Genomic DNA, 115,343 nt, shown 5'->3' on the forward strand with positions numbered 1-115,343 from the left:
ATGCTGTCGGTTAAAATCGATCAGCTTCTTAATTTGCTTGAGCGTAAAGACATATCGCCTCAGCAGCGTGAGACACTGATTCGAACATTAACCGCGCTACAGCAGGAACGAACACTGCTCAGCCAGCTGGCTTCTGGCGCAAAAAATACGCCGCCAGCAACTCAGGTGCAAAATGCGCGTCCGGATGTGGCAACGGCTGCGCGGGCAACGACGGCCATGCAAAGCAATCAACCGGTTGTGATTGGTGATACGGCCAAAGCATTAATGAGTAAAAGTGAAATCCAGCATGCGATACAGGTCAATCAAGTCTTGGATAAAGCTTTAGGGAATTTGGCTCCAGCGTCTCAAACATCCGATGTGGTACGTTCTCCGCTGGAGAACTATTTGGCCGTGGCCGCGCAAAATCCGGTTGTGAATGTGAAGCCTGACGAGTCTGATAACAAAATAACCTCGGTCATCGATCCTAAGCCACTGTTTGGCATTATCCCGCAAGATTGGTTGCCTACGGGAATGCGCACGCCTGCACGCTCCTCAGGCTGGATTATGTTTGTGGGGATTTTAGTTTTGTTGGGCGTGATGGTATGGATCTGGTGATATGAAGTTATGAAATGGAGAATTTAGGAAGGAGAGGGGATAAGTATCTTCGTTCGACTCGAACCTGCGGCAGGTTCTCACCCCACACGAATTTTATGCGGAGTACAAAAACAAAAAAACGCCTCTCGGCGCTTAATGTTTTATCTGAAATGGTGGGTCGTGCGGGATTACTCGGCTTTGCCTCGCCCTTCGGGCCGTTGCTTGCGCAACGTTGTCTCACTTCGTTCGACTCGAACCTGCGGCAGGTTCTCATCCCACACGAATTTTATGCGGAGTACAAAAACAAAAAAACGCCTCTCGGCGCTTATTGTTTTATCTGAAATGGTGGGTCGTGCGGGATTCGAACCTGCGACCAATTGATTAAAAGTCAACTGCTCTACCAACTGAGCTAACGACCCGCAGAAGTGGTGGGTGATGACGGGATCGAACCGCCGACCCCCTCCTTGTAAGGGAGGTGCTCTCCCAGCTGAGCTAATCACCCACTTCTGAACTACTATTTTCTGCGCTACTTCAGATACTCATTGTTAATTCGGTACCAGCTGGTTAGAAGTGGTGGGTGATGACGGGATCGAACCGCCGACCCCCTCCTTGTAAGGGAGGTGCTCTCCCAGCTGAGCTAATCACCCACTTCTAAATACCGAATTTCACGACAGCCCAATTGACTCTTAAAGAGTGGTGGGTGATGACGGGATCGAACCGCCGACCCCCTCCTTGTAAGGGAGGTGCTCTCCCAGCTGAGCTAATCACCCAATCGGAAATCTGTCGTTTTACTGCAGTACATCAATCACTTCAGGTTCACTGGTCACTCTAAATGAGTGGTGGGTGATGACGGGATCGAACCGCCGACCCCCTCCTTGTAAGGGAGGTGCTCTCCCAGCTGAGCTAATCACCCAGTCTGAAACCTGTCGTTACTCATGTACTTCACACTGCGGGAACACTCTAAGAGTGGTGGGTGATGACGGGATCGAACCGCCGACCCCCTCCTTGTAAGGGAGGTGCTCTCCCAGCTGAGCTAATCACCCCCGCTGTGTGGAGTCGCATTATAGGGAGCGCCCGAAAATGGTCAACGCTTTTTTCAAGAAAAAATGCTGTTCGTTGGAAAAATAGTCAAGATGTCTTATACATAGACAGCAATGAGAACTTTTTAAGCACATTTTGCAATAAGCTCTCTAACTATAGACGTAACGGCGTTGAGGAATCGGGGCGTAATGGTAGAATGCTGCCTACTTATTAGTAATAGAAAGCAGGCCACATTCCTCTAATGTGGGTCATTGCGTAATAAAGGCCACGTTTCACATGAAAATCAAAACTCGTTTTGCACCTAGCCCAACGGGCTACCTGCACGTAGGTGGTGCGCGTACCGCACTTTATTCTTGGTTGTTCGCCCGCCACGCCGGCGGTGAATTTGTTCTTCGTATTGAAGATACCGATCTTGAGCGTTCAACTCAGGAAGCCATCGACGCCATCATGGATGGTATGAACTGGCTGAATCTCGATTGGGATGAGGGTCCGTACTACCAGACCAAACGTTTTGATCGTTATAACCATGTGATCGATCAGATGTTAGAGCAGGGCACCGCCTATAAATGCTACTGCTCTAAAGAACGTCTGGAAGAGCTGCGTGAAACGCAAATGGCTAACGGTGAGAAGCCTCGTTACGATGGCCGTTGCCGTCATAGCCATGAACATCACGCTGAGGACGAGCCGCACGTCGTGCGTTTCCTTAACCCTCAGGAAGGCTCCGTTATCTTTGATGATAAAATTCGTGGCCCAATTGAATTCAGTAACCAAGAACTGGACGATCTGATTATCCGTCGTACCGATGGTTCTCCGACCTATAACTTCTGCGTTGTGATCGATGACTGGGATATGGAAATCACTCACGTTATCCGTGGTGAAGATCACATCAATAACACGCCGCGTCAGATCAACATTCTGAAAGCGTTAGGTGCTCCGGTTCCTGAATACGCACACGTGTCGATGATTCTAGGCGATGACGGTAAAAAATTGTCTAAGCGTCATGGTGCGGTTGGTGTAATGCAGTATCGCGATGACGGCTATCTGCCAGAAGCGTTGCTGAACTATTTAGTGCGCTTGGGCTGGTCTCACGGCGACCAAGAAATCTTCAGCATCGATGAAATGAAAGAGTTCTTCACGCTTGATGACATCAGCAAGTCAGCAAGTGCGTTCAACACTGAAAAACTACAGTGGCTGAATCATCACTACATCAACACGATGGCGCCAGAATATGTGGCTATTCATCTGGCATGGCATATCCATGAAGCGGGTTATGAAACGCGCAATGGTCCACAGCTGGTTGAAATTGTTAAGTTGCTGGCTGAGCGCTGCAAAACTCTGAAAGAAATGGCCGCTCAGGCGCGTTATTTCTACGAAGATTTTGCTGAGTTTGATGCTGATGCGGCGAAAAAACACCTGCGTCCTGTCGCGCGTCAGCCGTTAGAACTGGTACGTTCTAAGCTGGCGGCAATTACTGACTGGACCGCTGAAAATATCCACCATGCTATCCAAGGCACTGCGGATGAGTTGGAAGTAGGCATGGGCAAAGTTGGTATGCCACTGCGTGTGGCTGTTACCGGTGCAGGCCAGTCACCTGGCGTGGATGTGACCGTACATGCGATTGGTCAGCAGCGTTCACTGAAGCGTATTGACATGGCTCTGGCATTTATTGCCGAGCGTGAAGCGCAGCAATAAGTCTATTAGATTATGCTTATACAAGAAAAACCGGCTTTTGCCGGTTTTTCTTTATCTAGAACAAGCTCTTTGTCATTCACATCTTTTTCTATACCTCGAACTATAAGAGCAATTTCGATTTCTAAATCGCTTTTCTATATTTTAGCTGTCGTTGGCATGTAAGCATTGCAGCAGGGTATTTATCCCCTCGCGCATAGTAAAATCGGTGAGGAATATCTGTTCGTCTTGGCTCATCTGATGAAAGATATTTATCCAAGCTTTATCTGGTGAGGAGGTAATTGCGGTACTCTTAAGCACTTCTTTGGCGGTAAACCAGTCCTTTTTTTTCATTATGATATCCTATCTTTCGAGAGCGTTATGAGACTGAATTTATGGTGTTATTTTGATCGTAAAGACTGGTCTGTGACTGCTGAGGCTCTAAGCAGCCCAAGAGTGCGTTAATGCCTCGGCGCATGATAAAACGCGTTAGCTGCTCGCGCTCGTCTTCCGTCAACTGATAATAGATTGCACTCCATGCTTTTTCTGCTTTAGGAAGATCAGTCAAATAAAACGATGACTCTTCGTTTGCTAGCAGCGCAGACACAACTTCATCAGGAAAACTGCTGATATGGTATTCGAGTGCTTTACCTTGCACGCCACTACGCTTCTGTTTGCGCCATCCTTCCGATTTTGCTCTTTGGTTTATGGCTTGTGGCGTAGTGGGAAAACCAGCGATTCCAACCAACTCTTTTGCTGCATACCATTCCTTGTTCATATTTCTTCCTTTGCTTACTAAAAAACACTGTCGTATGTATTACCCAAAATAGTTACATATCTAGCTAATAGAATACAGTGAGTGAAGCTATAAAATAGCTTTAGCATTCCTAAAGATTGGATTGTTTTCAGCTTCAATTTGTCGATAAATTTCGCTGAGTTGGCGGCTTTTTCAGCGTTTAGATTAAGAAAAACATTTAGCCGTTGACAGTATTTGTGAGGTTTCATATCATGCGCCCCGTTAACGCGATTTAGCGTCAGCGTTGGGGCTATAGCTCAGCTGGGAGAGCGCTTGCATGGCATGCAAGAGGTCAGCGGTTCGATCCCGCTTAGCTCCACCAACCTTTTCTCAGACTGGTTGGTCGTTTTATAAGCTTTAGAAATAAGCTTGAAAGAAGTACAACCACTTCTCGTAGTTTACGTTGTGGGGCTATAGCTCAGCTGGGAGAGCGCTTGCATGGCATGCAAGAGGTCAGCGGTTCGATCCCGCTTAGCTCCACCAAAATTTGAAAAGCCGACAGAAATGTCGGCTTTTTGCTTTTCAGCATTTCGTACTGAAATTCTTTTCTCTTTCCGTTCGCTAGTTTCAACTCTTTCACTATCGATTCAATAAACGCCCTACATAATAGCCCTGTAAGCACCGCTACGGACTTTTCTGTAAAAAGAGATGTCATTGGGTAACGGGGAATAAAAAAGGCGCCTAAGCGCCTTTTAGCCAATCAGAATTAACCTAACGTATTACAGGAACAGACCTGCAATTGACGCAGACAAAATACTGACCAGTGTAGAACCGTAAACTAGTTTCAGACCGAAGCGAGCAACCACGTTTCCTTGGTGTTCGTTCAGGCCTTTGATGGCGCCTGCGACGATACCGATAGAAGAGAAGTTAGCGAAGGAAACCAAGAACACAGACAGAATGCCCAGTGAACGAGGAGACAGTTCGGTTGCAATCTTCTGCAGGTCAATCATGGCAACGAATTCGTTAGAAACCAGCTTGGTTGCCATGATGCTACCAACGTTCAGCGCTTCGTGGCTTGGTACGCCCATTACCCATGCAAATGGATAGAAGACATAGCCCAGCAGTCTCTGGAAAGTCATGCCGTCAACGTGGAACAGCGCGAAGACCCATTCGGTCAGGCCGTTCAACGCAGCAATCAGCGCGATGAAACCAATCAGCATAGCGGAAACGATAATCGCAACTTTGAAACCAGCCAGAATATATTCACCTAGCATTTCAAAGAAGCTCTGACCTTCGTGGGTGTTTTTCAGCTGGATGTCAGCCTCACCTTCCACAGAATAAGGGTTAATCAGGGACAGTACGATAAAGGTACTGAACATGTTTAACACCAATGCGGCTACCACAAACTTGGCATCCAGCATGGTCATGTATGCACCAACGATGGACATAGAAACGGTAGACATCGCCGTTGCTGCCATGGTGTACATACGTTTTTCAGACATTTTGCCCAGAACATCTTTGTACGCAATGAAGTTCTCAGACTGACCCAGAATCAGCGAGCTCACGGCATTGAAAGATTCCAGCTTACCCATGCCGTTGATTTTAGACAGCACGGTACCAATTGCGCGGATGATAACCGGCAATACGCGAATGTGCTGAAGAATACCAATCAGAGCAGAGATAAAGACGATTGGGCACAGTACGTTCAGGAAGAAGAAGGCCAGACCTTTGTCACTCATGTTACCGAAGACGAAGTTGGTACCTTCTGCCGCATATTTGAGCAGCGTTTCGAAGAACCCAGAGAAACCCTTCACGAAGCCCAAACCAATGTTGGAGTTCAGGAAGAAGTAAGCCAGCAGGATTTCAACGACTAACAACTGAACAATGAAGCGCACGCGAATGCTTTTGCGATCGCGGCTAACGAGCAGGGCAAGTACCGCTACCACCGCAAGGGCTAAAACAAAATGCAAAATAGGGGACATACAGTGCTCCAAATTATGAGGCAGGCTAAATTTCGCAGCACATTCTATGTAACGGCACAGGTAAAAACGAGACTTAGGTTGCAAATATTGAAATTGTTATAACGTAAATCAAGAAAAAAGTTAGAAAAGTAACAAAAAGCCCCCAAGGACCATGTTGATGAAAGTTTGAGAAGTTGTGATATTATTATTAAACACCATAGTTCGCTTATTGGGAAGAAATGCCAGAAGCGGTGATGGTCGCGTGTTTAAGTGCTGAAAGCGCCTTGTCAGACTCCACAAGCAAACGGCCTATCGAACGGATAGGCAGTATCGTTCAAGTTGATATTGATAATCATTATCACTTATACAATAATGGAGTTAATCACGAAGTTTAGGTCACAAATTGTTAGTGTGACTATAGGTGTTAAGGTGGCTGGTATGCTTGATTCACGTGTTGCAGAAACAACTCCTCCTGCGTCGCGGAAGATAAAACTTTCGCTGATGGGACCCGCCTTTATCGCCGCCATCGGCTATATCGATCCCGGTAACTTTGCGACTAATATTCAGGCCGGTGCGTCATACGGCTACAAGCTGCTGTGGGTCGTTGTATGGGCCAACTTCATGGCCATGCTTATCCAACTCCTTTCCGCAAAACTTGGCATCGCTACCGGTAAAAATCTAGCGGAACATATTCGCGATCGCTTTCCACGTCCGGCGGTTTGGGCTTATTGGGTTCAGGCTGAAATCATTGCCATGGCGACCGACTTGGCTGAGTTTATCGGAGCCGCGATTGGCTTCAAGTTATTGCTGGGTTGTACGTTGTTGGAAGGGGCGGTTTTAACCGGTATTGCCACTTTCTTGATCCTGACGCTACAACGCCGTGGACAGAAACCGCTTGAGCTGGTTATCGGTGGCTTGCTGCTTTTTGTTGCTGCGGCCTATATCGTGGAGCTGGTATTTTCTCAGCCAAGCGTTGCTCAGCTCGCGCACGGAATGTTGGTTCCGGATTTACCCACTCACGAAGCGGTATTTTTGGCAGCCGGTGTGTTAGGCGCAACGATCATGCCGCATGTGATTTACCTGCATTCGTCTCTGACACAAACGTCTGCATCGTTGGGGACCAAGGCCGAACGTTACTCTTCCACTAAACTCGACGTTGCCATTGCAATGACCATTGCCGGCTTTGTTAACCTTGCGATGATGGCAACCGCAGCGGCAGCGTTTCATTTTAGCGGTCACAGTGGAATTGCAGAGCTGGACCAAGCTTATTTAACGCTAAAACCGCTGCTAGGTAATGCTGCCGCCACTATTTTTGGTTTGAGCCTAGTCGCTGCCGGTTTGTCTTCTACCGTGGTGGGAACCTTGGCGGGTCAGGTGGTTATGCAGGGCTTTGTGCGCTTTTACATTCCGCTCTGGGTGCGCCGAGTGGTGACCATGCTGCCTTCTTTCATCGTGATTATAGCCGGGCTGGATGCGACCCGTATTCTATTGCTAAGTCAGGTGCTGTTGAGCTTTGGTATTGCTTTGGCACTGGTGCCGCTGCTGCGCTTCACCGGCAATAAAGAACTGATGGGCGAGATGGTGAACGGACGTACCGTTCAGGCGCTGGGTAAAGTGATTGTGGTCGTGGTCGTCGGGCTCAACTTCTACCTGCTGGTGAGTATGTTGTTTTAGGGCTTAGAAGATTTGTTTTTAGAAGATTTATAGAAAAGCAGGTTCATTTTCGTGAACCTGCTTTTTTTATTCAGTCATTAGTGATGGCCATGCCCGTGGCCACGATCGTCGTGGTCATGGCGGTCGTGTTTTTTATAGTGACCATAATGGTTGCCACGGTCATGATGCTTATATTTGTTTTTATGGTCATAGCGGTAATACTTCCCGCCGCGTGAATAGTAGTTTTTCTGCCACCAGTTGTGGTCACGCCAGCGGCCACCATCCCAGTAATAGCCGCGAGGACTGCGGTCACCCACCCAACGGCCTTGATGATTGCGCCACCAGTTTTGATCGCGCCAGTCATAACCATCCCAGTAATTCCCTCGCTGATCGCGATCGCCAAGGTGCAAGCTCACGCCGGGAAGTAAATCAATATCAGCTGACGTAGCCTGTGCAACGCCCAGAGGCATCAGGCTACAAAAAGCAAAAATAACTGCAGCGATACGCAGGTTCATGTTTTTCTCCTTTACGGGGAAGGACGTTGGTTGGCATCATCTTCAATGAACAACACATAACGCCGTCATTCCTTTATGTGAGCTGATATTAGCATTGTGAATGTGATGACAATGTGGAGAAATGGGGTAATCCGCTGTTAATCGCGACGTTTGAGATTATTCTGGCGACCTCGCCAAGTTAAGGAGCAGTAGACGTGAGCAAAAGTGAAAAACAGAAGATGATTGAGGGTGAAAACTACTACTCGTCAGATCCTGAGTTAGTGGCCGATCGACTACGCGCGATTGATTTATGTTTCCACTTTAACCATACCTTGCCGTCGCAGCAGCAGATGCGCAAAGAACTGCTGGAAGCGCTGTTGCCGAATGTGGATAAGCTGGCTGAGATCACCGGGCCGTTCTTTTGCGACTACGGCTACAACATTAAAATTGGGCAGCGATTTTACGCCAATACGGATCTGACCATTTTGGACATCGCACCTGTGACTATCGGCGATGACGTGATGTTCGCCCCCCATGTGCAACTCTATACCGCGGCACATCCTACCCATCCTGAACAGCGAATTTCAGGCATTGAGTTTGGTAAGCCGATTACGATTGGCAACAAAGTGTGGATTGGCGGCGGGGTGATTGTATGTCCGGGCGTTACCATCGGTGACGGTTCTGTGATTGGTGCCGGAAGCGTGGTCACGAAAGATATCCCGCCGCGCGTTGTTGCAGCGGGAAATCCATGTCGTGTACTGCGTTCGGTTGATGAAGATTAACTGGCCAGAATCATTTCGATAGCGCTGAGCTCTTCGGCGCTAAAATGTCGGTTTTCTAGCATGCCGACGGCATCTTCAATTTGGCTGATACGGCTTGCACCGATCAGTACCGATGTCACGCGATCGCCACGTAGCACCCAGGCCAGCGCCATTTGCGACAGTTTTTGCCCTCGCGCCAACGCCATCTCATTAAGCTGCTTAATTTTCTCCAGCTTCTGCTCAGTAATGGCTTCAGGTTTTAAAAATTGGCTGTGTGCTGCGCGTGAATCTTCTGGTATTCCATGCAGATATCGATCTGTCAGTAGGCCTCCCGCCAGAGGAGAAAATGCAATCGAACCCACCCCTTCCTCTTGCAAGACATCTAACAAACCGCCTTCAACCCAACGTTCAAACATTGAATATTTAGGTTGATGGATCAAGCAAGGCGTCCCGAGATCGCGCAGGATCGCAATTGCTTGACGAGCCGTTTCAGCAGGATAGTTAGATAGCCCAACGTACAAGGCCTTACCCTGACGCACGATGAGGTCGAGAGCGCCCATGGTTTCTTCGAGCGGGGTATTAGGATCGGGACGGTGATGATAGAAAATATCGACATAGTCTAGCCCCATGCGTTTCAGGCTTTGGTTAAGGCTAGCCACTAAGTATTTTTTGCTGCCCCAGTCACCGTAAGGCCCTTCCCACATGGTGTATCCCGCTTTGCTGGAAATCACCATTTCATCGCGATAAGGCAGGAGATCGTGTTGTAGAACACGGCCAAAATTGGTTTCTGCCGAGCCGGGAGGGGGGCCATAGTTGTTCGCGAGATCAAAATGAGTGATGCCTAAATCGAAAGCGCGCAGCAGCATATCGCGGCTGTTATCGAAAAGGGTGGTATCACCAAAGTTATGCCACAACCCCAGCGAGATAGCCGGTAGCTGTAAACCGCTGTTACCGCAACGTCGGTATTCCATCGATTGATAGCGTTCGGGATTTGCCAGATAACTCATTGATCTTCCTTACACGATGACATGAAAAAAGACGATAAACACACAGTACGCCGCCTGATGCTAATCGGTGGCATGGGTGTTCACAGCGTAAATCTAGCTTTCCATCATGCTCCAGAGCCGGTTTCAACGCCATCAAAAAGAGCCCCCTATACTTTTAAACGTGATCTAAATTCTCGTTTTTTCAGCGCTTACTGCCCTGAAATGTCCATTGGGAGCATCGCAATGAGCAAGACTTCAAATAGCACGGTGTATAGCGTATCCGACTATCTACTCGACCGACTTTCACAGGCGGGTATCCAGCACGTGTTTGGCGTTCCCAGAGACTACAATCTACGTTTTCTCGATTTTGTTACGGCTCACGCCGATCTTGAATGGGTGGGATGCGCCAATGAGCTCAACGCCGCCTATGCCGCCGATGGATATGCGCGCTGTGCACCCGCAGCGGCGCTGGTGACCACGTTCGGGGTGGGGGAATTGAGTGCAATTAATGGCACCGCAGGCAGCTATGCTGAATATTTACCGGTCATTCATATTGTGGGGGCTCCGAATAGGCGTTCTCAGCAGAAAGGAGAGCTACTACACCATACGTTAGGCGATGGCGATTATGGCCACTTCTATCGCATGGCGGCGGAAGTCACCTGTTCGCAGGCCATATTGACCCCAGAAAATGCGGCGGTTGAAATCGATCGTGTTCTCAGCGATGTGCTCTATCACCGTCGACCAGGTTATTTCTTATTGCCAAGCGATGTGTGTGATGAGCCGATTCGAACCGAACTCTATCCTTTCGCCGCACGGCAAGATGAGATCATCGGGCTAAATGAATTTGTTCAGGCGGCGCGTGAGCTGCTTAAACCGGTTCGTAAGGTCGCATTATTGGCCGATTTTCTGGCCGACCGTTTTGGTCAAAAACAGGCCGTTCAACAGTTGGCTGATTTACCCGGCGTTGCCAGCGCAACGCTGCTCATGGGGAAAGGTGTTCTCGATGAAAGTCAGCCAAACTTTGTTGGTACCTATGCCGGAGGCGCTAGCCAGCCCTGCGTGAAGGCCGCGATTGAAAATGCAGATGCGTTGATAAGCGTGGGGGTGAGGTTAACCGACAGCGTAACGGCGGGCTTCACCCATCAGCTTGCGTTAAATAAAACCATCGATATTCAGCCATTTTCAGCCAGCGTGGCAGGGCGCGTGTTTAGTCAATTACCGATGAATAACGCATTGGCCGCATTAATTGATCTGGCGCGTGAGCTTTGCGTAGAGTGGCAATCCCCTGATGCCCAGCGAGATAGTTTACCTGAGGGGCAGGGTAATCATCTTGATCAGCATACGTTTTGGCAGCAGGTACAGCGGTTTTTACGCGCAGGCGATATCGTGATTGCCGATCAGGGCACTTCGAGCTTTGGCTCTGCGACGCTGCGTTTGCCTAAAGATGCCAGCCTTATCGTTCAGCCGCTGTGGGGATCGATTGGCTATACGCTGCCCGCGGTGTTGGGAGCCCAACTGGCGCAGCCACAGCGCCGCGTAGTGCTGTTGATCGGCGACGGCTCGGCGCAGCTTACCATTCAAGAATTAGGTACGCTGCTGCGTCACGGTTTAAAGCCGGTGATTATTTTAGTGAACAACGATGGCTATACCGTAGAGCGAGCGATCCACGGCCCGGAAGAAGTCTACAACGATATTGCCGCATGGAATTGGACTCAAATTCCGGCCGCACTTTCGGTGAACGGCAACGCAGTCACCTATCATGCCGACAGCGTGCAATCTCTGCAAAAGGCCTTTGACGCCAGCAAAACGCCAAAAGCGCTGACGCTGATTGAAGTTATGCTGCCGAAAATGGATGTGCCGGAATATCTGGCGACGCTGAGCAAAGCGATTGCCGAACGTAATGCATCGCATCAATAGTCGGCTGAATCAGTCTTAAGCGGGCATATCCAGTAAATAGTCTTTAATCCAGCTCCCTGCCGGCCCCGGCGGGGAGTTTTTTGACCACACTACGTCGACAGAAATGGATTTTGGCCAGCCGGGCACTGACAGCGGCACCAATTCTTGTTGATGGCAAAACTCCTCCACCAATGCGCACGGTAGTACACTCCAACCAAATCCTTGAACCGCCATGCTGAGCAACAGCAAATAGTTTGGTGCAGACCAAATCAACCCATGCATTTGGGTTTGATCGCGCTCGAGATAGGTACTTAAACGTAGTTCGCGCACGGCGTTGAGTTCTTCTGGACGAATGCGTTCGCGTAGCGCAAGCGGATGTGACGGGGCAGTATAAATTGCCATCTGGGTTTGCTTGCTTAACCGTGCCACGCCGATGTCTGGTGGATAGTGCTTGCGCGATTCAATCAGTCCAATGTGGGCGCGATTTTTTTGCAGCAGATCGATAACGTCTTCATCTTCACCAATCAGGCATTCAAATTCGGTATCGGGGTAGCGCTGGTCGAATTGCTTTAACAAGGCTTCTAACGCGCTGGGGTGGAAGGTGTCGGAAAGCACAAACGTCAGGCGCGGCTCAACGTTATCCATCAAACGCACGGCTAGCTGATCTAGGCGCTCGCTGGCAGCCAAAATTTCCTTCACGTGAATCAAAACCCGCTGCCCTTGTTCGGTTAGAACCGGATGACGAGCCGAACGGTCGAACAACGTCACGCCCAAATCATCTTCTAAATTGGCAATCGCGGTGCTGACGGTGGACTGACTTTTATGCAAACGGCGTGCGGCGGCGGAGAATGAACCGGCGGAAACGGTTTCGACAAAGGCATTGAGTGCTTCGGGAGAGTAACGCATAAAGTATCTATTTTATCGATGGAACCTAATTTTAATATAGCGATAAACCTGAGGATAATCACCTTCTCTGACATAACTCAGAGCATTAATTTGAGGTTTTATTCCGTATGCAACGTAAATCTTTGATGGAACGCGTGTTCCACGCCGTTACTTTTGAGGCCATTGCGACGCTTATCTGTGCGCCCGTTGGCGCGTATTTGATGCAGCGCTCAGTATGGGAGATGGGCGGCCTGACGATTATTCTGGCTACTGCTGCGATGATCTGGAATATCATCTACAACGCGATATTCGATCGTTTATGGCCGGTTAGCCGCGTGGTGCGTAATGTAAAAGTCCGTATTCTTCACGCGCTTGGCTTTGAGTGCGGGTTTATCGTGATCGGCGTTAATATTGCCGCGTATGTGTTAGGCATCTCGATGCTACAGGCGTTTATGCTGGAATTGGGCATTATCCTGTTCTTCTTGCCATACACCATGGCCTATAACTGGGTGTATGACACGCTGCGTGAGCGCATTGTTGCACGCCGAGCGGCGCGCAATATGGCGTCAACGCTACGCTAATGCTGTACTCATTCTGCCTGCCTGCGTTATGTTAACCCCTAGAGATAATAGCGGGTTAACAGGAGCAACAGCATGAAAACGCTAGGCTTACTTGGCGGAATGAGTTGGGAATCCACGGTTCCTTACTATCGAATTATCAACGAAACCGTAAAAAACCAGCTGGGTGGACTACATTCCGCTCGGCTGGTTTTGTATAGCGTCGATTTTGCCGAAGTCGAACACCTACAGATGCAGGGCGAATGGCAACAGGCCGGTGAACTTTTGGCGGATGCCGCACAACGTCTACAGGCTGCTGGCGCAGATGGTATTGTAGTGTGCACTAACACCATGCACAAAGTGGCCGAGCAGATCCAAGCACGTAGCGGTTTGCCGCTGCTGCATATTGCCGACGCCACTGCGGCACGCATTCAGGCTAAAGGCTTAACCCGCATTGGCCTGCTGGGTACGCGTTTCACGATGGAGCAAGATTTCTACCGTGGCCGACTCACTGACACCTTTGGCATCGAGGTCATCGTTCCCAACGAATCCGACCGTGAAATTATCCACCGCATTATTTATCAGGAACTGTGCTTAGGCCAAATCCGTCCTGAATCACGCCAACAATACCGCGAGATTATGCAGCGTTTGGCTGAGCAAGGTGCGCAGGGCATTATTCTGGGATGTACCGAGATTGCATTGCTGGTCGACCAAACCGATGCTGACGTTCCGCTGTTTGATACCGCGCAAATTCATGCGGAATACGCTGCGCATTGGGCGTTAGGCAACGAAAGCGTTTAGTATAAAAAAGCGTTTAGCCCCTCTTTGCTGAAACGATTTTTGTGATCGGTTTCACTATTGCGCGCCGTAGTGCGGAGTGCCCGTTGTGGGGGCTGATACGGCTGTGTTTAGATACGGCCAGTATTTTTTTCGGTGGTTCAGGCAGCATTTTTTGGGAGAAGTCAGTATGACAACGCACGCACTGGTCGGGGATGTGGGGGGTACTAACGCGCGATTGGCTCTTTGCTCGCTGGAAAACGGTGAAATCTCGCAGGCAAAAACCTATTCAGGGCTGGAGTTTGACAGTTTAGAAGCCACGATTCGCACCTATCTGCGAGAGCATAACGTTTCCGTTAAAGAAGCCTGTATTGCCATCGCTTGCCCCGTGACAGATGACTGGGTGGCGATGACCAACCATACGTGGGCGTTCTCTATTGCTGAGATGAAAAAAAATCTGGCGCTGGAAAAGCTGGAAGTGATTAATGATTTCACCGCGGTTTCCATGGCGGTTCCTATGCTCAAGCCCGAGCATCTGATGCAGTTTGGCGGCAAAGCCCCGCTAAAAGATAAGCCGATTGCTATCTACGGCGCAGGGACGGGATTAGGCGTAGCGCATCTTATCCATGCGGCCGATCGCTGGATCAGCCTGCCGGGCGAAGGCGGGCACGTTGATTTTGCCGCCAACAGTGAAGAAGAAGATCTGATCCTTGAAGTGTTGCGTCCAGAACTTGGGCACGTTTCTGCCGAGCGTATTTTATCCGGTCCAGGGCTGGTTAACCTGTACCACGCCATTGTGAAATCGGATAATCGTCTGCCGGAAAACTTGGCGCCTAAAGACGTTACCGAGCGAGCATTAGCCGATTCTTGCACCGATTGCCGTCGTGCGCTCTCGCTGTTTTGCGTGATTATGGGCCGCTTTGGCGGCAACTTGGCGCTAAATATGGCAACCTTCGGCGGCGTGTATATTGCCGGGGGCATTGTGCCGCGTTTTCTTGAATTCTTTAAAGCATCGGGTTTTCGTGCGGCGTTTGAAGATAAAGGGCGCTTTAAGGAGTATGTGCATGATATTCCGGTTTATCTTATCGTGCATGACTTCCCCGGATTACTGGGCGCGGGCGCGCATTTGCGCCAAGAGCTAGGGATGAAAATCTAGCTCGATTCTCAACAGTGCTGAAAATAAAAGTAAAAAGCCTGCGCAGGACACTGAGCAGGCTTTTTTGTGAGCATCAGCAAAATACATTAGAAATGCTTTTTGACGTATTGCTCCATTTTACTCTTCAAATCAATCAGTTTGGTCGCCGGTGCTTTATTGCATTCTTCAACCACCATCGGTGTGACAAACTCGTCAATCTGCTGCTCATCAACGTAATCACCGCCTTTATAGTGGGTATCCAAATTGCTTACCCAAAATACAACCGGTGTTTGTGCCTGTGTATCAAGCGCCAAAAAATCTTCACAGGACATGTGAATGGGTGTGGTTTTAGATTCTTTGGATTTTGAACCCGCGGCGCTCGTTGTCGTGGTCGGGGCGTCTAACGTTAAGACCGCGTTGTTCTGCGCATTATTGCTTTGTGAATCACTGTTTTGAACCGATGCTGCGTAGGTGCAGGTGGTCGCCAGAAGTGTGGTTAAAAGCGCTATTGAAAAGGTTTTGTAATTCATCATCGCTATTCTCTCTTCGATCCAACAGAGCAAACCGCTCATAAATACATCATAAAAGTGCCATTTCCGTTGATATCTGTCATAACGAGCGGAAGTTTTTTTTTAACACAAATAGTATATAGCACTTTTTAAAATGTTGGATTTAGATATTAGCTCTATAAATATAGTTATTTGGTCTGTTTGCTATGTGTTGAACAGCGTTTTTAACATGAGGTCGATCGAAATGGATCTCGCAATGAGATCCATCAGAAGGCGGTTGGCTAAATATAGATTTGAATTGATTCGATCCTATAACCGCATAAGTTGGCGGAATGCTTTTACTTTTCCACGGCTTACTGGGACTTCAAACTCAAGATCGGTGAGGCGCAGTACATAGGTGTTATTAAACCACGGTACGATCTCTCGTATTTTAGACAGATTGACGCAGTACGAGCGATGGCAGCGGAAAAACTTCTCTTCAGGCAATCGGTTACAGAATTCAGTAATGTTCATAGGCATCACAAACTCTTCGCGACGGGTATAGACTCGGGTGACCTTTTCATCCGCCGCTGCATAATAAATATCGTTGCACTCGGTGACGATGATGCGTTCGTCTTTTATCAGGTTAATCGTTTTGGGGGCTGGACGCGCTACGGTGTTGTTATGGGTCAACTCTTGTTCGCGCTGGTGGCTGGCTTCCAGCTTTTGCAGCATGGTGATGATGCGTGACTCATGATAGGGCTTGAGAATGTAATCAAAGGCCTCTAACTCAAAGGCTTCTACCGCATGCTCTTTGTAGGCGGTAATAAAAATAATCTGTGGCTTACGCGCAAATTTGCTGAGATTTTGCGCCAGCAGAACGCCGTCCAACGAAGGGATATTGATGTCGAGAAAAATAGCGTCCACTTCGTTGTGCTGCAGGTATTTAAGTACATCCAGACCATCCTCGAAGGTACCCACAATCTGAATTTTGCTGTGGGTTCGGATCAGGTAGCTTAACTCTTCCTGCGCTAAAAATTCGTCTTCTACAATGATCGCTTTCATAGCGTATTAACCTCCTTGGGTTCTCGCACCGTCAGTTCGTTGTGCGTAGGAACGCTTGGGGTAATGTAAAAATAGATCTCGGTGCCGGGCTCAAGGCGGCGGATATGCAGCCCCTCGCCATACAGCAGTTTGACGCGCTGGTGTACGTTGAGCAGGCCAATTTTATTATTTGGCATATCGCCGTGCGTCACTCGGTCAATGGTTTCCTGGCTGATCCCGTTGCCGGTGTCTTTGATAGAGATTCTTATCCGGTTATCTTTCTTTTTAACCGCAATCGCCACCACGCCTTTGCCGCGACATGGCTGTATTCCGTGCACAATTGCGTTTTCAACTAACGGCTGGATGAGCAAGCTAGGAATGGTTAAATCAACGTCGTCGATGTCAAAAATAACCGTCAACTTACTGCCGAAACGCGCTTTTTCAATCGCCACATAGTCTTGGATTTGGTGTAGCTCGCGCTTGATGTCGATGTGTTCATCGTTGAGCTCCAGATTAAAGCGCAGGTAGCTGGCCAAATTAATGATCAGCTGTCGAGCGGTATCAGGATTGGTGCGAATAGAAGAAGAAATCGCGTTGAGCGCATTGAAGAGGAAATGGGGGTTAATCTTGCTTTGCAATGCGCGTAGCTCGGCCTTATCTGCCATTTCGCGTAGCTGTTCAATGCGAGAAACTTCGATTTGCGTTGAGATAATCTGCGATAGACCAACGGCCATGACCTTTAATGAATAGGTAATTTTGTGCGCATGGCAGTAATAGATTTTTAGCGTACCGGTGACTTCGCCTTTTTCACGCAGCGGGATAATAATCTGTGAATGGATCTGCGGCGTGCGATGGGCTTCATCGTTGTTATTGATCGTGATGTCACCGCGCTGAATGGTTTGGCGCGTCACATCGCTAATCAGCTCTTCGCCAATATTGTATTGCTCTTCGCCCACGCCCACGTAGGCGAGAATATTTTCGGTATTAGTGATGGCGACGGCATCGGCGTTGATATCTTCGCGGATGATCCGGCAAATAGTCATCAGTGATTCACTGTTGATATTGCGGAAGTAGGGCAGCGTTTTATTGGCGATATCGAGAGCCAGCTTCGCCTGACGCGCCGCAATGACCTCTTTTTCATCTTCAACGCTTTGTACCAACAGCACGATCAAACCGATGCAGCCCGCACCCAGAATCATCGGTAAACCGATGTGCTCAACGATATCGATCCCCAACGGTTTTGAATCGATAAAGGCGATAATCAACACCATCGTCAGGCTTTCGCACAACATGCCCGCTAAGATACCCGCGCTCCAGCGTTTTTCTTTCGCAATCCGTTGATGGATCCACGCTGAAATAATCCCGGCGATGATGCTGCTGATTAAGCATGGGATCGCGGTTACGCCATCCATATCGATCAAATAGCGATGTACGCCCGCGATGACGCCGGTTGTTATCCCCACCCAGGGACCAAAAAGTATCCCGCCGGAAATAACCGCAATGATACGCACGTTAATTAATGCGCCTTCAACGCTGATACCGTTATAGGTACTAAATAGTGCGAAGGTGGTAAAAATCGCGGTGACGGCGGCCAGCTCAACCCGCGTATGCTGCTCTTTTTGCAGCAGTTGGCGGAACAGGCGAATGCGTGTCAGAAAAAAGATGCAGATCAGCATCAAAGCGGCGCGTTCAAACACCGCCAGCAGCATATTGAAGTTTTCTTGCAAAATATTATAAACCGAATAATTCAGTGTGTAGATGTATGGCGATTATAGCCATAAAGCCCCCGTGATGATAACCAACCAGAGCGATGGCGCAGATTGCCGTAATCAGGGAAGGGGAGGGCGTTGTTTCTAGGCGAAAATCAATCTATCGCAGATGAGCTCTGCGATAGCATGAGGAAGTGTTTTACCGAAAATGCACCGCGACTAATTTTGTTCTTCCCACTCGTCTGAGGCGGCTTCACCTTCTTCGGTATCTAACGGTGGTTCGTACTGGAAGTCATCTTCATCCCATTCGTAGAGCGTGTTCTCAGTGATCCACTCTTCGCGAATTTCTACCTCATCATAGTCATTATCAAAAATTGCCTGAGCTGCTTCACCGCTAAATAGCGGTACGCCATCACCACCTTCATCTTCGGTAGCGTGGAATTCCGCGAGCCACATGATTTCCCCATCCTGCATGACATATTTTTGCAGATTGAATTGGGCGACCTGTGAGGCGTCATCGCTGTTTTCATGATCGGCTAAATAGGCTTCTCTGGCGGCCTCTATAGCTTCATCTAAGGTCAGATACATGTCCATGATGTTTCTCGCTATTGGTTGTGGTTATGAAGTTTGAGTTCAAATATCAATTGTTGATAATTTCTGCAAAGGTGCAAGAAAACGACAAGATTTTTTTGTGCGCTATCTTGGCAAGATATCTGCTCAATCATGACTTTGACTTCTCCTACTGTTATGGTTCAAGCCTCCTTTTGTAGAAAATGATGACTAAAATGAAAGTTGTATTCCATGTTTCAGAATCAACGCACTGCATTCCCGCATTTAACAGCGCCACTAATCTATTGAAAGCGCGCAATGGTAAATATACCGATATTCATATTGTGTTTACCGGCTCAGCCATCAGCACGCTGATTGCCGACAGTGACGAATCGCCAAACTGGGAGACGTTGCAGCAGGCCAACGTCATTTTGCTGGCCTGTGAGAATGCAATGCGAGCGAATAGCATTACGCTGGATCGGCTATTGATGGGGGTGAACTCAGTTCCTGCGGGCATATTGGCACTGGTTGAACACCAGCAAGACGGTTATTTTTACATCAAACCTTAGCGGACACTTCAATTCGATGGCTATATTCGGTGGCCCGCTATACGCAGTCTCACTTAAACAATTGTGATGTTATCGCTTTTACTTTCCTTATTAATGAATTGGTCAATCGGAACTATGGATAAAAAAGCAGCTTTTTTCTATTAAGGACCACGTTATGGCTGGCTGGTTTAAATTTATTCAGTGAAATTTTTTATCTTGCACAATCAGGCATTTATTAGGGATCTTCCTAAAAAACACTTAATGTAACATTTTGATTTTAAATGCTAATTTAATTCTAATTGACGTTGAGTATAATTAAATTCAATCCTATTGGGTTGCAACCCTTATTAGGTTGTTGTCGACGGGGTGAGTAATCAATTACTATGCTTCCAACAAACCAATTTATTACTGAGTTCTTCGTTTCGTAGAGCACCATCAGGGGGGTATGTGCTAACACATTTATTAACCACCCGGCCCAAGTTTCGCGCTTTAACAGGGCTGGCTGCATCAGTATTTCTGATGCTCGCAACAACACAGGCATGGGCGTTTTCGCTAGATGATGTTGCAAAAAAAGCACAATCTCTGGCAGGGGAGTCTTTCAAGGCACCTAAAAGCAACCTGCCTTCAGAGTTTCGTGAGATGAAGTTTGCTGACTATCAGCAAATCCAATTCAATCATGACAAACCCTACTGGAATAACCTTAAAACTCCATTCAAATTAGAGTTCTACCATCAGGGTATGTATTTTGATACGCCGGTTAAGATCAATGAAGTGACGGCAACGTCGGTTCGTCAGATCAAATATAACCCGGACTACTTTAATTTTGGCTCAGTGAAACACGACCCAGAGGCCGTGAAAGACTTGGGCTTTGCGGGTTTCAAAGTGGTTTATCCGATCAATCAGGCGGGTAAAAACGATGAAATCATGAGCATGCTGGGCGCAAGCTATTTCCGCGTTGTGGGTAAAGGCCAAGTCTATGGTCTTTCTGCACGTGGTTTGGCTATTGATACCGCACTGCCGTCTGGCGAAGAATTCCCGCGCTTCCGCGAATTCTGGATTGAACGTCCAAAAGCAAAAGATAAACACTTGGTGATTTACGCGCTGCTGGATTCTCCACGCGCAACCGGCGCATATCGCATGATTGTGACTCCGGGTACTGACACCGTGGTTGATGTGCAGTCACGTGTATATCTGCGCGACAAAGTGGGCGTGCTGGGTATGGCACCGTTAACCAGCATGTATTTGTTTGGTTCAAACCAGCCATCTACTAACGTGAACTATCGTCCACAGCTGCATGATTCTGAAGGTCTATCGATTCATGCTGGCAACGGCGAATGGATCTGGCGTCCACTGAACAATCCTAAACATCTATCCGTAAGCACCTTCAGCGTTGAAAATCCGAAAGGTTTTGGCCTGCTGCAGCGTACTCGTGACTTCTCTCAATACGAAGACCTAGACGATCGTTACGATCTGCGTCCGGGCGCTTGGGTTGAACCACGTGGTGTTTGGGGCAAAGGTAAAGTTCAGCTGGTGGAAATTCCAACGGCCGATGAAACCAACGATAACATCGTGGCATTCTGGATCCCGGCAAGTCTGCCAGAGGTCGGAAAACCTATTAATCTGGATTACCGTCTACACTTCACTCGTGATGAAGCAAAACTGCATGACCCTGCGTTAGCGTGGGTGAAGCAGACTATGCGTTCAACCGGTGATGTGAAACAGTCTAACCTGATCCGCGAACCAGACGGCACAACCGCGCTGATTGTTGATTTTGTTGGCCCAGCGCTAAAAGCGTTGACGCCTGATGCACCTGTAACCACTCAGGTGACAACGGATGACAACACTAAACTGGTGCAGAACGATTTACGTTACAACCCGGTAACCGGCGGCTGGCGTCTGACGCTGCGCTTTAACGTTATCGACAACAAAAAACCGGTTGAGATGCGTGCTTATCTGATCAAAGAAGATAAACCGCTGAGTGAAATCTGGAGCTATCAGTTACCTGCCAATGAATAAGTCTACTGAGAATGCCGATGCCTATCTAAAGGCATTGGCGATGAGCGCGGAGCAAGAAGCCGCGCTCAGGCAGCAAATGACCGCATCACAGGATGTTTCTGTGGATGCGGTGCATAGGTCGCTGGCCTCAGACGATGTTCAACTGTCGGATTTAGAGGCGCTCGATGCGCCTCTTTGTTCAGTTGAATCACGTCTTGAGATGGGCTGGTCGGATACGCTGGAAGAGAAAGCATTGCTGACAAAAGATGCGGCAGGACGAACTGCGATCAAAGCAATGCCCACCATTAAGCGTACGTCGATGTTTCCTGAAAAGTGGCGCACCAATCCGGTTGGCCGCCTGTGGGATGGCCTGCTAGGCAGAACGCAGCCGCCGAAACACCAGTTTAAAACCGCGGCAGAAGCCGAGGCCGATAAACGCTGGCGTAAAGTGGGCTCAATGCGCCGCTGGGTTTTGCTTATCCTGATGCTGACGCAGACGGTCATCGCCACCTGGTACATGAAAACCATTCTGCCGTATCAAGGTTGGGAATGGATCGATCCAGCTTCAATGCTAGAGAAACCGATCATGCAGTCGGTGATGGAGCTGCTGCCCTATGTTCTTCAGTTTGGAATATTAGTGCTGTTTGCCATTCTCTTCTGCTGGGTATCGGCCGGTTTCTGGACAGCGCTGATGGGCTTCCTTCAGCTCTTGATAGGCCGCGATAAATACAGCATTTCCGCTACAACGGTTGGGGACGAAGCGCTCAATCCAAAACATCGCACCGCGCTTATCATGCCGATTTGTAATGAAGACGTATCCCGTGTATTTGCAGGGCTACGAGCAACCTATGAATCGGTGGTGGCGACAGGGCAAATCGAACACTTTGATATCTTTGTGCTGAGCGATAGCTACGATCCCGATATTTGCGTGGCAGAGCAAAAAGCATGGATGGAGATCTGCAAAGAAGTCGGCGGTGAAGGGCGTATTTTCTATCGTCGTCGTCGTCGTCGTGTGAAACGCAAATCCGGTAACATCGATGACTTCTGCCGTCGCTGGGGCGGAGAATACAGCTACATGGTTATTCTTGACGCCGATAGCGTGATGAGCGGCGACTGTTTAACCAATCTGGTTCGTCTGATGGAAGCCAACCCAAGCGCGGGGATTATTCAATCTGCGCCGAAGGCGACCGGCATGGACACCATGTATGCGCGTATTCAGCAGTTTGCAACGCGTGTATATGGGCCATTGTTCACCGCAGGTTTGCATTTCTGGCAGTTAGGTGAATCCCATTATTGGGGCCACAACGCCATTATTCGTGTGAAGCCGTTTATCGAACACTGCGCGCTGGCACCGCTGCCGGGCAGCGGCACCTTTGCCGGTTCCATTTTGTCACATGACTTTGTGGAAGCCGCATTGATGCGTCGCGCTGGCTGGGGGGTGTGGATTGCCTATGACCTGCCGGGCTCCTACGAGGAATTACCCCCGAACCTGCTGGATGAGCTGAAGCGTGACCGTCGCTGGTGCCAAGGTAACCTGATGAACTTCCGCCTATTTTTGGTGAAAGGGATGCATCCGGTTCACCGTGCGGTATTCCTGACGGGCGTGATGTCGTATCTGTCGGCACCGTTATGGTTTATGTTCTTGGTGCTCTCAACGGCGCTACAGGTGGTGCATACGCTGATGGAGCCGCAGTACTTCCTGCAGCCGCGACAGCTATTCCCAGTTTGGCCACAGTGGCGTCCTGAACTGGCGATTGCGCTGTTCTCAACCACGTTGGTGCTGTTGTTCTTGCCAAAACTGCTGTCTGTGGTGCTGATTTGGGCCAAAGGTGCTAAAGAGTACGGTGGTTCATTCCGCCTGCTGATTTCCATGCTGCTGGAGATGTTGTTCTCCGTGTTGCTGGCACCGGTGCGTATGATTTTCCATACCGTATTTGTGGTGAGCGCGTTCCTTGGCTGGTCAATCACCTGGCAGTCGCCGCAGCGTGATGATGATGCTACGCCGTGGAGTGAAGCTTTCCGTCGTCATGGTTCGCAGTGCTTACTCGGCCTTATCTGGGCGGGTGGCGTTGCGGTGCTGGATCTGCGTTTCCTCTGGTGGCTGTCACCGATCGTGGTGTCGTTGATCCTTTCACCAGTGGTTTCGGTGATTACGAGCCGTCGCACGCTGGGCGTGAAGTGCAAACGTGCTAAGATCTTCTTGATCCCCGAGGAATACTCTCCTCCGGTTGAGATGGTGGCGACCGAGCGCTACGTTGAGCTCAACAACAAGCGTGAACTCGATCATGGCTTCCTGCGTGCGGTGTTTGATCCTGCGTACAATGCGTTGGCGACCGCAATGGCCACTTCTCGCCATCATGCGCATGCTGCTATTGCTAAAGCACGTGAAGAGCGCGTAGAGAAAGCCTTGAGCACCGGGCCTCAGGAGCTTAGCCGAGACGAACGCTTGGCGCTGCTGAGCGATCCTGTTACGTTGGCACGCCTTCATCAGTTACTGTGGAGCACGCCAGAGCGCTATCCTCAGTGGACTCAGGCTTATCAGGCACTGAAGCCTGCGGCCTAACCGCTTAGCTGAGCTAAAATGCGGAAAAGGGTGTTTGCCGAAAAGCAAACACCCTTTTTTTATCTCGCGATTAAGGATGGGCAGCGCGGTGGGGCGGGTAGTACAAGATGTCTTGTTGCAGCATAAAGCGTGACGTGATGCTTTTTAGCTCGCCTTGATAGTCAAAGCTGATGATTTCCTGCTTCTCAGACAGTATGCAGTTCCCGCTGTTATCCCATTTTTGACACTCGGTGATATAGGTAACATGAGGCGTTTTGGTGATAGAGCTGAGATCTTTGCCGTTATCGGTAAAGGTTGAAAGGGTGTCATTATCGTTTTTCACCACTTTCTCTAATCGCCCATCGGGACGATACAGATACATACCAAATCCCGGATTACGGCCAACGGCAACGTAAAAGCGCACCTGATCGTCAGGCGTATAAAAATAGTACTGATTAGTAATGCCAATCGTGTTGTCGCCAGCTTCGACTTCGGTCACTTTTACAATTCGGCCACGCTCATCCGTTTTATAGGCGCTGATGAGCTGAGAAACGTCTTGCTCATGGCCGGTTTGAACCGCTACCACGCTGCGGCTTATCCAACCAATATCATCCGGCATGAGGCGACTTTCCCAAACAGGGTTGGGGCCGTAGCTTTGACCGGCAGCCTCGATTTGTCCATTACGAGCAAACTCGATGCTGATATCACGCAGCGTATCTTGGCTTTCAGGTCCGATAACATACTGATGATAGCTTTTGGCTGGGCCAACGATATCGCCTTCCATCAAGATAATATTGTTGGAGCGCACAATGTGTGAATTACCGATAATCGGTGGAGCCGCTATCGCGCCAGAAGGCAATAACACAACGGCGAGTAGCGTTGCAGCAGCGAGTAAAGTCTCTGGAGGCCGCATTCATGCTCCTTGTTGCGGTATGATTTAGCCAAAATACGCCTAGCGTTAATTGTTAACAGGCATAATTCTATCGTGACGAGCAGTGATGCAAACGTGTCTTAATTGATAATACACCAGGCTAGAAAGAGAAGGAGGACTGAATGGGCTATGCGGTAGGAATTCACAGCCCTGAGCGGTCATTATTGAGTCGTTTAAAGACGATTGGCGATTTCAATCAGATTGCCGTCGGGGTCACGCAAATAAATAGAGCTGATTTTTCCGCTGGCACCCGTGCGAGTTACCGGCCCTTCAATAATCTCGACGCCGCAGCCAATCACCCATAAAACAACCTCTTGCAGCGGCTGAACCGTGATAAAGCAGAGATCGGCGCTGCCTGGTGTTGGATGTTTAGCATGAGGGCGAAAAGGCGATTTGGCCGCGTGAAGATTGATTTTTTGCTCACCAAACGTAAGCGCCGTACGGCCTTCGCTGCCAAAGGTTTCAACCCCCATCCCCAGAACCTGCTGATAAAACTGGACGGATTTGTCGATATTAGCCACGGTGAGAACTAAATGATCCAGCGCGGAGAGTTTAAGCATGGGCAGGCGGCTCCAAAAGATGATGTAAATATGAGTGAAAACGAATTCGAAGAATAAAACGTTATTCAGCCACCATAACGTTTTACTCTGATGTTATTCAACATTTACGCAACAGATAGGAGCACAGACCAGAGCGATTATGGATGACTGCACACTTCGCAGGAAGGATTTTTAGCCAGCGTCATTGAACGCCACTGCGAACTCATGGCGTCGTACATCATCAGCCGCCCACGGGGAACCGTGCCGAAATGTGCCAATAACTTAATGGCTTCCATCGCTTGCATGGCACCGATAATTCCGACCAACGGTGACATAACACCCGCTTCCACGCAGGTGAGGGCGTTAGCGCCAAATAAGCGGCTTAAACAACGGTAGCAAGGCTCGTCTTCTTGATAGGTAAATACGTTAACTTGCCCTTCCATGCGGATAGCGGCACCGGATACCAAAGGCGTATGCAGGTTGAAGCATAAGCGATTAAGACGATCGCGAATATCGACGTTATCCGTGCAGTCGAGAACCACGTCAACCTGCTCGATAAGTGTGGTGAGCTCGGCGTCCTCTAGCACGGCATTTACGGTATGCAACTGGGTGTGAGGGTTAATCTCTTGGAGCGATAAACGCGCAGACTCGACTTTTGCCATCCCGATTCGCGCATCGCAGTGCAAGATTTGGCGCTGTAAATTAGAAAGAGATACCGTATCAAAGTCGACAAGCGTCAAGGTTCCTACCCCTGCCGCAGCGAGATATTGGCTGGCTGGGCAGCCTAAACCACCCAACCCAATAATCAGCGCATGCGAGGCTTTAAGCTTTTCCTGACCGTCGAAATCAAAACCGCGCAGCACGATCTGGCGGTTATATCGCATCATCTCAGCATCGCTAAGCTCTTCGGGTATCTCTTTGCTCATGTTTAAAATCTCAACAGCGGATTAAACAATTCTACATCGACTAACTCACCGGCTTTAACCGAGCCGCGCTCGCGCTCTAAAACAATAAAAGCATTGCCGAGGGTAAATGAGCTGAAGACGTGTGAACCTTGATGGCCCGTGGTGCGTACTTCTAGTTCGCCCTGAGCATTCGCACTCACGATGCCGCGCTGGAAATCTAAACGACCCGGTGATTTTTTCAGCGGAGTCATCGCCTTGGCTTTTAAACGTGCTGGTGGCTGCCAGTGGGTATCGCCAGAAAGATGGGCAATCAGCGGTTGCACCAACTGATAGAACGTCACCACGGCTGAAACAGGGTTGCCCGGCAGGCCGCAGAACAACGCGCGATTAAGCTGACCAAAAGCGAATGGTTTACCCGGCTTCATGGCCAGTTTCCAGAAACTGATTTTCCCAACTTCATCTAAAATTTGTTTGGTGAAATCGGCTTCGCCAACGGAAACGCCGCCGCTGCTAATCAATAGATCAGCATGCAGATCGCCTGCCTTAAAGGCCTCGCGCAGCGCCTGTGGATCGTCGCGGATAATGCCTAAATCAATAATCTCGCAGTGCATTTGCTCAAGCATTAAACGTACGGCAAAACGGTTCGTGTCGTAAATCTGCCCTTCTTGCAAAGGCGTGCCTACCGGCTGTAGCTCATCGCCGGTTGAAAACAGAGCGACTTTCAATTTGCGCACAACTTTAATTTGAGCAATGCCTAAAGACGCTAACAGAGGAAGTTCCGCCGTGCCTAAACGAACCCCAGCGGCTAATACTTCAGCACCCTGACGAATGTCTTCACCGGCCAAACGGATGTTTTGTCCTTGCGCTGGCATCGCCGTAAAACGCACGCCTTGTTCGCTGAGTTCAGCCTGCTCTTGCATGATAACCGCATCGGTTCCTGCTGGTACGGGCGCGCCGGTCATAATACGAATGACGCTGCCTGCTGGCCATTCACCGCTGAACGGGCTGCCTGCAAATGCTTTGCCAGCAACAGAAAGTACGGCGTCTGGTGTGATGTCTTGCAAACGAACGGCGTATCCGTCCATGGCTGAGTTAGCAAATGGAGGAACATTTAACGGAGAAATAACAGGAAGAGCAGTGATACGGCCAGCGGCATCGGTCAGCGCAACGTCTTCCACATCGGAAATGGCTGATGTTTGTGAAAGTAATTTTTCCAGCGCTTGCTCAATAGAAATCAAATCAGATGTGTTGTAACAATCCATCGGTTGGCTCCGTACAGGGTTCCCGACAGCCGATCTCAGCTCAGGAGGGAATAAATAATGCGGCTATTATGGCAGAAATCGGAGAAGGGGAGAATGCTTGCGTAACCCGCTTATTGCCCATGTGCGCAGGTTCAGAGGGTGAGTTCGATAGGCATCATAAAAAATGGCCGCAGGTGCGGCCATGAAATTCAGCGTGAATGAAATCTCATCGATATTACGCTAAGCCAAGGTGTTCGGCATGAAAGCGCAGGTGATCTTCAATAAATGTCGCGATAGTAAAGTAGCTATGATCATAACCCGGCTGGATACGTAAGCGCAGTGACCATTCGTTCTGACGAGCCAACTCGGCAAGTTTGGCGGGTTGTAATTGATCCGCTAAAAACTGATCGTCATCGCCCTGATCGATGAGGATCGGGAACGTAGGCTTTTGCTGCGCAATCAGACAACAGCTGTCATAGCTCTGCCAAAGAGAGCGATCGTCGCCCAAATAGGCCGCGAAGGCTTTGCGCCCCCAAGGTACCTGCGTTGGGTTAACGATAGGCGCAAAGGCAGACACCGATAAATACTGATGTGGATTACGTAATGCCAGCGTTAGCGCACCATGTCCCCCCATCGAATGACCACTGATGGACTGCTTTTCACTGACGTTGAAATGCTCGCGAATAAGCGCTGGCAGCTCCTGCGTGATGTAATCATCCATTCGATAATGGCTATTCCACGGAGCCTGCGTGGCGTTCAGATAAAAACCGGCGCCTTGTCCCAGATCGTAGCCCGCATCATTGGGCACTGTATCGCCGCGCGGGCTGGTATCTGGGATGACTAACGCTAAACCTAGCTCGGACGCAACGCGCTGCGCGCCAGCCTTGGTGGAGAAATTTTCGTCATTGCAGGTTAAGCCTGACAGCCAATAGAGTACCGGCGGCGGTGCATCGTCGGCTGTGGGAGGCAAATAGATGCTAAATGTCATCAGACAGTTGAGTGCATCAGATGCGTGGCGGTAGCGCTGCTGCCAGCCATTGAACAGACGATGCTCTTCTAACAGTTCCAGTGAATCCACGACGTTCTCCTATCCGAGATAATAGGCGCGATGATTAAATCTTCTGCGCCCATTATTTAGGTATGTTCGTTATTCGTTTTGACTAGCGGTCAAAGTGAATAACGGTACGAATCGACTTACCTTCATGCATAAGATCAAAGGCTTCGTTAATTTCATCCAAGCTCATAGTGTGGGTAATGAAATCGTTGAGGGCAAACTCGCCGTCCATGTAGCGCTGTACGATACCCGGCAATTGGGTGCGGCCTTTAACGCCACCGAATGCGGAACCGCGCCATACGCGACCGGTCACCAGTTGGAATGGACGGGTGGAGATCTCTTCGCCCGCGCCAGCCACGCCGATAATAACCGACTCGCCCCAGCCTTTATGGCAGCATTCAAGCGCTGAGCGCATCACGTCTACGTTGCCGATACATTCAAAGGAAAAATCGACGCCGCCATCGGTCAGTTCGACGATAACTTGCTGAATTGGCTTATCGTAATCTTTTGGATTAATGACATCGGTTGCGCCTAACTTGCGCGCCAGTTCAAATTTATCAGTATTGATATCGATACCGATGATACGTCCCGCGCCCGCCATTTTGGCACCAATAATGGCAGACAGACCGATACCGCCCAGACCAAAAATCGCTACGCTGTCGCCCGGCTTAACTTTAGCGGTGTTGACCACGGCGCCCATACCGGTGGTTACGCCACAGCCCAGCAGGCAAACTTCTTCCAGCGGGGCTTCCTTGCTGATTTTCGCTAAGGAAATTTCTGGCACAACGGTGTATTCAGAGAACGTAGATGTACCCATGTAGTGGAAAATTGGCTTACCGTCTTTAGAGAAACGCGTTGTGCCGTCTGGCATCAAGCCTTTGCCCTGGGTTTCACGAATGGCTTGGCACAGATTGGTTTTGCCTGACAGACAGAACTTACATTTGCCACATTCTGGCGTATATAGCGGGATCACATGATCGCCGACGGCGACGGTGGTCACTCCTTCACCCACGGCTTCAACGATGCCCGCGCCTTCGTGGCCCAAGATCGCTGGGAATACGCCTTCAGGATCTTTCCCTGACAGGGTATATGCGTCGGTGTGGCACACCCCGCTGGCGACAATGCGAACCAAAACCTCGCCTTTTTGTGGTGGCATCAAATCAACTTCTTCGATGGTTAATGGTTGATTTGGCCCCCAAGCGACGGCGGCGCGAGTTTTAATCATTTGCATGGTGTGCTCCTGGTTCTTTTTGATGTAAGACGATGGCGTGCTCTGACGCGGGAATATCGATAGTTTCTGACTGTTCTTCTACGCGCTCTTGCTCAATGATTTGCATTTTAAGCGCACGAATATTGGGATTAAACGCATCGCGTCGCCAGATAAGCCACGTTGCAGTTTGGGCGATATCGTCAGGCAATGCGTGTACGGCCACACGTTCATGACCGGGTAAAAGAGATAACACCGAGCGCGGGATCATCGCGATACCGGCACCGCTGGCGGCGCAGGCTAACATGGCGTGATAAGATTGAATTTCCATAATCGTGCCGGGAACGGCACCATCTTGCTGAAACCACGATTCAAAACGAAGCCGATACGAGCAGCTAGGTCGAAAGGCAAACAGCGTTTGATTGGCGGCGTCTTTAGCACGGGTAATCGGTGGATGCTCAAGGCTAGAAATCACCACCATCTCTTCACGAAAAGCGATACAGCCATTCAGTTCATCATGATTGAGTGGCCCGTCGACTAATCCCGCAGCCAGCGTTCCTGCACGTACTTTCTCAGTAATTTCTCCTGAAGTCCCCGTCACCAACGAGAGTGCCACTTGAGGATAACTTTGGTGATAGGCCGCCAATAACACCGGCAAACGGGTTGCGGCGGTGCTTTCCATTGAGCCTAACGCAAAGCTGCCTGCCGGTTCTCCGGCATGCGTGATGCTCATTGCTTCGTCGCTGAGCGCCAGAATTCGTTTGGCATAGTTGAGGAAGTTATGTCCCATCGGTGAAAGGCGTAAGCGCTGTTTTTCTCGAATGAATAGATCGGTGCCCAGCTCCTGCTCTAGCTGACGCAAACGGGTGGTCAGGTTGGAAGGAACGCGATGAAGTAGCTCCGCTGCACGAGCAACCGAGCCAGTTTCAGCTACGCTACAGAACATGCGCAGTTGGGTAAGATCCATATTCATTCTCTTAACGTGAATAACTTGATTATCATTATTCACTTTTTGAGAGTTGTTTGGCAAGGCAATATAACAACAAATTATTTAACAATTATCTATCATCAAGCGTGATAGGGATGGAGATCCTGCAATGGCAGTGCGTATCGCATTAAGCGGCTTTTTAGCCTTAGTTGTGGCAATGGGAATTGGGCGGTTTGCGTTCACGCCTCAGGTTCCGTTGATGATTGCAGAGCATCAGTTTTCACTGACCGGCGCGGGGATTGTGGCCGCGCTGAACTATTTGGGCTATTTGGCCGGTGCTTTTGACGCGATGCGGGCGAGCAGACAGGTTGAGCGGCGATTGCAGCTTGGACTTTGGGGAGCAGTGTTCTTAACTCTGCTTTCAGCCTGTGTCAGCGGTTTTTGGTGGCATAGCTTAATCCGCTTTATGGTTGGCTGGGCGAGCGGATGGGCCATGGTGCTGGTGGCCGCATGGACGAATGAACGTCTGGCTCATTTCGGAAAACCAAATCTTGCTGCCGCGGTGTTTGCCGGTCCCGGCGCCGGTATTTTTATCAGTGGGATGCTATCGGTAGGAATTAGCGCGCTTAATCTCGATGCGGCTCAGGCGTGGCTGGTTTACGGCGTGTTAGCGTTGGTGCTGATTGGTTTTATCGCCCGCTTCTTACCAAGAGCAGGGGAGCTTCATCGCCCTGACGTTCCTGCCCAGCCTTTGGTATTAACGCCCGCACTCAAACGATTGGTGTGGAGCTACAGTCTGGCCGGATTCGGCTATATCTTACCTGCGACGTTTTTATCACAAATGGCTCATGCCCGTTTTCCCGATAGCCTATTTGCCCAGTTTGTTTGGCCCGTATTTGGTTTTGCCGCGGTGGTGGGGATTGGTTTGGGGATTCTGACGCGCCGCTGGCTGCTGACTCAGCAACGCTTAGCGATCGTACTGTGGATCCAAGCATTAGGCATTGTGTTCACGGAAACGATCCCTGGAGTCAGCGGATTGGTATTCGGCGCATTGCTCACCGGCGGTGGGTTCTTATGTGTGGTTCAACTTTCGCTGCAATATGGCCGCGAGTTAGCGCCTTCGCACATTCGTTATATGGCAGGGTTGCTGACCACCGGTTACGCCGTTGGCCAATTAGTTGGCCCTATGCTTTCGGCTATTTCAACGGCGCTAACGCATCGTTTAGAGCCCGCGTTGTATATTGCTGCAATAGGTTTGCTCGTTGCCGGTGGTTTAGTTTTTCGCACGCAGCCCGTGCTCAGCCCACAAACAGAACGGACTGATGGATAACCGCACGCTTTATATGCATTAAACAAATGACGGTTTTTCATGTATAGCTGAAAGAGTATCACTGGATAAAGCGTCCGCACTCCACTAAAGTGATGACAAAATTCTGATGTGATCACCATCAAGTTGTGCTCAGAATTAAGATTACCTGCAGGAGAGAATTGATGTCATCGCTAAGCAAAGAAGCAGTTTTGGTTCATACGGCGCTAGAGGCTCGTGGCCTAGAAACTCCCCTGCGAGGGGAAGTGTTAGATCGTGAAATACGCAAACAGCGCATTAAAGAGCACATGACGGAAATCATGCAGTTGCTCAATCTTGATTTATCTGACGATAGCTTGGCGGAAACGCCGCACCGTATTGCCAAAATGTACGTTGATGAGATTTTCTCGGGCTTGGATTATGCGAATTTTCCAAAAATTACCGTCATTGAAAATAAGATGAAGGTTGATGAGATGGTCACGGTGCGGGATATCACGCTAACCAGCACCTGTGAGCACCATTTTGTGACCATCGATGGCAAAGCCACGGTGGCCTATATTCCTAAAGACTGCGTGATTGGCCTGTCGAAAATTAATCGCATCGTGCAATTCTTTGCGCAGCGTCCGCAGGTACAAGAGCGTTTGACCCAGCAAATTTTGGTTGCGCTGCAAACTCTATTGGGAACCAACAACGTTGCGGTATCTATCGATGCCACGCATTACTGCGTGAAAGCCCGCGGTGTGCGTGATGCGACCAGTGCGACGACCACAACCTCGCTCGGCGGGTTGTTTAAATCGAGCCAAAATACTCGTCAGGAGTTTTTGCGCGCGGTACGCCATCACGGCTAGTTGAGCGTGAATAATCGGGTGATTGACTCGAAGTGATACAGCGCCGGCCATGTGCCGGCGTTTTTGTATATCCCCGTCATACTTCAAGCTGCTTACGCGTTGGCTGCACCCGCTCACCCCAGTCACTTACTGGAGTAAGCTTCTGGGGTGAGCAGGGTTGCCGCCTTCAAGCAACTTGAATTATTTTGGGTATAGTTAAAGTACTGTCTATAGGGATCGCCGTTATGCTGCAGCGTTTGCCAAACTCTCAACCGGAAGCGGTAATAAAACCTGCCATGCTGAAAACGCGCATTGGTACACTGGATTTTGTACGCGGGCTGGCGATTCTTTGTATTCTTTTAATGAACATCACCGGTTTTGGTTTACCCAAAGCGGCCTATCTCAATCCTGCCTATAACGGACTACCTGATGGCGCAGATACGCTGACGTGGGGTCTGTTACATGTCTTCGTACAAGGCAAATTTTTAGCCATGTTTGCGCTGCTGTTTGGGGCAGGGCTTCAGCTATTGTTGCCCAAAGGTAAACACTGGCTGCGTGCGCGTTTATCTTGGCTGGTTTTATTCGGACTTATCCATGCCATTTTCTTTTGGGACGGTGACATTTTATTGGCCTACGGCCTGATTGGATTAATCAGTTGGCGAATGATCCGCGATGCTTCTTCAACGCTACAGCTGTTGCGCACCGGTCTGGTGCTATATGTCATTGGATTAGGGCTGCTGCTACTGCTGGGGTTGATTGCAGGGCCTGAACCGAGCGCATTTTGGCTACCGGGATATGCTGCAATTCAGTACGAAGGCATTTGGAAAATACACGGTGGTTGGGAAGCATGGCGTAATCGCAGTGATTTGCTCAGCGCAAATCTGATGGCGCTCGCGGTGCAGTATGGCTGGCAGCTTGCAGGGCTGATGCTGACCGGTGCGGCACTAATGCGCAGCGGCTGGCTAAGCGGTAGTTTCAGCCAGCGACATTATCGGCGAACGGCGCTTTGGTCGCTGGTGGTGGGACTAGGCATTCAGGTGCCGACCACCTTAGCGCAGTGGCAAAACGGTTGGGAATATCACGTTAGTGGTTATTTGCTTCAGGTGCCTGCCGAACTGACTGCGCCACTCATGATGATCGGTTATGTTTCGCTGATCTATGCATTCTGGCCACAAATCTCACGGCTTAAACTTGCCTTCGCTCTGCGGCAGGTTGGGCGCATGGCGTTGACGAACTATTTGCTGCAAACGCTGCTGTGCACCACGCTGTTTTATCAATTTGCCATGTTTAATCACTGGTCAAGAACGGCATTGCTCTGGGTTGTTCCGGTAGTATGGCTGATTAATGTTCTTTTCTCGATACTTTGGCTGCGTCACTTTAAGCAAGGGCCGGTTGAGTGGTTATGGCGTAAATTAACGGCGCTGGGTACTCAAACAAGAAGTTGAGCAATGACGCCTCACGCGAATATTGACGTGAGAAACACAAATTAAAAGCGTGAGCTGAAGTGAAAGGTTAACGAAATGTATGAAAACGTTTTCTTTCCTGTGACATATTTCACGCAGCAATGATGAAAAACTGGGTAGCATAGCGCGGTCATATCACGTACGTGCTTTCGACTCAGGGATCTCTATGAATGCCATTTGCTGTCCTGCACCATTCCGTGTTTATTTTTATGCTTTTCTTTGCCGTCATGAGCGTTGCGCATGATCACTATTCGTGATGTTGCACGGCTGGCGGGTGTTTCCGTTGCTACCGTATCCCGTGTTTTGAACAATACGGCGATCACCACGCCGGAAACGAAAGCCGTGGTGCAGAGCGCCGTGGCTGAACTCGGCTACCGCCCGAACGCCAACGCGCAGGCGTTAGCAACGCAAAGTAGTGACATGTTGGGTGTGGTGGTGATGGATGTCTCTGACCCTTTCTTTGGTGCGTTAGTTAAAGGTGTTGATGAAGTTGCCCAGCGCGAGCGCAAAAATCTGCTGATTGCCAACAGTTATCACGATGCAGATAAAGAGCGAAAGGCGATAGAAATGCTGATACGCCAGCGCTGCAATGCGTTGATTGTGCATGCAAAGATGTTATCAGACGATGAGCTGGTGGCGTTTATGCAGCAGGTGCCGGGTATGGTGTTGATCAACCGTATCGTTCCGAGCTATGAGCACCGCTGTGTGGGCTTGAACAATTTGGCAGGTGGGCAAATGGCCACGCAGTTGTTGCTGGACAAAGGCCATCGTCGGATTGGCTTTTTGGGTTCAAATCATCAGATTGAAGACCAAATGATGCGGCAGAAAGGGTATGAAACCGCCATGCAATTAGCGGGGATCGAAATCGGTAAAGCGTGGTGCGCCTATGCTTCGCCCGATCTACAAGGTGGGGAAGCCGCAATGGTGGAACTTCTTGGCCGCAATCAGCAGTTGAGTGCCGTGTTTGCCTATAACGACGCTATGGCTGCGGGTGCTTTAGCCGTGTTGAAAGAAAACGGTATTTCTATTCCAGAACAATTTTCTATCGTGGGTTTTGACGATATCCCTATTGCACGCTATACCAGCCCTAAACTGACCACCGTCCGTTATCCTATTGTTTCTATGGCTACTTTAGCCTCTGAGCTGGCGCTTAAGTCCGTTCATCAAACGCCTCTTTCTCCCAACGGTCACTGTTTTATGCCTACCTTAGTGCAGCGCTGGAGCGTGGGTTCTCGATAATTGTGGTGTAGCTCACTTTGTCAGCAGATTGGCCCATGTAACCGTTTTCAATCTGTGAGTTCATTCACAGAATATTAACATAATCGTGTCTATTCTTGTGGCGTTTTCGCTATCACAAATATCAGTCATACGTGCAAATCGCCCTGATACTCTAGGTTTTTCGGGCGTCAAACCTAGAGTGGCTGGGATATTCTAAATGTAAACGATATGTGTATTTTAAACGGTTCGCGTTGGTATTTGTTTTCTTGCCGCAGCGATAGTGGAAACGATAAACAAGGGCGTCTGAAAAATCGGACATCCATGCTGAAATACCCTACATCCAATCGGAGCTTCACATGAATAAGAAGACGTTTACCTTAGCAACTTTGGCGGCCAGCATGATGTTTGGCGTCGCGGCACAGGCGGCAACCACCAATATCGGGGTCACCATCTATAAGTACGACGACAACTTTATGTCCGTGGTACGTAAGGCGTTAGAAAACGATGCTAAGGCTGATCCCAGCGTTAAATTGTTGATGAATGACTCACAAAACGATCAGTCCAAGCAAAACGATCAGGTTGACGTGCTGATGGCGCGTGGCGTGAAAGGATTGGCAATTAACCTCGTCGATCCTGCTGCTGCTCCAACGATTATTGATAAAGCGAAGGCAAACGATGTTCCGGTCGTGTTCTTCAACAAAGAACCCTCTCGTAAGGCGCTGGATAGCTACGACAAAGCGTATTACGTGGGCACCGACTCCAAAGAGTCTGGCATCATTCAGGGTCAGCTGATCGGTAAACACTGGAAAGCCAATCCTAACTGGGATCTGAACAAAGATGGCGTGATTCAGTTCGTCCTGCTGAAAGGCGAGCCGGGCCACCCAGATGCTGAAGCACGTACAACTTACGTGGTGAAAAGCCTGAACGACCAAGGTATTAAAACTCAGCAATTGCAGTTAGATACCGCAATGTGGGATACCGCGCAGGCTAAAGATAAAATGGATGCATGGTTGTCTGGCCCAAATGCGAACAAGATTGAAGTGGTTATCGCCAACAACGATGCTATGGCGATGGGCGCCGTCGAAGCCCTGAAAGCGCATAACAAAACCGCTATTCCAGTGTTTGGCGTCGATGCCCTGCCAGAAGCGCTGGCGTTAGTTAAATCAGGCGCAATGGCCGGTACCGTATTGAACGATGCCAGCAACCAAGCGAAAGCCACCTTCGATTTGACCAAAAATCTCGCCGAAGGCAAGCCAGCGGGTGAAGGCACCAACTGGAAAATTGAAAATAAAATTGTTCGCGTTCCGTATGTCGGCGTCGATCAGGACAATCTGTCTCAGTTTATTAAAAAATAAGCGTCACCTAAGCCTATATAACAATAACTTTTAAGTTTTAAGCCCGATATTGATTGATGGTTCAACCAGAGGCTATCGGGCTTATTCTTTATGTCATTTTCAGGTGGATGTTATGCCAGATAACTCTTTGATGGGTAACTCGTTGACCGACAGCTCTTTGGCAAAAGATCAGATTTCTAATCAAGAGAACGCATCGATAAAACAGGACGATGACGCGTTTTTATTGGAAATGGATAATATCAATAAGTCATTTCCTGGCGTCAAAGCGCTGGATAATGTCAATCTGCGTGTACGACCACACTCCATCCATGCATTAATGGGGGAGAACGGTGCGGGTAAATCCACACTATTAAAATGTTTGTTTGGCATTTACCAGAAAGATTCAGGACGTATTCTTTTTCAGGGAAAAGAGATCAATTTTAAGAGCGCCAAAGAAGCATTGGAACACGGCGTTTCGATGGTGCATCAAGAGCTAAACTTAGTTCTGCAGCGTAACGTGATGGATAATATGTGGCTTGGTCGTTACCCGATGAAAGGGATTTTTGTCGATCAAGATAAGATGTATCAAGATACTAAAGCGATATTCGATGAGCTCGACATTGATATCGATCCGCGCGAAAAAGTGGCCGGATTATCTGTATCCCAAATGCAGATGATTGAAATTGCTAAGGCATTTTCATATAACGCCAAAATTGTGATTATGGATGAGCCCACTTCTTCTTTAACAGAAAAAGAAGTTAATCATCTTTTTACGATTATCCGTAAATTAAAAGATCGCGGATGCGGCATTGTTTATATCTCCCATAAAATGGAAGAGATCTTTAAGCTCTGCGATGAAATAACGATTCTGCGTGATGGTCAGTGGATTGCGACTCAAACCTTAGATGGTATGGGTATGGACCAAATCATTTCCATGATGGTGGGGCGCTCACTAACCCAGCGTTTTCCCGATCGGGTCAATACGCCGGGTAAGGTTATCTTAGAAGTGCGCGAGCTGACGTCGCTTCGCCAGCCTTCAATCCGTGATGTTTCATTTGATTTACACGAAGGTGAGATCTTAGGCATTGCGGGGCTAGTCGGTGCGAAGCGAACGGATATTGTGGAAACTCTGTTTGGCATACGTGAAAAAGTAAAAGGCACGATCCGCTTGCATGGCAAAGCGATTAATAACCATAGCGCGAACGAAGCGATAAACCATGGTTTTGCTTTAGTGACTGAAGAACGCCGCTCTACCGGTATTTATGCTTATCTTGATATTGGTTTTAACTCGCTTATTTCTAATATTCGTAAGTATAAAAATAAAGTGGGCTTGCTGGATAATCGACGAATGAAAAGCGATACCCAGTGGGTTATTGATGCAATGCGGGTAAAAACGCCAGGGCATCATACGTCTATTGGTTCCCTGTCTGGAGGGAATCAGCAAAAGGTGATTATTGGTCGTTGGTTGTTAACTCAGCCCGAAATACTGATGCTGGATGAACCCACTCGGGGTATTGATGTGGGGGCCAAATTTGAAATTTATCAATTGATGACTGAGCTGGCGAAAAAAGGCAAGGGCATCATTATTATTTCATCAGAAATGCCTGAACTGCTAGGTATTACCGATCGCATATTAGTCATGAGTAATGGCCAAGTTGCCGGTATCGTTGAAACTAAAAGAACATCTCAGAATGAAATTCTGCGATTGGCTTCTTTGCATCTATAAATCCTGCATCGGTAATGTTGCACCTGATATTTTAAGGGTTTCGAATATGAGCGTATTAAATAAAAAAAGCCTGTTTACTTATTTTAAAGAAGGCGGGATTTATGTTGTTTTGTTAGTGCTGCTAGCGATTATTATTTTTCAGGATCCAACATTTTTAAGCCTAATGAACCTGAGTAATATTCTGACTCAGTCATCGGTGCGTATAATTATTGCGCTTGGTGTGGCAGGGCTGATTGTGACGCAGGGTACGGATTTATCTGCTGGGCGTCAGGTTGGTTTGGCTGCCGTGGTTGCGGCAACGCTGTTGCAGTCTATGGATAACGTTAATAAGGTGTTTCCAAATTTAGATACTGTGCCTATTCCATTAGTTATTCTTGTGGTGTGTGCTGTGGGTGCGGTGATTGGTTTAGTAAACGGTTTAATTATCGCCTATCTCAACGTAACGCCGTTTATTACCACCCTTGGTACCATGATTATCGTATACGGTATTAACTCACTGTATTACGATTATGTAGGGGCTTCTCCTGTAGCGGGTTTTGCGCCGAATTTCTCTAATTTTGCGCAAGGCTTTTTACGCTTCGGGGATTTCAAACTTTCTTATATCACCTTCTATGCGCTGATCGCGGTTGCTTTCGTCTGGGTACTGTGGAACAAAACGCGGTTTGGTAAAAATATCTTTGCTATTGGTGGTAACCCTGAAGCGGCGAAAGTTTCTGGGGTAAACGTACCGCTAAATTTGATTATGGTGTATGCACTGTCTGGCGTGTTCTACGCATTTGGCGGGATGCTCGAAGCTGGGCGTATCGGGAGTGCAACGAATAACCTTGGCTTTATGTATGAGTTGGATGCTATCGCAGCCTGCGTCGTTGGTGGCGTATCCTTCAGCGGCGGTGTAGGAACCGTTATCGGCGTGGTGACTGGGGTTATTATTTTTACTGTAATCAACTATGGTCTGACCTACATTGGTGTTAACCCCTACTGGCAGTATATTATTAAGGGGTCAATTATTATCTTTGCGGTAGCGCTTGATTCTCTGAAGTATGCGAAGAAAAAATAATCTTTTTTTAAAAGCCGAACTTAGGTTCGGCTTTTTGTATTCTATAAGATATTTCTCGTTTAAATATTGTCTGGAATAAATATCATGATGATAAACGCTATAATGTTTTTAATTAAATCTTAATAAAAACAATCCACAATCGTTAACATCTTTTCATTTCAAAAAATAATGTCATAGTTGTTAAATATAATTACATTATTAACCTGGCAATAAAAAAAGGATGTACTTGGCTAATTTAAGTCTAGGAACATTCTTGATTGCAATAATAACCCTACATCTTCTAGCTCTCGATATGTAATAATCATTCGTCAGGTTTAACACTTGAATTATTGAGCTAGTAACATAAAGAAACTATGTCTCTTGCTAACTACAGATCAAGGATGTGAGCAGCGCTAAACGGATTTTTCTACGAGAATAGACATTTCTTAAATTATAAACTCATAACTTACGAAATGAACAAGCGTGAGGTTTCATTGTTTGTTTTCTATCTCTGATATTTTTTCTTTCGAAAGAAGCATATCGATACAATGAGAAACACCATTATCAGGCTGCAAGAAATGATTGTTCCGGTGCTTATTTGCATCGTATTGCTGCCTTTATCGCGTGAATTGTCGCCTATGGCGAACATTCAAGGGAACGCAATCTTTTTACTTTATCTTCCGTTGGCTTTAGCGATTTCAGTCGTCATGTTATTTGGCATGAAAGGGTTTGCCCCACTGTTTATCGTTTATACTTTTTATTATTCAACTTTAAACATCATGAGCTTGACTGAGGCAGTGGTGCTTTCACTGTGTTACGGACTGCCGCTATGGGGCAGTTTTTGCTTCATGGATCGCATAGTGGGCGTTCGTTGGCGTTATGATATTGATAGTATGACCAGTCGTGCACTAGGCATTCGTATGTTTGTCTTTGGGTTACTGTATCCACTGGCCTGTAAAGGCATGATGCTTGCGTTCGGTTCCGTGCTTGATATGTCACCCGTCATGGAGCGCTATTTTTCATATAAGCTAGATATGTTCGCGGTAGTTAACGTTGAGGCGCTGGTTTTATCTTCAATCGCCATTTCGCCTGCCTATTATTACACTTTGCGAATGTTGCTTAACCGAAACTATGCAAAGAAATTTTTTAACCAATGTTTACGTGATGCTTTTTCAAGAGAAAAACATTGTGTCACGTTCATTTGGCTAGGGATTTTATTAGGAGCGTTATTTGCTATTTGTTTCCCCGCGCAGCAAAACTTTAACGTAAGCTATTTTATTCCACTATTATTTATTTTATTTACTTATGGAATATTTAGATTTGGCCATCGGGTTATTTTACTTATGTGGTCATTTACGTCTCTATGCTTATTTATCTTTAACTCAAATTTCTCTGTTGAACTCAATAGTAGTTATCAGATTGCATTTTTATCGGCTTCATTGATTGCGTTTACGGTTTCCATTTTTTATATGGCCGTGATGTTTAAACGCAGCGAAGTGATGAAACGGGTTTATATGCATCTTGCTCGTATTGATCCGATGGTGGGATTAGCAAATATTCGTTCCTTGAGCGAGTATATCGAAAGCCATCCCAAAGGAACGCTCTGTTTTCTCCGTTTAACAAATTTAGAAGCCTTGAGCCGCTATCATGGGATGATGATGCGGGTTGATACTAAAAGGCGCATTGCGGCGGTGATTAAGCCGCTGCTGAAACCGGGTGAAGATATCTATCAACTGCCTGGCTGTGAGCTACTGCTTTATCTTGATACGACGGATAACGTAAACCGCATTCATCTTATTCGCCAGTGCTTGTGTGATGCAGAGCTAAGCTGGAATGATAATCCCGTCATATTGCGCTATGGCATCGCTTATACCCAGTTTGATGCCACGAAAGAGTCACTGTATACCCGCGTGGGAAAGCTTCATCATCTTTCTGAACGTGCTAGCCTCGAAAATGAGGTTATCAGCTTAGAGGAAAATACGGAATCAATTCGGGAAGAAGTCAGCGAGCGAGTGGTATGGTTACGGAAAATTACGACGGCGTTGCTTGAAAACCGCCTCGAACTCTATGCACAGCCTATCGTTCATTCCGGAGGAAAGAGTTATTACGAGATTTTGGCTCGTCTTCTCGATAACGGTGAAGTCATCCCGCCGAGTAAATTTATTCCTCTGATTTCTGAGTTTAATTTATGCGCGCAGTTTGATTTGCTGATGGTTGAAAATGTGGTTAAGCATATTAGCGAAGCGAAATTAGACACGAGCAATACCTGTTTCTCAGTTAATTTAATGCCGCTTACATTGATGCAGCGTGATACTGCGCCACGGATTATTGAAATCTTTGAGCATTACCGGGTTCGGCCGGAAGCCATTATTTTTGAAATCACCGAAGAACAGCATCTTGTTAACGAGAATATTGAACATTCAACGATCAAAGCGTTACGTGACTACCATTTCAAAATTGCTATTGATGACTTTGGCACGGGATTTTCTAACTATCAGCGTCTGAAATCCTTAAATGCAGACGTCGTGAAAATTGATGGCGTATTTGTCAAAGATATTGTCAATAATTCGCTCGACCAGCTGATTATTAAGTCGATTTGCGATATTGCTCGAGAAAAGAAACTGCAGGTCGTTGCTGAATATGTTGAGTCTCAAGAACAGCTTGAGATGCTACAGCAATTAGGCGTGCAGTATTTGCAGGGTTTTTTACTCGGAGAACCTAAGCCGCTAATTTCTTTCTAACCGTTTAATTTTCTAACTATTTAGCCGCTGGTTTCTCAGCGGCTTTTTCTTGCTTTAAAACTTGCTCAAGTTCTTGCAACTGCTCAGGGGAGACCGCTGGATAGCTTTGTGCATCGGCCGATACTTTATGTACTGCGGGAATAGGGATCATTGGGCCAAGAAAACGCGGTTCACGCTTAAGGATATAGAGATCGGTTAACGCCCCCAGTCGTGCGCCAATTTCCCTCACTCTTATCATCATCATATTTTTGGGCGACGGCACTGCTAAGCATTGCGCCTGTATACCCATGTGAAGCGCAATAAACAGAGCACGCTCGCAGTGGAAACGTTGCGTGATAATGGTGAAGTCGTTGGTGTCGAAGACTTTGCGTGTGCGAACAATGGAGTCCAGCGTTCTGAATCCGGCATAGTCGAGCACAATATCGCCGTTAGGCACACCGGCATTGATGAGATCGCGACGCATGGTCACCGGCTCGTTGTAGCTCTGAAGCGCATTGTCGCCGCTCAGCAATAGGTAATTCACTTTGTTGCTGTTGTAGGCGTTAAGCGCGCCTTGGATGCGGTAGCGGTAATACTGATTGATGGTTCCAGTACTGACATATTTGGCCGTACCTAAAACCACGCCCACCTGACGATGTGGCAAATCCTGCACGTCTTCGTAAATATACGGCGCAGTTTTCCAGCTAATCCAGCGATCCAGACCAATAGCCGTCACCGCCAGTAAAATAGCGACGGTTAAAATACCGTATATCAGTCGTCTCCACATGATGGTGCCTGCTGCGTCGGTTGTATTTATGCCTAAAGGTGCTTATGTCTACGAGGCTACTTTACCCGCTCAGGCGACGCAAGCAATCTGAGTGGGATTTTCCTAACTTGATGATTTTTTAGACGATGAGAGTGAGTAATTAAAAATAAAGCGCGGTTGTTACACCACGCTTGGGAGATAACTCTAATTGTATTTTACTTAGCGACTGTCACACACTCTTAGAATGAGGTTCGCTTGTAGATACGATACAGAGGCTGCCAGAAGTTATTATCGATCGCTTGTAATAATGCTTCATCAGAGGTCAACACGGCCACACCTTGTAGCTGTGCTTCTTTGCCCACTTGGAACGCAATGGAGCGTGATACTTGTTGGATATCTTTAACATCAGGCAGTAGTGCACCTGAACCTTGCTGTGCCAGCGGTGAGCAGTCGGCTAAGGCGCGGCTGGCGGCCATGAGCATGCCGTCGGTGACGCGTTTAGCCCCAGAGGCCAGAACACCGAGCCCAATACCAGGGAAGATATAGGAGTTATTGCATTGGGCGATCGGGAAGACCTGATCTTTATAGCTTACCGGCCCGAATGGGCTGCCGGTGGCGACCAGCGCCGCGCCATCGGTCCAGTTAATAATATCTTCTGGACGGGCTTCAACGCGTGACGTTGGGTTCGACAGCGGCATAACGATTGGACGCGCGCAGTGGCTGTGCATTTCACGAATGATTTCTTCAGTAAATAAGCCCGGCTGACCCGAAACGCCGATGAGAACGGTAGGCTTAGCGTTACGCACCACTTCCAACAGTGAAATTGCATCACTTTCTACTTCCCAGTTTGCTAGTGATGTACTTTTTTGCACCAGCTTACTTTGGAACTCGAGCAGGTTTGGTAGCTTATCTGTGAGCAAGCCAAAGCGGTCAACCATAAATACGCGTTGGCGTGCTTCTTCATCGCTTAAGCCTTCGGATTTCATCTGGGCAATGATCTGCTCGGCGATACCACAACCTGCAGAGCCTGCGCCTAAGAACGTAATAGTTTGATCGCGCAGTTGGCTGCCTGCCGCACGGCTGGCGGCAATCAGGCTACCCAGCGTAACTGCCGCCGTACCTTGAATATCATCGTTGAAACAGCAGAGTTCGTCACGATAACGGTTGAGCAGCGGGGTAGCATTTTTCTGAGCAAAGTCTTCAAACTGCAATAGAACGTTAGGCCAGCGGCGCTTCACGGCCTGAATGAATTCGTCAACGAAGGCATAATATTCATCACCGGAAATGCGTGGGTGACGCCATCCCATATACAGCGGATCGTTCAAGCGCTGTGGATTGTTGGTGCCCACATCTAACACGACCGGCAGCGTATAGGCAGGGCTGATGCCGCCACACGCGGTGTACAGTGACAATTTACCGATGGGGATCCCCATGCCGCCGATGCCCTGATCGCCTAGCCCAAGGATACGTTCACCGTCGGTTACAACGATGACTTTCACGTTTTGTTTGGTGGCGTTTTGCAGCATATCGTCGATGCGGTCGCGGTTCGGATAAGAAATGAATAGACCACGGGCGCGACGGTAAATATCAGAGAAATGCTCGCAGGCTTCGCCTACCGTTGGGGTGTAAATGATTGGCATCATTTCACTCAGATGGGCATCAAGCATGCGATAGAACAGGGTTTCGTTAGTATCTTGGATATTGCGTAGGTAGATGTGTTTATCGTTATCGGTTTTGAAATCCTGATACTGGCGATAGGCGCGCTCGGTTTGTTCTTCAATCGTTTCGACGGCCTCAGGCAGCAGGCCGTGTAGGTTGAAGTTGCTGCGTTCTTCTTCGCTAAAGGCGCTGCCTTTATTCAGCAGGGGGAATTCCAGCAGGATCGGGCCTGCGTAGGGGATGTATAACGGACGTTTACTTTCGTATTCCAGTTCCATGGGTAGCACTCTTTATGTCGGGCGGTATATTTTTATCAGAGATTTTAATACGTCATCCCTGCGATCCTAAGAGATACTAATAAGTTGTTCAATGCTTGTTATAGAAAGATGACATTTAGCAGGGAAAGTGCGAGCTAAGTAACACTTTTTTACAGGATTTGGCGAGGAGTGAGAATGCAGGGCCGAATGACCCTGCATTAAAAATAGCTTAAACCTGAACCTGTTCGACTTGAGTGCAGCCTAACGCATGAAGCGTTGCTTGGGTGGCATCCCATTGGGAGAACACGGCATCTTCGGTTTCAACCAAGACAGCACGGCGAGTACGCAGCACATCTTTGCCCGAAACGTTCATCAGAATCAGCGCTGCCTGTAACGGCGGCAAGCTTGGGTTAAAGGCCGCATTTTCAGCATAACGCCCGCTGTAAACGCTACCGTCCTCGGCTTCCAGCGCTACGCCGCTATAGGCATGGCTATAAGGCGCATGGCTGCGGTTGGCTGCGTCTAACGCCGCTAAGGTTAGTTCGTCCGCATTTGCCAAACTGAGGTTATGGTTTTCTTCATCCATCAGCAGGGTTTTGATTTCAAGATCGCGCGGTCCAAAAGCGTCTGGTAGGTAATCACCCAGCGTAGCGGCCTGGCGTCCTGGCAAGTTAATCGCCAGTTTGGTACCGGTATTCAGCTCATTCATAAACTGACGGCAATGACCACAAGGGGTGTAGTTAACCGTGATGGAGGCGAGTGCTTTTTCGCCGCGCAGCCATGCGTGAGTCACCGCGCACTGTTCTGCGTGAATGGTTTGCTGCATCGGCGCACCCAAGAACTCCATATTGGCACCGAAATACAGGTTGCCGCTAACACCGCGCGCAACGGCGCCGACGTAAAATTTGGAGATGGGGGCCAGTGAGCATGCTGCGGCCATAGGAAGCAGGGCAAATGCTAATTCGCTGTCGCTCATGCCGGTAGCCTGTTTCAGACTTTCGACTTGAGAAGCGGTAATCACCGCGTGGAAATCGGCATCATTGATAATCGGTGAGAGCGCCGCCTGCAAAGCGGCTGGCAGTTGGCTGAATGCCGCGTCGTATCGTGCGTGCATGGGGGAGCCTCTTAGTTAGTTACGGGAGAGTATTCTAGGCAACCGATTGGCTTTATTATGTGATTATTATCACTATTTTGATGTAATTAATGTAACGAATGAAAGAAGTGTGAGATGTATCGCGGGTTTTTGTGATTTTTGTTTCTTTTTTGCCTCCCCATGTAGGGGAGGCAACAGTGATGTTAGCTAAATAAGTGCAACAGCACAGGGAAGAGGAATGGCGCGAGCAGCGAAGTGATAATCCCGCAGATAACCAGAGCCAATGAGCTGAATGCGCCTTCCTGAAAATCCATCTCGGCACAGCGTGCGGTGCCAAGGGCATGCGACGCGGTGCCCATCGCCAAACCACGCGAGGCCTTGGTGCTAATTTTCATCAAGTTCAAAAGAGTATGACCAAATACGGCCCCCAGAATCCCAACGAAAATAACGCATACCGCGCTGATGGCTGGGATACCACCAATCGACTGTGCAACGGCCATGGCAATTGGCGTGGTCACTGATTTCGGCATTACCGAGGCTGCGATTTCTGGCGATGCACCCATCCACAGAGCAATCGCTGTGCCTGAAATCATGGCGGTAGCGCTGCCGATAAAACAGATAGTGATGATGGATTTCCAGCGTGCGCGGATCTGGTGGATCTGCTCATACAGTGGGAATGCCAATGCCACCACGGCAGGTTGTAGCAAACTGTTCAGCGTTGAGCTGCCTGCAAAATAATGCTCATAAGGAATTTTGAGCAGCAATAGCAATGGAATAATTATTACCATTGATACAAGCAACGGATTCAATAACGGCATATTTAGCTTTTGGGCAATACGGCGAGCCCCAAAAAAGACTAACAGCGTGAGTGGTAACGACCACCAAATATAAGCCATTATTTTTTCTCCTCGCTGCCGTCGGTAGCTTCACCAATGATGCGTTCGCGATGCACCATATGAGAGCTATAAGCAACGACAACCATAATAATCAAAGTACTAATGAGGCACGATACGACGATAGGACCAAACTGCTTGGTCAGCACGTCGTAGTACTGCATCACGCCAACGCCGATCGGGACGAACAACAGCGCCATATAGCGGATTAAAATATTACAACCAGGCTTTACCCATTTTGCTGGCATGATTTGTGATGCCAGCAGGGCAAATAAGATCAGCATGCCAATAATGCTGCCTGGAATTGTGATTGGCAGCAGCGTTGAGATGGCATTCCCTGCAAACAAACACAGGTAAATTAATATGAAAGCTCTCAAATACTGCCAGCAAACCGAAAATGCTTTTGACATCAGTGAATACCTAAGAAAGAAAACGCATTCATCATACAATTAAATTCAGAAATGTGCTACTGATCACATCATGAAAACAAGTTATCGCAATTATGCCGTTTGTGAAGGTTTTCAGTCAGGTTCCTGTATCAAAGAATATCTTCTGCGGCGTGACTGGCTGCGCCCGAAAGACGATAGCCATACCAGAAAAATGCCAACCCAAGAAGTGACGCACCTACTAGTACATAGAAAAGCGTAGTCGGTGGCGCGAAAGACAGCAAAAAGCCGCACAGTATAGGATTCACTGCACCCCCTAAGTTGCCCAAATTTTGCACCCCGTAGTAACTGCCTTTCAAATGTGGCGGTGCAATAAAATCGATAAACAAGTATTCAACCGGTATCACGATTACTTCACCGAGGGTGAAGATCGCCATGGCGACCATCCAGAGAGGAATGGAGCGCTCAGCCAAAGCAAAACCGATGAGTCCTAGACAGAAAAAGAGGGTGCCAAATATCAGCCAGCGCAACAGATTTTCTTTATTCATGTTGCGGCTGAGCAAATACTGCAAGCCGATGACGACGGTTGCGTTTATCGTCATCACTGAGCCAATCACCTGATAAGCAAACTGCGCGTTGCTGACGGTGATTAAATACTGGGATAAGTAGCCGGTGAACTGTCCTGCAACCACTGCGCCCATGGTGCTGCCAAGCGTAAAAAAGATTAGCCGGCGGTCGTGGCTTAAGACTTTAAAAGTAGCACTAAAAGTAAGTCGCTGGTCGGTAAATACGGTATCACCGTTCGCAGGCGGAAGTCCGTAGCTATCTAGGCGCAGCCAAAGGGTGAGTCCAACGAGAAAGGCTAGTAGGCCAGAGAGAAAAAACGGCAGCATGGGATAGAACGACGCTGCGAAAACACCGAGCGCAGGGCCCGCGGCCCAGCCAACATTCACTAACGTATAATTCATCGAAAAGCCGCGAATGCGTTCACTTACCGGTAGCCATTCGGCAAAGCAGGCTTTAATGGCAATGCTAAAAATAGAATAAGCGGCGTGCAACAGCGCCAATACGGGCACCATCTAGAGCACGTCGTTAAGCCATGGCATAATGCAAAACGTTAGAGTAAATAGAGCAATGCTGATAATCATTAAACGATGTTTATCAAATTTATCAACCAGATAGCCACCGTAAAAGCTTGCAGTAATGCCTAGTGCAAGACTGACACCTAAGACCAGCCCCACACTCTCAGGCTCAAGATGAAAGTGCTCGGTCATATAGATAGTAATAAAAGGCAGTGTAATGGCGCGCCCTATGGTTAATATGAGTGACGACATCAACAGTAGGGTAATTAGTGGTGGGAATCCTTTCAGCCTCATATATTGATGTCTTACTCTATGTAGTTTACGCATGGTAAAGGAAATGAACGATAGCTACTGATTGTATTAGAAAAAACAGTGTCGGGTAGTCTAAACAATAAATTCAGCGAGTTATTTATAATTAATGACTCGTTTAGCGATCAATGACTACCATAAACCAGAAATCGTAAAGAAAATACTGAAGGGGAAAATAAGCATTTTTAAGAAATTCAATGGCAATCCATTACCATTGTTTTCTATGTGGCTTATGGGTGCTCGGCAACGAGTCTGGCTTGTTCAGACCATGCGTGGAGCTGCTTTGTATAGATAAACTTTATGGAGGGGAAAGGCTCTAATGGGCTATTCACCGCGATGTAAACCAAACACGGGTAGTTTTTTGGCTGGGATTTACTAGCAAAATCAAGTAATTCACTTTCATCGACTAAAGGTTCTGAGTTAGCGTCAAAATCATAAAAAAAAGAGCTGACAATCCATTTGTAATATTCATCATAATTATATATTAACTGCATAATATTCCTCTCTTTTAAGTATATAAATGCAGTTTTATATTTTGTTTTTTTAAGCGCTTAAATGCCAGCGCTATTTTCATTATTTACATTTTAATAGTATCAGGTTGTAATAAAAGTGTTTAAATAAACAAATGAAATGAAGGTTAAAGAAAACTGTGAGGGAAATAGTTTAGACGTTTTAGGGGCGATATTAATGATGATGAAATAAGTTTAATGGGGAAATACAAGAGCCTATAAGACTCTTGTATTTGTGTGGATAACGAAATAATTACACGCCTAACCGATCACGGATTGTATAATAGGCGGCGCCGATAGCGGTGAATGGAATTTGTAAATTTCGTCCGCCAAAGAATGGAAGGTGAGGAAGTTTAGCAAAGGCATCAAAGCGCTCAGCGTCACCACGCAGCACCTCTGAAATCAGCTTCCCAGCCAGATGGGTACAGGTCACGCCATGTCCACTGTAGCCTTGCATGTAGTAAATGTTATTCTCCAGTCGACCAAACTGCGGCATGCGCGATAAGGTCAGCAGGAAGTTACCTGTCCAGCGATAATCAATTTTCACGCCTTTCAATTGTGGGAAGGTTTTCAGCAGTTTTGGCACGATGAGATTATCAATGTCGTCTGGGTCACGTGCACCGTAAACTACGCCGCCGCCATACAATAAACGGTTATCACCGGTGACACGGTAGTAGTCTAAAAGATAGTTACAATCTTCCACGCAGTAGTCTTTCGGAATTAACGAGGCAGCGACGTCGGCTTGCAGAGGCTCAGTGGTCACGATTTGAGTGCCACATGGCATGCTACGGCGCGCTAATTCCGGTTCAACTTTATTTCCCAGATAGGCATTCCCCGCCACAATGACATATTTCGCCTGTACTTGACCTTTTTCAGTGATCACCGTGGCAGGCGTGCCATGCTTAATTTTGACGACCGGAGATTGCTCGAAGATGCGTCCACCTTGCATGCGGATCGCTTCTGCTTCACCCAGCGCTAAATTGAGAGGGTGAATATGACCACCGCTGTGATCCAATAATCCCCCTACGTAGCGATCGGAGGCGATCTCTTCACGCACGCGATCTGAATCTAAAAGCTCAAGCTGGGTATTGCCATAGCGTTCCCAGTGGGCTTTTTGTTCGATGAGCGTGTGGTATTGCTTGTTGTTGAGTGCAACGAAAATGCCGCCGGGCTTGTAATCACAGTCGATGGCGTAGCGTTTGATACGTTGGCGAATAATTTCTGCACCTTCAAACATCATGCTGCCCAGCATTTTGGCGGTGTCCATGCCGTAGCGCTGTTCAATAACGTCAATATCGCGGCTGTAGGAGTTGACCAACTGGCCACCGTTACGTCCGCTGGCACCAAAGCCAATGCGAGCTGATTCTAATAAAACAACGTCATATCCCGCTTCAACGAGGTGCAGTGCGGAAGAAAGGCCGGTATAACCACCGCCGACGATACACACATCACATTGAACCGATTCGGTTAGCTGCGGATAAGGCGCGTGTGGATTCGCGCTGGCGGCATAATAGCTATTTACATGTTCAGTCATGATATTACTCCAGCGAGATCCAGATAGTTTTTAATTCGGTGAATTTTTCTAGGGCGTGCAGTGATTTATCGCGTCCGTTGCCGCTCTGCTTATAGCCACCAAAGGGCACGGTCATATCGCCATCGTTGTAGTTATTAACGAATACCGAACCTGCTTTCAGGCGGCGCGACATACGATGAGCTTTAGACAAATCACGAGTCCAGATAGCTGCACCTAGGCCATAATCACTGTCGTTTGCCAGCGTGAGCGCTTCCTGTTCGGTGGTGAAGGTGGTGACAGCAAGCACTGGGCCAAAGATTTCTTCACGCGCAATGCGCATTGAGTTGCACACTTCGGTAAAAATGGTGGGGCCGAGATAGCTACCATGCTCACCCTGCGGGTGATCGCGACCATCGAGATAGAGGTTCGCACCTTCAGCCAGTCCTGCCGCGATATATTCATTCACTTTTTCACAATGGTCTGCATCAATAAGTGTGCCCATCACGGTTTCAGGATCGAGTGGGTTACCCGGTCTGAAGGCCTGAGCCTGTTCGCGCAAAATAGTGAGGAATTCGTCTTTAATACTTTCTTCCACCAGCAGACGTGTGCCTGCGATACACACTTGGCCTTGGTTGTAGAAAATACCGGCCGCCGCATTAGCTGCGGCTTTTTGCAGATCGGGACAATCGGCAAAAACAATATTGGCGCTTTTGCCGCCGGCTTCGAGCCAAACGCGCTTCATATTGGAATCCCCCGCGTCTTTCAACAACTGTTTGGCGGTGCGCGTGGATCCGGTAAATGTCAGTACGTCGACGTCAGGATGGCGCGAGAGAGCCTGCCCTGCGCCTTGGCCAAAGCCTGCGATCACGCTGAGTACGCCGTCTGGCAAACCCGCCTCTTTGGCTAAACCCGCGATGCGTAAGGCGGTTAACGGGGATTTCTCTGACGGTTTTAAAATAACGCTGTTACCCGCGGCTAAGGCGGGGCCGAGTTTCCAGCAGGCTAACAGCAGCGGGAAGTTCCAAGGAACGATGGCGGCAACAACGCCAACGGGTTCACGTTCGATTAACGCAAGGACATCTTGAGCCGTTGGGGCAATTTCGCCATACACTTTATCAATGGCTTCGGCGTACCAACGCAGAGAGCGAATGGCGCCAGGAATATCATCACGTAGGCTGTGGCGAATAGGCTTGCCGGTGTCCAGTGTTTCCAGCAGCGCCAGCTCCTCGTGATGCTGTTCCATTAAATCAGCCAGCTTCATCAGCGTTGCTTTGCGTTTTGCCGGAGGGGATTGCGACCAGTCTCCACGTTCAAAAACTTCACGCGCTGCGCTAACGGCTTGATTCACATCATGCTCATCTCCCTGAGCGACGCGAACCAGCTCACGCTGACCCGCCGGATCTTCCACGGCAAACTGTGCGCCATCGGCGGCCTGCTGATAACGGCCATTAATAAACAGTCGGTTCTCAATCTCTAGGGCGCGAGCCCGTTGCTGCCAGTACTGCAAATCGTGAAAGTCCATGCGTTCCCCTTAATTCCCTTCGACATGGCATTGCAGAGCGTGAACGGCAATGCCAACGGCGTCGGGTTTTATCTATATCTCGACATAGGCGTCAGAATGTTGTGGGTGTATGGGCGCTGATAATTCGACATATACGCGCCGACGTATTACTGAAGCTATGTGGAATGCCGGTGTTAATGGCATAACTTTGTCCGGCTTCTAGGTGATAAATCTGACCGTTGATCGTCAGCATCACTTCCCCTTCCAACAAGGTGCCGATCTCTTCACCCTGATGTTTGATGCGTTCACCGGTTGTGGTGCCGGGTTCATAAGTTTCAATCATCATGGCCAGCGTGCGGTTCGGGTTACCGTTATGAATGAGCTTCATGGAAACCCCTTGGCTGCCAATTTCGATCAAGTCTTCGGCGTTAATCACAACCTGTGGTTCATCTGGTTTTTCCTGTTCGGCAAAAAACTCCGACAGTGACAACCCATAGACCTTGAGCAGTTTTTGCAAGGTGCTAATCGCTGGGCTGACTTTATCTTGTTCGATGGTGCTAATAGCACTGTGCGTTAATCCAGACAGTTCAGCTGCCCTGCGCTGTGACAATCCCAATTGTTGACGGATATGTGACAGGCGTTTTCCTGGCGCCAAGCTGACATCGCTCATATGCATATTTCCTTATTGATAGTTCTTATCAGGCTGGCTGTTTTTTTCAGCACTGGCTTTCTGACAAGCGGTGATAAAACCTTCAAACAACAAGCGGGATAGGGCGTATTCATCGCTATTCCATTCAGGATGCCACTGCACGCCCAAGGCGAATGGGTGATCGTGAACGCTAACGGCTTCTACTAAACCATCAGATGCCTTGGCTTCAATGCGTAGTCGTGGCCCCAGCGTTTTGGCACCTTGACCATGCAATGAGTTAACCCAGAACTTGTTGCAACCCGGTACTAATTGTGAAAGCAAACCCCCTGCCTGTACCAGCACTTCATGAGAGGGGGCATATTGTTGCTCCAGCGGAAGCTCTGGATCTTCGCGGTGCTCCAGTAACTCCGGCTGTTCATAGAGGCGGCGATAGAGCGTGCCACCGGTTGCCACCACCATTTCCTGTAACCCTCGGCAGATGGCGAAAAGGGGAATGCGCCTTTCGAGTGCGATGCTAATCAGCGCCATACTCAAACTATCACGCCCAGGATCGGCGTCAGGCTCATCGCCGTTTTCACCATATAGGTGCGGCTGCACATTGCTTGGGCTGCCCGGCAGCATAATGCCGTCCAGATGGGGGAGAAGCGATTCCAACAATTCAGGTTCAGACAGTGCGTGTGGCAAGGCCACCGGAAGTCCGCCCGCGTTCAATACGGCATTTAGGTACTTTTCTTGCAAGGTCTGCGTTAGGTGCCCGTGCACCCTGTTCCTACACATGACGACGCCAATCACCGGCCTGTTAAATATATTGCCCATACCACCCTCTCCGCTTGGTCTAAATTATGAACACATTGCTTCCATACAGCGCTTTTCCGTTCAATATTTTCTCAATCTAGCAGTGGTAAGCGTAATATTCAAACTAATTGCAACACTTGCGAAACATTTTGTTTGCATCTACATTTCAATTGTGGACATTATATCGAGCAGTCCAAACGGTCAGATCCACGGTCTTCAATCAATGGCGGGTGAATCATGCAAACCAATATCGTAGAAGTTGAAAACTTTGTTCAGCACAGTGAAGAGAGACGAAGTAGCGCGTTCCAACGCGAAGTAAAAAATTACTTGGAACGCTATCCCTCCACGCAGCACGTCGATGTACTCCTTACCGACCTTAATGGTTGCTTCCGTGGAAAGCGTATTCCTGTTGCTGGGCTGAAAAAGCTTGAGAAAGGCTGCTATTTCCCCGCGTCGGTGTTTGCGATGGATATTTTGGGCAACGTGGTTGAAGAGGCCGGATTAGGCCAAGAGCTCGGAGAGCCCGATCGCACCTGTATTCCGGTACTGGGATCGTTAACGCCATCGGCGGCTGACCCAGAATTTATCGGTCAGGTTTTACTGACCATGCTGGATGAAGATGGTACTCCCTTTGACGTTGAGCCACGTAACGTGCTGAATAATGTCTGGCAGCAGCTACGCCAGCGTGGATTATTCCCCGTGGTAGCGGTAGAGCTGGAGTTCTATCTCATCGATCGACAACGCGACGCCGAAGGATACCTTCAGCCGCCATGTGCGCCAGGGACTCAGGAGCGTAATACACAAAGTCAGGTATATTCCGTTGATAACCTGAATCACTTTGCCGACGTGTTAAGCGATATTGATGAACTAGCGAAATTACAACAAATCCCAGCCGATGGTGCGGTAGCCGAAGCGTCCCCAGGACAGTTCGAAGTTAACCTGAACCACACTGATAACGTCTTACTGGCCTGCGACCACGCGCTCTCGTTAAAGAGACTGGTACGCATGGTGGCAGAGAATCACGACATGCACGCCACTTTTATGGCGAAGCCTTATGAAGAGTATGCGGGCAGCGGTATGCATATCCATATCAGTATGCTCGATAGTAAAGGCCAAAACGTTTTTGCTGATGATGATGGTGAAGATTCGGCATTATTGAAGAAAGCACTCGCGGGCATGATGGAACTGATGCCAGCATCTATGGCGTTGTTAGCGCCTAACGTCAATGCGTTCCGCCGCTTCCAGCCGGGCATGTATGTACCGACTCAGGCATCTTGGGGCCACAACAACCGTACCGTTGCATTGCGCATTCCGTGTGGCGATCGCGACAGCCACCGTGTTGAATATCGTGTTGCAGGTGCTGATGCCAACCCGTATCTGGTGATGGCAACGGTGCTTGCGGGCATTTTGCACGGGTTGGATAACACACTTACGCTGGCAGAACCTATCACCGGTAACGGTATTGAGCAAGACGGCCTGCCATTCCCAATTCGCCAAAGTGATGCTCTGTATGAATTTGAAGAACAGCAAGCGCTGCGCTCGCTGCTTGGAGAGCGTTTCAGCCACGTTTACCACGCCTGTAAAACCGATGAGCTTATTCAGTTTGAACGTATGGTGACTGACACTGAGATCGACTGGATGTTGAAGAACGCCTAATACCCTTTATCTTTCAAATTGAAAGGTGCTGCAAGACCCCCTCCCAACCTCCCCCTTGTCAGGGGGAGGGGCTGAAAATGCGTATTTTTGCAGAAACAGCGTGTTTACACGGAGTGCTCCCTCCCCTGATAAGGGGAGGGTTGGGGTGGGGTTAGAAATTTGAAATTCAAATTCAATTACGGAGTACATCATGTCTGAGAATCAAAATCTGTCCGGGAATGCCTCCAATCAGTCATGGCAGAAGCGCCGTGAAGAGGCGGTGGCGGGCGGAGTGTCAACATTACTGCCAGCGTTCATTCATAAAGCACGTAATGCTGAGCTGTGGGACATTGAAGGCAATCGTTATATCGACTTTGCAGCAGGGATCGCCGTGCTGAATACCGGTCATAACCATCCAAAAGTGATCGCGGCCGTTCAAGAACAGCTGACGCGCTTCACGCATCCGTGTTTCCAAGTTACGCCATATCCTGAATACGTTGAACTGGCAGAGCGTTTGAATGCGCTGGTGCCAATTAAAGAAGCCACGCAGACGCTGTTGCTGACTACCGGTGCTGAAGCGGTTGAGAACGCTGTGAAAGTGGCGCGTATCGCTACCGGGCGTAGCGGTGTGATTGCGTTCCGCGGTGGTTTCCACGGACGTACCTTAATGGGGATGGCGCTGACCGGAAAAGTGGCTCCGTATAAACAAGGATACGGCCCGTTCCCATCCGGCATTTATCATGCGCCATATCCGTCTTCCTACTTGGGCATTACGGAACAGCACGCGTTAGATGCGCTCGATTCCATTTTTGCTGCGGACATCGCGCCGAGCGAAGTCGCCGCAATCATTATTGAACCGGTGCAGGGCGAAGGTGGTTTCTATGCCGCTCCTACTGGTTTCTTGAAATCGTTACGTGAAATTTGCGATCGGCACGGCATTGTTTTAATTGCCGATGAAATTCAGAGCGGCTTCTGCCGTACGGGTAAAACCTTTGCTATCGAACATACCGGCGTTGAACCCGATCTGATCACCATGGCGAAAAGCTTGGCGGGCGGTTTCCCGCTGTCTGCGCTGGTGGGTAAAAAACGCCTGATGGAAAAAGCATTACCGGGCGGTTTGGGCGGCACCTACGCCGGTTCTCCGGTGGCTATCGCCGCGGCGCTGGCAGTCACAGATTTGATTAAAGAAGAGCAACTGAACCAAAAAGCCCAGCAGGTTGGCGAACAGATTACGACCGAATTACATGCGTTGGCAGAACGCTTTGATTGTATCGGTGATATTCGTGCCGTTGGTGCGATGGTGGCGATGGAACTGGTGGAAAATCGCGATGCAGCTAAACCAAACAAGGCGATAACGTCTGCGTTAGTGAAAGAGGCCGGTAAGCAAGGGCTGATTCTGCTCTCCTGCGGCGTGCGCGGTAATGTCATTCGATTCTTAGCACCGTTAACGGCCGAAAAAGAAGTTATAAAAGAAGGTATGGAAAAGTTGGCTTCAGCACTTTCTGTTGTGACAAAAACAGTGCAAAATGCATGACATAAAGATAACCGGTAGTTTACTGCCGGTTATCTTTTTTTTATCACTATGGCGTAACGACTTTGGGTCTGCGTAGGTGAACAAACGATGAGCCTGTCCATGCTTGCACGGCACAGGTTCCAAATACAGAGCGCGGTCGGAAGATTCGCGCAATAGCCAGAGCAAAAGTAGTTCTCGCGGCTGTTTTCCACTACCGGACCACGGAGCGTTCAGGCGGTAGCGGTTTACTATGATGACGTATCGGGATACGTCTAGAGGATATAACGATGGTGCATGTTTATGTTTATCCGCCGCGCTTGGGCGAACGCCTGAGCCGCAGCGAATACGGGCCAGCTCACTGTTTTATTGGCGCTTTGCTAAATGAACAAACCTATATCTGTAGCCGATTATCCCGCCGCCTAATACGACGTTTCCCCGCGGCCTCTCTGAATGACGTTAATTTGTTACCAGCAGAGGACAAAGGGGGAAACCGTCATGGCGATTAGCACTCCTCCTGTTGCTCAGGCTGCCGCGCATGAAGCGGGCAAGCCTCAATTACGTAAATCATTAAAACTTTGGCAGATCGTCATGATGGGCTTGGCTTATCTGACACCGATGACCGTGTTTGATACCTTTGGCATTGTGTCGGGTATCAGCAATGGGCATGTGCCGATGTCGTATCTTTTTGCTTTGGCCGGTGTGTTATTTACGGCGATCAGCTATGGCAAACTGGTGCGTCAGTTCCCGACGGCGGGTTCGGCGTATACCTACGCACAAAAAGCCATTAATCCACACGTGGGCTTTTTGGTGGGGTGGTCATCGTTGCTGGACTATCTTTTCCTGCCGATGATTAACGTGCTGTTGGCGAAAATCTATCTCACCGCGATGTTCCCAGAGGTTCCCCAATGGATTTGGGTGGTCGGTTTTGTTGCGATCATGACCGCGGCAAACTTGAAAAGCGTGAGTCTGGTAGCCAATTTCAATACCGTTTTTGTTTTGGTGCAGATCTCAATCATCGTGGTGTTTATCTTTTTAGTTGTGCAAGGTCTGCATAAAGGTGAGGGGGTTGGCAAAGTATGGAGCCTTCAGCCATTTGTCAGCGAGAATGCGCATTTGCTGCCGATTATCACCGGCGCTACCATCGTGTGCTTCTCATTCCTCGGTTTTGATGCGGTAACGACGCTGTCTGAAGAAACCAAGGATGCCGCGAAAACGATCCCGCGGGCGATATTCCTGACAGCATTGTACGGTGGCATTATCTTTATCTCGGTATCGTTCTTTATTCAGCTGTTTTTCCCTGATATCTCAAGGTTTAAACAGCCGGATGAGGCGCTGCCAGAGATAGCTCTTTACGTGGGTGGAAAACTGTTCCAGTCAATCTTCCTGTGCACCACGTTTGTGAATACGCTGGCCTCGGGTTTGGCATCGCACGCGAGTGTTTCGCGCTTGCTGTATGTTATGGGGCGCGACAACGTGTTCCCTGAAAAGATCTTTGGCTACGTGCATCCAAAATGGCGCACGCCAGCGCTGAATGTAGTGATGGTGGGGATGGTTGCTCTATCGGCTATCTCGTTTGATCTGGTGACGGCGACCGCGTTGATAAACTTTGGTGCGTTGGTAGCATTCACGTTTGTGAATATCTCGGTAATTAGTCACTTCTATGTTCGTGAAGGGCGCAATAAAACCTGGAAGGATCGTTTCCACTTCCTGATTTTGCCGATGATTGGCGCACTTACGGTTGCTGTGCTGTGGCTGAATCTGGAGAAAAGCTCGCTAACCATGGGGTTAATTTGGGCTGCTCTTGGATTTGGTTATCTGGTGTTCCTCACCCGTCGCTTCCGTAAACCACCGCCGCAGTTCGAAAGCCAGCCGCAGGCTGAATAACGATCTCAACTGTTATGTCGGGGAGCGAAAGCTCCCCGAATTTTTTGCGAAGCTCTTTCCAATCCTCTGCTTATGCTCTGACATCTCCTTATCGCCATGCTAGTTTCCCCCTCAATAAAAAGGTCATTTAAACAGCAAAAATAACATGGAGTTTTATACCTAAATGGATATAATTGAGCGAATGGCAAGGCTTTACCGCAGACCCATTTTTTGGATTGCGGGATGTAAAAAAGATCTGCAGCAATTGCCTGATGAGGTGAAAGATACGATGGGCTATGCATTGTATCTTGCCCAAATTGGGCGAAAGCACCCGCAGGCGAAGCCATTAAAGGGTTTTCATGGCGCGGGGATATTAGAGATCGTTGATGATGATGGGTGTGGAACGTATCGCGCTGTTTATTGTGTTCAATTCAAACATGCGGTTTATGTGTTACATGCGTTTCAAAAGAAGTCATCTTCTGGGATTTCGACACCGCAGACCGATATGGAAAAGGTCAAAGAACGTTTAAAAGCGGCTCAACAACATGCAAAGGAAAATCACTATGAAAAATAACCTAGAAATCGAAGCCGGTGGCGACAGCGTCTATGAAGATCTTCAGTACGCTAACGCCGAAGAGATGCAGGTAAAGGCACAGTTGGCGGCCATTATTGCTGAGGTGCTACAGGAACGAGGCCTTTCTCAAACCGAAGCCGCTATGATGCTGGGGATGACTCAGCCAAAATTGTCTAATTTGCTGCGTGGGCAGTTTCGCGGCATTAGCGAATTTAAAATGTTGTCATGCCTGATGTGCTTGGGTGGGCAAATTAATATTCAGGTTAAAAAACCGCGCCTTAAAACAACCCGTGGACACTTAACTGTATCAGTGAGCTAAGCACATTAATGGCCCGGATGGTTTCTTTTGCCGCGCACCATATCGGTAGCTAAATGGCGATAGCGCCAGTGCTGCTGGAATAACTCGTAGACGCAGAATGCTAACCCTAACCAGATGAGGGAGAAGCTAATCATCTTCGGCATATTGATCGGCTCACCGAAGGCGAGCACCGCCAGTAAGAATTGGAGAGATGGCTCAACATACTGCGCAAGGCCAATGACCGTCAGCGAGGTGCGTTTAATGGCCGCGGCGAACAGCAGCAGAGGCGCGAAGGTGACCGGTGCCGTTAGGGCATACAGAATATAGGTCTTAGTACCAGAACCCGCCAGAATACTGCCGCCGGTGGCATGCAGCCAAAAGGTAATAGCAATCGCTAGCGGGAGCATCCACAGTGTTTCTAACGTTAATGCGGTCATGATGTCGTAGCGAATAAATTTACGCACTAACCCATAGAATGCAAATGTGCTGCCCATTGCCAAAGCGAGAAGTGGAACGTGGCCTAACAAAATGACCTGATAGACCAAACCCGTGATGGCGAGCACCACGGCGATGCGCTGAAAGCGACTGAGTTTGTCGTGGAGAAAAATAACGCCTAACGCGATAGAAAACAGTGGATTGGTGAAATAGCCAAGGCTGGCGTCAAGCACCAGATTATGGGTGAGCGCATAGATAAACGTTGTCCACGAGACACTCATGATCAGGCCGCCTAATAGGCAGCAGAACAGAGAGCGTTTATCTTGCCAAACCTGCTGCCACGTCGTTCGGTTTTTAAATAACAGACGCAGCAGAAGCAGCAAAGGAATAGACCAAAACAGGCGTTGTGCCAGTAACTCCAACACGTTGGCATCTGGCAGCATTTTATAAAAAAGCGGTGTGATGCCCCACAAAATAAACGCGAGAACGGCCAAGACTGGCCCGTTTTTCAGCCACATATTTACGACCTGTTTTGTATGAAATCTATACCGCCATACTTCAAGCTGCATTTTGTTGGTCGCGCTTATTCACCCTAAGCACTGGCTGGCTCGCCTCAATGCAACTCGAATTATTGGAGTATGTATCTTGTAAAATAAAGAAAATACGCCTTCGCTACCTACTTTAACCGTTGGTAAGAAAACCGAGGGTGATGTAGCTCACCCTCAATGATAAATCTTATGAATATTAACCAACTAACTGCTTTGCATATTCATACAGTTCTTTAAGCTGGGCCAATTTCTCTGGATTTTCTTCATGGCGGTTATACAGCTCTTCCAACTGATGAATGTAGGTTTGAACACGTTCAGGCGTTAGTGCCGCTTGGCGATGTAGCTGCCAGCGACGCTGTTCATCATCGGTAAGAGTAGCGGGGAAGTTACGTGCGCGATAGCGGAACAGCAGTGGTAAAACGCGTTTATCGTTAAATGTAAGGTCGAGAGCCGGAAGATTCTGCGGCAGGGTTTCTCTAATAATTTGCATTGCCGTTCGGTCTGCATCGCTAAAGAAGCCGTCATACAGCTGGGCGTCAACGTCTTCTGATGCTTTAAAAGGCTCGGCTTCGGCAAACACCGCCACGACTTTGTCTCGTAGCTCGGGATGGCTACGTAGCAGCTGTAAATTATCCATACAATGCTGACGATCGAGCCCTAATCGTTCGGCATTTTCAGGGCGCAGGGTCTGATCAGGTGCCAGCACTGGACATTTGTTGATATGCACAAGTTTGAGAGGAACGGGAGACGCTGTGCCAAGTTCGCTGCGGCGAGTATAGAGCCGTTCGCGCAGGGCATCGGTATCCAGATCCAATAGTGGAGACATATCTCCAGCCAGATCGCACATGATCACCGCGTTTTTATTGTCAGGATGCCATGCCAGCGGCGCAACTAAGCTGGTGTTGCCACGCAGTGCGCCAAACATGCCAGAAATATGCACCAGAGGCTTCATGTTGGCGATATCAATCAGCGCTGAAACTTTGTGTTTATTTCTCAGTTGGAACAAGTAATCAAACAGCTTAGGCTGTGCTTGTTTAACCAATTTAGCCAGCGCAATGGTGGCGTAAACGTCGGCCATCGCGTCATGGGCATTTTCATGCTCGATACCGTTGGCTTTCGATAAATGCTCAAGTTTAAAACTTGGCAAACCTTCATCGTTTTCCGGCCAATTGATCCCTTCTGGGCGCAATGCATAGCAGGTGCGTAAAACATCGAGCAAATCCCAGCGTGAATTGCCGTTTTGCCAGCTGTATCCATACGGATCATAAAAGTTACGATAAAAGATATTTCGGCTGACTTCATCATCAAAACGAATGTTGTTGTAGCCCATAATGCAGGTACCGGGCACGCTGAACATCTGGTTTATTTGCCGTGCAAACTCGGCCTCGCTAACGCCACGCTCTAACGCAACCTGAGGTGTAATGCCCGTGATCATGACGGCTTCTGGCTGAGGAAGATAATCGTCGGCAGGGCGACAATAGATCACCAAAGGTTCTTCAATGATGTTGAAATCAGCGTCTGTCCGCACGCCAGCAAACTGGGCAGGGCGATCTAGTGCCGGATGTTGACCAAAGGTTTCGTAGTCGTGGATGAGGAACGTGGGCGCGGCCTTGCTCAAAATAACATCTCTTATCAGAAAACAAAGTAGTGACTAGTGTAACCGCGAAATTGATGAAACCCAAAGACTGGGACAAAACACGCGGAGAACATCGCATAATTATTTATCTGGTTTGGCTAAACGGCGTTTGTTGTTTAATTTTTTTTACGATATTGAGTACACTTAGCAAAGATAGGTATTTTCATGCGTTGTTATCCTTAAGGTATTCCCTGTGCGTCTCAATAGAGCAATTTCTCCCCTCGAACATGTGATTTACGGTCATTACAAAGCCATCCACGGTATCCGTATGGCGATTGCGTTTGTCATCACCTTCTTGGCGATTCGCTTATTGCATGTACCCGAAGCCACGTGGCCGTTGATCACGATGGTGGTGGTGATGGGGCCGATTTCGTTTTGGGGAAACGTGATTACCCGCGCGCTGCAGCGCATTATGGGGACGGTTTTTGGTGCGGCATCGGGGTTGGTTGCACTCTATCTTGAAGTCTTTTCCATGCCGCTGATGTTGGTGTGGTGTGCGGTCGTTATGTTTGTGTGCGGCGTGCTGGCATTAGGCAAACGGCCTTATATGGGGCTTTTGATCGGGATTACTCTGGCCGTGGTTTGCGGCGCGGGCCCTGGTGATATGAATACCGCCTTGTGGAGAAGCGGCGATGTGATTATTGGTTCGCTATTAGCCCTGCTTTTTACATCGATATTCACCCAAAAAGCGTTTGTTCACTGGCGGTTAATGATGAGCAAAGAGCTTAAAAATATGAGCAGTTTTTACAGCGCTCATATGTCTCCAAACGTGTTAGAACGTCCTCATTTAACCAATAAGCATCAGCAGATCCTGAATGAACTTGTCAAAATACGGACGCTGATTTCACCGTGTGTGCGCGAAACTCGCATCAATAAAGATGTATTTGATGCTATTCAGGTGATGAGCCGTAATTTAGTGTCTACGCTTGAGCTTTTGACCGATGCCTACTGGGCAACGCGTGAAAGCCACTTCATTATGCTGAATGCGAAAAAACTGCGTGAATTTCAAAAGTTGTCGATCAATACGCTAAATGCACTTTCTAATGCGCTGATCAGTGGAAGTATTGAAGATAATTTGAGCGATCTACCTGAAATGGTTGCGGTGTCTGGTGAGCTTAAATCTTTAATGGAAAACGCCAAGGCCTCTGAAAATATTGAGGCACCTATCTATGGTTATGTTTGGCTTAATATTGAACTGGCGAAACAGCTTGATGAGCTTAAAGACTTGATCGGTATGGTGTTAAGAAAGTGATTTTTGGTTATCCCCCCTGAAGGGGGGATAACTATTCGTTATGGTTTAACGTTATGACTTATTTGCAGCCTGCTTCGCGGCATCGATCCAACCATCAAATGTGGCCTGATGGGCTTTAATCCAGCCGTTTACATGGCGTTCAATATCCGCTTCTGAGTTTTCACCCTGATGCATACGCAGGTTTTGCGCATTGACGTCAGCAATTGGCAATTTCATTTCAGCAAACAGTTTTGCCGCCGCTGGGTTTTTCTCTGCGAAGGTTTTGTTAGCTACGATCTGCATGTTGTTAACAGGGAAACCGTAGTTAGCGCCGTTTGGTAGCTTGGTATCAACATCTTTCAGGCTGCCCGGTAAGGCTGAGAACGGTACCTGTAGCCAAACAACATCACGTCCAGGTTTGAGAACGTCACTAACCCAATACGGCGTCCATGTGTAGTAAAACACCGGTTTGCCTTCTTTAAAGCGGGTCATGGTGTCAGCAATCAGCGCGGAATAATTACCTTGGTTATGTTCAACCGTATCATTCAGACCATAGGCTTTGAGCTGATAGTTGATAGAAGCTTCACATCCCCAGCCTGGCGTACAACCGGCTAGATCGGCTTTACCGTCGTTGTTAGTATCAAACAGCTTGGCAATTTTGGGATCTTTCAACTGCTCAATATTGGTGATGTGATACTGATCGGCGGTTTTCTTATCGATCAAATATCCCTGCGCCGCTCCCGTTACGTACTGACCTTCACGGTAGAATTTTTTATCACCGCCGGCACCGTTGTACATATCAGAGTGAAGCTGATCCCAATTTACCGCGAGGAAGGTGGCATCACCGGCGGCAACGGAAGTGTACGCTACGTTGTAATCCACTTCTTTGGTTGGCTGAACGTCATAGCCTAGTTTTGCTAGCGCCTTGCTCACCAGTTGGGTCTGGAAAGTCTCTTCGGCAATACTGCTCTGAATTGGCTGTACAGACACGCCTTTGCCCGGCAATTCTGCTGCCTGAGTGGAGAAGGAGATGGAAAGCGTGCCAAACGCCAAAGCGGTGACGGCAAGCATAGAAGCGATGCGTTGTTGAGTTTGGTTATGTTGTTTTGTTTGTGATGTCATGAATATTCCTGTTTGTTTTATCCCTGTTATTTTTGGCGTAGTGCCAGCGATGCAGGGTATAGATGGGAAATAGGACTATCCGCAGCCTCTTGGACGATCAAAGGTTCCGAATAGAAGTTCGATATGCGCCTCCCCCTGCAAGAGGGAGGCTAAGAAGTGTTAACCGCGCTTAACAAAAATACGTGCGACCAAGCCTATAGGGCCAGTCATGTACCAACCCTGCGTACCACGGCTGCGACGATCGCGGCCAACGGACTGGGTTAAGCGGTCGAGAATAATCGCCAGAATTACGATACCTACCCCACCAATGGAAGCCAGACCCATATCGAGTCGGCCAATACCGCGCAGTACCATTTGGCCTAAACCACCCACCGCAATCATCGAGGCGATAACCACCATTGACAGCGCGAGCATCAGAGTCTGGTTAACACCGGCCATAATGGTGGGCATTGCCAGCGGTAGCTGCACTTTAAACAGCATCTGGCGCGGGCTTGAACCGAAGGACTCAGCGGCCTCAATCAAATCAGCCGGAACCTGCTGAATACCCAAGCTGGTTAAACGTACAATCGGCGGCAGCGCAAAGATAATGGTGACGACGACGCCCGGAACATTACCGATACCAAACAGCATCACGATAGGCACCAAATAGACGAACGCTGGCGTGGTTTGCATGGCATCCAGTAACGGTCTAATTATACGGGCCGCGCCTTTGCTGCGTGCCAGCCAAATCCCTAAGGGCAGGCCGATGAGCATGCAGAAAAACAGTGATGTCAGCACCAATGCAAGCGTCACCATTGCCTGCGACCAAGCGCCGATCGCACCGATGGCGATGAGGCCAATCAGGGTCGCAGCCCCCATACCAAAACCGGCGCATTGCCATGCAATTAAGGCGAAGACCAAAATCGCGATAGGTGCGGGCATGCCCAGCAAGATGTTTTGAAATCCGCTGAGGACGAAGTCCACCGGCATGCGAATGCCTTGAAAAACAGGGCGGCCGTGGCTGACCAACCAGTCGATGCCATGCGTGACCCACGTGTCGAAGGGCACCCAGGTATGATGGAACGGATCCATCAGATTAAAGTGCTCTGGCTCGGGAGCGGGGGCGCTGCTGAGCCAGTCGCTGCCTTGGGCTGCATGGTTACTTGCGGCATCAGTCGTGGCCGGTGATGAAGACCATGCGTCTGCGCCTTGCGATGCGGATGATGCGCTGGCGGCTGATTCTGCGGGTTCTGTTGCCCATGGATTACTCGTTGCGTCACTCATTGGTTAGGGCCCTCTTTGTCTAATGCTTGTAATAGCGTGCCTTTATTGATAATGCCGATAAAAATACCGTCAGCGGACGTCACCGGAACACCACAAGGTGATTGGGCAACCTGCGAAATTAATTCGTTGAGCGAGGTATCTGCATCAACGGCTTCGGGAGCTGACAGCAGGGCAGAATCTAAAGACTGACCTTGAGAGAGCGCTTGTTTTAATGATTCAACAGAAACAATACCAATATATTTTTGGCCTCGTTCTACCACATAACCATAATCATGATCTTCATCCTGCAATAATTTTAGTGCAGCACGAGGCCCGAATCCCGGCGTTTTTCGAATCAACGAAATATGTCTACGGCGAGCAATATCTTTTGCACTAAAGACTTGGCTAATATCAACGCCTTTGAAGAAAGTCTTAACGTAATCATTGGCCGGATTATTCAATATTTCTTCAGGCGTTCCAACCTGTATTACCTCACCACCTTGCATAATGGCGATGCGGTCACCAATACGCATTGCTTCATCTAAATCATGTGAAATAAATACAATGGTTCTTTGTTGCTGAGACTGAAGTCTAATTAATTCATCCTGCATTTCAGTACGAATTAAAGGGTCTAATGCTGAGAATGCTTCATCCATTAATAGAATATCAGGATTAATTGCCATGGCGCGTGCTAAACCAACGCGCTGACGCATACCACCGGATAATTCATCGGGATAAGAGTTAGCGTGATTTTCTAATCCAACCTGACGCAAGGCATCGAGTGCTTTCTGATGACGCTCTGCCTGAGGCATACCTGATAGCTCTAGTCCAAAGGCGGTGTTATCGAGCACGTTCAAATGTGGCATAAGTGCAAATGATTGAAAAACCATGCTGATTTTACTACGACGAATATTACGCAGTTTCTCTTCTGAGACCTGTGCAATATCTTCGCCGTCAATCATGACTTGGCCACGGGTCGGTTTAATCAGACGATTGAGAAGGCGTACCATGGTGGACTTGCCGGAACCTGAGAGTCCCATGATGACAAATATCTCGCCTTCTTCAATGGCCAGACTGGCATTTTTAACGCCAACGGTCAGACCTGTTTTTTCAAATATTTGGTCTTTATGTAGACCTGATTCAATAAGTTTAAATGCGCGGTCGGGATGCTCCCCGAATATTTTGTAAAGGTTCTTAATTTCTATTTTAATAGTCATGCAATAATAGAGTGTCCTATATATAATGAGAAATAGTTCACAGATTATTTAAATCAAATAATCCAAATATTATGAGCGAAATCGTTTAATACCCTAACATAATGAGATGATGAGACAACCCCTAAATTCAGATTAATGCCGTAATTGGGGTTTACATAAGCATAAATATTCGTTATGGTAAAATGCTGCTGCGCTTTCGACCTGATTTTAATATCCATCGATTTTTAAGTTATTTGTGCTGTTAGGCCCTTCAATAAAGCGTAATTACGCTGCTGAATATTTATAATCAAAATCATATTATTTGTTAAGAATGCTCCTAATATTTCTTGGCTTTAATCTATTTATGTAAACATTATTATCAACTGCTATTCCACGTGCATGACAGAATATCAGGCTGATTTTTGATGGTGAATATGAGAAAATAGACCTCTGTTTCTTTCTGTATCGAGTATCAATGGCGCTTTCTTCCGCAACTAAAAATCAAATTACTCAATGGTATAAAGCCCTTTCTGAGCATATCCCTGATTTTATCCCACGTCCTCAGCAGCGCACGATGATTGCGGAAGTCGCGAAAACGCTAGCCGGTGATGATGCTCGCCATTTGGCCATTGAAGCGCCAACGGGCGTCGGTAAAACCCTGTCGTATCTGATCCCTGGGATTGCGATTAGTCGCGATCAAGAGAAACCTCTGGTGGTGAGCACGGCCAACGTTGCTTTGCAGGATCAGATTTACAGCAAAGACCTTCCGCTGCTGCGCAAAATTATCCCCGATTTAAAGTTTACCGCGGCGTTTGGCCGTGGCCGCTATATCTGCCCGCGTAATCTGGCCGCGATGGCGAGTGCTGAAGGCATGCAGGGCGATCTGAAACTGTTTATTGAAGATGATTTACAGCCCAGCAGCGCGGAAGAAAAAGCGCTATGTCAAAAAATCAGTAAGCAGCTTAGCGGCTATCGTTGGGATGGCTTGCGCGATCACCTTGATGAGAATATTGATGATGCTCTGTGGGCGAAGCTAAGCACCGATCGCGCCAACTGTTTAGCGCGCAACTGTATGTATTTTCGCGAATGTCCTTTCTTTATTGCTCGTCGCGAAATCGAGAGCGCTGACGTGGTGGTCGCAAACCATGCGCTAGTTATGGCTGCGTTGGAGAATGAATCGGTTCTCCCTAATGCCAAAGATTTGCTGTTGGTGCTAGATGAAGGTCATCATTTACCCGATGTGGCGCGGGATGCGTTAGAGATCGATGGCGAGATTACGGCTATTTTTGTTAATAGCCAAGTGGAAGGGATCGCGCGACACATCGAGCAGTGCGGTGCACAGTACAGCCCTAAAAATCGCCCGAAGCTGATGGATAGCGAGCGCTTAAAAGCCCATTGTGAAGAGATGCGACAGTTAACCACGGATTTTGATCGTATGGCGACATCGCTACTTCCTGTGGGAAGCAGTGAGCCAAACTATCGTTTCGAGATGGGCGTATTGCCGGAGCCCATGGTCGATATTGCCGTTCGTTTATATAAATTGACGGACGGGCTGCGCGGTTTGGCTGAATTCATGATGAATGATTTGCAGGAAAAGACCGGCAGTCACGACATTATGCGATTGCACAAAGCCATTTTGCAGATGAGCCGTAGTTTTAGCTATTTAGAAGCGATGACGAAACTGTGGCGTTTGGCGGCAATGGAGAAAGCATCCAATGCGCCGATTTCGAAATGGCTCACGCGTGACGTATTCGATAATGTGCAGCACATCTATATGCATTGCGTTGGGATCCGTGTCTGCGATCAGCTTGAGAAAATGCTGTGGCGAAAAATCCCACATGCCATCGTCACTTCGGCTACGCTGCGGTCCCTAAATAGTTTTAACCGAATTAGCGAGCTCTCTGGATTAAATGAAAAAGCGGGAGATCGTTTTGTCGCGTTGGATTCCCCGTTTAACCATCCAGAGCAAGGCCGTTTGGTGATCCCGCAAATGACGCTTGAACCTGCTATGGCACAGGAAGCGGAGCATTTACGCCAAATGGCACATTTTTTCCGTCATGAATGGGAGAGTGGCAAGCATACTGGCATGTTGGTGCTGTTTGCCAGCCAGAGAGCGATGCACACGTTCCTAAGCTTCGTTCCTGCATTACGTTTGGGATTGTTGGTTCAAGGCGACCAACCGCGTTACCGCTTGGTTGAAGAGCACTGTCGCCGTGTGCGTAAAGGCCAGCAAAGTGCCTTGGTGGGGCTACAGTCATTTGCGGAAGGGTTAGATCTTAAAGGGGAATTGCTCACTCAGGTGCATATTCATAAAGTTGCTTTCCCGCCCATCGATAGCCCTGTGATCCTCACCGAAGGCGAATGGCTGAAAACGCTGAAGCGCTATCCGTTCGAAGTACAGAGCTTGCCTGGTGCGTCGTTCACTCTGATCCAGCAGGTAGGTCGCTTGATCCGAAGCCATGAGTGTAAAGGTGAGATTATTATTTATGATCGTCGCCTACTGAGTAAAAGCTATGGCGCACGTTTGCTAGGCGCATTGCCGGTCTTTCCGATTGAACAACGCCCAATGCCGGAAGGCGAACTGCCCGAAATTCCAGCCCCGAAGAGCGATAAAAAACCCGCGAGCGGCTCGCGTGGCAAGCGCGGTGCTCGCCGTCGAGGCTAGGGTTAGCGATAAGTACAATTGTCAGGGCAAATAATGCCACGTACTATCCCTAATATAACGCAAATGTAAAATGGATGAGTACGAGGTGTTGCCGTGGATTATGCACAAATCATTAAAGAAGTGGGCCGAGGGAAGAACCACGCCCGTGATATTAGCGCTGAACTCGCTCAGAGCTTGTTTAGCGATATGCTGGCCGGTCGTGTCCCTGAGCTGGAGCTAGGCGGTATTCTGATTGCGTTGCGTATCAAAGGTGAATCCGAGCAGGAGATGCTCGGTTTTTACCGAGCGATGCAGCAGCGTTCCGCCAATCTTGCGCTGCCTGTTGACATGCCAATGCCGATTGTGATCCCAAGCTATAACGGTGCTCGCAAGCAAGCGAACTTGACGCCATTGCTGGCTTTGTTACTTGCCAGAGAAGGTGTTCCCGTTTTGGTGCACGGTGTTAGCCAAGATCCAGGCCGAGTTACCAGCGCTGAAATATTCCAAGAACTGGACATTACACCGACACGCGACGTGCAAAAAATTGATTGGAAAACCGGCAAACCGGTTTTTATCTGCGTGGAAGATTTAGCGCCAGAGATGCATCAAGTGCTGTCATTACGTTGGCGAATGGGCGTTCGTAATAGCGCACATACTCTAATCAAGATGATTAACCCTTTTGCCGGTGACGCTTTGCGTATTGCCAGCGTTTCTCACCCAGAATATATCCACAGAATGGCGGGGTTATTTAATCAAACATTATCCACTGCGCTTTTACTCCATGGAACGGAAGGTGAGGCGTATGCAAACCCGTTACGTTGCCCGCAGATGCATTTATGCCGTGAGGGAGAAATGAGTACGCTAGTGACGCGCGAAATGGGAGAGGGGGATAAACCCGAATTAGCCGAGGCAAAAAGCATAGAGGAAACCGTGCGCTGGACGAAACGTTGTCTTCGCGGTGAGCTGCCAATACCTCTAAGTCTCAAGCTACAGGTAGAAGCCTGCTTGAATATTGTCAGTGCATAAAAATAGGGTGAAAGGAATTAGCCTACAAGCACAACATTATAAATGTAGTCACTCTAAATAATTATTTATAGGCGTTTTTTTATGCGAATTTAATCGGGGGAAGTCCTGGTTAATGTAAATAAAACGCTAAGAAAATTCTTTAAATTAGAGTTTAATTCTTTGAGTTCTATTTTTACTGGTGATTTATTTGTTTTTTTTGTTCTCACTGAGCTTATATTTTTATTTTTAAGATCTCACTTTAAGTTGTATCTATCAAAAAAGTTATCCAGTATCCTTTTCAGGAAAATTCTACCGTACCCATATTCAACAGTGCATAACAGAGTGTGACTTGCTTGTAACATTATGACTATTATACATCATGAAAATAATGATGCTGTTTTAGACAGCTCAAACCGCAAATTCCAGCCTCCATTCCCACGTGATGATGAAATTGACTTGATTGAATGGTTACTTATTGCAATTAAATCATATAAAACAATTTTAATTATAACGTTCTGTTTTGGCTTAATCGGGTATGGGATTGCTAAGATTTTGCCGCAAAAATGGACGAGTGATGCGGTTGTTGTTGCTCCGCAAACTCAGGAACTGACCTCCCTAGATGAACTGAAACCGCAGTTGGCTATTCTGGGCATCGATTTTAACGTCAGCGAAAAAGATCTATTAAGCCTCTTCGTACGAGACTATGACTCTCAGATCTTACGCCGTGAATACCTTGTCACAACGGATTATTATAAGCGGCTTATCGAGAAAGTGGCTGCGAATGATGAATTGGCTAAACGTCAGATACTTGACAGTTTGGCGACCAAGTCTTTTGCTTCCTTCAGCAGTGAATTGAGTAAGACTCCAGCTGATACAGCTTATTCTTACTATAAGCTGTCATTTACCGCTGATAGCAGTGAAGAGGCGCAAAAAACGTTGGAAGGTTATATCTCTGTCGTTAACGCTTCGGTGGAAAAATTTATCGCCGGTAAGATCCAGCGTTTGATCGATATTAGCCTGAGCAGTGAAGAGTCAAAATATGATATGGCTCTTGCTCGTTTAAAAAATGTGCAAGACGTGAATATCAACCGTCTTGGTTATGCATTGTCTATTGCTGATGCGGCTGGCGTGAAACGTCCACTGTATAGTAACGGCACCGCGATTAAAGATGACCCTGATTTCTCCATTGCGTTGGGTTCTGATGGTTTAAAGCGTAAGCTAGAAATTGAGAAATCGATTACCGATCTAGCTCAGTTGAACTCCGGTTTGCAAGACAGCAAGATGATTATCAGCAAACTGCGCGAGCTAAAGTTAGCGGATATCAATTTCACCGCGTACAAATACATGATGAAGCCTAATGAGCCAGTGAAAAAAGACAGCCCTAAAACGGCGCTGATTGTCTTGTTGGCACTTATTTTAGGTGGGATCACTTCGGTAGGTTTGGTCACTGTCCGCCATGTGATCAAAAACCGTAAATAACGTATGTGTTAATTTGAGATCTTAATAGTTTGATAGAAATATCAACTTGTCAGAGATAAAAAAACGGGCCATATGGCCCGTTTTTGTTTAATCAGTGCAGCCTGTATCTATTGTGTGCTGCGACGTTTGCGAATGAACATCCAACCCAGTCCCAGAATAACAAACCAGATCGGCGTCACCATCAATGCCTGACGTGTATCAGCTTCCAGCGTGAGCAGTACGATGACAAACGCAAAGAAGGCAAGACACACCCAGCACATCAGCTTGCCAAAAGGCATTTTGTAGATAGATTTTTCATGCAGGTGAGGACGCTGTTTGCGGTAAACCATGTATGAGCACAGAATGATTGACCAAACAAACATGAACAAGATTGCTGATACCGTGGTGACCATCGTGAAGACGGTAACAACGTTAGGGATTAAGTAAATAAGTACCACGCCTCCCAGCAGACAAACGCAGGAGAACGTTAAACCTGATGATGGAACCGCGCGCTTAGACAGCAGGGCAAAACGCTTAGGCGCTACGCCATCCTGCGCTAAGCCATAAAGCATACGGCTGGTTGAAAAAACGCCGCTGTTGGCGGAGGAGGCCGCAGAGGTCAGCACCACGAAGTTAATGATGCTGGCAGCGGCAGGTAAACCTGCTAACACGAACAGTTCAACGAACGGGCTTTTATCTGGAACCACAGAGCTCCACGGTGTCACTGACATAATCATGATCAGTGCAAATACGTAAAACATAATGATGCGGATAGGAATCGAGTTAATCGCTCGTGGCAGTGATTTCTCAGGATCTTTCGTTTCGGCCGCCGTGGTTCCTACCAGCTCAATACCGACAAAGGCGAACACCGCAATTTGGAAGCCCGCGAAGAAACCACTTAAGCCTTTCGGGAACCAGCCACCGTCGTTCCAAAGGTTGCTAAATGAAGCCACGCTGCCGGTTGGTGATTCGAAATGCATTAACACCATACCTAGCCCGATCAAAATCAGTGCAACGATGGCCACGATTTTAATCATCGCAAACCAGAATTCCATTTCGCCGAACATTTTGACCGTTGCCAGATTCAGGCCTAACAGCAAAAGCACCACGGCAAGCGAGGCGACCCAATCAGAAAGTCCAGGGAACCAGAACTGCGCGTAGGCGGTTATTGCAACGACGTCGGCTATCCCAGTGACAACCCAGCAGAACCAGTATGTCCAACCGGTAAAATATCCAGCCCACGGGCCGAGTAAATCAGCAGCAAAGTCGCTAAAGGATTTATATTCAAGATTGGATAAAAGCAGTTCCCCCATTGCGCGCATCACGAAGAACAGCATAAAGCCGATGATCATGTAGACGAAAATGATCGAGGGGCCTGCAAGGCTGATCGTTTTGCCGGATCCCATAAACAGGCCGGTACCGATGGCACCACCGATAGCAATAAGTTGAATATGACGGTTGGTGAGATTACGCCGTAGATGCTCTTCCCCTTTTGCGGGGCTCGCGGCCTCAACTTTTACCTGCTCTACCATATTGTCTCTTCCTTTTACCTGTCTGTAAGTGGCATGTCTTCTGCTGATACTTCGCAGATGATTAGCTGCGGTGCAGCCTATAATTTTAGGTATATAAATGCATTGCGAAAGAGAACGACTCTTTCGCAGGACATCCAAGATATTAGGGAAGAAAATAAGAATTGAATACAAATAGATTAACTTAATGTTAATTTTTTGTTTTTTTATAGATCTCGATCCACAGTGATTTGTGATGCATTTCAAGCTGAGTCGGATAAAACATCCGTCCGATCACAAAATCACCGCAATAATCATTCAGCTTCAAGAACGGATTACAGAATATTGTGAAGGTGCTGATAAGGAGAAGCAGAGGGAGTCGGGCATAAAAAAACGCAACCGAAGTCGCGTTTTATTTGGCATTTAGGACAATCAGGTGTTTGTGCGTCTGGATTAGCTATGCGCCGGGTTGGTCAATACTCGACGAGCTTCACGATAACGGCCTTTCCAGTAGCTATCATTCAGGCTTGAAATAGTCACACCGCTGCTGGTGGAAGCATGAACGAATTGATCATTACCTAAATAGATACCGACATGGCGACCCGTTGAACCTGCACGGAACAGCACTAAGTCACCGATACGCAGCTTGGTACGCTGAATTTGGCGGCCAGTATCTTGTTGTTCTGATGTAGAGCGGGGCAGATCCAAACCAAATTGTTCACGGAAAGTACGCTGAACAAATGCTGAACAATCAATGCCACGTTTACTGTCGCCACCGAGGCGATAACGTACACCTTTCCAGGTTGCGTATTGATCCATAATTTTGGATTTAATATCCACATTACGAACCATTGCTTCAAATTCATCCTGAGAAGCTTGAAGTAAAAGACCATCTTTGTCTTTAACTGCATGCGTATCAGTTTGTGCGTATCTATCAGATGAAGAATGGTTTGCACTACATGCCGACAGAAGTACTGCGGCGGCGATAGCAGGTGCTAATCGCAAGATATATCTCAGAATCGGTTGAGACTTGACCATTGTAGAAGATTTTCCTTTTTGTCCTTAACGACGGAGTCGCTATCTATAAATGCCATTCAAGAGACTAATAATAGGATCCACATGTGACAATGTTTACACATGAAATCTGTGCGGTAGAGCACACTTTTGTCGCTATTATTCTCAAAAACTCAGAATCTATGCACAAACGTTGAAAGATTACCGGATCGAAATAGGTTTGGCGAGGCTTTTTGTTCATTTTAAAGAATAAGAAGCTGTTGTAATAATATGTAATATTTAAAGATTATTAAAAAAGATGTGCACGAGATGAAAAGGTCAAAAGAAAGGCAAGATGGTATAGGAATTATCTGAATGAGAACTTATGCAATATCTGATTTATCCCCCTTAATCGATTATATGGATTCAGGGGGAAGTGATGGATTATTGCGGACGATACTTGCCGGGCAAATGCCGGTCTAACAAGTTCAATAAGGCATCTGATGCAGGCGTGAGTAGCCACCAGCTTAGACCAACCAGCACAACGCTGAGGGAGCCTACGGCGATATCGCTAAACCAATGTGCACCAATCATGATGCGCGGCAGAATAAATACCACGAAGATCGCCAGTGCAATAATAAATGAGCGGAGCGTAAAGTAACGCAGCATGAATACGGCAAAAATAATCAACATCATGCCATGGTCGCCAGGGAAACTGTCGCTTGAACTGTCTTTGGTGTTAATTCCAGTAAGTTCTCCCACGCGATGAATGTGGGAGAAATAGTTAGTTGGACTCGCACGCTTAACGGGAAGAATATGACCCAGTTGGTTTAAAACCACCGCAGTCAGCAAGATTACCACGCCCAAAATTAGCATTCGGCGCTTGCCGTAACCATCTTGTTTGACAAAAAATGACAGATATAGCAATCCCATACACAGCAGTGCTATGGCGTCAAACGCACGATTATTGGTATAGGCGACTAAATAGAGAAAGGCGCGGTTGGTGACAAGATGATCGTTAAAAAAGAAAAAGATCGACGAGTCTATTGGGAACCAGAAACCGTGATTCGGAGCCAAATACCAAGAAAAGAATAAAGCGATGCCAAGGAGATTACACAAAATAATCCACGGCAGATTACGACGAGTCATGTGCTAAGCCTAACCTGTAAAAAATGAAAATATCTGTTTAATATGCTGTTTTAATACGCGCTTTTAAGAGCGCGCTTTGTAATGTGTTCCAGTCGGTTTCAGCGTCATGAATTAACTCGATGCGACTGTCCAGCGGCGTGGTTTGCTGCGTTTCAATATGAAAATCAGCGCCTTGTCTATTAACGATCAAGGTTCCTTCAGGGATCCGCAAGCTTCCTTTCACACGCACAACTGGTGCGAGACGTACCCATTCCAGCAACGCGACGGTGTCGAAACAGGTCTCCGCGTTGAATACCCATCCGCAGCTAAAATAGCCTTGACCCTGATTCAGTGAGCGACGCCAGTTTTGCCCTTCAGGCAGACGCAGAGCGGCGATGCCTGAAGCAGGCGCTTTACCATGATGGTGATGTTTAGCGTTAGGTAACTCGGCGATGTTTTCACGTGGGCTATCGAGCAATACCACATCAAGCTGCCCATGCTGGGTCGATACCAAGCGACGTCCTGAGCCAGCTTGCTGATACCAGCCATCGAGCTTCTCGCGATCGCTGTCGCTATAGGTGTCGTCTTTATTCGCCACAATGATATCTGCCGCGGCGAGCTGATCGCGGAAATTCTCGTTGCTGGTGTATTTGTCATCGCTAAGCTGGCGGGCATCAAGCACACAAAGCGTGGCTTTTAGCTCTAGCCAAGCTTGATAAGTATCAGATGTCAGCAGGTTTAGGATTTGTTTTGGATGTCCAAGCCCCGTGGGCTCAATCAGCAAGCGATCGGGTTTGGCTTGCTGCAACAACATATTCAATCCAACCTGCATGGGTAGGCCGTTAACGCAGCACATACATCCACCGGGGATCTCTTTTAACACGGCTCCGGTATCAGCCAACAGCGCACCATCAATCCCAATTTCACCAAATTCGTTGACCAAAACAGCCCATTTTTCATTCTCGGGTTTGTTTGCTAATAAGTGGCGTAGCGTGGTGGTTTTACCGCTACCCAAAAATCCAGTGATGAGATTTACTTTAGTCATTTAACGCCCCGATTTACCTGCTTTTCGACCAGAATATTACCATAATTACACACTATCTCAGGGGAGAGAAAGTGCTGCAACGTTAAACCAAAGTTAAACGAAAAAGAAAATATCGCAAAAATATTCGCTTCCGTTATCTACTGTGAGCTTGCTGATTTAGCCTTATTAAACGCTAATAATTTTCTCTATAGCATAGTTACCTGCTGTATATCGTCTGAACGACATTTTTTCTTAAGGTTTCCTGTTTTGGTGCCGTTGTGTTTTTTACAGACTGCTACCTTTAAATCACTCTCTATGCGCAGGATTTGCATGGATTGATGTATTTACCGGCTAGCGTGTATTTGTGTGAAAATCCAAGGGGTGACCATGAATAAGGTTTGGTTATCAATGCTTTTCGCTGTCGGCTTGGGATTGCCTTTTTTCTCTGGATTGATGTCTGAAGCTCAGGCAGGAAATGTGGGGGTCATTCGTTTTGTTGGCTCGATTGTTGAAGATGCCTGTGACGTTGGCATTGACAAGAATCGTATAAAAACCCGCTGTGACAACGGTGGCCGAACCGCAACGGTCAGTCATCCAATTAGCCAAATAGGTACGGCTCCCGTCGATCTCCCTATTTCAGTGGGAACCAGTCAATTAAACTGGATCAATTCCAAACATACCCTCGGTGTGTTAACCATTAATTATCATTAGATTTCTTTGCTAATTCTTTTCTCAATACTTTATAGGTTGGTGGATTCAAATGGGGTTTGGATTATGGTTATCCAGCCCCTGTTATTGATGTATTTTGCCGAGGTCATTTCTCTGCTGTGATATAATCAGACCAAATTAGGTAAGTGCTCCTATCATTTGGGGATTTGGTCTGGCCAATTGGTAAGCTAGACGATATTCGCCCACGTTATCGGTATAAAAGGTAGCAATATGAGATTGTATCAAGAAGTGGGCAATACTCTGCGTGAGCTGATTGCGCAAGGAGAGTATCCAATTGGCGAGCGTTTGCCCCCTGAGCGTGATATTGCAGAACAATTTAGCGTTAGCCGCAGCGTTGTTCGTGAAGCACTTATCATGCTCGAGCTGGAAAAACTGATTGATGTTCGTAAAGGTTCCGGCGTGTATGTTGTTGCTTTGCCGCAAAGCCAGCGACGTGCTGCGGTGACCGATCTCGATGAAAATACCTACGGCCCTTTTGAATTGCTTCAGGCAAGGCAGTTGCTGGAGAGCGAGATTGCGGCATTTGCGGCCGTTCAGGCAACCAAAGCCGACATCATGAAGATGCGAAAAGCGATTGAACAAGAACGCCAGTCATTGTCCTCAGGCACGATCGATGAAAGCGCCGATGAACTCTTCCACTGCCTGCTTGCGCAATCTACGCAAAACAGCGTGTTGGCCAGCATGGTTCACGACGCTTGGCAGGCAAGAAAACATAACCCAATGTGGAGTGGGCTGCACGTGCATACCAGCGATTTCAGCTACCGTTGGAATTGGTTAGACGATCACCAAAAGATTCTGCATGCCGTTTTACGTCGCGATGCTAAATCTGCGAAACAGGCGATGTGGCAGCATTTGGAAAACGTAAAAACTAAGTTGTTAGAAATCTCCGATCCCGAAGATCCAAGTTTTGATGGTTTTTTATTTGAATCAACTCCGGTGTTACAGAGCGAGTAGGCATTATACTTTTGTGAGTGCATTACTACCTTAACTGCACGCTATCAACGACGCTTCGCCGTTGGCTTTTTCATAAGCTTGTGCGGTAAGTTCCTATATTTCGCAATAGATTAGCTATTTATGGTCGTTTTTCGACATAATAAAAATAATATCCGTCGGGAATTACCGGTAACTGATATATGACACAGCTTTTTCGCTCAGCGAGTTTCCGCCCAGTAGCCAGACTTATCGTCTCTCTACTGGTCGTTATTTTAATTCTTATTATCGCCGTGTTGACTATTTCATGGCAGATTTCGCGTGGGATGGAGCGCGATATTGAGCAACGCCTGCAGCGTGCGATATCGCAATTTGATGCGACGTTACAAAATGCGGAGACTGCAGCGAATGCGGTGCATGATTATTTAGGTAAGGCCTGTAACACTGAAACGCAGGACGCGTTACGTTATCAGGTTACCGTTGTTCCAGATATCCGCACTGTTAATCTGGCTACTGGCGATAATGTTTACTGTTCATCTCTGGCGGGAAAATATTCGACCAGTGTGAGTACCAGTAAATATGTCGGTGGAATGTTATTGATGCTGAATGGTAATCCGGTAACGCCAAATCGTTCGCTTATTGCATTTCGCAAACCTTACGGCGAGCACAGCGTTTTGGTGGGCGTTGATGGCTATTATCTAAAGAATGTTTTGGAGCTACTGCAAACACCAACGGAAATTCATCTATTAGTCGGTACAAGTTGGATGGACAGTTCAGGCCATGTCTCCGATGAGAAATTCCAGCCCAATGGTACCAGCTATTTTAAGACATCAACGCGCTTCCCTTACACGGTTGCAACAGAAATTCCTACCAGCACCCATTGGGAATACGTCTGGGAGTACTCTTCTGGCAGCATTATTTTATTCCCACTCTTAGCTGTCTTATTGGGATTTGTGACCTACCGTACAATGGGGCGCGTGAATTCGCCTCTGTCCGAGCTGAGAAGCGGGTTGAAGAACCATGAGTTTATTCCGTTTATTCAACCCGTAGTTAGCGGTAATACTAACGATCTCACGGGATGTGAAGTGCTCATGCGTTGGCGTCATCCGCAGATGGGGATGATTGCACCTAATCAGTTTATTCCTTTAGCAGAAGAATCTGGGCTGATCGTGCCGATGACTCAGGATTTGATGGCGCAGGTGAGAGACTATTTTGCGCCTTTGGCGGAGCGTCTCCCTTATAACTTTCATTTCGGAATCAATATTAGCGCGAGCCATTTTAAAGATCTCAGTCTGGTTGAGGATTGCCGCCAATTTCTTGCCGCCTTTGAAGGGTATAAAATTCAGCTGGTATTAGAACTGACCGAGCGCCAACTCATTGTGCCAAGCGAGATGACGCATCGTATATTCCATGAGCTACACGAGCTTGGCGTATTTATTGCCCTGGACGATTTTGGTACTGGCCACTCAAGCTTGGCTTATCTGCGTGAATTCCATATTGATATTCTTAAGATTGACCAGAGCTTTATCCGCATGATTGGATCAGATGCGCTATCAGGGCATATCGTAGATAACGTGATTGATTTAGCTAAACGTCTGCAAATGGTGACAGTAGCAGAAGGGGTGGAAACACCGGAACAGGCGGAGCATCTTAAACAATATAACCTTGATTTTTTGCAGGGGTATTTATTCGGACGCCCAGAAGATCTCAAAATCTTTAGCGATAAGTGGCTGTTGTAGATGGTTTTAATACATCGATAGTGTGATCAGATTAAATTTACAATATTGGCTATCCCATGTGGGATAGCCAATTGACATGAATTATTTAACCAGTGCTGCGCAGGTGCTAGCCGCGCCATTTTTCACGAGTGCTAAATAAGCATGGATGACGGCTTCGACAAACGTAGCTTGTTTTGGCAACTCATCACCAAATACCGCTTTGATACCTAGCAATGCCTGAACGCGGGCTTCGCCTTCTTGGCTTTCAGCAACCACCGCCTTTAATGTTTCCACCATAGGATCACGAATATCAATATCTTGTTGATGATCGTCTACGCCGCCGACATAACGCATCCAACCCGCCACACCCAGCGCCAAGCATGGGAAAGCGCTACCGTGAGCAAGATGCCAACGAATGGAATCCAGCATGCGCTGAGGCAGTTTCTGGGTGCCATCCATCGCAATTTGCCAAGTGCGATGTTTCAGTGATGGATTACTGTAGCGCTCGATCAGACGGTCGGCATACTGACCTAAATCAACGCCGGTTACGCGTAGCGTCGGGGCTTGTTCTTGCAGCATTAAACGGTGTGCCGCGGTGCGATAGGCCTGATCTTCCATGCAATCATTAATGTGCTGATAGCCAGCCAGATATCCCAGATACGCGAGGAATGAATGGCTACCGTTAAGCATGCGCAGCTTCATTTCTTCGTAAGGCAGTACGTCACTCACCAGCTCTGCGCCAGCGATTTCCCACTGCGGGCGGCCTGCAACAAAATTGTCTTCCACAACCCATTGAATGAAAGGCTCACAGGCGATGCCGCAAGGATCTTCTACTCCAACGGCCTGTGCTACCTCAGCCAACGTTTCCTCCGTGGCGGCCGGTACAATGCGGTCAACCATGGTGCTTGGGAAGGTGACGTTAAATTCAATCCAAGCAGCCAGATTTTCATCGCGTGCCTTGGCTAATCCGAGAACCGCATTTTTAACCACGTGACCGTTTTCAGGGATGTTGTCGCAAGATAAAACGGTAAACGGTGCAAGGTTGCGTTCGTGGCGTAAACGTAAAGCTTCCACAATCACGCCTGGTGCCGAAGTTGGTGCCAAGGGAGTGGCTAAGTCGCGTTGGATCAAGGCATTATTGAGATCCAGCTTTCCGCTGCCAGGTTCAATGCAGTAGCCTTTTTCCGTGACGGTCAATGACACAATGGCGACCTGTGGTTCCGCCATTTTCTCGATAACGGCCTGAATGCCATCGATTTCTGAGTGCAGTGATTCATGCACTGAACCTACCACCACGGCCTGATTATGTTCAGCGCCTTTTTCCAATACGGTGTACAGATGATTTTGTTCGCGCAGCTGTTCAATCAACTTTTCGCCGCCGAACAGGTTAACTTCACAATAACCCCAATCTCCGCCTTGCTGATTAAGCACTCGGTCAGTCAGCAATGCCTGATGGGCACGATGAAAAGCACCAAAACCGAGGTGGACGATACGACTTTTTAAAAGGCTACGGTCATAAGTGGGCTGTTTTACACCGTCTGGCAAAGAGTGGTTGGCTAGGTTTTTCATGCTGAACTCCATTGAGAAGATGAACGTGGCAGACGGGAAAAAGTCTGTCAGCATCAGAACGGTAAAGCAAAAGATGTTAGACCACTTTGTCGCGCTTACGCTCACGGCATAAAAATACGTTTATGGCCTGAGAATTAATGCGGTCTGACATCTTCTAAGATCGCTAAAGTGGCTTGCAGTCTAAAGTCATATGACAGAAAATGAAATTGGTTAGTCCAAAATTCTAAAATATTCGTGAAGTGGATCAACCAATAGTGGATTGGGTTTTGACAGAAAACCAGCAAAGAGTAAGGTAAAAGCTAAATGATATCTGTGGTATTTGGTATAACAGCTTGAGTTTTTTACCCACTATTTTGCTGGAAACATCGAGAGATTGCTGCCAAAGCTGCCACAGAAGAATTCCCTTAATCATGATAAATCGTATTTTCACCCGCAGAAGGTAGAGACAGATGGAACAAACTTGGCGTTGGTATGGCCCGAACGATCCGGTTTCTTTGGATGATATTCGTCAGGCAGGCGCAACCGGTGTGGTCACCGCATTGCACCATATTCCTAACGGAGAAGTTTGGACAGTTGAAGAAATTGAGAAGCGTAAGGCTATCTTGGCGGCAAAAGGGCTGACATGGTCCGTGGTTGAAAGCGTTCCGGTTCACGAAGAGATCAAAACGCAAACCGGCAACTATCAACAGCACATCGACAACTACAAACTGTCTCTGCAAAATCTCGCGGCCTGCGGCATCGATACCGTTTGCTACAACTTTATGCCCGTTCTGGATTGGACACGTACCGATCTTGAATATGAATTGCCAGATGGCTCTAAAGCGCTGCGTTTCGATCAAATTGCGTTTGCGGCGTTTGAACTGCATATTTTAAAACGCCCAAATGCAGAAGCGGATTACACGGCGGAAGAACAAGTACAGGCTAAAGCCTATTTTGACGCCATGAGCGAAGCCGATATTGCTAAGTTAACAGGCAACATCATTGCGGGTTTACCCGGTGCGGAAGAGGGGTACACGCTGGATCAATTCCGCGCTCGTTTAGCCGAGTACGACGGTATTGATAAGGCTAAGCTACGCGAGCACATGGGCTATTTCTTGAAAGAGATTGTGCCTGTTGCCGAAGCGTGCGGCTTGAAGCTAGCGGTTCATCCTGATGATCCACCACGTCCAATTCTGGGGCTGCCACGCATTGTTTCAACCATCGAAGATATGCAATGGCTGAAAGAAACCGTTGATAGTATCTATAACGGCTTCACCATGTGCACAGGTTCATACGGCGTTCGTGGCGATAACGATCTGGTTAAGATGATTGAAACCTTCGGCGATCGTATTCATTTCACGCATTTACGTTCTACCTGTCGTGAGCAAAACCCGAAAACCTTCCATGAAGGTGCGCATTTGCAGGGTGATGTCGATATGTATTCCGTGGTGAAAGCGATTCTGACCGAAGAGCAACGTCGTCAGAAAGCAGGGGATATGCGTCCAATTCCTATGCGTCCCGATCATGGTCACCAAATGCTAGACGATCTGAAGAAGAAAACTAACCCAGGCTATTCTGCGATTGGTCGCTTGAAAGGTTTAGCTGAAGTGCGCGGCGTTGAACTTGCGCTTAAGCGTGCGCTGTTCCCTGAAATGAAATAATCATCGCGCACTATATTGCTGAAGATATATTGCTGAAGATAAAAAAAGGGACGCCATCGCGTCCCTTTTTGCTGTTTGGTGTGCAGAATCGTAATCAGTCAGCACGGCCCATAAAGCGACGTTCTTCAATATGGATGCGAATTTTTTCACCGCTGCTCAGATATTCAGGAACCTGAATCGTTAAGCCGGTGCTCATTACCGCAGGTTTGGTACGTGCGCTGGCAGAACCGCCTTTGATGCTTGGGCTGGTTTCAACGATTTCCATATCCACGGTCTGTGGCAGCTCAAGTGCCAGCACCTGACCATCCATGGTTAATACCTGAATGCCAGGCATTCCACCTTCAGGAATAAACAGCAGTTCTTCTTCGATCTGATCTTTTTTGAAGGTATATGGCGTGTAGTCTTCGTTGTCCATAAAGACGTATTCGTCACCGTCAATATACGAGAAGTTAACCTGACGACGGCTAAGAGAGATCTCTTCCAGAATGTCATCGCCCTTAAAACGTTCTTCAACTTTCAGACCGGTACGGATATCGGAGAAACGCATTTTGTACAGCGTGCTCGCGCCACGAGCGCTTGGGCTTTGTACATCGATATCGCGAACCAGCAGTAGTTTGCCGTTTAAAGTGACCGCCATACCGCGTTTAATTTCGTTAGCTCTTGGCATAAAAAAACCTTGTTAATGAGTTTGCAAATTCAGTCTTTAGCGTGTGGCGACACGTTACCCGCGCGGCGTTTTCTAGGCAAGAGGGGAAGATAAAAAAGCAGATAAATTTGACGCAAAATGCCGGAGCGGGCGCTCCGGCATCACAGTTTTTGACGAGTTATTGATAAACGGGTAACAAGTTCATCAGTGACAGAATATGTGCCACGGCGTTAATCAAACCAAAGGCAATAATAAACAGAATCATTGCTGAACCGCCCGGTGCGCGATAGGTCGCCTGTGGGAAACGTTTACGGCTTGCTCGCGCCATCATTGCCGGTACGATAACCGCCCAAATAGTGGCGGCTAAACCGGCAAAGCCGATGGCATAAAGGAAGCCATCTGGGAATGCAAGTGCGCCAATCGTTGGCGGCACGAAAGTGACCAATGCCGCTTTGGTACGGCCAGCACGGCTATCATCAAACTTAAAGAAGTCAGAGATAAAGTCGAACAGACCTAGGGAAACACCCAAGAACGAACTTGCCAACGCCATATAAGAGAACGCGTTAAGCAGCTGGTTGACAATGCTGCTGCTAGCAACGCTGCCCATCTGTTTTAGCAAACTGCCAATGTTACCGCCTTCAGCGATGATCTGCTGGAACGCCGCGCGGGTGATGTTCCCTTGGATCACATACTGCCAGAAGATGTAGATCGTCAGTGCGATAAGCGTACCGATAAACAGACTGCGAACCACTGACTTAGCGTCTTTATGATAATACTTCACCAGCCCCGGAACGTTACCGTGATAGCCAAAGGACGTTAGCAGGTAAGGAAGCGAAGCCAGCGCATAGGGCAAATAACTTGGTTTGTCTTCACCGGTATTAAACAAAACCGCAGGATCGACATGGGTGAACATATCACCGGTTGAAAGCAAGAAGGTAATCACCATGCCGCCAATCAGAATGGTGCTTAAGCGGTCAACCGCACGCGTCGATAACCAGACGATAAAGGCCACGACAATGGCGAATACCAAGCCTGCTGCGGTTTGCCCAACGCCAAAATAGGGTTCCAGCGTGTGGGTGATGATTGAACCCCCCGCTGAAATATAGGCATAGGTCAGAATGTAGAGAACGAAGGTGATGGAAAGCCCGTTCAACGAGTTCCAGCCTTTGCCTAGCAGATCGCCCACCATGGTGTGGAAGCTCGCGCCTGCCGGATAATTGAGATTGGCTTCTAATATCATTAGGCCAGAGATGTACATGCAGGCCCAGGTATAGATCAGTAGCAGGACAGAACCGGTAAACCAGACCCCAGCGGTGACGACCGGAATTGAAAACATCCCCGCACCGACGGCGGTTCCGGCAATAATCATCGCGCCCCCAAGGACTGACGGGCGGCGTATCGTTTGAGTCAAGGTATTCTCCATCGTCATGCTGTGCTCCTGATTAGCGGCATGCTAATTCTTATGTACTAGCTCAATGGTACGTGTTGTTTAATGAGAAGTAAACAGAGTAATGACGAGTGAGGTAAAAGAATTTGCCAGATTTTGTGCGAGAAAGTCGCGATGAGGCAGAAAGTTACGCGTTTAACCGCCGAATGATGTCGATTTATCGGTGTTTTTGCTGTGAGCTTTTACAGCAGAAAAAATGAAAACCCTGTATAAGTGGAGAGCGGATTTTCCGCTCGCTGACTCTGTCGCAGCTCATTTCAGACAGCCCACCGGAGTACTTCCATGGACTGCCGTTCCGATTGTGGAGCTTGTTGTATTGCTCCCTCAATTTCTAGCCCGATCCCCGGTATGCCTCACGGCAAACCCGCTAATACGCGCTGTGTTCAGTTGGATGATGACATGCGCTGCAAAATCTTTTTATCACCGCTCAGGCCCGCCGTATGTGGCGGACTTCAGGCCGCTGCGGATATGTGTTTTAGTCATCGAGATCAAGCCCTGAGCTATTTAATTCAGCTTGAGATAGCCACTGCGCCTTGATGCCGGTTCCCGCACATTAAGTTTTCGCGGTTTATGCTATGTTCAAAAATCGCGACTTAAGGGACGGGTTAGATCTCAGCATGAAACGTATAGACAGAATTTGCCAGGAATTAGAACGCTTAACATTGGGTCTGAACCAGACCGATTTGCAAAACGACGTTGCTTTCACCGCTGAAAGTATTGGTTTTAATCTTGGCCTCGCGCGTAATTCAGTAAGCAAAGATCTTAACCAACTGTGGAGTGAGCAACGGGTTATTAAGGTAAAAACCCGTCCGGTTTATTTCCTCCATCGCGAGGTGGTAGAAACACTCATTGGTCATGTGCTACCGGACCATCTCACCGAGGTTCGTTTTGTTAGCGAATTATTGCCAAGTGAAGACCCACTTATCGCCCGCGACCCTTTTACCGCGCTGATTGGTTACGACCGCAGCCTGAAACTGGCGGTGGAAAAAGGGAAGGCCGCGGTACTCTATCCCAGCGGTTTGCATGTTTTACTGACCGGCCCGTCGGGCGTGGGGAAAACCTATTTTGCCGAGCTGATGCATCAGTTTGCCTGCCAGCAAAGCGGCAATAACGCACTGCCGTTGGTCTATTTCAACTGTGCTGAATATGCGCACAACCCCGAGCTTCTCTCTTCTCATCTTTTTGGTCATCGGCAGGGCGCTTTTACCGGCGCAACCAGCGATAAAACTGGGCTTATTGAGCAGGCTGACGGTGGCTATCTGCTGCTGGATGAAATTCATCGCCTTCCTTATGAAGGGCAAGAAAAACTGTTTGCCCTGTTAGATAAAGGTGAATTTCGAGCGTTGGGCTCAAGTCATAAGGCGCGAGCGGTGAGTGTGCGCTTAATCTGTGCCACCACGGAACCGGTGAATTCCACGTTACTACGCACTTTCCAGCGACGAATTCAGGTTAGTATCGATCTGCCTGCCTTACGCGAGCGTTCAATGGAAGAGCAAATTGAGCTGATTACTGGATTCCTGCATCAGGAAAGTCGAAAAATCAGCCGCACCATTCGGGTCGATAAAGCGCTGCTGCTGTGGCTGCTAGAAAAACCGTTGGAAGGCAATATTGGCCAGTTGAAAAGTGATATCCAATTCTTGTGTGCTCAGGGCTGGGCGGCAGGCATGGGGCAGCAACACGATGTGCTGACGTTGGATAAAAAGCTGGTAGAGCAGTCGGTGATGCCGAGTGCGGACCAACGCTTGCTGGTCGATAGCATATTTGGTCAACAACAATGGCTGGATATCAGCGCAGATACCCTATCTGCGCTGAAACCCTCGTTGGGCGCGGCCGTGGGGCAAGAAGACAGCGACCTGTTTTACCGTTTTCTGACGCGTGAATATGTCAACCTACGCAACAGCAACGTGCCGCCGCAGGAAACGCTGGCTATCCTCAAAAACAAACTGCGCTCGATATTTGAATATGGTTTGTACAGCCGTGACACTGCGACGGTCGGTTACAGTGGCCAGCTTGAGCAGCGTTTAGCGCTGCTGATTGGCTACGTTGAGCAGGTGGTTGGGTTTACTCTGCCAGAAAACATGGTTAATCATCTGCGTAAGCACTTCCTCACCTTGCTGAGCTATGTCCAGCGCGGTTTGATTCCTCAGCTTTACTCTTCAAGCCTGATATTGGATCACTGCAAAGACGAATACAATAACGCGATGCAGCTTTGTCGTCGCATCGATGAAATATTTAATATTCAATGCCCTGCGACCGAAGTGGTGTATCTGTGCATGTTCCTAAAAGAGTGTCGCCAGCACCGCTGTGAAATTGACGATAGCCCCGAGCTTGGTGTTATTTTTATTGCCCACGGTGCTACGACGGCCACCAGTATGGCGCAGTATGTGAATCAGGTTTTAGAGCGTGAACTGCTCACCGCGATTGATATGCCGTTCGAGCAGTCAGTGCATGACACCTTGGAAGTGCTTACCAACCTGATCCGCAGCCGTGGCTACCGGCGCGTGATTCTGATGGTCGATATTGGTTCGCTGGTCCATTTTGGCAGCGCCATCAGCAAATTGTTCCAGTTTGAAGTATTGCTGCTGCCAAACATGACGCTGACCAGCCTGCTGGAGATTGGTCTGGATTTGACCTATGAATCTAGCGATTTTGCCGCGCTGAATGCGTTAATGCAGGAGAAACAAATTCCGTGCCATTGGTGTTCGCCCGAACAGGCCGGTGCGGGAAAAGTGCTGGTGGTGTCCTGCATTACCGGTATGGGAACCGCAGAGAAAATCCACAAGGTACTGTCAGAAAGCTTTGGTGAACTGATGGCGCAGGATACGCGCTTATTAATTCTGGATTACAACGAGGTTCGAAGCCTAGACCGTATTCAGCAGGTGCTGGCCCCTCATGAACGGCTGGTGGGTATTGTGGGGACGTTCCAACCGGGATTGCCGGACATTCCCTTTATCTCGCTGGAAGAGATGTTTTCAGAGCAAGGCCCCGAGCTGCTGCTTAGCTTGTTAAACCCCGATCTCAGCACTCAGGAACGCCGCTTAGAAGTTGAACGTAGTTCAATGCGGTTTATCAGTGCGCTAACGCTCGAAAGTATCATTAATCAGATTTCGGTGCTGAACCCTCGCCGTATCTTGCAGGAAATGGAGAGCGTCTTACAGCGGATCTGTCAGGCCTCAGACCTCAAACCGAGCCGACAAGTGACACTACGCTTCCTTATCCACTGCTGTTGCATGGTGGAGCGTATCGTGATTAGCCGTAAACCGTTACAGATGGCGCTGGAAACTCAGCAAGATATTGATGCTGCCGCTATGAGTGTCATCAAACAGGCGTTCGCTCCCATTGAGGAGGCGTATGCCATTCGTTTATCTGACGCAGAATTCATTTATATTTACGAGCTTCTCTACCGCTAGCCCGCACTCTGCGGGCTTTCTCTGCATACCTCCTCGATAAAAAACGCGCCGTGACACAATGCTGGCACGGGCGTTGCTATATCAGCCATAGAAACCTTTTATTTCTTTGACTGAATGCCAGGAGGCTCATTTTGTCTACCACCGCTTCACATTCCCTACCACAGATTTTACTGCTCACTCACGGTGGCTGGGGCAGCCAGCTTTGCGCCAGTCTACGAATGGTTGCCGGAGATATTCAAGGCGTGGCCGAAATTGCGCTCATGCCGGTCGATACCTTTAGCGAGTTTTTTCAGCGCGTTGAACAAGCCGTAATGGCCATGCCAAAAGGATCACTAATCCTGACCGATTTTATCGGTGGAACCACGTCAAACGTGGCGGCTCGGCTGAGTGTGGATTATCCAATCGGCGTGATTTGCGGCCTGAATGCGTCGCTGCTGCTACAGGCTTTAGAGCTGCGAGAAACCGGTTTATTGACCGATGCAATCGAACAGCTGGTTGAGGCTGGGCGCGACAGTTGCCTCGACGTGGTGGCGCATATCAATAGCCTTCAGAGCAACGCATAACCCATTAAATCCGAAATATAAAACCGAATAACGAAAAGGAAAATCACATGGCTAGCATCGTTTTATGTCGTATCGACAGTCGTTTAATTCATGGTCAGGTTGTTACTAAGTGGGTTGGACAATCTCAAGCAAACCGCATTGCGGTGGTCAGCGACGAACTGGACGCCGATCCGTTTATGAAAAATATCTATCTGATGGCGGCACCGCCAAGCATCAAAGTGGATTGCTACAGCAACAGCAGTTTTGCCGCCGCGTGGAAAGAAAATCAGCTGGGTGAAGGAAAAGTGCTGGTGCTGTTCCCATCGCTGACGGCGGTGCAAGACGCCGTGCATCAAGGCTTTGATGTGCAGACTATTCAGGTAGGGGGATTAGGCGGTGGCCCAAGCCGCAAAGCCGTGTTCCAAAATATTACGCTAGACGACAAAGATGTGGGCATTTTGGGCGATCTGAAAGATCACGGCATTAAGGTGTTCTTCCAAACCATTCCAGAAGATAAGCCGCAGTCGCTAGAAGACATTCTAAAAAAATATTAATCGTCTTTGAGTACCAACTTTGACTGTTGACCATTGATTTTGACCAGAGGAAATCACTATGGATACCTTGTTTATTGCTATCAGCATGGGGCTGTATTACTGGTTTGCCCGTTTACGTCTTGGGTACACCTTTTCAGGCATGCTGGTTCAGCCGATTGTTATTGCCGTGTTCGTTGGGGTGATTTTGGGCGATATGCAAACCTCAATGATTATTGGGGCGGGCATGCAGTTGGTTTATCTCGGCGTGACATCAACGCCGGGCGGTAATGTGCCTTCCGATCCGGCTCTTGCAGCCTGCATTGCGATCCCCATTGCCGTTCAGGCCCATATGGAGCCTAACTTAGCTATCGCGCTGGCGATTCCGTTTGGCGTGATCGGCGTCTTCGTCGACCAGCTTCGCCGTACGCTGAATGCGGCGTGGGTGCATATGGCGGACAAATACGCCGAAGAGGCCAATACCGGCGGCATTATGCGTTGCGCCTTTTTATATCCGGCGTTGCTGGGGTTGGTTCTGCGTTTCCCGGTGGTATTCGGTGCCAACTATTTCGGTCAGAGCGTGGTCGAGAAGTTCCTTGCCTTGATGCCGCATTGGTTAACGCACTCCTTTGAAATTATGGGCGGCATCCTTCCCGCGCTCGGTTTTGCCATCACCATTATGGTGATTGGTAAGAAAAGCCTGCTGCCTTGGTTTATCGGTGGTTTCTTCGCGGTGCTTTATCTCAAAGTCGACATCATGGCGATGGCTATTTTCGGCACCTGCGTGGCGTTTTTGGTGAAAGGTTTGGCAAAGAATGAAGGAGCATCATCATGAGTGAATCAACCCCAGATATCATGCAGCACGAATTAGTCGAGCGTGCCCGCCAGAGTTCGGCGCTCACCAAAGGCGATATCACCAAAGCGTGGTTTATTTATTGGCTGGGTGCTGAGGTTTCCAGCTCCTATGAACGTCTGCAAAGCCTGATCTTCTGCGCCTCGATGACGCCGATTATCAAAAAACTTTATCCCGAAAAAGAAGAGAGAGCCGAAGCGTTAAAGCGCCATTTGAACTTCTTCAACACTGAACAAACGTTTGGTGCGGTGATCCAAGGCGTTGCTATCGCCATGGAAGAACAGAAGACGCGCGGTGAACCCATTTCAGATGCATCGATCACCGGGATCAAAACGGGATTGATGGGGCCACTGGCAGGTATCGGTGACTCGGTAATTTGGGCGGCGGTAATGCCTTTGCTCATCGCTATCTTTATTCCATTTGCAGCCAAAGGCAGCGCATTCGGCGGGATCCTGCCACTGGTGCTTTACACCGGTATTACGCTGGCGGTCAGCTACGGGCTGGTACACAAAGGCTATACCCTTGGGCGCGATTCCATCATCACCTTGTTGCAAGGCGGGCGAATTAAAGAGCTGATTTATGGTGCCAATGTGCTGGGGTTAATCATGATGGGCGCGCTATCGGCAAGCTACGTCAAGATAACCTCACCGCTTAAAATCAGCGCGCTTGAAGGATCGGAAATTGTCGTACAGCAGATTTTAGATTCCATTGCGCCTGGGCTTTTGCCGCTGGCCGCGGTGTTCTCTATCTACTTCTATCTCACCAAAAAAGGCCCGCGTTATACCACGATTTTGCTTTCGGTGGTGGTGATTAGCGTGGTGTGTTCGCTGCTTGGTGTGCTGTAAGGAGAGTTGCAATGAATCAAAATATTTACCAACGCCTAGGGCTAAAACGTGTGATTAACGCCTGCGGGAAAATGACTATTCTGGGCGTTTCAGCGGTATCACCTGAAGTAATGGCCGCAACGGCTGAGGCCGCAGGGGCGTTTGTGGAAATTGATGCGTTGGTCGATCGCACCGGCGAGTTGGTGTCAACGCACACCGGTGCGCAGGATAGCTATATAACCTCTTGCGCGTCGGCGGGGATTGCCATTGCGGTGGCGGCGGTTATCACGCGCGGTGAACCAGACCGCGTAGCGATGATGCCGGACAGCGCCGGTATGGCCAACGAAATTCTCATCCTGCGCGGTCATAACATTGATTATGGCGCGCCAATCACCAGCGCCATTCGTTTGGGTGGCGGGCGCATTGTTGAAGTGGGGCAGAGTAACTTGGCTGCGCGCTGGCAGCTTGAGAAAGCGGTTAGCGAACGCACGGCGGCGCTGCTGTTTGTGAAATCTCACCACAGCGTACAAAAAGGCATGCTCACGCTTGAGGATTTTGTGGCGGTCGCTAAACAGTTCCAACTGCCACTCATTGTTGACGCCGCCGCCGAAGAAGATTTACGCCAATACGTTGCCCGTGGTGCCGATATGGTGATTTACAGCGGAGCCAAAGCGTTCAATGCACCAACGTCAGGCTTTATCACGGGCGGGCGTGAGTGGATCCGCTGCTGCAAAGCTCAGCATCACGGAATTGCGCGAGCAATGAAAATTGGCAAAGAAAACATGGTCGGTTTGGTGAAAGCGCTGGAGCTTTATGGCGAAGGTATCGCCAATATGACGCCAGAAAAACTAACCCCCACGGTCGAGGCGATCTCGGCACTGCGCGGATTTAGCGCCGAGATTGAGCAAGACGAAGCGGGACGCGAGATTTGGCGTGTTCAGGTACGCGTTCACCCTGATATTTTGGGCATAGATGCGCGGCAGGTTGAAGCGATGCTACGAACCGGTGACATCGCTATCTACACGCGTCGATACTTCCTGCATCAGGGTGTTTTCAGTATCGATCCCCGCACATTAGATCACCATGATTTAACCACGATCGTTGAAAGACTGGCACAGATCGCCGGTGAACAGGAAAAGCATTATGCAAAGCATTAATTTTTACCAAGGGCGCGTAGCCATCAACGTGCTGGCCAAAAATATTGAAAATGCGCGAGCGGTGTATGACGCTGCCGAAGGCCATGCGGTGATTGGCGTGTTGTCGGCACAGTTCGACAATGTGGCGCAGGGCATTGAAGAAGTTAAACGCTGGCAGCTGCAGGTGCCTTCGATTTCAGTAGGGCTGGGGGCGGGCGATCCTGCTCAGTTTTATAAAGCCGCGATGATTGCCGCCGCTACCGGTGCTGCACATGTTAACCAAACTTTCACCGGATGTGGCTTCGCCGCCGGTGCGCTGGCTCAGGCTGGGCAGTCGCATACGCATATCAATGCGCTAGTGAGCCCAACGGGAAACATCGGGCAGGTACAAATTTCAACCGGCGAGCGCAGTGCCAAGGGGGACAAAGCCATTGTTTCCTGCGATAGCGCGGTGAATATGATGTTGGATATGGGCGCGCACGCGGCGAAGTTTTTCCCTATGGGCGGGGAGCGTAGCTTAGCTGAGCTAAAAGTCTTGGCGGAAAGCGCGGCGCGTAACGGTATGACGCTGATAGAACCGACGGGCGGCATCGATTTAGACAACTTTGGGGTTATTTTACAAACCTGTTTGCAGGCTGGCATGAAACGAGTGATGCCACACGTCTATACCTCGATTATCGATCCACAAAGTGGTGAGACACGGCCAGAAGATATCAAACACCTGATGGATATGATCAAAGCCATTGTGTAGATAACGCAGTAATGCACCGAAACGCTGGGATCTTATTTCCAGCGTTTTTGTTCCTATAGATCGTATTCCTATCAACCGTAGAGATTACGCTTCTTTGATTTTCCACATGCAAGCCACGCCCGCAATCAACAAAACCAGCGAAACAAAAAACACGGCGTAGTAGTTCCAGAATTCTGCAATAAAACCAGCCACAGAACCTGCAAATATCCAGCCGGTACGCCCCGCAGTGGTAAATAAGGTGGTGGCTGAACCTGCCTGACCGGGCATTAAATCCTGAAAATACAGCATGCCGATTCCGGCCAAAATACCGATAAAAACGGCGTTGAGGAGCTGTAGCGCCAGCAGTGCCCACGGTGCGGTTAAGAATAATAGGCCAGCATAAAAAGCCAAGCCTGCGGCGAGTGCAACCATCATCAAAAAGCGTTTACCTAAGCGCTTAGCGTAATAGCCCGCGATGAGCATGGTTGGAATTTCTAGGCCTGCGGCGGTGCCCATCATCACGCCAGCCAGTTTATCCGGTAAATGCAGTTCATGAATGATGTACAACGGCATATTGATGAGATACATGCTGTTGCAGGTCCACATCAACGTGCAGGCAGCAAAGAGCAACAGCGTGTCGCGACGATTGCGACGGGGCGCATCCAGCACTTCTGTGGTGCGTACCACTGTTTTTGGCATCGAAGGCAGTGTGTACCACACAATCAAACCGCAGACTAAAAACGTCGCCATCGCCGCCATATACATAAACGGAAAGCCAAAACCGAGCGCTAGCGCGAATGAAATTGGTGGCCCAATCACCCACGCCAGAGAGACTTGCGCACGCAAAATTGAGCTGAACATCACCGCTTCTTTACCGGTTTTATCTGCGTATTCACGAGCCAGAGCAAACATCTGTGGGTTGGCGGTGGAACCAAAACTGGTGAGCATGACGCCGACGACGAGCAATAAATAATAGTTACGGTTATAGGCAAACAGTAGACAGCCCGCAGCGCCAAGAATGCAGCACAATAAAATCAGCTTTTTGCGATCGCCTGAGCGGTCTGAGCGAGCGGCGAGAAACTGACTAACGATGATCCCAATCACCGCGCTGCCGGTATAAAACAACCCAACCATGAACGGGCTTTTAACCACTTCGGTGGAGAGAAACAGGCTGAGCGTTGGTGTTTGTAATGCACCTGCAATACCGGTCAAAAAAGCCACAATCAAGAATGAGGTGGAGGTTAAATCGGGCAGACGGCGGAGTGCGGTCGAATACATGCGCATAGGTTTATCAGGGATCAGTCAGAGGTAAACGGAGAACTTCAGGGCGGGCATGTTACGCTCGAATGTTAAAAATGAAAAGCTGTTTCAGCCTCTCGAATGTAAGAAAGTCATACAAAAGATAGGGAATAGATTATGCACAATAATAAATGGATAGCAGGCTGAAAATAGTTTGCGAAGAGCATTCCACTATTTTTCCTTGGTTCTGACTTTTATCCGTAAAACGCAATAATGGCGGGAAGTATAAATACGGAGAAAGAACGATGAATTCACTTGTTTTGTGGCTACGATGTAGCTACATTTGTGGTTATAAAACACTCAGTTCATGGAGCGAAGTTATGACCAAAAGTGATGTGGTAAGAGCCCGAGTTTCCCCTGCGGTTAAAGTGGCCGCCATGGAGAATGCCAGCGCGTTAGGAACCGATCTTTCAACGATCATCCGGTTATTAGTTAATCAGATAGCCGTGACGGGCGAAGTACCAGCGGAATTGCTTAAGCCTAATGCAAAAACGCTGAAGGCGATCCGCGATCTGGAAGCCGGTATCGGTGTGAATCGGGCCAGCGATATTGATGAATTAAAGGTAGATCTCGGCTGGTAGCGAGTTGAGAAATCATGATGCAAGGATTGCTCATCATGTTAATGATTGTTTATCAGCATCGTTTTAAAAAAGATGCTAAACGCTTTATGGGTAACTTATTCGCTCAGAGAGTGATCCTGCAAACTGTTGCTTTGCTACAGAAAGGCGAGCCGTTGCCGGAAAGATATCGAGAGCATAAGTTGGTCGGGAATTATATTGGCTATCTTGAATGCCATGGAATGCCCGATCTTTTATTAATCTATCAGCGAACCGAAACCGAGCTAAGGCTATACCGTGTGGGAAGCCATGCGGAGTTATTTGATTAGCTTTGTTCAATGACTCTTGGTTGAAGACAATGATTAGATAAAAAACGGGGCCGAAGCCCCGTTGGTGATATGGCTAAAGTTAAGAGTTAGAAGCTATGCGCCAGTTGGAACCGCATGGGCGGTGTTCGTGAGTGCAGGGCCCTGATATTTTTCGATCTCAACCTGCGCCATTTGGCCACAGTTACCCTGCGCCAAGCTGGATGAGCCAATATCAAACGTCAGGCAGTTCACGTTGCCGTTTTTACACAGCGATCCTGGTGTTGCAGGATCGGCCGGATCAAACCATGCCCCTTCACTGATACGAATCACGCCCTGACGTACATCTTCAGTGACGACTGCGCCCACCAAGATCTGGCCGCGATCGTTAAAGGCACGTACTAGGTCACCGTTGCTGATGCTGCGAGCTTTTGCGTCAGCAGGATGAATTAGAATGGCCTCACGATCGGCGACGGCATATTTTTTACGCAGCGGCGTATTGTCTAGCTGAGAGTGCAGACGGTTGATCGGATGCGCGGTATTCAGAGACAGAGGATATTTTGCGGCTTCTGGCCCTTTATACCACTCATGCGGCGGCATCCACGTTGGAATACCTTTGCAATCTTCATAGCCCATTTTCTCAATGGCGTCAGAGTAGATTTCAATTTTACCGGACGGTGTACCCAATGGATTTAACAGTGGATTTTCGCGATAGTCAGCGAAGCGTACCCATTGTTTATTTTCTTCTGGCACAGGGAAGCGAACATAGTTGTTTGACTCCCAGAACATATCGAATGGCGGTAATGCCACACGCGCTGCGCGAGCCTGGGTTTTCATATCGTCATACATGCTTTTCAGCCACTGGGTTTCATCTTTACCTTCGGTAAAGGCATCATGTACGCCTAGTTTTTCAGCAAGACCCGCAAAAATATCAAAGTCATTACGTGACTCATTTTGCGGCGGCACGCATTGATGCATTGGAAAGACATACAGCTGCGAGTAGTCGCCGCCCATTTCCAGATCGTTACGCTCATAGCTGGTCGTTGCAGGGAATACGATATCCGCATGTTTGGCTGTTGCCGTCCAGTATGGTTCGTTGACCACAATGGTTTCTGGCTTTTGGAACGCTTTGACGAGGATATTGGTATCCTGTTGCTGGTGGAAAGTATTACCGCCAGCCACATAAACCATTTTCACGTCAGGATAAGTGACTTGGGTTCCATTAAAATTAATGGTTTTACCTGGATTCATTAAGCATTCGGCTATACGAGCAACGGGGATCGGTGCGGGCGTATTTGCTGGTGGAGTTCCTGCAGAAATACCGGACAGAATACCACCTTTAGCGGTTGGGCTACCGCCGGATGAGTAGTGGTAGCTAAAGCCAAATCCACCGCCCGGCAGACCAATTTGGCCTAACATCGCGGCAACGGTTACCAGCATCCAGTGTTGCTGTTCGCCGTGATGCTGACGTTGAATGCCCCAACCGCCCATAATCATGGTGCGATTCTTCGCCATATCACGCGCTAGCTGACGAAGTACGTCGGCATCAACGCCGCTAATCTCAGCGGCCCAGTTTGCGTCTTTGACGATGCCATCGTCCTGACCCATAAGATAAGCTTCGAACTTATCAAAGCCCACGGTATAGGTTTTCAGGAAATCAGGGTTATGCAGTTTTTCAGTCAGCAACGTGTGCGCAATACCAATCAGCATGGCGCTGTCGGTATACGGGCGCGGTGCAATCCACTGAGCATTTACGAATTTTGCGCTGTCGTTATGTACTGGATCGATGCTGATGATCCGCGTGCCTTTTTTCTTCAGCGCCTCAAAGCCAGTTTGGCCGACGTGATCGGGTACGTTCCAGCTGTTTCTTAGCGTGACCATTGGGTTACATCCCCATAGGATCACTAACTGACTATTTTCAATGACGTTTGGCCATGCGGTTTGTTGTTCGTAAACCTCCATGGAACCAACCACGTGAGACATGATTACCTGTGCAGCGCCGGTTGAATAGTCGCCGGAATACCCCAGAAAACCACCGCTCAGGTTCATGAGTCGGTTGAGCAGGGTGCGGCTGTTATGCAGTTTGCCTAAGCTCTGCCAACCATATGAACCCGCATAAATAGATTGTGGGCCATGCTCTTTTTGCAGGCGTGCGATTTGATCGCTCACCAGCGTTAGGGCTTTATCCCAACTTACGCGTACCCACTCGTCACGGCCGCGCAGCTCTGGATGGCTATTGGCAGGGCCACCTTCTAACCAGCCTTTACGTACCATCGGGTACTTAATACGGTTTTCCGCGTGTACCTGATAAGGCGCCATGGTAATGAGCTCATTCGGGTACGGATCGTCACTAATGGCCTTAACATCCACCATTTTGCCGTCTTTCACGATGGCTTCGAAAGCGCCCCAGTGTGCGGCGGTGAGTATGCCCGTCTGTGCCTGACGCAGTGCCGTAAACTGTGGCAACGCTTGGCTGATGGCCTGTGCTAAGGCTGACTTAGGCCATAAACCTGCCAGCAATGGCACGCTCAATACGGCACCTGCGCCGGTCAGAAAGCGACGGCGGCTGACTTGAAGCGGTTTTTGTTCGAAATCGTTAACGTTTTCAACGTGGGAGTTCAGATTTTTTTTCATTGTTATGGCTCCTTAAATCTTGTTCGACTGATTGGCAGGCATATCACTGGCGTGTTTCTGAACGTATTGGGTCAGAACGCGCAGCTGTTCCTGCGTCAGAGAAGTACGTGGAGCCATACCTTTAACCACACCGATCCACTGGTTGGCGTTGAAGCGGTCAAGCGCCGTCAAACCATGGCAACCGGTACAGTTGGCAGACATCATGTCAGAGGCGTAATGCCAAATTTTTTGTTGGTCATCAACCAGCTGTTTTTTCGGCAACCAAACCTGCAATGAAACCTGATGCCAAACCAGCCCAGTTTCGGCGTCTTTAACCGTGCTGAGGGTTTTCAGCTGTTTGCGAGCATCTTCGCCCACTAATACGCTGAGGATGCGCTTGCCTTGTGCGGCATAGAACACTTCCGTCACGCCGTCTTGCTGCCAACCGGCAACGTCAGCCAATACGCGATCGCCTTGACGTTTCACCACTTTTACTTCAGTGGATGGCATCAGGTTACCCGCGTTGTGCTGGGTTTCATCGGCGCTGAGATAGAACGGTTCGGTCGCGATGGTGTACAGCGTTGTGGCACTGTCTGGCGTTTTCGCTGCGGCGCTGGCCAATTCGCTGGCACCGGCGGCGGCTAATCCACTCATGTCTGGCAGGATATGCGCAACACCTTTGTGGCAATCGATACAGGTTTCACCATTTTTGATAGCTACCGGATGCTGCTGACGGGCTTCTGGTTTCTGCGCGATAACGTCCATCGCGTCGTAGCTGTGGCACGAGCGGCAGGTTGCGGAGTCGTTTTTCTTTAACGTATCCCACACGCTTTGCGCCATGGCGAGTTTATGCGCCTCATATTTTTCAGGCGTATCAATTTTACCTGTCACTTCGCCATACACGTCTTTCAATGCGGCAACTTTGGTTAGCAGATAATCGATAGGCTGGTGTGGAACGTGGCAGTCGGCGCATTCAGCGCGGATACCTTTGGTGTTCTGGAAGTGAATACTGCCCTGATATTCGGCGAGAGGTTGTTCCATGGAGTGACATGAAATACAGAATTCCGTGTCACTGGTTTTATGCATAACGGTGGCGGTTCCTGCCAGCAGGGCTGCGCCAATGAGGATCCCCAACAATAAAAGCCATAGCCAGGCTCTGCTCCGGCGCTTGCCGGGAGTCTGATATCGATTGCTCATAGTTTATTCCATATAATTATTAATATAGTTTTCTTGCCATATTATTTCTGAATCGAATGAATTGATGTTTTTTCAATGCTATAGGATTCGAAATCCCGCTAAGTATAGAAAACTTTTAGGCTGATTACCTATAAAGAAGTAGCAAAATTGGCAGCTTTTTTATCGTTTTTATTCAATAGGGCGCGGTGTTGAGCGCTGTTTTCATTCATTAACACATTTCGTTAACAGAGAACTGCGTTCTGCAGGTACATTGAGCGTTATAGATACCGCTATGATTAAACTGAATCTCTTGAATTGTTTACGAATGTCATTTGAGCGGTAGGTCACGACATTGGCTGTTTGAAATCCTCAAAGGTTGAATTGATGAAGAATTTTGACTCCGCAACACTCATTTCCCAGCTACAACGCTCACAGGCTCAGTTGGAAAGTATCCGCCACGAATTTCATGCCAACCCAGAGTTAGGCTTTCACGAAACGAATACCTCTAGCAAAGTGGCTGAATTGCTCAATGAATGGGGCTATGACGTTGCCACGGGCATCGGCGGAACCGGCATTGTGGCAAGTTTAACTAAAGGAACGGGGACAAAATCCATCGGCCTGCGCGCCGATATGGATGCGTTGCCGATTCATGAAGCCAGCGGCGTGAAATACCAGAGTGGCTGTTCAGGAAAGATGCATGCCTGTGGTCATGACGGTCATACGTCCATGTTGCTGGGCGCGGCGCAATGGTTAGCAAGCGATAGCGCAAACTTCAATGGCACCGTTCGTTTGATTTTTCAGCCATCGGAAGAGGATATGCGTGGCGCACAGGCGATGATTGACGATGGGTTGTTTACGCGATTCCCCGTCGATGCTGTATACGGTATGCATAATATGCCTGGTTACCCACAAGGGCATATGGCGTTCAAAGAGGGCGCGACGATGGCCGCTGTGGATAGCTTAACGATCACACTGACCGGCAAAGGTAGCCATGGCTCAACGCCTGAAAAAAGCATTGACCCGATCGTGGCCGGTGCATCATTGGTGATGGCATTACAAACGATTGTTTCGCGAAATGTTGCGGCGCAGGATCAAGCCGTGGTTAGCGTGGGGGCTTTTCAGGCCGGTGATGCTGGCAACGTGATCCCGCAGGAGGCGGTGTTGAGGTTAAGCATCCGCTCCACCGATGAAAACGTGCGCAAAAATGTGCTGCAACGGATTCGAACCATTACTGAAGCGCAGGCTATATGTTATGGCGTGACGGCGTCCATAGAAAGCGCGGTGGCGGGCGTGGTGTTGATGAATACGCCGCATGAAACCGCGTTTGCCAAGCAGGTGGCGGTTGAGCTACTTGGCAGCGAGAAGGTTGTTGATATGCCTAACACGTTTATGGGCAGCGAGGATTTTGCGTTTATGCTCAAGCATAAGCCCGGCTGTTATTGCATTATTGGCAACGGTGATTCGCCGATGCTGCATCACCCACAGTACGATTTTGACGACCGCAATCTGAGCGTGGGCGCAGCATACTGGGTGGCACTGACCCAATCTTATTTGGCATAACGGCGTGAGTGGGTTGAGGTAGATTGCCTACCTCAACTGACTATCTTTACTGCCTCGACGATTGTATCCGCTGGCGGCCTGCTGCTTTTTGTCGATTTCTGCCTGACAGTTAACGCAAAGTTGTACTCCGGGCAGCGCTTTGCGTCGCGCTTCAGGGATCTCGACGCCACATTCTTCACAAAAATGCGCACTTTCGCCGTGGCTCAGCTGGCTACGTGCACGTGCAACGGCGTCATCAACCGTCGCGTCAATTTGATCCTGAACTGCCCCATCATTTGCCCAACCACTGGCCATATTCACCTCCGGTTATTTTTTAGGCTACATAAGTATAGATGGGGGCTTAGGACTCAGGATCAACCACGGCTTAAAAACTCAGCGTCGCAGATGTCATTATGAAATTCATATCTTTTAAATTGGCATGTTTTTCTAAGCTATGACCAACGTCGAAATAGGCATAGGCGAATTTAAACTGCAGCCATTTTTCTGGTGTCCATTGGGTTGAAATCTGATATTGATTGCCAATAAAGCGGCTGCCTTGAATGCTGTTTTTAATGGGTTTCATTGGGCTGAGGTAAAATCCGTCCTGCTTTTGCTGCCGCCACATTGCATCCCAGCTAAGATCAATGGAGAGGGTATCCGTTGGCGTTAACGTGACAGACGGGTGAATGTCTATCAGGTTGGCCGGTGCCACTAGACCGTTCTCGGTCAGATAAGGCAATTTAGGATACATGGCATTGAAGGTATTCAGTTCGCCGTCGTGCGGGTTTTTGTCGCCGCTCGCTATCCCCATTTTGCCGCCGAAACGTGGTCGCCATATCCATGTAGACGCGGTATAGCCCGCATGCACTGATGCGGACCACGCCCGAATAGTGCGTGATGCGCCATTGGGTGAAAACTCACCAAATTGATACGCGGCCTCATTATCCCAATCAAATCCCGCCGAACTGCCGAAAATGCGGCTGCCAACGGTATAGCGGCGTTCACTGCCGCTGCCCTGCGTGTAGGTAGAATCGTTGCTTTCGAAGCCAAAGGTGTAGAGATCGATAGAAGAGGCGAGTGGGGCTACCGGCGTCGTGGCATATAGCCCCCAGATTTTTTGGCTATTGTCGGTGTTATCATCAAAACTGCCTTTTTTGATGTTCACCGGATGACCAATAAATGCATCTACGCGATTTTTGGGCGTAGCCCAACTGGCGCGAACGGCATCGAAGGAGCGGCGCACGTTTGCTCCGTCGCGCGTTCCCATCAAATGCAGTGAGCCAAGTGGGATCTCTTGCCGTCCCACCCGCAGCGTGCCGAGACCCGCGTCGATAGGTAATTTTAAATCGATGTATCCTTGCCCTACGTAGGCGTGATCGTCATCCGTTGGCTTGCGTCCCTGATCGCGCGGCGTGGCGATCGATGAACCAAGCTGAACATAAGTTGACAAATAACGGCCATAGTCGAGTTTAGAACCCAGCAGAAAACGCTGCATAAAGGTACTATCTCGCCCTCCGCCATGGGCGGCCAGATCGCGTTGATCGCTCCATTCGTAGCGTTCACGCAGCGAACCGTCGAAGGAAAGCACCGTATTGTCAGTTAACGCTATCTGCTTCCATGCTGGTGATTCTTCGGCATGCAGATAAGGTGAGTGGACAAGCGTCGTTAGCATCGTTGTCGCAACCAATGCCGGGAGCCATCGATAAGATCGAAATTGATAAGAGTGTTGTTTATTAGACTGTTGCATGGGGATCGCTTGCTGATGTCGCGGTGCCAAACAAGGCTGACACCGCGATAAGATAAATATTATTTAGTGTCTTGATGGATTTCCGCAATATAGCCGCCAGGGAATTGCACCACGGCGCTAGCTCGTTTTTCGCCTGCGACCGACTGCCATAGTATTTTTGCACCGCTGGCCGTTGCTTTGCCGAGGGTTTCACTCAGATTAGCGACGCCATAGCCGGTACGTTCCTGCCCGAATGGATAGTTCAAATGTCCATCGGTGACAAAGATGCGGGTTTTTCCGAAGGCCGAGGACAAATTAACCACGCGAATAGCGCTATTTTTCTCACCGCCTATCACGGTAGAGCTTTGCTGTGAATCATCGACGACTTTGCCATTAGAGAATTTCTGATAGCTTTTAATAAAATCATCAACGCGATAGCGTGAAAGATAAATACGGTTTTCAGGAATAAAGCTTAGTGGCTGATAGTTAGGTGCTTTGGTATGCCAATACAGCTGCATATTCACGCCGCCTGGCCACTGAACAACAGCGTCACGTCCGATAGGATCGTTAAATGGCTCTACGATTACGTCGGCTCCGGCTTTTTTGGCGCTCGCTATCGCGGCATCCATATTGGTGACTAAGAAACCGTTACGCTCATTGCCAAACGGGTAAGGCGCTGGTGTTTGGAAATCAAATACGGAAAAGCTTCCGGATGGCGTTAAGATCAGCTGAGAATAGGTTTTGCTCGGTGTAGGGGTGACATCCGCTAAGACGCGCTGGGTCGTGCTTCCACCAAAAGTTTTCAGGATACTGTCGACGAAAGGATCCATTTTTCCCGGCTCGACATAGACGTGGGTGGTGTCGTATTGAGGGCCTACGCCAATATCCGCCGCCCAACTGGCCGGAGATAAAGTCACTGTTAATGCCGAAGCGACGGCGAAATAGATAGAAATACGCGCTGTTTGATTCATTTCAGTCCCCTTAATATTAAATGTTCGATGCTACCGGTTGAGTGCACTGCCGATGAACTGTTCATAAAATGCATATTACGGAGAAGTGAAATGAAGGATAGACAGTAATTTTTAACATTTAATTAAAAATAACTAGGGTAAAATAGAGTTGTAATTAACGAGGTTAAAGAGTGGGTGCTGGCAGAATAGTTGAAAATAGCCGTCACTCTGGATTTAGCAGAATGACGGTCTAGGAATAGTTCTAAAAAATAATTTCTTGTATCTTTAAAATGTATATTTATTAATGGTTAATGATATTGTCGTTTATTAATAATGGTGGAGTGTAAAAGCCCTCATCATTAAACAAAATTTCAGTGGTGTATTGGGCTGTATGCATACAGAGACGGAGTTTGCCAGTGTGCTTATTATCACATAATGAAAACTCAGCGCCCGTCAGACCGTTATCTAAATCAAATAGGGTTAAATAGGTCATTTCTAACTCATGTGAACGCAGCGTGAGTTGGCAAATGTTTTGCGTATTGGGATTATCTGGTGCATTGCTGGCAATAAGTAAATTTCGCGCTGAATTTTGCTCTGCCATCAACTTGGGCATTATTTGGGTATAAATAGTGACAGTCGAAGCGGTTGTCTTCGCCACCGTTTTCTGCATGTCGCTGCCCGACTTTACCCAACTCGGTTTCACATGGCATAGCATCGTTTCATTGTGAGCATCATCGTATTGCTCGGGAGTCGTTAAGCTGCCATTGATTATCCAATTTAAATCAGCGCATTGCCTGTGTGGATTTTGAATCGTTGAAATATCAATAATGATGTTACCGATAAGCATTACACGGCGTCTAAAGCTAACCTGCTGGTAAGCCTTCTCATCCCAATTTGTTATGTAAAAACTGTCGGGAGTTTCAGCCTTGCTTGCCCAATCAACTATCACGTCAATATAGTGATACTTATTGGTTTTAAGATAGGCGTTGACCACCGGACTCACCGGCGGCTGGTTCGCGAGATTGATTGCCAGCGTGCTATGTGACGCGGTTTTCTTGTAATAATCGCGATGTAAGTCGGTGCCATAACCTGTCGTCCCCAGATCTTTCACCAGCTCTTTGCCTTGGTGAAAAATAATAATGCTAAGACTATCGCTGTGATCGTGTTCTCCGCCGTAGGGAAGATGTTTTATCAGTACTGTGCTTTGCGTCTCTGGCTGTTGAAATAACGTTAAGCCAAGCTGACTATCGTTATTGAAAGTTTGGATAGGAAGGGCATTTCCCAGAGGTGCATGCTCATTGCCATACAGAATAAAATCGGTGTTGATGCGATTTTTCCGGCTATAAATAATATCCAATGCCTGTACATAACCCGGATCAGCATAATAGCTGTAGGCAAACTCATAGATGTCGGAATGGATAAGTTTTTCTTGGCCAAAAACGCAATCGTTAAGACGAGGGAAACAGCCGTTCGGCATTAGCAATGACAACGGTACACGAAGCATTCGCGGATAGTAGGGGAGATCTAATAAGCTGTATTTCGTTCCCTTAGCTATTTTCTCGAATGCAAAAAAACCTTGTAGTGCATACAGATGATAATGCAGCGAGCCTTCAAACCACAGGCTGCCATTAATTAGCGAATGTTCTAGCTGATAGCGCAAGCCATAGCGTGTATTTAAAGCAAAGTTAAGGTAGGGCTCTTTCTCCAAAACCAGCCCAATAACGGCAATGGCACTGTTAATTTTCACTTCATGGTTATGAATTTGATCGTGTCGCTGCTGCATCAAGAATTCAGCGCCGGGCTGTAATAATTGCTGCTGAATAAAATTTTGTTCGTCAGTGGATAAATGATCGCAAATCAAATCGTAGCCGCGTACAAAATCAAGCAAGCAATTGGCTTCACACAATGCCTGCGCATTCATTTTTCCGTTAGCGTTATAAGGAATGCCGCCATGCTCCTGATAGTAGGGATAATAGCTGGCATAAGTTAGCAATAGATCGCGAACGCGCTGGAAATAGGATTCATTTTCGGTGACTTGCCATAATAACCCGACTTCGTAGCAGGCCTTGGCATTTAAGCCATTCATCCAACGCCACCATGCGCCATCATAGGGCTCACCGCTGAAGGTTTTATTATCTACTGGGCAGTTATGATGGTGTTCATAGCGATAGTCCCAATTAAGTCGCACTCCGTGCTCAGGGCAATAATAGTAGTGGTTCCAGGTCGCAATTCCGGAGGTCGGTACTTTTAACGGATGATTTAACACCGTGGCGTTGTCGGCATTCAATGTATCAATCCACTCAGGCCAGCGCTGTGCGCGCTGGCGGATGATGGCGATTTCAAGGGTACTGAATTGTTTCATTCTCACCGCTTCCTTTTATGGCACCAACGACGCACTTACGGTCAACAGATTGATGTTTTTTGGATCTTTCTGCTCGAGATAAGCCGCTTTTTCTTTGAAAATAGCGTCAGGGTAGGCTCTTTCAGCGGCTAAAATATTGCCAACGGCCTCGTTTTCATCGAATTTTAATTCAGGGAACGGCCACGGCTTAGGGTTGTCGATTTGTTGAGCCACAACAAGCAAAGCTTGTTTAAGATTGTGATCGTCTAAATCGAAATGCCACATATCTATACCGGCTAGTTCACCATATCGCGCTAGGCGCATAAAAGCCGAAAGAGAGAAATTGGTGTAGTGCCATGAGCGTGTTCTCTCTATTTCTTCGGTGAGCAATCCCTTGTTATCTATTTGAGCCGCTAAATGACGCAGTTGGGCAATTTTTAACTGGCGGCGAGCGAGGTCTGGCTGATCGGTAAATAATGAAAAAGCAACAACTTGAGTATCGAAAAATGTGCCGTGGTTATTGTGCCAGTTACTTTCTTCAAATCCATTTTCACTGGTTAATAGCCATTGGTTAAACTGTTTATACCAGTGCTTAATAGCCTGATAATTTTTCTCGCTCAGCGTATTTGCTGGGCGAATAAGCTCAATGCTATCCATAACGTCAATCAAAGCACGACTATCGATAATGCCTATCCCTCGTCCATCTACAATTCCGGGAATAGCCTGTGCATAGGCCAAACTGGGGTTCATCTTGGTTTTGGGTGCGACAAACCATGCGGTGGCGAGATCTGCAGCCTTTTGTGCATATTCGATTTTGCCAGTGAAGTAATAAGCTAGCCCTAGGCGCTTCATGTCGTTGGCAAAATGCGCCATACGTTGACTGTCTGTTGCGTCAGTTTTGGTATCTGGATTCGTTTTCCCATCTTGGCGAATATAGGGGAGGTGATTAGGCGTATTGGGATTAGGCCACCAATAAGTACCAAAGCTGTAGTAGTCGTGTTTATTATTCGATGCCGGTGAAAGACTCTTATCAACGACGCTGTAATTGGCGTGTTTAAGTGCGCTGTTTGCCTCGGCGATAAGTTGTTCGAAAGCAGGCTGCAGCACAGATGCGGGTTGTTTTAGCTGCTGTTTGCTGGTGGCTAATGTTTCTGGCGAGTAAGTAAAATAGCGGGATTCGGCCGCATGGCTTAATGCAATAGAGCTAAATAACACGCATGAAATAACGCTGACGAGTAATTTAATCTTCATCATTTTTCCTATTTAAAATTGGTGTTTGTTACAAGGTAAATGTCATACCAATACGATAACGTGATTCAGGAATATTTCCCTCGCCGTCGTAGTATCCAGTTCTATCTAAATAATCATATTCGATATATGGGCTAAACCAATCATTCCACTTATAACGTAATGAAAAGGCATTTTCCGTCGACCAGGTTTTTCCATTTTTATATTCATACTGATCGCTGGCATGTTTATAAACTGTACCTTGATATTGCACGCTCCACGTATCATTTATTTTATACCTGAGATACAAATCTAAGCGATTAACGCTATCACGGTGATATTCTCCGTTATCATTTGTCGTTTCATAATCATTATAGTCATAGCGATAGCGTAGGCTAGTGCTAAGGTCTGGGGTGATTTTGTAATTAATTCGAAAATAAGGCCGAAGCTGAGTGCCTTTACTGCTCCAGTGTAAAATTCCCCCGGGCTGAAGGCTCCATTTATCGGTTAATTTATAGGTATAGTTGGTCTCTATTTCGTTATAGTCAGAGGTTATATCTCCCAGCGAATGTGCGCTATCGCTTTGATCAGCGCCGTTAGGCCCTTTGCCATTATTTTTGTTGTTTTTATTATCGGTTTCCATACTGGCCCACCAGCCATTTTTCCAGCTTTCGCTGACTTTGAAGCGAGACTCATAGCTGTGGCTGCCTGCTCGGTATCCACCTCGCACATCGAAGGTGAGCGCATGAGAAACGAGTGGGGTCGCTGCAATCAGTAAACTGATGACAGAAATAATCGGTTTTTTCATGATATTCCCTTATATAAAAGCAGTTTTGTGTGAGGTTTTATTGGCTTCTTTCTCTTTAACTAAGGTCCATAAGAAAGCAGCGCCAATAAGATCAAAAAACCCTAAACCGACAAAAAAGAAGTTGTAGCCAATCACCGCGACGGACGCGCCTAAGAACATTGAGAAGAGAAAGTTTCCCGTACCACCGCTGAGTGCAGCAAAGCCGGTCGCCGTAGCTACTTCGGATTTATTAAATAGATCCGAAGACATGGTGATAACGGTAATAGAGAGGCATTGATGTGCAAAACCTGCAATGCAGAATAGCGCGACGGCCAAATAGATATTTTCGACGTGACAAATAAAGGCCATGCTGACCATCAGACAGGCGGCAAATGTATAGGTAATTCGGCGTGAATTAATAATGTTGATACCGCGATTATTTAGATAACGCGCCATTATTCCCGAAAAGAGGCAACCTAAATCTGACGTTAAAAAAGGGAGCCAGGTAAACATCGCTACGTGGGCCATATCAAGATGACGTTCGGTGACTAAATAAAGCGGCATCCAATAATGCAATGTTCCCCATGCGGGATCGGCCATAAAGCGCGGTAGGGAAATGCCCCATAAATTACGATTTGTGAGCATGTCTTTGAGTTTAACCCGCTGGATTTTCTCCGTAGATTTAATCTGCCCATCGGCAATCAAAATGCGCTCTTCATCTGACAACGCCGGATTTTTTTCTGGCGACTGATAAAAGAATAGCCATAGAGCAACCCAAATAAGGCCAATCGCACCGGTAATAATAAAGGACATTTCCCAGTTATATTCGAGTATGGCCCAGACGACCAAGGGAGGTGCCAGCATCGCGCCGAGCGAGGTTCCCATACTGTAGATCCCGCAGGCCAAGCCGCGTTCTTTAGCGGGAAACCATTCTGCCACCACTTTCATCCCAGCAGGATTCGCCGAAGATTCGGTAACGCCCATGGTGCCTCGCCAAAAGGCGAGAGACTGCCAGCCGCCTGCCGTGCCATGAGCCATATTGGCGATAGACCAAGCGATAGCAAAAATGGCAATGCCCCATTTCACACCGATGATGTCGATGACATATCCCACCACCGGCGCAGCCAGCGCGTAGGTTGCTTGAAAGGCACTGACTACGTATGAATATTGTTGCTGACTGATACCGAGTTCTTTAATTAAGGTTGGCGCGGCAATACCTAACGCGCTGCGAGATAAATAGTTGGTAATTGTCCCTACGGTAACGAGCGCAATTATCCACCAGCGTAATCCTTTAATTTTCATCCGTTATTCACTCTTCTGTTTTATGAAACGATGTTTTATTAAAACAGATTTGATGTTTTGTTTATTGTGATCGATGATCAATATATTGATATTGTTGAATTTTTTCCATGAATGATTCTTTGAGACACATTATCGCTATCGATCATTTAATTTAATTATCGTGAGAAGAAGAATTTTTATTTGAAATAAACTGGAAGGAACTCAATAGATTGGTATTTTTTAGCTGAGTCTAATAAAGGCGTTATTACAATAAATAGCGATTTATTTAATAAGTATCGAATTTAAAACGTAAGGGAGAGGTTTCAACGTCACCCAAAATCAGGGGTGACGTTAAATAGGGAGAGGTTGAACTCAGCGACTATTTTTCATGCCGTTGACGCAGATTATTAATCACTGCGCTAAGATCCAGATCTTGATCCTGTAGCAATACCATCAGGTGATATACCAAGTCTGAAGCTTCATTCACCAGTTCGTCGCGGTCGTGCACCGTGGCGGCTAGCGCGGTTTCCACGCCTTCTTCTCCCACTTTCTGCGCGATTCGTTTGGTGCCGCTGGCGTACAGGCTCGCGGTATAAGAGCTTTTCGGATCGGCATTTTTACGCTCTGCAAGTAACTGTTCTAACTGGAACAAAAATGCCCAGTCGGAGGCTGCAGGAGAAAAACAGCTGCTGGTGCCTTTGTGGCAGGTTGGGCCCTGAGGCTCCGCCAGCACCAGCAACGTATCGTTATCGCAGTCGGGGGTGATGCTGACAACGCTAAGGAAGTGGCCTGAGCTTTCACCTTTGGTCCACAGGCGCTGCTTAGTACGCGAGTAAAACGTTACGTGGCGGCTACGATTGGTTTCATCGAGTGCTTCGGGCGTCATATAGCCCAGCATGAGCACTTCGCCGGATACCGCATGTTGAACGATCGCAGGCATCAGGTTATCAACTTTGTTCCAGTCTAATTGTTCTTTCTGCTGTTCAGATAAAAAGGATTCTTTTAACACAAGCGGATCTCCACACCTTGTTGCGACAGATAACGTTTCAAATCGCCAATATTGATAATTTGTTTGTGGAACACCGAGGCCGCCAGCGCGCCATCAACGTCGGCGTCGCGGAATGCTTCAAGGAAGTGCTCTGGTGTACCGGCACCACCGGAGGCGATTAGCGGCACATGACATACGTCGCGGATCAATTTTAGCTGGCGCAGATCGTAGCCGTTGCGCACGCCGTCTTGGTTCATCATGTTTAACACGATCTCACCGGCACCCCGTTTTTGCACTTCTTTAACCCAATCAACCGTTTGCCACGTGGTGGCTTTGGTGCGTTGTTCGTCACCGGTAAATTGATACACCTGATAGCTGTCGCTTTCGACATCAAACCATGTGTCGATCCCCACCACGATGCACTGCACGCCGAAGCGGTCGGCGAGGCGAGAAATTAAATCAGGATCGGCCAGCGCAGGGGAGTTGATGGAAATTTTATCGGCGCCAAAGGTTAAGATTTGCGAAGCATCTTCAACGCTTTTGATCCCGCCTGCGACGCAGAACGGAATATCAATCACTTCCGCCACGCGTGATACCCAGCTTTTATCCACGACGCGACCGTCGGATGACGCGGTGATGTCATAAAACACCAGCTCATCGGCACCTTCCTGCGCATAGCGTTGAGCGAGCGGCACGATATCGCCGATAATTTCGTGGTTACGAAACTGAACGCCTTTGACCACTTGGCCATCGCGCACGTCCAGACAAGGAATTATGCGTTTTGCCAACATGCGATAGCCTCCTTCACGGTGAATTTTCCTTCCAGCAGGGCACGCCCCACAATAACGCCTTGAACGCCGCTGCCGCGCAGGGCGGCAATATCTTCTAGGCTACCAATGCCGCCGGATGACTGAAACGCCACCTGCGGATAACGCGCACAAACTTCTTGATACAGCGCCACATTAGAGCCGCTAAGCGTGCCATCGCGTGAAATATCGGTGCAGAGCACATGTTTGAGGCCATAAGGCAGAAACTCGTCAACGATCTGTTCAAGCGTGACGCCGGAATCTTCCTGCCAGCCGCTAACCGCAATATTTTTTCTGCCGTCAGCCGCGATGCGCACGTCGAGCGCCAGAACCAGCGCATCGGCACCAAAACGGGTAAACCACTGTTTCACGACATCAGGCTGGCGCACCGCCGTGGAGCCGATGACAACGCGTGAAGCGCCTGCTTCAATCAGCGCCGCTACGTCGTCTTCACTGCGAATGCCACCACCGACCTGCACGGGAACGGATACACCGGCCAATAGCTTGCGCAGTAATGGGATCTGGCGCGCTGCCGGATCTTTGGCTCCGGTTAAATCAACCAAGTGCAGAACTTCACCGCCTTGTTGCTGATAATCTTGCAGGCGCGGTAGCGGGTCATTGCCATAATCGCGTTGCTGGCCGTAATCGCCCTGATGCAGACGCACTACTTTTCCGTCGATAAGATCTAATGCGGGAATAATCATTGGCGTGCTGCTCCTTAAAGTGACAATTCCAGAAAGTTTTTTAACAGCTGAGCACCGGCTGCGCCGGAACGCTCAGGATGGAATTGCACACCGAAGAAATTATCTTTTTGCACCGCCGCGCTAAAGGGCGCGCCATAGTTCGCTTGCGCGATGGTATTTTCGCACACGGGATAGGCATAACCGTGCACAAAATAGAAATAGGCACCGTCTTCAAGCCCTTGGAACAGGCGATGACCGGCGAGGGCTGAGACTTGGTTCCAGCCCATGTGTGGCAGTGGCAATCCATAGTCTTTCATCGTTTCAACAGGAGTATCGATGATGCCTAATGTGTCAGTATTGCCTTCATCGCTGCGGCTAGCCAGCAGTTGCATACCGAGGCAGATCCCCAAAACTGGCTGAGTACAGGCTTTGATCAGCTCAATCAGATTACGCTCGCGCAGCTGTTGCATCGCGGCTTGTGACGTTCCCACACCGGGAAGGAATAGCTTATCAGCGGTGAGGACCACGTCGGGTTCACGGCTGATTTTTGGCTCATAGCCCAGCCGCTGAATTGCATATTTCACCGAGGATAAGTTGGCACAGCCGGTATCCAGAATCACAACGTTAGTGTCGGCCATCATAAAACCCCTTTCGAGCTTGGCAGGGTATCGCCCTCAACGCGAATGGCCTGACGCAGCGTGCGGCCAAAGACTTTAAATAAGCTCTCTACGCGGTGGTGATCGTTTTTCCCTTTGGTTTTCAAGTGCAGCGTGATCCCCATGGCATAGGCCAGAGATTGGAAAAAGTGCTCAACCATTTCGGTGCTGAGGTCGCCCACTCGCTGGTGGGTAAACTCGGCTTTATAAACCAAATAAGGGCGGCCAGAAATGTCCAGCGCGCAGCGCGCCAAGCATTCGTCCATCGGCAGCACAAAGCCAAAACGGGAAATGCCGCGTTTATCGCCCAGCGCTTTTTTCAACGCTTCGCCCAATGCCAGCGCGGTATCTTCCACGGTGTGGTGGTCGTCGATATACAGATCGCCTTTCACCTCGATGTTCATGCGGAAGCCGCCGTGAGTAGCAATTTGATCGAGCATGTGATCAAAGAAGCCGACGCCGGTACGAATGTGGCTTTCACCTTCACGATCGAGCCACACGTCGACGTTGATTGCGGTTTCACGCGTAACGCGATTCACCTGCGCGTGGCGGTCGCGTTTAGTCAACTCTTCGGCGATGTAATCCCAACCGCTATTTTCGGCGTTGTAGCGAATGCCGGTGATGCCCATATTTTCAGCCAGTTGAACGTCTGTTTCACGGTCACCGATAACGCGTGAGGCTGCATAGTCCATCACTTCAGGATTCAGGTATGACTGCACCAGTTCGGTTTTTGGCTTACGGCAGGTGCAGTTGTCGGCGGGCAGATGCGGACAAATCAACACGTCATCAAAGACCACGCCTTGTGAGGTGAAAATTTGCATCATCAAGTTATGCGGGCCGTCAAAATCGGCCTGCGGGAAACTGGCTGTGCCTAAGCCGTCTTGATTGGTGATCATCACCAGACGATAACCGGCCTGCTGTAGCTTCAGTAGAGCAGGGATAACAGCGGGTTCAAACGCCAATTTGTCCATGCGGTCGACCTGAAAATCCACCGGTGGCTCGCTAATTAAGGTTCCATCACGGTCGATAAAAAGAAACTTCTGGCTCACACGGCCTCCTTGCTGAATTCTTTAGCAGCTACGGCATTGGGAAAAGCGCGCAGGGCTGCAATCACTTGGTTGTTTTCTGCCTGTGTGCCTATGGTGATCCTTAAGCAGTTAGACAGACTAGGTTGTTTGCTTTGATCTCGTAAGATAATGCCTTGATCCCAGAGCGATTTAAACACCGCCGCGGCGGCAGAACAGCGAAAGACTAAATAGTTGCCTTCGCCGGGATAAACGGCCTCGACGCAGTCGCATTCGGTTAGGGCTTTTACCAGCAGCGCGCGGTTTTCCAGAATGGTTTGCACCCGCTGGCGCATGGCTGCCACACCGTCTGGAGAGAGCGCCTGCGCGGCGATATCGGCAACCGGCGTTGAAAGAGGATAAGGCGCGATCACTTTCAACAGCAGGGTGATCATTTCAGGGCTGCCGAGCGTGAAGCCACAGCGCAAACCCGCCAAAGCAAATGCTTTAGAGAGGGTACGCAATACGACCATGTGCGGAAACTCAGCCAGCCAAGGCACCAGCGAAGCATGCGGCGCGAATTCGATATAGGCCTCATCAACCGCCACAATGGCTTTTCCTGCGGTGAGTTCTAGTAACTGGCGTAAATCAGTCGGGCTAAGCAAGTTGCCGGTTGGATTATTCGGGCTGCAGACGTAAATCAGCTTCACGTCAGCCAGATTTTGTTCAATGGTCGGTAAATCCAACTGCCAGTCTTCACGAAGTGCAACCGTGCGGCGTTCAACGCCAAAGGTTTCAGCGCTTACACCATACATACCGTATGTCGGCGGGCAATAAAGTACCGCATCCTGACCCGGCTCACAGAATGCACGGATCAGCAGTTCAATGCCTTCATCCGCGCCACGGCTGACTAACACCTGATCGGCGTTGACACCCGCGTAGGACGCGTAGTTATTAATCACGGCCTGTGGCTGACATTCTGGATAGCGGTTAAAGGTATCGGCGCTGAGCTGATAAGCCGTGCCAATCGGATATTCGTTGGCGTTTAACCACACGTCGCCTTTACCGCCCAGACGGCGAGCAGATTGATAAGGGACTAATTTGCGCACGTTGGCGCGGGCCAATTCTTCAATGCTGGAGCTCATTAGTTTTTCTCCTTCTGCTGAGACTGGAGCGCAGCAACGCGCAGGGTGACGGCATTTTTGTGGGCGGTCAGCAACTCTGCCGCTGCCATCGCTTCAATCACCGGCGCTAGGCCGAGTAGGCCATCGGCGCTAATTTGTTGAACGGTCATGCGTTTTTGAAAATCAGCTAAACCGAGGCTGGAGTAGGTTGCGGTGTAGCCGTAGGTTGGTAGCACGTGGTTAGTTCCAGATGCGTAATCACCCGCAGATTCGGGCGACCAGTCGCCAAGGAATACGGAACCTGCGCTGGTGATTTGGTCGATCCACTGGCGCGGCTCGCGTGTCTGGATAATCAAGTGCTCAGGGCCATAACGATTGCTGATGTTGATGCACTCCGCTAATGACGAAGTGACAATTAAACGGCTTGAATCCAGCGCCTGACGTGCGATGTCGGCACGTGACAGGGTTGCCAGCTGCGCTTCCACTTCAACGGCGACGCGTTTGGCAATTTCAGCATCGGGCGTGAGTAAAATTACCTGTGAGTCAGGGCCGTGTTCTGCTTGAGATAGCAAATCAGCGGCGATAAATGCCGGAGTCGCTTTTTCATCGGCAATGACCAGAACCTCAGAAGGACCTGCAGGCATGTCGATGGCTGCGCCGTCGATGGTTTGGCTTACCT

The 115,343-nt window shown here is 48.5% G+C and carries 100 protein-coding genes, 8 tRNA genes, 1 other RNA gene and 1 pseudogene (2 of these 110 only partly in view); 46 read left to right on the forward strand and 64 right to left on the reverse strand.

The window, feature by feature from the left end:
• On the forward strand, window positions 1-594 hold the 3' portion of the coding sequence (locus U0008_RS06755; RefSeq protein WP_043492008.1) for a hypothetical protein. Its footprint begins 72 nt before the window's first position; 594 of the gene's 666 nt are visible here — the last part of the coding sequence; its start codon lies off the left edge, out of view; it ends in the stop codon at window positions 592-594.
• A gap of 150 nt (window positions 595-744) precedes the next feature.
• Here the strand turns inward: U0008_RS06755 and U0008_RS06760 are convergent.
• The 7 genes from U0008_RS06760 to U0008_RS06790 all read right to left on the reverse strand — a co-directional run bounded on the left by U0008_RS06760 (window position 745) and on the right by U0008_RS06790 (window position 1,616).
• Window positions 745-868: non-coding RNA, RtT sRNA (locus U0008_RS06760), on the reverse strand.
• 48 nt (window positions 869-916) lie between these two features.
• Window positions 917-992: transfer RNA gene (locus U0008_RS06765), tRNA-Lys, on the reverse strand.
• Between the two features lie 7 nt (window positions 993-999).
• Window positions 1,000-1,075, reverse strand: a tRNA-Val gene (locus U0008_RS06770).
• Window positions 1,076-1,144: 69 nt separating this feature from the next.
• Window positions 1,145-1,220 (reverse strand) — tRNA-Val (locus U0008_RS06775).
• Window positions 1,221-1,267: 47 nt separating this feature from the next.
• Window positions 1,268-1,343 (reverse strand) — tRNA-Val (locus U0008_RS06780).
• Between the two features lie 67 nt (window positions 1,344-1,410).
• Window positions 1,411-1,486 (reverse strand) — tRNA-Val (locus U0008_RS06785).
• Between the two features lie 54 nt (window positions 1,487-1,540).
• Window positions 1,541-1,616 (reverse strand) — tRNA-Val (locus U0008_RS06790).
• A 274-nt stretch (window positions 1,617-1,890) separates the two neighbouring features.
• Between U0008_RS06790 and gltX the strand changes: the two genes are divergently transcribed.
• On the forward strand, window positions 1,891-3,306 hold the full coding sequence (gene gltX, locus U0008_RS06795) for a glutamate--tRNA ligase (RefSeq protein ID WP_043492023.1): 1,416 nt from the start codon (window positions 1,891-1,893) through the stop codon (window positions 3,304-3,306).
• A 141-nt stretch (window positions 3,307-3,447) separates the two neighbouring features.
• On the opposite strand, the gene U0008_RS06800 is transcribed toward gltX, so the two are convergent.
• Together U0008_RS06800 and U0008_RS06805 are read right to left on the reverse strand one after the other, a co-directional pair.
• Complete coding sequence (locus tag U0008_RS06800) at window positions 3,448-3,636, reverse strand: YfeC-like transcriptional regulator (RefSeq protein WP_025800782.1); 189 nt, start codon at window positions 3,634-3,636, stop codon at window positions 3,448-3,450.
• A 25-nt stretch (window positions 3,637-3,661) separates the two neighbouring features.
• Window positions 3,662-4,060, reverse strand: coding sequence for a DNA-binding protein (locus tag U0008_RS06805; protein WP_046449824.1), 399 nt, complete (start codon window positions 4,058-4,060; stop codon window positions 3,662-3,664).
• 264 nt (window positions 4,061-4,324) lie between these two features.
• Here U0008_RS06805 and U0008_RS06810 point away from each other — a divergent pair.
• Both U0008_RS06810 and U0008_RS06815 read left to right on the forward strand, forming a co-directional pair.
• Window positions 4,325-4,400, forward strand: a tRNA-Ala gene (locus U0008_RS06810).
• Window positions 4,401-4,485: 85 nt separating this feature from the next.
• Window positions 4,486-4,561, forward strand: a tRNA-Ala gene (locus U0008_RS06815).
• A gap of 236 nt (window positions 4,562-4,797) precedes the next feature.
• On the opposite strand, the gene U0008_RS06820 is transcribed toward U0008_RS06815, so the two are convergent.
• The gene (locus U0008_RS06820) at window positions 4,798-6,000 is read right to left on the reverse strand and encodes a NupC/NupG family nucleoside CNT transporter (RefSeq protein WP_025800785.1); all 1,203 of its coding nucleotides are present in this window, start codon (window positions 5,998-6,000) and stop codon (window positions 4,798-4,800) included.
• A 417-nt stretch (window positions 6,001-6,417) separates the two neighbouring features.
• On the opposite strand from U0008_RS06820, the gene U0008_RS06825 reads away from it, so the two are divergent.
• On the forward strand, window positions 6,418-7,653 hold the full coding sequence (locus U0008_RS06825) for an Nramp family divalent metal transporter (RefSeq protein ID WP_043492028.1): 1,236 nt from the start codon (window positions 6,418-6,420) through the stop codon (window positions 7,651-7,653).
• Between the two features lie 77 nt (window positions 7,654-7,730).
• Here U0008_RS06825 and U0008_RS06830 read toward each other — a convergent pair whose 3' ends face one another.
• Complete coding sequence (locus tag U0008_RS06830) at window positions 7,731-8,147, reverse strand: DUF2502 domain-containing protein (RefSeq protein WP_025800787.1); 417 nt, start codon at window positions 8,145-8,147, stop codon at window positions 7,731-7,733.
• 218 nt (window positions 8,148-8,365) lie between these two features.
• Here U0008_RS06830 and U0008_RS06835 point away from each other — a divergent pair, with 218 nt between their 5' ends.
• Window positions 8,366-8,908: a sugar O-acetyltransferase gene (locus tag U0008_RS06835; protein ID WP_197704307.1), complete on the forward strand. Its 543-nt coding sequence runs from the start codon at window positions 8,366-8,368 to the stop codon at window positions 8,906-8,908.
• Here the strand turns inward: U0008_RS06835 and mgrA are convergent.
• Window positions 8,905-9,894, reverse strand: coding sequence for an L-glyceraldehyde 3-phosphate reductase (gene mgrA, locus U0008_RS06840; RefSeq protein ID WP_043492032.1), 990 nt, complete (start codon window positions 9,892-9,894; stop codon window positions 8,905-8,907). The two genes, U0008_RS06835 and mgrA, sit on opposite strands and share 4 nt — an antisense overlap.
• Window positions 9,895-10,116: 222 nt before the next feature.
• On the opposite strand from mgrA, the gene U0008_RS06845 reads away from it, so the two are divergent.
• Window positions 10,117-11,790, forward strand: coding sequence for an alpha-keto acid decarboxylase family protein (locus U0008_RS06845; protein WP_043492076.1), 1,674 nt, complete (start codon window positions 10,117-10,119; stop codon window positions 11,788-11,790).
• A gap of 15 nt (window positions 11,791-11,805) precedes the next feature.
• Here the strand turns inward: U0008_RS06845 and U0008_RS06850 are convergent, their stop codons facing one another.
• Window positions 11,806-12,675, reverse strand: coding sequence for a LysR family transcriptional regulator (locus U0008_RS06850; RefSeq protein WP_025800791.1), 870 nt, complete (start codon window positions 12,673-12,675; stop codon window positions 11,806-11,808).
• A 107-nt stretch (window positions 12,676-12,782) separates the two neighbouring features.
• Here U0008_RS06850 and U0008_RS06855 point away from each other — a divergent pair, with 107 nt between their 5' ends.
• The 3 genes from U0008_RS06855 to glk all read left to right on the forward strand — a co-directional run bounded on the left by U0008_RS06855 (window position 12,783) and on the right by glk (window position 15,144).
• The gene (locus tag U0008_RS06855) at window positions 12,783-13,235 is read left to right on the forward strand and encodes a multidrug/biocide efflux PACE transporter (protein WP_025800792.1); all 453 of its coding nucleotides are present in this window, start codon (window positions 12,783-12,785) and stop codon (window positions 13,233-13,235) included.
• A 72-nt stretch (window positions 13,236-13,307) separates the two neighbouring features.
• A complete protein-coding gene (locus tag U0008_RS06860) occupies window positions 13,308-14,012 on the forward strand; it encodes an aspartate/glutamate racemase family protein (protein ID WP_043492034.1) in 705 nt (234 codons plus the stop codon).
• Between the two features lie 166 nt (window positions 14,013-14,178).
• The gene (gene glk / locus U0008_RS06865) at window positions 14,179-15,144 is read left to right on the forward strand and encodes a glucokinase (protein WP_043492078.1); all 966 of its coding nucleotides are present in this window, start codon (window positions 14,179-14,181) and stop codon (window positions 15,142-15,144) included.
• Between the two features lie 86 nt (window positions 15,145-15,230).
• On the opposite strand, the gene U0008_RS06870 is transcribed toward glk, so the two are convergent.
• The 4 genes from U0008_RS06870 to U0008_RS06885 form a co-directional block, all read right to left on the reverse strand.
• Window positions 15,231-15,656, reverse strand: a complete 426-nt coding sequence (locus U0008_RS06870; RefSeq protein ID WP_226929997.1) for an HdeA/HdeB family chaperone — start codon at window positions 15,654-15,656, stop codon at window positions 15,231-15,233.
• A 285-nt stretch (window positions 15,657-15,941) separates the two neighbouring features.
• The gene (locus U0008_RS06875) at window positions 15,942-16,676 is read right to left on the reverse strand and encodes a LytR/AlgR family response regulator transcription factor (protein WP_043492037.1); all 735 of its coding nucleotides are present in this window, start codon (window positions 16,674-16,676) and stop codon (window positions 15,942-15,944) included.
• The gene (locus tag U0008_RS06880; RefSeq protein ID WP_043492039.1) at window positions 16,673-18,364 is read right to left on the reverse strand and encodes a sensor histidine kinase; all 1,692 of its coding nucleotides are present in this window, start codon (window positions 18,362-18,364) and stop codon (window positions 16,673-16,675) included. Before U0008_RS06880 ends, U0008_RS06875 begins: the two co-directional genes overlap by 4 nt.
• A gap of 219 nt (window positions 18,365-18,583) precedes the next feature.
• A complete protein-coding gene (locus tag U0008_RS06885) occupies window positions 18,584-18,958 on the reverse strand; it encodes a MysB family protein (RefSeq protein ID WP_040045784.1) in 375 nt (124 codons plus the stop codon).
• A 191-nt stretch (window positions 18,959-19,149) separates the two neighbouring features.
• On the opposite strand from U0008_RS06885, the gene U0008_RS06890 reads away from it, so the two are divergent.
• The 3 genes from U0008_RS06890 (at window position 19,150) to mdoH (ending at window position 24,019) form a co-directional block, all read left to right on the forward strand.
• Entirely contained in the window at window positions 19,150-19,482 is a 333-nt protein-coding gene (locus U0008_RS06890; protein ID WP_226929994.1) for a DsrE family protein, read from the forward strand.
• Window positions 19,483-19,980: 498 nt separating this feature from the next.
• Window positions 19,981-21,477, forward strand: coding sequence for a glucan biosynthesis protein G (locus U0008_RS06895; protein ID WP_038502720.1), 1,497 nt, complete (start codon window positions 19,981-19,983; stop codon window positions 21,475-21,477).
• Window positions 21,470-24,019, forward strand: a complete 2,550-nt coding sequence (gene mdoH / locus U0008_RS06900; RefSeq protein WP_043492042.1) for a glucans biosynthesis glucosyltransferase MdoH — start codon at window positions 21,470-21,472, stop codon at window positions 24,017-24,019. Before U0008_RS06895 ends, mdoH begins: the two co-directional genes overlap by 8 nt.
• A gap of 70 nt (window positions 24,020-24,089) precedes the next feature.
• Here the strand turns inward: mdoH and U0008_RS06905 are convergent, their stop codons facing one another.
• The 7 genes from U0008_RS06905 to ptrR all read right to left on the reverse strand — a co-directional run bounded on the left by U0008_RS06905 (window position 24,090) and on the right by ptrR (window position 30,842).
• Complete coding sequence (locus tag U0008_RS06905; RefSeq protein WP_051874097.1) at window positions 24,090-24,911, reverse strand: hypothetical protein; 822 nt, start codon at window positions 24,909-24,911, stop codon at window positions 24,090-24,092.
• A gap of 191 nt (window positions 24,912-25,102) precedes the next feature.
• Window positions 25,103-25,489: a VOC family protein gene (locus U0008_RS06910; protein ID WP_043492044.1), complete on the reverse strand. Its 387-nt coding sequence runs from the start codon at window positions 25,487-25,489 to the stop codon at window positions 25,103-25,105.
• Between the two features lie 137 nt (window positions 25,490-25,626).
• Window positions 25,627-26,394, reverse strand: coding sequence for a molybdopterin-synthase adenylyltransferase MoeB (moeB, locus tag U0008_RS06915; RefSeq protein WP_043492046.1), 768 nt, complete (start codon window positions 26,392-26,394; stop codon window positions 25,627-25,629).
• 2 nt (window positions 26,395-26,396) lie between these two features.
• On the reverse strand, window positions 26,397-27,635 hold the full coding sequence (gene moeA, locus U0008_RS06920; RefSeq protein ID WP_043492048.1) for a molybdopterin molybdotransferase MoeA: 1,239 nt from the start codon (window positions 27,633-27,635) through the stop codon (window positions 26,397-26,399).
• Between the two features lie 214 nt (window positions 27,636-27,849).
• Window positions 27,850-28,692 (reverse strand): S-formylglutathione hydrolase, encoded by an 843-nt coding sequence (gene fghA / locus U0008_RS06925; protein WP_043492051.1) that lies wholly within the window; start codon window positions 28,690-28,692, stop codon window positions 27,850-27,852.
• Between the two features lie 82 nt (window positions 28,693-28,774).
• A complete protein-coding gene (locus tag U0008_RS06930) occupies window positions 28,775-29,899 on the reverse strand; it encodes an S-(hydroxymethyl)glutathione dehydrogenase/class III alcohol dehydrogenase (protein WP_025800807.1) in 1,125 nt (374 codons plus the stop codon).
• A complete protein-coding gene (gene ptrR, locus U0008_RS06935; protein ID WP_043492053.1) occupies window positions 29,886-30,842 on the reverse strand; it encodes a putrescine utilization regulator PtrR in 957 nt (318 codons plus the stop codon). The genes U0008_RS06930 and ptrR overlap by 14 nt, the downstream gene beginning before the upstream one ends.
• Before the next feature lie 130 nt (window positions 30,843-30,972).
• Between ptrR and U0008_RS06940 the strand changes: the two genes are divergently transcribed.
• The 8 genes from U0008_RS06940 (at window position 30,973) to U0008_RS06975 (ending at window position 42,454) form a co-directional block, all read left to right on the forward strand.
• A complete protein-coding gene (locus U0008_RS06940) occupies window positions 30,973-32,133 on the forward strand; it encodes a YbfB/YjiJ family MFS transporter (protein ID WP_043492054.1) in 1,161 nt (386 codons plus the stop codon).
• A 161-nt stretch (window positions 32,134-32,294) separates the two neighbouring features.
• Entirely contained in the window at window positions 32,295-32,957 is a 663-nt protein-coding gene (gene folE / locus U0008_RS06945) for a GTP cyclohydrolase I FolE (protein ID WP_025800810.1), read from the forward strand.
• Window positions 32,958-33,232: 275 nt separating this feature from the next.
• Entirely contained in the window at window positions 33,233-34,381 is a 1,149-nt protein-coding gene (gene yeiB / locus U0008_RS06950) for a DUF418 domain-containing protein YeiB (RefSeq protein WP_043492085.1), read from the forward strand.
• 258 nt (window positions 34,382-34,639) lie between these two features.
• Complete coding sequence (gene galS, locus U0008_RS06955) at window positions 34,640-35,638, forward strand: HTH-type transcriptional regulator GalS (RefSeq protein WP_038502084.1); 999 nt, start codon at window positions 34,640-34,642, stop codon at window positions 35,636-35,638.
• Window positions 35,639-35,973: 335 nt separating this feature from the next.
• Entirely contained in the window at window positions 35,974-36,972 is a 999-nt protein-coding gene (mglB, locus tag U0008_RS06960; protein WP_043492057.1) for a galactose/glucose ABC transporter substrate-binding protein MglB, read from the forward strand.
• Window positions 36,973-37,201: 229 nt separating this feature from the next.
• Window positions 37,202-38,677, forward strand: coding sequence for a galactose/methyl galactoside ABC transporter ATP-binding protein MglA (mglA, locus tag U0008_RS06965; RefSeq protein ID WP_046358849.1), 1,476 nt, complete (start codon window positions 37,202-37,204; stop codon window positions 38,675-38,677).
• Between the two features lie 46 nt (window positions 38,678-38,723).
• Complete coding sequence (gene mglC, locus U0008_RS06970) at window positions 38,724-39,734, forward strand: galactose/methyl galactoside ABC transporter permease MglC (protein WP_040045795.1); 1,011 nt, start codon at window positions 38,724-38,726, stop codon at window positions 39,732-39,734.
• Between the two features lie 527 nt (window positions 39,735-40,261).
• Complete coding sequence (locus tag U0008_RS06975) at window positions 40,262-42,454, forward strand: sensor domain-containing phosphodiesterase (RefSeq protein ID WP_043492059.1); 2,193 nt, start codon at window positions 40,262-40,264, stop codon at window positions 42,452-42,454.
• A 16-nt stretch (window positions 42,455-42,470) separates the two neighbouring features.
• On the opposite strand, the gene sanA is transcribed toward U0008_RS06975, so the two are convergent.
• The 11 genes and pseudogenes from sanA to puuD form a co-directional block, all read right to left on the reverse strand.
• Window positions 42,471-43,220 (reverse strand): outer membrane permeability protein SanA, encoded by a 750-nt coding sequence (gene sanA, locus U0008_RS06980; RefSeq protein WP_025800815.1) that lies wholly within the window; start codon window positions 43,218-43,220, stop codon window positions 42,471-42,473.
• Window positions 43,221-43,438: 218 nt separating this feature from the next.
• Window positions 43,439-45,136 (reverse strand): NAD-dependent malic enzyme, encoded by a 1,698-nt coding sequence (locus U0008_RS06985; RefSeq protein ID WP_043492061.1) that lies wholly within the window; start codon window positions 45,134-45,136, stop codon window positions 43,439-43,441.
• A gap of 208 nt (window positions 45,137-45,344) precedes the next feature.
• Window positions 45,345-46,229 (reverse strand): cytidine deaminase, encoded by an 885-nt coding sequence (gene cdd, locus U0008_RS06990; protein ID WP_043492063.1) that lies wholly within the window; start codon window positions 46,227-46,229, stop codon window positions 45,345-45,347.
• 182 nt (window positions 46,230-46,411) lie between these two features.
• Window positions 46,412-47,104, reverse strand: coding sequence for a CidB/LrgB family autolysis modulator (locus U0008_RS06995; RefSeq protein WP_038502086.1), 693 nt, complete (start codon window positions 47,102-47,104; stop codon window positions 46,412-46,414).
• Window positions 47,104-47,511 (reverse strand): CidA/LrgA family protein, encoded by a 408-nt coding sequence (locus U0008_RS07000; protein ID WP_025800819.1) that lies wholly within the window; start codon window positions 47,509-47,511, stop codon window positions 47,104-47,106. Before U0008_RS07000 ends, U0008_RS06995 begins: the two co-directional genes overlap by 1 nt.
• Before the next feature lie 128 nt (window positions 47,512-47,639).
• Window positions 47,640-48,857 (reverse strand): annotated as a pseudogene (locus U0008_RS07005) (MFS transporter).
• Window positions 48,858-49,108: 251 nt separating this feature from the next.
• A complete protein-coding gene (locus U0008_RS07010; protein WP_043492066.1) occupies window positions 49,109-49,372 on the reverse strand; it encodes a hypothetical protein in 264 nt (87 codons plus the stop codon).
• Window positions 49,373-49,640: 268 nt separating this feature from the next.
• On the reverse strand, window positions 49,641-50,921 hold the full coding sequence (locus U0008_RS07015) for an NAD(P)/FAD-dependent oxidoreductase (protein WP_025800822.1): 1,281 nt from the start codon (window positions 50,919-50,921) through the stop codon (window positions 49,641-49,643).
• A 4-nt stretch (window positions 50,922-50,925) separates the two neighbouring features.
• A complete protein-coding gene (gene puuC, locus U0008_RS07020; RefSeq protein WP_043492068.1) occupies window positions 50,926-52,422 on the reverse strand; it encodes an aldehyde dehydrogenase PuuC in 1,497 nt (498 codons plus the stop codon).
• A 91-nt stretch (window positions 52,423-52,513) separates the two neighbouring features.
• Window positions 52,514-53,071 carry an HTH-type transcriptional regulator PuuR gene (puuR, locus tag U0008_RS07025; protein WP_043492070.1) on the reverse strand — a complete coding sequence of 186 codons (558 nt, stop codon included), beginning with the start codon at window positions 53,069-53,071 and terminating at the stop codon, window positions 52,514-52,516.
• Window positions 53,072-53,083: 12 nt separating this feature from the next.
• On the reverse strand, window positions 53,084-53,866 hold the full coding sequence (gene puuD, locus U0008_RS07030; RefSeq protein WP_038502088.1) for a gamma-glutamyl-gamma-aminobutyrate hydrolase: 783 nt from the start codon (window positions 53,864-53,866) through the stop codon (window positions 53,084-53,086).
• Between the two features lie 216 nt (window positions 53,867-54,082).
• On the opposite strand from puuD, the gene U0008_RS07035 reads away from it, so the two are divergent.
• The 6 genes from U0008_RS07035 (at window position 54,083) to U0008_RS07060 (ending at window position 59,749) form a co-directional block, all read left to right on the forward strand.
• Complete coding sequence (locus tag U0008_RS07035; protein ID WP_025800826.1) at window positions 54,083-55,501, forward strand: glutamine synthetase family protein; 1,419 nt, start codon at window positions 54,083-54,085, stop codon at window positions 55,499-55,501.
• A gap of 190 nt (window positions 55,502-55,691) precedes the next feature.
• Window positions 55,692-57,014: a 4-aminobutyrate--2-oxoglutarate transaminase gene (gabT, locus tag U0008_RS07040; RefSeq protein WP_043492091.1), complete on the forward strand. Its 1,323-nt coding sequence runs from the start codon at window positions 55,692-55,694 to the stop codon at window positions 57,012-57,014.
• A gap of 266 nt (window positions 57,015-57,280) precedes the next feature.
• A complete protein-coding gene (locus U0008_RS07045; protein ID WP_040045804.1) occupies window positions 57,281-57,499 on the forward strand; it encodes a hypothetical protein in 219 nt (72 codons plus the stop codon).
• A complete protein-coding gene (locus U0008_RS07050; RefSeq protein ID WP_025800829.1) occupies window positions 57,489-58,877 on the forward strand; it encodes an APC family permease in 1,389 nt (462 codons plus the stop codon). Before U0008_RS07045 ends, U0008_RS07050 begins: the two co-directional genes overlap by 11 nt.
• A 163-nt stretch (window positions 58,878-59,040) precedes the next feature.
• Window positions 59,041-59,430 (forward strand): type II toxin-antitoxin system RelE/ParE family toxin, encoded by a 390-nt coding sequence (locus U0008_RS07055; RefSeq protein ID WP_051874098.1) that lies wholly within the window; start codon window positions 59,041-59,043, stop codon window positions 59,428-59,430.
• Entirely contained in the window at window positions 59,420-59,749 is a 330-nt protein-coding gene (locus tag U0008_RS07060) for a helix-turn-helix domain-containing protein (protein WP_043492094.1), read from the forward strand. The genes U0008_RS07055 and U0008_RS07060 overlap by 11 nt, the downstream gene beginning before the upstream one ends.
• A gap of 5 nt (window positions 59,750-59,754) precedes the next feature.
• Here U0008_RS07060 and rarD read toward each other — a convergent pair whose 3' ends face one another.
• Together rarD and sbcB are read right to left on the reverse strand one after the other, a co-directional pair.
• A complete protein-coding gene (gene rarD, locus U0008_RS07065; protein WP_025800832.1) occupies window positions 59,755-60,681 on the reverse strand; it encodes an EamA family transporter RarD in 927 nt (308 codons plus the stop codon).
• A 226-nt stretch (window positions 60,682-60,907) separates the two neighbouring features.
• A complete protein-coding gene (sbcB, locus tag U0008_RS07070; RefSeq protein WP_193065736.1) occupies window positions 60,908-62,332 on the reverse strand; it encodes an exodeoxyribonuclease I in 1,425 nt (474 codons plus the stop codon).
• A gap of 208 nt (window positions 62,333-62,540) precedes the next feature.
• Between sbcB and U0008_RS07075 the strand changes: the two genes are divergently transcribed.
• Window positions 62,541-63,599 (forward strand): FUSC family protein, encoded by a 1,059-nt coding sequence (locus U0008_RS07075; protein ID WP_043492101.1) that lies wholly within the window; start codon window positions 62,541-62,543, stop codon window positions 63,597-63,599.
• A 51-nt stretch (window positions 63,600-63,650) separates the two neighbouring features.
• On the opposite strand, the gene proX is transcribed toward U0008_RS07075, so the two are convergent.
• The 3 genes from proX to proV form a co-directional block, all read right to left on the reverse strand.
• A complete protein-coding gene (gene proX, locus U0008_RS07080) occupies window positions 63,651-64,649 on the reverse strand; it encodes a glycine betaine/L-proline ABC transporter substrate-binding protein ProX (protein ID WP_226930023.1) in 999 nt (332 codons plus the stop codon).
• 210 nt (window positions 64,650-64,859) lie between these two features.
• The gene (gene proW / locus U0008_RS07085; RefSeq protein ID WP_043492103.1) at window positions 64,860-65,963 is read right to left on the reverse strand and encodes a glycine betaine/L-proline ABC transporter permease ProW; all 1,104 of its coding nucleotides are present in this window, start codon (window positions 65,961-65,963) and stop codon (window positions 64,860-64,862) included.
• Window positions 65,960-67,159 (reverse strand): glycine betaine/L-proline ABC transporter ATP-binding protein ProV, encoded by a 1,200-nt coding sequence (gene proV / locus U0008_RS07090; protein ID WP_025800837.1) that lies wholly within the window; start codon window positions 67,157-67,159, stop codon window positions 65,960-65,962. The genes proW and proV overlap by 4 nt, the downstream gene beginning before the upstream one ends.
• A 454-nt stretch (window positions 67,160-67,613) precedes the next feature.
• Between proV and dinG the strand changes: the two genes are divergently transcribed.
• From dinG to wzz(fepE), 3 genes are all read left to right on the forward strand, one after another.
• Window positions 67,614-69,803, forward strand: coding sequence for an ATP-dependent DNA helicase DinG (dinG, locus tag U0008_RS07095; RefSeq protein WP_043492105.1), 2,190 nt, complete (start codon window positions 67,614-67,616; stop codon window positions 69,801-69,803).
• A gap of 93 nt (window positions 69,804-69,896) precedes the next feature.
• Window positions 69,897-70,808 carry a DNA-binding protein YbiB gene (gene ybiB, locus U0008_RS07100; RefSeq protein ID WP_043492109.1) on the forward strand — a complete coding sequence of 304 codons (912 nt, stop codon included), beginning with the start codon at window positions 69,897-69,899 and terminating at the stop codon, window positions 70,806-70,808.
• A 342-nt stretch (window positions 70,809-71,150) separates the two neighbouring features.
• Complete coding sequence (wzz(fepE), locus tag U0008_RS07105) at window positions 71,151-72,266, forward strand: LPS O-antigen length regulator Wzz(fepE) (RefSeq protein WP_043492184.1); 1,116 nt, start codon at window positions 71,151-71,153, stop codon at window positions 72,264-72,266.
• Window positions 72,267-72,373: 107 nt separating this feature from the next.
• Here wzz(fepE) and cycA read toward each other — a convergent pair whose 3' ends face one another.
• The 4 genes from cycA to U0008_RS07125 form a co-directional block, all read right to left on the reverse strand.
• Window positions 72,374-73,777, reverse strand: coding sequence for a D-serine/D-alanine/glycine transporter (gene cycA, locus U0008_RS07110; RefSeq protein ID WP_025800841.1), 1,404 nt, complete (start codon window positions 73,775-73,777; stop codon window positions 72,374-72,376).
• Window positions 73,778-74,206: 429 nt separating this feature from the next.
• Window positions 74,207-74,791, reverse strand: coding sequence for a bifunctional murein DD-endopeptidase/murein LD-carboxypeptidase (gene mepS / locus U0008_RS07115; RefSeq protein WP_004096016.1), 585 nt, complete (start codon window positions 74,789-74,791; stop codon window positions 74,207-74,209).
• Between the two features lie 399 nt (window positions 74,792-75,190).
• On the reverse strand, window positions 75,191-75,895 hold the full coding sequence (locus tag U0008_RS07120; RefSeq protein WP_025800842.1) for a phosphatase PAP2 family protein: 705 nt from the start codon (window positions 75,893-75,895) through the stop codon (window positions 75,191-75,193).
• A gap of 37 nt (window positions 75,896-75,932) precedes the next feature.
• On the reverse strand, window positions 75,933-76,919 hold the full coding sequence (locus tag U0008_RS07125; protein ID WP_043492113.1) for a CobW family GTP-binding protein: 987 nt from the start codon (window positions 76,917-76,919) through the stop codon (window positions 75,933-75,935).
• 366 nt (window positions 76,920-77,285) lie between these two features.
• On the opposite strand from U0008_RS07125, the gene U0008_RS07130 reads away from it, so the two are divergent.
• The 3 genes from U0008_RS07130 (at window position 77,286) to U0008_RS07140 (ending at window position 80,296) form a co-directional block, all read left to right on the forward strand.
• Window positions 77,286-77,609 carry a YmdA family protein gene (locus U0008_RS07130; RefSeq protein ID WP_043492115.1) on the forward strand — a complete coding sequence of 108 codons (324 nt, stop codon included), beginning with the start codon at window positions 77,286-77,288 and terminating at the stop codon, window positions 77,607-77,609.
• A 228-nt stretch (window positions 77,610-77,837) separates the two neighbouring features.
• Window positions 77,838-78,581, forward strand: coding sequence for a GntR family transcriptional regulator (locus tag U0008_RS07135; protein ID WP_025800845.1), 744 nt, complete (start codon window positions 77,838-77,840; stop codon window positions 78,579-78,581).
• A 179-nt stretch (window positions 78,582-78,760) separates the two neighbouring features.
• Window positions 78,761-80,296, forward strand: coding sequence for an EAL domain-containing protein (locus U0008_RS07140; RefSeq protein WP_043492117.1), 1,536 nt, complete (start codon window positions 78,761-78,763; stop codon window positions 80,294-80,296).
• Window positions 80,297-80,377: 81 nt separating this feature from the next.
• On the opposite strand, the gene U0008_RS07145 is transcribed toward U0008_RS07140, so the two are convergent.
• Window positions 80,378-81,844, reverse strand: a complete 1,467-nt coding sequence (locus tag U0008_RS07145; protein WP_043492119.1) for a mannitol dehydrogenase family protein — start codon at window positions 81,842-81,844, stop codon at window positions 80,378-80,380.
• A 449-nt stretch (window positions 81,845-82,293) separates the two neighbouring features.
• Here U0008_RS07145 and uxuA point away from each other — a divergent pair, with 449 nt between their 5' ends.
• On the forward strand, window positions 82,294-83,484 hold the full coding sequence (uxuA, locus tag U0008_RS07150) for a mannonate dehydratase (protein WP_025800848.1): 1,191 nt from the start codon (window positions 82,294-82,296) through the stop codon (window positions 83,482-83,484).
• 94 nt (window positions 83,485-83,578) lie between these two features.
• Here the strand turns inward: uxuA and yeiP are convergent, their stop codons facing one another.
• On the reverse strand, window positions 83,579-84,151 hold the full coding sequence (gene yeiP, locus U0008_RS07155) for an elongation factor P-like protein YeiP (RefSeq protein ID WP_004096007.1): 573 nt from the start codon (window positions 84,149-84,151) through the stop codon (window positions 83,579-83,581).
• Window positions 84,152-84,308: 157 nt separating this feature from the next.
• On the reverse strand, window positions 84,309-85,559 hold the full coding sequence (gene mtr, locus U0008_RS07160; RefSeq protein ID WP_025800849.1) for a tryptophan permease: 1,251 nt from the start codon (window positions 85,557-85,559) through the stop codon (window positions 84,309-84,311).
• Window positions 85,560-85,859: 300 nt separating this feature from the next.
• Here mtr and U0008_RS07165 point away from each other — a divergent pair, with 300 nt between their 5' ends.
• The 8 genes from U0008_RS07165 (at window position 85,860) to dagF (ending at window position 93,623) form a co-directional block, all read left to right on the forward strand.
• Window positions 85,860-86,114, forward strand: a complete 255-nt coding sequence (locus tag U0008_RS07165; RefSeq protein WP_071842617.1) for a YkgJ family cysteine cluster protein — start codon at window positions 85,860-85,862, stop codon at window positions 86,112-86,114.
• 80 nt (window positions 86,115-86,194) lie between these two features.
• Entirely contained in the window at window positions 86,195-88,987 is a 2,793-nt protein-coding gene (dagR, locus tag U0008_RS07170; protein ID WP_043492123.1) for a transcriptional regulator DagR, read from the forward strand.
• A 131-nt stretch (window positions 88,988-89,118) separates the two neighbouring features.
• Window positions 89,119-89,550, forward strand: coding sequence for a PTS sugar transporter subunit IIA (locus tag U0008_RS07175; protein ID WP_162178816.1), 432 nt, complete (start codon window positions 89,119-89,121; stop codon window positions 89,548-89,550).
• 47 nt (window positions 89,551-89,597) lie between these two features.
• The gene (locus U0008_RS07180) at window positions 89,598-90,083 is read left to right on the forward strand and encodes a PTS sugar transporter subunit IIB (RefSeq protein ID WP_025800852.1); all 486 of its coding nucleotides are present in this window, start codon (window positions 89,598-89,600) and stop codon (window positions 90,081-90,083) included.
• 58 nt (window positions 90,084-90,141) lie between these two features.
• Entirely contained in the window at window positions 90,142-90,894 is a 753-nt protein-coding gene (locus tag U0008_RS07185; protein WP_043492129.1) for a PTS mannose/fructose/sorbose/N-acetylgalactosamine transporter subunit IIC, read from the forward strand.
• Window positions 90,891-91,757, forward strand: coding sequence for a PTS system mannose/fructose/sorbose family transporter subunit IID (locus U0008_RS07190; protein ID WP_025800854.1), 867 nt, complete (start codon window positions 90,891-90,893; stop codon window positions 91,755-91,757). Before U0008_RS07185 ends, U0008_RS07190 begins: the two co-directional genes overlap by 4 nt.
• An 11-nt stretch (window positions 91,758-91,768) precedes the next feature.
• On the forward strand, window positions 91,769-92,893 hold the full coding sequence (gene dgaE, locus U0008_RS07195; RefSeq protein WP_043492132.1) for a D-glucosaminate-6-phosphate ammonia lyase: 1,125 nt from the start codon (window positions 91,769-91,771) through the stop codon (window positions 92,891-92,893).
• The gene (gene dagF / locus U0008_RS07200; RefSeq protein ID WP_043492136.1) at window positions 92,880-93,623 is read left to right on the forward strand and encodes a 2-dehydro-3-deoxy-phosphogluconate aldolase; all 744 of its coding nucleotides are present in this window, start codon (window positions 92,880-92,882) and stop codon (window positions 93,621-93,623) included. The genes dgaE and dagF overlap by 14 nt, the downstream gene beginning before the upstream one ends.
• An 84-nt stretch (window positions 93,624-93,707) precedes the next feature.
• On the opposite strand, the gene U0008_RS07205 is transcribed toward dagF, so the two are convergent.
• Window positions 93,708-94,886: a sugar efflux transporter gene (locus U0008_RS07205; protein WP_043492138.1), complete on the reverse strand. Its 1,179-nt coding sequence runs from the start codon at window positions 94,884-94,886 to the stop codon at window positions 93,708-93,710.
• Window positions 94,887-95,221: 335 nt separating this feature from the next.
• Between U0008_RS07205 and U0008_RS07210 the strand changes: the two genes are divergently transcribed.
• Together U0008_RS07210 and U0008_RS07215 are read left to right on the forward strand one after the other, a co-directional pair.
• Window positions 95,222-95,482, forward strand: a complete 261-nt coding sequence (locus tag U0008_RS07210; RefSeq protein ID WP_043492140.1) for a type II toxin-antitoxin system RelB/DinJ family antitoxin — start codon at window positions 95,222-95,224, stop codon at window positions 95,480-95,482.
• Between the two features lie 35 nt (window positions 95,483-95,517).
• On the forward strand, window positions 95,518-95,787 hold the full coding sequence (locus U0008_RS07215; RefSeq protein ID WP_043492143.1) for a type II toxin-antitoxin system RelE/ParE family toxin: 270 nt from the start codon (window positions 95,518-95,520) through the stop codon (window positions 95,785-95,787).
• Between the two features lie 93 nt (window positions 95,788-95,880).
• Here U0008_RS07215 and torA read toward each other — a convergent pair whose 3' ends face one another.
• Window positions 95,881-98,397, reverse strand: a complete 2,517-nt coding sequence (gene torA, locus U0008_RS07220; protein ID WP_043492146.1) for a trimethylamine-N-oxide reductase TorA — start codon at window positions 98,395-98,397, stop codon at window positions 95,881-95,883.
• Between the two features lie 12 nt (window positions 98,398-98,409).
• Window positions 98,410-99,573 (reverse strand): NapC/NirT family cytochrome c, encoded by a 1,164-nt coding sequence (locus U0008_RS07225; RefSeq protein ID WP_043492148.1) that lies wholly within the window; start codon window positions 99,571-99,573, stop codon window positions 98,410-98,412.
• Window positions 99,574-99,936: 363 nt separating this feature from the next.
• Here U0008_RS07225 and U0008_RS07230 point away from each other — a divergent pair, with 363 nt between their 5' ends.
• Window positions 99,937-101,112: a M20 aminoacylase family protein gene (locus tag U0008_RS07230; protein ID WP_043492151.1), complete on the forward strand. Its 1,176-nt coding sequence runs from the start codon at window positions 99,937-99,939 to the stop codon at window positions 101,110-101,112.
• Between the two features lie 27 nt (window positions 101,113-101,139).
• Here the strand turns inward: U0008_RS07230 and U0008_RS07235 are convergent, their stop codons facing one another.
• From U0008_RS07235 to hisD, 14 genes are all read right to left on the reverse strand, one after another.
• Window positions 101,140-101,406, reverse strand: coding sequence for a DksA/TraR family C4-type zinc finger protein (locus U0008_RS07235; protein ID WP_025800862.1), 267 nt, complete (start codon window positions 101,404-101,406; stop codon window positions 101,140-101,142).
• Between the two features lie 70 nt (window positions 101,407-101,476).
• On the reverse strand, window positions 101,477-102,763 hold the full coding sequence (locus tag U0008_RS07240) for an alginate export family protein (protein WP_096388727.1): 1,287 nt from the start codon (window positions 102,761-102,763) through the stop codon (window positions 101,477-101,479).
• Window positions 102,764-102,897: 134 nt separating this feature from the next.
• A complete protein-coding gene (locus U0008_RS07245) occupies window positions 102,898-103,788 on the reverse strand; it encodes a VOC family protein (protein ID WP_043492154.1) in 891 nt (296 codons plus the stop codon).
• A gap of 280 nt (window positions 103,789-104,068) precedes the next feature.
• A complete protein-coding gene (locus U0008_RS07250) occupies window positions 104,069-106,129 on the reverse strand; it encodes a heparinase II/III domain-containing protein (RefSeq protein ID WP_051874100.1) in 2,061 nt (686 codons plus the stop codon).
• A gap of 15 nt (window positions 106,130-106,144) precedes the next feature.
• Window positions 106,145-107,359 (reverse strand): alginate lyase family protein, encoded by a 1,215-nt coding sequence (locus U0008_RS07255; RefSeq protein WP_043492157.1) that lies wholly within the window; start codon window positions 107,357-107,359, stop codon window positions 106,145-106,147.
• A 28-nt stretch (window positions 107,360-107,387) separates the two neighbouring features.
• The gene (locus tag U0008_RS07260) at window positions 107,388-108,143 is read right to left on the reverse strand and encodes an oligogalacturonate-specific porin KdgM family protein (RefSeq protein WP_051874101.1); all 756 of its coding nucleotides are present in this window, start codon (window positions 108,141-108,143) and stop codon (window positions 107,388-107,390) included.
• A 9-nt stretch (window positions 108,144-108,152) separates the two neighbouring features.
• On the reverse strand, window positions 108,153-109,424 hold the full coding sequence (locus U0008_RS07265) for an MFS transporter (RefSeq protein WP_043492162.1): 1,272 nt from the start codon (window positions 109,422-109,424) through the stop codon (window positions 108,153-108,155).
• 358 nt (window positions 109,425-109,782) lie between these two features.
• On the reverse strand, window positions 109,783-110,343 hold the full coding sequence (hisIE, locus tag U0008_RS07270; protein WP_226930022.1) for a bifunctional phosphoribosyl-AMP cyclohydrolase/phosphoribosyl-ATP diphosphatase HisIE: 561 nt from the start codon (window positions 110,341-110,343) through the stop codon (window positions 109,783-109,785).
• Window positions 110,344-110,405: 62 nt separating this feature from the next.
• On the reverse strand, window positions 110,406-111,182 hold the full coding sequence (hisF, locus tag U0008_RS07275; protein WP_043492167.1) for an imidazole glycerol phosphate synthase subunit HisF: 777 nt from the start codon (window positions 111,180-111,182) through the stop codon (window positions 110,406-110,408).
• Window positions 111,164-111,901, reverse strand: coding sequence for a 1-(5-phosphoribosyl)-5-[(5-phosphoribosylamino)methylideneamino]imidazole-4-carboxamide isomerase (gene hisA, locus U0008_RS07280; protein ID WP_043492169.1), 738 nt, complete (start codon window positions 111,899-111,901; stop codon window positions 111,164-111,166). The genes hisF and hisA overlap by 19 nt, the downstream gene beginning before the upstream one ends.
• Window positions 111,902-111,915: 14 nt before the next feature.
• Window positions 111,916-112,518, reverse strand: coding sequence for an imidazole glycerol phosphate synthase subunit HisH (gene hisH / locus U0008_RS07285; protein ID WP_096386968.1), 603 nt, complete (start codon window positions 112,516-112,518; stop codon window positions 111,916-111,918).
• Window positions 112,518-113,585, reverse strand: a complete 1,068-nt coding sequence (gene hisB / locus U0008_RS07290; RefSeq protein ID WP_025800867.1) for a bifunctional histidinol-phosphatase/imidazoleglycerol-phosphate dehydratase HisB — start codon at window positions 113,583-113,585, stop codon at window positions 112,518-112,520. The genes hisH and hisB overlap by 1 nt, the downstream gene beginning before the upstream one ends.
• A complete protein-coding gene (gene hisC / locus U0008_RS07295; RefSeq protein WP_043492173.1) occupies window positions 113,582-114,685 on the reverse strand; it encodes a histidinol-phosphate transaminase in 1,104 nt (367 codons plus the stop codon). Before hisC ends, hisB begins: the two co-directional genes overlap by 4 nt.
• A protein-coding gene (hisD, locus tag U0008_RS07300) for a histidinol dehydrogenase (RefSeq protein WP_043492176.1) crosses the window boundary here: on the reverse strand, window positions 114,685-115,343 show its 3' portion. Its footprint extends 679 nt past the window's final position; the window shows 659 of its 1,338 coding nt (coding positions 680-1,338); its start codon lies beyond the right edge, outside the window — the gene reads right to left on this strand; the stop codon is at window positions 114,685-114,687. The genes hisC and hisD overlap by 1 nt, the downstream gene beginning before the upstream one ends.

This window comes from Hafnia alvei (genome assembly GCF_034424155.1).
Taxonomy (GTDB): domain Bacteria; phylum Pseudomonadota; class Gammaproteobacteria; order Enterobacterales; family Enterobacteriaceae; genus Hafnia; species Hafnia alvei.

Excerpts from the sequence above, each read along its gene's own strand:
- U0008_RS07050 (WP_025800829.1), top strand. The coding sequence starts at position 57,489 with ATGGCGATTAGCACTCCTCCTGTTGCTCAGGCTGCCGCGCATGAAGCG.
- proV (WP_025800837.1), bottom strand. The coding sequence starts at position 67,159 with ATGACTATTAAAATAGAAATTAAGAACCTTTACAAAATATTCGGGGAG.
- U0008_RS07260 (WP_051874101.1), bottom strand. The coding sequence starts at position 108,143 with ATGAAAAAACCGATTATTTCTGTCATCAGTTTACTGATTGCAGCGACC.
- U0008_RS06890 (WP_226929994.1), top strand. The coding sequence starts at position 19,150 with ATGAAAGTTGTATTCCATGTTTCAGAATCAACGCACTGCATTCCCGCA.
- sanA (WP_025800815.1), bottom strand. The coding sequence starts at position 43,220 with ATGTGGAGACGACTGATATACGGTATTTTAACCGTCGCTATTTTACTG.
- moeA (WP_043492048.1), bottom strand. The coding sequence starts at position 27,635 with ATGGATTGTTACAACACATCTGATTTGATTTCTATTGAGCAAGCGCTG.
- U0008_RS07205 (WP_043492138.1), bottom strand. The coding sequence starts at position 94,886 with ATGCGCATGTATTCGACCGCACTCCGCCGTCTGCCCGATTTAACCTCC.
- U0008_RS06895 (WP_038502720.1), top strand. The coding sequence starts at position 19,981 with ATGCTCGCAACAACACAGGCATGGGCGTTTTCGCTAGATGATGTTGCA.
- mglC (WP_040045795.1), top strand. The coding sequence starts at position 38,724 with ATGAGCGTATTAAATAAAAAAAGCCTGTTTACTTATTTTAAAGAAGGC.
- U0008_RS07130 (WP_043492115.1), top strand. The coding sequence starts at position 77,286 with ATGAATAAGGTTTGGTTATCAATGCTTTTCGCTGTCGGCTTGGGATTG.
- U0008_RS07215 (WP_043492143.1), top strand. The coding sequence starts at position 95,518 with ATGTTAATGATTGTTTATCAGCATCGTTTTAAAAAAGATGCTAAACGC.
- mglA (WP_046358849.1), top strand. The coding sequence starts at position 37,202 with ATGGATAATATCAATAAGTCATTTCCTGGCGTCAAAGCGCTGGATAAT.
- proX (WP_226930023.1), bottom strand. The coding sequence starts at position 64,649 with ATGCTTGCCGTCACCGCTTTGGCGTTTGGCACGCTTTCCATCTCCTTC.
- U0008_RS07265 (WP_043492162.1), bottom strand. The coding sequence starts at position 109,424 with ATGAAAATTAAAGGATTACGCTGGTGGATAATTGCGCTCGTTACCGTA.
- U0008_RS07125 (WP_043492113.1), bottom strand. The coding sequence starts at position 76,919 with ATGACTAAAGTAAATCTCATCACTGGATTTTTGGGTAGCGGTAAAACC.
- cycA (WP_025800841.1), bottom strand. The coding sequence starts at position 73,777 with ATGGTAGAGCAGGTAAAAGTTGAGGCCGCGAGCCCCGCAAAAGGGGAA.
- U0008_RS06880 (WP_043492039.1), bottom strand. The coding sequence starts at position 18,364 with ATGCTGCTGGCGGTGTTTGAACGCGCCGCTTTGATGCTGATCTGCATC.
- U0008_RS07240 (WP_096388727.1), bottom strand. The coding sequence starts at position 102,763 with ATGCTAACGACGCTTGTCCACTCACCTTATCTGCATGCCGAAGAATCA.
- U0008_RS07000 (WP_025800819.1), bottom strand. The coding sequence starts at position 47,511 with ATGTCAAAAGCATTTTCGGTTTGCTGGCAGTATTTGAGAGCTTTCATA.
- U0008_RS06975 (WP_043492059.1), top strand. The coding sequence starts at position 40,262 with ATGAGAAACACCATTATCAGGCTGCAAGAAATGATTGTTCCGGTGCTT.
- puuR (WP_043492070.1), bottom strand. The coding sequence starts at position 53,071 with ATGAGCGATGTCAGCTTGGCGCCAGGAAAACGCCTGTCACATATCCGT.
- glk (WP_043492078.1), top strand. The coding sequence starts at position 14,179 with ATGACAACGCACGCACTGGTCGGGGATGTGGGGGGTACTAACGCGCGA.
- U0008_RS06930 (WP_025800807.1), bottom strand. The coding sequence starts at position 29,899 with ATGCAAATGATTAAAACTCGCGCCGCCGTCGCTTGGGGGCCAAATCAA.
- hisA (WP_043492169.1), bottom strand. The coding sequence starts at position 111,901 with ATGATTATTCCCGCATTAGATCTTATCGACGGAAAAGTAGTGCGTCTG.
- mdoH (WP_043492042.1), top strand. The coding sequence starts at position 21,470 with ATGAATAAGTCTACTGAGAATGCCGATGCCTATCTAAAGGCATTGGCG.
- U0008_RS06820 (WP_025800785.1), bottom strand. The coding sequence starts at position 6,000 with ATGTCCCCTATTTTGCATTTTGTTTTAGCCCTTGCGGTGGTAGCGGTA.
- U0008_RS07245 (WP_043492154.1), bottom strand. The coding sequence starts at position 103,788 with ATGAATCAAACAGCGCGTATTTCTATCTATTTCGCCGTCGCTTCGGCA.
- U0008_RS07250 (WP_051874100.1), bottom strand. The coding sequence starts at position 106,129 with ATGAAACAATTCAGTACCCTTGAAATCGCCATCATCCGCCAGCGCGCA.
- U0008_RS07255 (WP_043492157.1), bottom strand. The coding sequence starts at position 107,359 with ATGAAGATTAAATTACTCGTCAGCGTTATTTCATGCGTGTTATTTAGC.
- hisH (WP_096386968.1), bottom strand. The coding sequence starts at position 112,518 with ATGGCCGACACTAACGTTGTGATTCTGGATACCGGCTGTGCCAACTTA.
- mtr (WP_025800849.1), bottom strand. The coding sequence starts at position 85,559 with ATGACGATGGAGAATACCTTGACTCAAACGATACGCCGCCCGTCAGTC.
- uxuA (WP_025800848.1), top strand. The coding sequence starts at position 82,294 with ATGGAACAAACTTGGCGTTGGTATGGCCCGAACGATCCGGTTTCTTTG.
- rarD (WP_025800832.1), bottom strand. The coding sequence starts at position 60,681 with ATGTGGCTGAAAAACGGGCCAGTCTTGGCCGTTCTCGCGTTTATTTTG.
- puuD (WP_038502088.1), bottom strand. The coding sequence starts at position 53,866 with ATGGGCAATATATTTAACAGGCCGGTGATTGGCGTCGTCATGTGTAGG.
- U0008_RS06825 (WP_043492028.1), top strand. The coding sequence starts at position 6,418 with ATGCTTGATTCACGTGTTGCAGAAACAACTCCTCCTGCGTCGCGGAAG.
- folE (WP_025800810.1), top strand. The coding sequence starts at position 32,295 with ATGTCATCGCTAAGCAAAGAAGCAGTTTTGGTTCATACGGCGCTAGAG.
- mgrA (WP_043492032.1), bottom strand. The coding sequence starts at position 9,894 with ATGAGTTATCTGGCAAATCCCGAACGCTATCAATCGATGGAATACCGA.
- torA (WP_043492146.1), bottom strand. The coding sequence starts at position 98,397 with ATGAAAAAAAATCTGAACTCCCACGTTGAAAACGTTAACGATTTCGAA.
- U0008_RS06885 (WP_040045784.1), bottom strand. The coding sequence starts at position 18,958 with ATGGACATGTATCTGACCTTAGATGAAGCTATAGAGGCCGCCAGAGAA.
- U0008_RS06835 (WP_197704307.1), top strand. The coding sequence starts at position 8,366 with ATGATTGAGGGTGAAAACTACTACTCGTCAGATCCTGAGTTAGTGGCC.
- dagF (WP_043492136.1), top strand. The coding sequence starts at position 92,880 with ATGCAAAGCATTAATTTTTACCAAGGGCGCGTAGCCATCAACGTGCTG.
- U0008_RS07145 (WP_043492119.1), bottom strand. The coding sequence starts at position 81,844 with ATGAAAAACCTAGCCAACCACTCTTTGCCAGACGGTGTAAAACAGCCC.
- U0008_RS07210 (WP_043492140.1), top strand. The coding sequence starts at position 95,222 with ATGACCAAAAGTGATGTGGTAAGAGCCCGAGTTTCCCCTGCGGTTAAA.
- U0008_RS07235 (WP_025800862.1), bottom strand. The coding sequence starts at position 101,406 with ATGGCCAGTGGTTGGGCAAATGATGGGGCAGTTCAGGATCAAATTGAC.
- U0008_RS06910 (WP_043492044.1), bottom strand. The coding sequence starts at position 25,489 with ATGCTTAAACTCTCCGCGCTGGATCATTTAGTTCTCACCGTGGCTAAT.
- U0008_RS06855 (WP_025800792.1), top strand. The coding sequence starts at position 12,783 with ATGCAACGTAAATCTTTGATGGAACGCGTGTTCCACGCCGTTACTTTT.
- hisIE (WP_226930022.1), bottom strand. The coding sequence starts at position 110,343 with ATGCCTGCGATCGTTCAACATGCGGTATCCGGCGAAGTGCTCATGCTG.
- U0008_RS07010 (WP_043492066.1), bottom strand. The coding sequence starts at position 49,372 with ATGCAGTTAATATATAATTATGATGAATATTACAAATGGATTGTCAGC.
- yeiP (WP_004096007.1), bottom strand. The coding sequence starts at position 84,151 with ATGCCAAGAGCTAACGAAATTAAACGCGGTATGGCGGTCACTTTAAAC.
- mepS (WP_004096016.1), bottom strand. The coding sequence starts at position 74,791 with ATGGTCAAGTCTCAACCGATTCTGAGATATATCTTGCGATTAGCACCT.
- U0008_RS07180 (WP_025800852.1), top strand. The coding sequence starts at position 89,598 with ATGGCTAGCATCGTTTTATGTCGTATCGACAGTCGTTTAATTCATGGT.
- ptrR (WP_043492053.1), bottom strand. The coding sequence starts at position 30,842 with ATGGATCTTACCCAACTGCGCATGTTCTGTAGCGTAGCTGAAACTGGC.
- U0008_RS06870 (WP_226929997.1), bottom strand. The coding sequence starts at position 15,656 with ATGATGAATTACAAAACCTTTTCAATAGCGCTTTTAACCACACTTCTG.
- U0008_RS07015 (WP_025800822.1), bottom strand. The coding sequence starts at position 50,921 with ATGACTGAACATGTAAATAGCTATTATGCCGCCAGCGCGAATCCACAC.
- puuC (WP_043492068.1), bottom strand. The coding sequence starts at position 52,422 with ATGGACTTTCACGATTTGCAGTACTGGCAGCAACGGGCTCGCGCCCTA.
- moeB (WP_043492046.1), bottom strand. The coding sequence starts at position 26,394 with ATGAGCAAAGAGATACCCGAAGAGCTTAGCGATGCTGAGATGATGCGA.
- U0008_RS07055 (WP_051874098.1), top strand. The coding sequence starts at position 59,041 with ATGGATATAATTGAGCGAATGGCAAGGCTTTACCGCAGACCCATTTTT.
- U0008_RS07060 (WP_043492094.1), top strand. The coding sequence starts at position 59,420 with ATGAAAAATAACCTAGAAATCGAAGCCGGTGGCGACAGCGTCTATGAA.
- hisF (WP_043492167.1), bottom strand. The coding sequence starts at position 111,182 with ATGTTGGCAAAACGCATAATTCCTTGTCTGGACGTGCGCGATGGCCAA.
- U0008_RS07135 (WP_025800845.1), top strand. The coding sequence starts at position 77,838 with ATGAGATTGTATCAAGAAGTGGGCAATACTCTGCGTGAGCTGATTGCG.
- U0008_RS07185 (WP_043492129.1), top strand. The coding sequence starts at position 90,142 with ATGGATACCTTGTTTATTGCTATCAGCATGGGGCTGTATTACTGGTTT.
- dinG (WP_043492105.1), top strand. The coding sequence starts at position 67,614 with ATGGCGCTTTCTTCCGCAACTAAAAATCAAATTACTCAATGGTATAAA.
- U0008_RS07120 (WP_025800842.1), bottom strand. The coding sequence starts at position 75,895 with ATGACTCGTCGTAATCTGCCGTGGATTATTTTGTGTAATCTCCTTGGC.
- U0008_RS06805 (WP_046449824.1), bottom strand. The coding sequence starts at position 4,060 with ATGAACAAGGAATGGTATGCAGCAAAAGAGTTGGTTGGAATCGCTGGT.
- proW (WP_043492103.1), bottom strand. The coding sequence starts at position 65,963 with ATGAGTGACGCAACGAGTAATCCATGGGCAACAGAACCCGCAGAATCA.
- gabT (WP_043492091.1), top strand. The coding sequence starts at position 55,692 with ATGTCTGAGAATCAAAATCTGTCCGGGAATGCCTCCAATCAGTCATGG.
- U0008_RS06800 (WP_025800782.1), bottom strand. The coding sequence starts at position 3,636 with ATGAAAAAAAAGGACTGGTTTACCGCCAAAGAAGTGCTTAAGAGTACC.
- U0008_RS07165 (WP_071842617.1), top strand. The coding sequence starts at position 85,860 with ATGGACTGCCGTTCCGATTGTGGAGCTTGTTGTATTGCTCCCTCAATT.
- mglB (WP_043492057.1), top strand. The coding sequence starts at position 35,974 with ATGAATAAGAAGACGTTTACCTTAGCAACTTTGGCGGCCAGCATGATG.
- hisC (WP_043492173.1), bottom strand. The coding sequence starts at position 114,685 with ATGAGCTCCAGCATTGAAGAATTGGCCCGCGCCAACGTGCGCAAATTA.
- U0008_RS06985 (WP_043492061.1), bottom strand. The coding sequence starts at position 45,136 with ATGGAACTGGAATACGAAAGTAAACGTCCGTTATACATCCCCTACGCA.
- U0008_RS06995 (WP_038502086.1), bottom strand. The coding sequence starts at position 47,104 with ATGGCTTATATTTGGTGGTCGTTACCACTCACGCTGTTAGTCTTTTTT.
- gltX (WP_043492023.1), top strand. The coding sequence starts at position 1,891 with ATGAAAATCAAAACTCGTTTTGCACCTAGCCCAACGGGCTACCTGCAC.
- U0008_RS06940 (WP_043492054.1), top strand. The coding sequence starts at position 30,973 with ATGGCAGTGCGTATCGCATTAAGCGGCTTTTTAGCCTTAGTTGTGGCA.
- galS (WP_038502084.1), top strand. The coding sequence starts at position 34,640 with ATGATCACTATTCGTGATGTTGCACGGCTGGCGGGTGTTTCCGTTGCT.
- U0008_RS06845 (WP_043492076.1), top strand. The coding sequence starts at position 10,117 with ATGAGCAAGACTTCAAATAGCACGGTGTATAGCGTATCCGACTATCTA.
- U0008_RS07045 (WP_040045804.1), top strand. The coding sequence starts at position 57,281 with ATGGTGCATGTTTATGTTTATCCGCCGCGCTTGGGCGAACGCCTGAGC.
- U0008_RS06830 (WP_025800787.1), bottom strand. The coding sequence starts at position 8,147 with ATGAACCTGCGTATCGCTGCAGTTATTTTTGCTTTTTGTAGCCTGATG.
- U0008_RS06860 (WP_043492034.1), top strand. The coding sequence starts at position 13,308 with ATGAAAACGCTAGGCTTACTTGGCGGAATGAGTTGGGAATCCACGGTT.
- dgaE (WP_043492132.1), top strand. The coding sequence starts at position 91,769 with ATGAATCAAAATATTTACCAACGCCTAGGGCTAAAACGTGTGATTAAC.
- U0008_RS07035 (WP_025800826.1), top strand. The coding sequence starts at position 54,083 with ATGCAAACCAATATCGTAGAAGTTGAAAACTTTGTTCAGCACAGTGAA.
- U0008_RS07230 (WP_043492151.1), top strand. The coding sequence starts at position 99,937 with ATGAAGAATTTTGACTCCGCAACACTCATTTCCCAGCTACAACGCTCA.
- cdd (WP_043492063.1), bottom strand. The coding sequence starts at position 46,229 with ATGCACGCACGATACGACGCGGCATTCAGCCAACTGCCAGCCGCTTTG.
- U0008_RS07190 (WP_025800854.1), top strand. The coding sequence starts at position 90,891 with ATGAGTGAATCAACCCCAGATATCATGCAGCACGAATTAGTCGAGCGT.
- yeiB (WP_043492085.1), top strand. The coding sequence starts at position 33,233 with ATGCTGAAAACGCGCATTGGTACACTGGATTTTGTACGCGGGCTGGCG.
- U0008_RS06850 (WP_025800791.1), bottom strand. The coding sequence starts at position 12,675 with ATGCGTTACTCTCCCGAAGCACTCAATGCCTTTGTCGAAACCGTTTCC.
- dagR (WP_043492123.1), top strand. The coding sequence starts at position 86,195 with ATGAAACGTATAGACAGAATTTGCCAGGAATTAGAACGCTTAACATTG.
- U0008_RS07225 (WP_043492148.1), bottom strand. The coding sequence starts at position 99,573 with ATGAGCAATCGATATCAGACTCCCGGCAAGCGCCGGAGCAGAGCCTGG.
- U0008_RS07140 (WP_043492117.1), top strand. The coding sequence starts at position 78,761 with ATGACACAGCTTTTTCGCTCAGCGAGTTTCCGCCCAGTAGCCAGACTT.
- U0008_RS06875 (WP_043492037.1), bottom strand. The coding sequence starts at position 16,676 with ATGAAAGCGATCATTGTAGAAGACGAATTTTTAGCGCAGGAAGAGTTA.
- U0008_RS06905 (WP_051874097.1), bottom strand. The coding sequence starts at position 24,911 with ATGCGGCCTCCAGAGACTTTACTCGCTGCTGCAACGCTACTCGCCGTT.